The organism is Lysobacter sp. FW306-1B-D06B, from assembly GCF_038446665.1.
In the GTDB taxonomy this organism is placed as follows: Bacteria; Pseudomonadota; Gammaproteobacteria; order Xanthomonadales; family Xanthomonadaceae; genus Lysobacter_J.
Genome location: NZ_CP151802.1, coordinates 3,849,913 through 3,962,737, shown reverse-complemented (window position 1 = coordinate 3,962,737; position 112,825 = coordinate 3,849,913). Strand labels below are relative to the sequence as shown.

At 68.2% G+C, this 112,825-nt stretch carries 102 protein-coding genes, 2 pseudogenes and 1 riboswitch (2 of these 105 running past the window's edge); of the genes and pseudogenes, 32 read left to right on the top strand and 72 right to left on the bottom strand.

All coding sequences use genetic code 11. The annotated features are described in order from the left end of the window. On the bottom strand, positions 1–559 hold the beginning of the coding sequence (locus tag AAFF32_RS18370; RefSeq protein WP_216963596.1) for a peptide chain release factor 3. The gene continues 1,046 nt to the left of window position 1, outside the view; 559 of the gene's 1,605 nt are visible here — the first part of the coding sequence; the start codon lies at positions 557–559; its stop codon lies off the left edge, out of view. 316 nt (positions 560–875) lie between these two features. Between AAFF32_RS18370 and AAFF32_RS18365 the strand changes: the two genes are divergently transcribed. Then, complete coding sequence (locus AAFF32_RS18365) at positions 876–1,958, top strand: HDOD domain-containing protein (protein WP_342315965.1); 1,083 nt, start codon at positions 876–878, stop codon at positions 1,956–1,958. 394 nt (positions 1,959–2,352) lie between these two features. Here AAFF32_RS18365 and AAFF32_RS18360 read toward each other — a convergent pair whose 3' ends face one another. After that, positions 2,353–3,270 (bottom strand): M23 family metallopeptidase, encoded by a 918-nt coding sequence (locus AAFF32_RS18360; RefSeq protein ID WP_254200545.1) that lies wholly within the window; start codon positions 3,268–3,270, stop codon positions 2,353–2,355. Positions 3,271–3,274: 4 nt separating this feature from the next. Continuing rightward, positions 3,275–4,381 (bottom strand): phytase, encoded by a 1,107-nt coding sequence (locus tag AAFF32_RS18355; RefSeq protein WP_342315964.1) that lies wholly within the window; start codon positions 4,379–4,381, stop codon positions 3,275–3,277. Positions 4,382–4,500: 119 nt separating this feature from the next. Further along, positions 4,501–4,627, top strand: a riboswitch (SAM riboswitch). 68 nt (positions 4,628–4,695) lie between these two features. Here AAFF32_RS18355 and AAFF32_RS18350 point away from each other — a divergent pair. From AAFF32_RS18350 to AAFF32_RS18335, 4 genes are all read left to right on the top strand, one after another. Then, the gene (locus AAFF32_RS18350; RefSeq protein ID WP_216963587.1) at positions 4,696–5,760 is read left to right on the top strand and encodes a homoserine O-succinyltransferase; all 1,065 of its coding nucleotides are present in this window, start codon (positions 4,696–4,698) and stop codon (positions 5,758–5,760) included. Further along, complete coding sequence (locus AAFF32_RS18345) at positions 5,757–6,950, top strand: O-succinylhomoserine (thiol)-lyase (RefSeq protein WP_342315963.1); 1,194 nt, start codon at positions 5,757–5,759, stop codon at positions 6,948–6,950. The genes AAFF32_RS18350 and AAFF32_RS18345 overlap by 4 nt, the downstream gene beginning before the upstream one ends. Then, complete coding sequence (locus tag AAFF32_RS18340; RefSeq protein ID WP_342315962.1) at positions 6,947–8,035, top strand: homoserine dehydrogenase; 1,089 nt, start codon at positions 6,947–6,949, stop codon at positions 8,033–8,035. The genes AAFF32_RS18345 and AAFF32_RS18340 overlap by 4 nt, the downstream gene beginning before the upstream one ends. Positions 8,036–8,487: 452 nt before the next feature. After that, a complete protein-coding gene (locus tag AAFF32_RS18335; protein ID WP_216963578.1) occupies positions 8,488–8,805 on the top strand; it encodes a helix-turn-helix domain-containing protein in 318 nt (105 codons plus the stop codon). A 115-nt stretch (positions 8,806–8,920) separates the two neighbouring features. On the opposite strand, the gene AAFF32_RS18330 is transcribed toward AAFF32_RS18335, so the two are convergent. From AAFF32_RS18330 to AAFF32_RS18295, 8 genes are all read right to left on the bottom strand, one after another. After that, complete coding sequence (locus AAFF32_RS18330) at positions 8,921–10,933, bottom strand: glycosyl hydrolase family 18 protein (RefSeq protein ID WP_342317310.1); 2,013 nt, start codon at positions 10,931–10,933, stop codon at positions 8,921–8,923. Between the two features lie 127 nt (positions 10,934–11,060). After that, on the bottom strand, positions 11,061–11,267 hold the full coding sequence (locus tag AAFF32_RS18325) for a hypothetical protein (RefSeq protein WP_216963576.1): 207 nt from the start codon (positions 11,265–11,267) through the stop codon (positions 11,061–11,063). A 166-nt stretch (positions 11,268–11,433) separates the two neighbouring features. After that, entirely contained in the window at positions 11,434–12,708 is a 1,275-nt protein-coding gene (locus AAFF32_RS18320; protein WP_216963574.1) for a cytochrome c, read from the bottom strand. Further along, positions 12,705–13,265, bottom strand: coding sequence for a (2Fe-2S)-binding protein (locus tag AAFF32_RS18315; RefSeq protein WP_342315961.1), 561 nt, complete (start codon positions 13,263–13,265; stop codon positions 12,705–12,707). Before AAFF32_RS18315 ends, AAFF32_RS18320 begins: the two co-directional genes overlap by 4 nt. Next, complete coding sequence (locus tag AAFF32_RS18310; protein WP_342315960.1) at positions 13,262–16,093, bottom strand: molybdopterin cofactor-binding domain-containing protein; 2,832 nt, start codon at positions 16,091–16,093, stop codon at positions 13,262–13,264. Before AAFF32_RS18310 ends, AAFF32_RS18315 begins: the two co-directional genes overlap by 4 nt. 94 nt (positions 16,094–16,187) lie before the next feature. Beyond that, entirely contained in the window at positions 16,188–18,584 is a 2,397-nt protein-coding gene (locus tag AAFF32_RS18305) for an EAL domain-containing protein (protein ID WP_216963568.1), read from the bottom strand. Positions 18,585–19,011: 427 nt separating this feature from the next. After that, positions 19,012–19,299, bottom strand: a complete 288-nt coding sequence (locus tag AAFF32_RS18300) for a hypothetical protein (RefSeq protein WP_342315959.1) — start codon at positions 19,297–19,299, stop codon at positions 19,012–19,014. A 585-nt stretch (positions 19,300–19,884) separates the two neighbouring features. Beyond that, complete coding sequence (locus AAFF32_RS18295) at positions 19,885–21,282, bottom strand: L-serine ammonia-lyase (RefSeq protein ID WP_216964297.1); 1,398 nt, start codon at positions 21,280–21,282, stop codon at positions 19,885–19,887. A gap of 115 nt (positions 21,283–21,397) precedes the next feature. On the opposite strand from AAFF32_RS18295, the gene AAFF32_RS18290 reads away from it, so the two are divergent. After that, positions 21,398–21,643 carry a glutaredoxin family protein gene (locus AAFF32_RS18290; RefSeq protein ID WP_342315958.1) on the top strand — a complete coding sequence of 82 codons (246 nt, stop codon included), beginning with the start codon at positions 21,398–21,400 and terminating at the stop codon, positions 21,641–21,643. 154 nt (positions 21,644–21,797) lie between these two features. Here the strand turns inward: AAFF32_RS18290 and AAFF32_RS18285 are convergent, their stop codons facing one another. From AAFF32_RS18285 to AAFF32_RS18275, 3 genes are read right to left on the bottom strand one after another with little or no spacing between them, the layout of a single operon-like run. Then, complete coding sequence (locus AAFF32_RS18285; protein WP_216963562.1) at positions 21,798–22,352, bottom strand: YceI family protein; 555 nt, start codon at positions 22,350–22,352, stop codon at positions 21,798–21,800. Next, positions 22,352–22,945, bottom strand: coding sequence for a cytochrome b (locus AAFF32_RS18280; protein ID WP_216963560.1), 594 nt, complete (start codon positions 22,943–22,945; stop codon positions 22,352–22,354). Before AAFF32_RS18280 ends, AAFF32_RS18285 begins: the two co-directional genes overlap by 1 nt. Next, complete coding sequence (locus AAFF32_RS18275; RefSeq protein WP_342315957.1) at positions 22,942–23,676, bottom strand: YceI family protein; 735 nt, start codon at positions 23,674–23,676, stop codon at positions 22,942–22,944. The genes AAFF32_RS18280 and AAFF32_RS18275 overlap by 4 nt, the downstream gene beginning before the upstream one ends. A gap of 225 nt (positions 23,677–23,901) precedes the next feature. On the opposite strand from AAFF32_RS18275, the gene AAFF32_RS18270 reads away from it, so the two are divergent. The 3 genes from AAFF32_RS18270 (at position 23,902) to AAFF32_RS18260 (ending at position 34,382) form a co-directional block, all read left to right on the top strand. Further along, positions 23,902–27,384: an ATP-binding protein gene (locus AAFF32_RS18270; protein WP_342315956.1), complete on the top strand. Its 3,483-nt coding sequence runs from the start codon at positions 23,902–23,904 to the stop codon at positions 27,382–27,384. Positions 27,385–27,528: 144 nt separating this feature from the next. Then, the gene (locus tag AAFF32_RS18265; protein ID WP_342315955.1) at positions 27,529–31,059 is read left to right on the top strand and encodes an ATP-binding protein; all 3,531 of its coding nucleotides are present in this window, start codon (positions 27,529–27,531) and stop codon (positions 31,057–31,059) included. Between the two features lie 452 nt (positions 31,060–31,511). After that, positions 31,512–34,382 (top strand): TonB-dependent receptor, encoded by a 2,871-nt coding sequence (locus AAFF32_RS18260; protein ID WP_342315954.1) that lies wholly within the window; start codon positions 31,512–31,514, stop codon positions 34,380–34,382. Between the two features lie 79 nt (positions 34,383–34,461). Here the strand turns inward: AAFF32_RS18260 and hemE are convergent, their stop codons facing one another. From hemE to AAFF32_RS18235, 5 genes and pseudogenes are all read right to left on the bottom strand, one after another. Then, the gene (gene hemE, locus AAFF32_RS18255) at positions 34,462–35,532 is read right to left on the bottom strand and encodes a uroporphyrinogen decarboxylase (protein WP_342315953.1); all 1,071 of its coding nucleotides are present in this window, start codon (positions 35,530–35,532) and stop codon (positions 34,462–34,464) included. 125 nt (positions 35,533–35,657) lie between these two features. Further along, positions 35,658–35,912 (bottom strand): WGR domain-containing protein, encoded by a 255-nt coding sequence (locus AAFF32_RS18250; RefSeq protein ID WP_216963547.1) that lies wholly within the window; start codon positions 35,910–35,912, stop codon positions 35,658–35,660. A 95-nt stretch (positions 35,913–36,007) separates the two neighbouring features. After that, positions 36,008–37,114: a 3-dehydroquinate synthase gene (aroB, locus tag AAFF32_RS18245; RefSeq protein ID WP_216963545.1), complete on the bottom strand. Its 1,107-nt coding sequence runs from the start codon at positions 37,112–37,114 to the stop codon at positions 36,008–36,010. A gap of 131 nt (positions 37,115–37,245) precedes the next feature. Continuing rightward, positions 37,246–37,728: pseudogene (locus AAFF32_RS18240) on the bottom strand (shikimate kinase); the annotation flags it as partial. Between the two features lie 59 nt (positions 37,729–37,787). Beyond that, positions 37,788–38,594, bottom strand: coding sequence for a kinase (locus AAFF32_RS18235; protein WP_342315952.1), 807 nt, complete (start codon positions 38,592–38,594; stop codon positions 37,788–37,790). 17 nt (positions 38,595–38,611) lie between these two features. Here AAFF32_RS18235 and pdxH point away from each other — a divergent pair, with 17 nt between their 5' ends. Both pdxH and AAFF32_RS18225 read left to right on the top strand, forming a co-directional pair. Next, positions 38,612–39,214: a pyridoxamine 5'-phosphate oxidase gene (gene pdxH / locus AAFF32_RS18230; protein WP_342315951.1), complete on the top strand. Its 603-nt coding sequence runs from the start codon at positions 38,612–38,614 to the stop codon at positions 39,212–39,214. A 103-nt stretch (positions 39,215–39,317) separates the two neighbouring features. Further along, positions 39,318–40,118: a cobalamin-binding protein gene (locus AAFF32_RS18225; protein ID WP_342315950.1), complete on the top strand. Its 801-nt coding sequence runs from the start codon at positions 39,318–39,320 to the stop codon at positions 40,116–40,118. Positions 40,119–40,354: 236 nt separating this feature from the next. Here AAFF32_RS18225 and AAFF32_RS18220 read toward each other — a convergent pair whose 3' ends face one another. From AAFF32_RS18220 to AAFF32_RS18210, 3 genes are read right to left on the bottom strand one after another with little or no spacing between them, the layout of a single operon-like run. Beyond that, positions 40,355–40,831, bottom strand: coding sequence for a DUF4426 domain-containing protein (locus AAFF32_RS18220; protein ID WP_342315949.1), 477 nt, complete (start codon positions 40,829–40,831; stop codon positions 40,355–40,357). A gap of 13 nt (positions 40,832–40,844) precedes the next feature. Beyond that, positions 40,845–41,696, bottom strand: coding sequence for a pyrroline-5-carboxylate reductase (gene proC / locus AAFF32_RS18215; protein ID WP_216964293.1), 852 nt, complete (start codon positions 41,694–41,696; stop codon positions 40,845–40,847). Between the two features lie 56 nt (positions 41,697–41,752). Beyond that, positions 41,753–42,412, bottom strand: a complete 660-nt coding sequence (locus tag AAFF32_RS18210) for a YggS family pyridoxal phosphate-dependent enzyme (protein ID WP_216964291.1) — start codon at positions 42,410–42,412, stop codon at positions 41,753–41,755. Positions 42,413–42,559: 147 nt separating this feature from the next. Between AAFF32_RS18210 and AAFF32_RS18205 the strand changes: the two genes are divergently transcribed. Both AAFF32_RS18205 and AAFF32_RS18200 read left to right on the top strand, forming a co-directional pair. After that, positions 42,560–43,597: a type IV pilus twitching motility protein PilT gene (locus tag AAFF32_RS18205; RefSeq protein ID WP_216963531.1), complete on the top strand. Its 1,038-nt coding sequence runs from the start codon at positions 42,560–42,562 to the stop codon at positions 43,595–43,597. A 130-nt stretch (positions 43,598–43,727) separates the two neighbouring features. After that, a complete protein-coding gene (locus AAFF32_RS18200; RefSeq protein WP_216963529.1) occupies positions 43,728–44,897 on the top strand; it encodes a PilT/PilU family type 4a pilus ATPase in 1,170 nt (389 codons plus the stop codon). 61 nt (positions 44,898–44,958) lie between these two features. Here AAFF32_RS18200 and AAFF32_RS18195 read toward each other — a convergent pair whose 3' ends face one another. The 4 genes from AAFF32_RS18195 to AAFF32_RS18180 form a co-directional block, all read right to left on the bottom strand. Further along, positions 44,959–46,410 (bottom strand): DUF1254 domain-containing protein, encoded by a 1,452-nt coding sequence (locus tag AAFF32_RS18195; RefSeq protein ID WP_342315948.1) that lies wholly within the window; start codon positions 46,408–46,410, stop codon positions 44,959–44,961. Between the two features lie 40 nt (positions 46,411–46,450). Next, positions 46,451–47,563, bottom strand: a complete 1,113-nt coding sequence (locus AAFF32_RS18190) for a DUF1254 domain-containing protein (RefSeq protein WP_342315947.1) — start codon at positions 47,561–47,563, stop codon at positions 46,451–46,453. A gap of 68 nt (positions 47,564–47,631) precedes the next feature. Further along, positions 47,632–48,201: a DNA-3-methyladenine glycosylase I gene (locus tag AAFF32_RS18185; RefSeq protein WP_216963509.1), complete on the bottom strand. Its 570-nt coding sequence runs from the start codon at positions 48,199–48,201 to the stop codon at positions 47,632–47,634. Between the two features lie 162 nt (positions 48,202–48,363). Then, positions 48,364–50,064 carry a Zn-dependent hydrolase gene (locus AAFF32_RS18180; protein ID WP_342315946.1) on the bottom strand — a complete coding sequence of 567 codons (1,701 nt, stop codon included), beginning with the start codon at positions 50,062–50,064 and terminating at the stop codon, positions 48,364–48,366. Positions 50,065–50,149: 85 nt separating this feature from the next. Here AAFF32_RS18180 and AAFF32_RS18175 point away from each other — a divergent pair, with 85 nt between their 5' ends. The 3 genes from AAFF32_RS18175 to AAFF32_RS18165 are packed head-to-tail and all read left to right on the top strand — an operon-like array spanning position 50,150 to position 52,162. Next, on the top strand, positions 50,150–50,716 hold the full coding sequence (locus tag AAFF32_RS18175; protein ID WP_216963503.1) for a YqgE/AlgH family protein: 567 nt from the start codon (positions 50,150–50,152) through the stop codon (positions 50,714–50,716). Further along, positions 50,716–51,207 (top strand): Holliday junction resolvase RuvX, encoded by a 492-nt coding sequence (ruvX, locus tag AAFF32_RS18170; RefSeq protein ID WP_216963500.1) that lies wholly within the window; start codon positions 50,716–50,718, stop codon positions 51,205–51,207. The genes AAFF32_RS18175 and ruvX overlap by 1 nt, the downstream gene beginning before the upstream one ends. Before the next feature lie 25 nt (positions 51,208–51,232). Continuing rightward, positions 51,233–52,162: an aspartate carbamoyltransferase catalytic subunit gene (locus tag AAFF32_RS18165; RefSeq protein WP_216963485.1), complete on the top strand. Its 930-nt coding sequence runs from the start codon at positions 51,233–51,235 to the stop codon at positions 52,160–52,162. Positions 52,163–52,377: 215 nt separating this feature from the next. Here AAFF32_RS18165 and AAFF32_RS18160 read toward each other — a convergent pair whose 3' ends face one another. From AAFF32_RS18160 to AAFF32_RS18080, 17 genes are all read right to left on the bottom strand, one after another. After that, positions 52,378–53,193 carry a prolyl oligopeptidase family serine peptidase gene (locus AAFF32_RS18160; RefSeq protein WP_216963481.1) on the bottom strand — a complete coding sequence of 272 codons (816 nt, stop codon included), beginning with the start codon at positions 53,191–53,193 and terminating at the stop codon, positions 52,378–52,380. 88 nt (positions 53,194–53,281) lie between these two features. Continuing rightward, complete coding sequence (gene mgtE / locus AAFF32_RS18155; RefSeq protein WP_216963478.1) at positions 53,282–54,643, bottom strand: magnesium transporter; 1,362 nt, start codon at positions 54,641–54,643, stop codon at positions 53,282–53,284. Between the two features lie 324 nt (positions 54,644–54,967). After that, complete coding sequence (ptsP, locus tag AAFF32_RS18150; RefSeq protein ID WP_216963475.1) at positions 54,968–56,695, bottom strand: phosphoenolpyruvate--protein phosphotransferase; 1,728 nt, start codon at positions 56,693–56,695, stop codon at positions 54,968–54,970. 7 nt (positions 56,696–56,702) lie between these two features. Then, positions 56,703–56,972 (bottom strand): HPr family phosphocarrier protein, encoded by a 270-nt coding sequence (locus AAFF32_RS18145; RefSeq protein WP_216963472.1) that lies wholly within the window; start codon positions 56,970–56,972, stop codon positions 56,703–56,705. An 80-nt stretch (positions 56,973–57,052) separates the two neighbouring features. Next, on the bottom strand, positions 57,053–57,445 hold the full coding sequence (locus AAFF32_RS18140) for a PTS sugar transporter subunit IIA (RefSeq protein ID WP_342315945.1): 393 nt from the start codon (positions 57,443–57,445) through the stop codon (positions 57,053–57,055). A 171-nt stretch (positions 57,446–57,616) separates the two neighbouring features. After that, positions 57,617–57,886, bottom strand: a complete 270-nt coding sequence (locus AAFF32_RS18135; RefSeq protein ID WP_216963466.1) for a hypothetical protein — start codon at positions 57,884–57,886, stop codon at positions 57,617–57,619. Between the two features lie 60 nt (positions 57,887–57,946). After that, on the bottom strand, positions 57,947–58,258 hold the full coding sequence (locus AAFF32_RS18130; RefSeq protein ID WP_342315944.1) for an EF-hand domain-containing protein: 312 nt from the start codon (positions 58,256–58,258) through the stop codon (positions 57,947–57,949). A 167-nt stretch (positions 58,259–58,425) separates the two neighbouring features. Further along, positions 58,426–59,307 (bottom strand): RNase adapter RapZ, encoded by an 882-nt coding sequence (rapZ, locus tag AAFF32_RS18125; RefSeq protein WP_216963452.1) that lies wholly within the window; start codon positions 59,305–59,307, stop codon positions 58,426–58,428. 31 nt (positions 59,308–59,338) lie between these two features. After that, entirely contained in the window at positions 59,339–60,289 is a 951-nt protein-coding gene (gene hprK, locus AAFF32_RS18120) for an HPr(Ser) kinase/phosphatase (RefSeq protein ID WP_342315943.1), read from the bottom strand. An 8-nt stretch (positions 60,290–60,297) separates the two neighbouring features. After that, positions 60,298–60,798, bottom strand: a complete 501-nt coding sequence (locus tag AAFF32_RS18115) for a PTS sugar transporter subunit IIA (protein ID WP_342315942.1) — start codon at positions 60,796–60,798, stop codon at positions 60,298–60,300. A 26-nt stretch (positions 60,799–60,824) separates the two neighbouring features. Further along, positions 60,825–61,151: a ribosome-associated translation inhibitor RaiA gene (gene raiA, locus AAFF32_RS18110; RefSeq protein WP_216963443.1), complete on the bottom strand. Its 327-nt coding sequence runs from the start codon at positions 61,149–61,151 to the stop codon at positions 60,825–60,827. A 153-nt stretch (positions 61,152–61,304) separates the two neighbouring features. Beyond that, the gene (locus AAFF32_RS18105; protein ID WP_216963441.1) at positions 61,305–62,720 is read right to left on the bottom strand and encodes an RNA polymerase factor sigma-54; all 1,416 of its coding nucleotides are present in this window, start codon (positions 62,718–62,720) and stop codon (positions 61,305–61,307) included. 83 nt (positions 62,721–62,803) lie between these two features. Beyond that, positions 62,804–63,523: an LPS export ABC transporter ATP-binding protein gene (lptB, locus tag AAFF32_RS18100; RefSeq protein WP_216963438.1), complete on the bottom strand. Its 720-nt coding sequence runs from the start codon at positions 63,521–63,523 to the stop codon at positions 62,804–62,806. Continuing rightward, complete coding sequence (lptA, locus tag AAFF32_RS18095; protein ID WP_342315941.1) at positions 63,523–64,014, bottom strand: lipopolysaccharide transport periplasmic protein LptA; 492 nt, start codon at positions 64,012–64,014, stop codon at positions 63,523–63,525. Before lptA ends, lptB begins: the two co-directional genes overlap by 1 nt. A gap of 67 nt (positions 64,015–64,081) precedes the next feature. Beyond that, positions 64,082–64,666 (bottom strand): LPS export ABC transporter periplasmic protein LptC, encoded by a 585-nt coding sequence (gene lptC / locus AAFF32_RS18090; RefSeq protein ID WP_342315940.1) that lies wholly within the window; start codon positions 64,664–64,666, stop codon positions 64,082–64,084. Next, complete coding sequence (locus AAFF32_RS18085) at positions 64,663–65,244, bottom strand: HAD hydrolase family protein (protein WP_216963430.1); 582 nt, start codon at positions 65,242–65,244, stop codon at positions 64,663–64,665. The genes lptC and AAFF32_RS18085 overlap by 4 nt, the downstream gene beginning before the upstream one ends. A 94-nt stretch (positions 65,245–65,338) precedes the next feature. Next, positions 65,339–66,370: a KpsF/GutQ family sugar-phosphate isomerase gene (locus tag AAFF32_RS18080; protein WP_216963428.1), complete on the bottom strand. Its 1,032-nt coding sequence runs from the start codon at positions 66,368–66,370 to the stop codon at positions 65,339–65,341. A gap of 184 nt (positions 66,371–66,554) precedes the next feature. Here AAFF32_RS18080 and AAFF32_RS18075 point away from each other — a divergent pair, with 184 nt between their 5' ends. The 3 genes from AAFF32_RS18075 to AAFF32_RS18065 all read left to right on the top strand — a co-directional run bounded on the left by AAFF32_RS18075 (position 66,555) and on the right by AAFF32_RS18065 (position 68,475). Then, positions 66,555–66,797, top strand: coding sequence for a BolA/IbaG family iron-sulfur metabolism protein (locus AAFF32_RS18075; protein WP_342315939.1), 243 nt, complete (start codon positions 66,555–66,557; stop codon positions 66,795–66,797). Positions 66,798–66,882: 85 nt separating this feature from the next. Then, positions 66,883–68,160, top strand: coding sequence for a UDP-N-acetylglucosamine 1-carboxyvinyltransferase (gene murA, locus AAFF32_RS18070; RefSeq protein ID WP_216963421.1), 1,278 nt, complete (start codon positions 66,883–66,885; stop codon positions 68,158–68,160). Between the two features lie 3 nt (positions 68,161–68,163). Further along, positions 68,164–68,475: an EF-hand domain-containing protein gene (locus tag AAFF32_RS18065; RefSeq protein ID WP_342315938.1), complete on the top strand. Its 312-nt coding sequence runs from the start codon at positions 68,164–68,166 to the stop codon at positions 68,473–68,475. Positions 68,476–68,551: 76 nt separating this feature from the next. Here AAFF32_RS18065 and AAFF32_RS18060 read toward each other — a convergent pair whose 3' ends face one another. The 5 genes from AAFF32_RS18060 to purM all read right to left on the bottom strand — a co-directional run bounded on the left by AAFF32_RS18060 (position 68,552) and on the right by purM (position 72,448). Next, positions 68,552–69,241, bottom strand: a complete 690-nt coding sequence (locus AAFF32_RS18060; RefSeq protein ID WP_216963418.1) for a DUF3108 domain-containing protein — start codon at positions 69,239–69,241, stop codon at positions 68,552–68,554. Beyond that, positions 69,241–69,981, bottom strand: coding sequence for a DUF3108 domain-containing protein (locus AAFF32_RS18055; RefSeq protein WP_342315936.1), 741 nt, complete (start codon positions 69,979–69,981; stop codon positions 69,241–69,243). The genes AAFF32_RS18060 and AAFF32_RS18055 overlap by 1 nt, the downstream gene beginning before the upstream one ends. 49 nt (positions 69,982–70,030) lie before the next feature. Then, entirely contained in the window at positions 70,031–70,705 is a 675-nt protein-coding gene (gene purN, locus AAFF32_RS18050; RefSeq protein ID WP_342315935.1) for a phosphoribosylglycinamide formyltransferase, read from the bottom strand. After that, complete coding sequence (locus AAFF32_RS18045) at positions 70,702–71,340, bottom strand: DUF2238 domain-containing protein (protein WP_342315934.1); 639 nt, start codon at positions 71,338–71,340, stop codon at positions 70,702–70,704. The genes purN and AAFF32_RS18045 overlap by 4 nt, the downstream gene beginning before the upstream one ends. Positions 71,341–71,419: 79 nt before the next feature. After that, positions 71,420–72,448, bottom strand: a complete 1,029-nt coding sequence (gene purM, locus AAFF32_RS18040) for a phosphoribosylformylglycinamidine cyclo-ligase (protein ID WP_216964285.1) — start codon at positions 72,446–72,448, stop codon at positions 71,420–71,422. A 237-nt stretch (positions 72,449–72,685) separates the two neighbouring features. On the opposite strand from purM, the gene AAFF32_RS18035 reads away from it, so the two are divergent. The 3 genes from AAFF32_RS18035 to hda are packed head-to-tail and all read left to right on the top strand — an operon-like array spanning position 72,686 to position 75,652. Beyond that, on the top strand, positions 72,686–73,735 hold the full coding sequence (locus AAFF32_RS18035) for a DUF2066 domain-containing protein (RefSeq protein WP_342315933.1): 1,050 nt from the start codon (positions 72,686–72,688) through the stop codon (positions 73,733–73,735). 23 nt (positions 73,736–73,758) lie between these two features. After that, a complete protein-coding gene (locus AAFF32_RS18030; RefSeq protein WP_342315932.1) occupies positions 73,759–74,922 on the top strand; it encodes an AI-2E family transporter in 1,164 nt (387 codons plus the stop codon). A 28-nt stretch (positions 74,923–74,950) separates the two neighbouring features. After that, a complete protein-coding gene (hda, locus tag AAFF32_RS18025) occupies positions 74,951–75,652 on the top strand; it encodes a DnaA regulatory inactivator Hda (RefSeq protein ID WP_342315931.1) in 702 nt (233 codons plus the stop codon). 274 nt (positions 75,653–75,926) lie between these two features. Here the strand turns inward: hda and murU are convergent, their stop codons facing one another. The 4 genes from murU to cysG all read right to left on the bottom strand — a co-directional run bounded on the left by murU (position 75,927) and on the right by cysG (position 80,241). Next, positions 75,927–76,631 carry an N-acetylmuramate alpha-1-phosphate uridylyltransferase MurU gene (gene murU / locus AAFF32_RS18020; RefSeq protein ID WP_342315930.1) on the bottom strand — a complete coding sequence of 235 codons (705 nt, stop codon included), beginning with the start codon at positions 76,629–76,631 and terminating at the stop codon, positions 75,927–75,929. Between the two features lie 16 nt (positions 76,632–76,647). Beyond that, complete coding sequence (locus AAFF32_RS18015; protein WP_216963395.1) at positions 76,648–77,688, bottom strand: phosphotransferase; 1,041 nt, start codon at positions 77,686–77,688, stop codon at positions 76,648–76,650. Between the two features lie 104 nt (positions 77,689–77,792). Continuing rightward, positions 77,793–78,770, bottom strand: coding sequence for a cysteine synthase A (gene cysK, locus AAFF32_RS18010; protein WP_216963392.1), 978 nt, complete (start codon positions 78,768–78,770; stop codon positions 77,793–77,795). A 43-nt stretch (positions 78,771–78,813) separates the two neighbouring features. After that, positions 78,814–80,241 (bottom strand): siroheme synthase CysG, encoded by a 1,428-nt coding sequence (gene cysG / locus AAFF32_RS18005; RefSeq protein ID WP_342315929.1) that lies wholly within the window; start codon positions 80,239–80,241, stop codon positions 78,814–78,816. Between the two features lie 280 nt (positions 80,242–80,521). Between cysG and AAFF32_RS18000 the strand changes: the two genes are divergently transcribed. The 3 genes from AAFF32_RS18000 to AAFF32_RS17990 are packed head-to-tail and all read left to right on the top strand — an operon-like array spanning position 80,522 to position 83,067. After that, on the top strand, positions 80,522–81,505 hold the full coding sequence (locus tag AAFF32_RS18000; protein ID WP_216963386.1) for a LysR family transcriptional regulator: 984 nt from the start codon (positions 80,522–80,524) through the stop codon (positions 81,503–81,505). A 40-nt stretch (positions 81,506–81,545) separates the two neighbouring features. Continuing rightward, positions 81,546–81,926 carry a tautomerase family protein gene (locus tag AAFF32_RS17995; protein WP_216963383.1) on the top strand — a complete coding sequence of 127 codons (381 nt, stop codon included), beginning with the start codon at positions 81,546–81,548 and terminating at the stop codon, positions 81,924–81,926. 58 nt (positions 81,927–81,984) lie between these two features. Then, positions 81,985–83,067: a serine hydrolase domain-containing protein gene (locus AAFF32_RS17990; protein ID WP_342315928.1), complete on the top strand. Its 1,083-nt coding sequence runs from the start codon at positions 81,985–81,987 to the stop codon at positions 83,065–83,067. A gap of 3 nt (positions 83,068–83,070) precedes the next feature. Here the strand turns inward: AAFF32_RS17990 and AAFF32_RS17985 are convergent, their stop codons facing one another. The 4 genes from AAFF32_RS17985 to AAFF32_RS17970 all read right to left on the bottom strand — a co-directional run bounded on the left by AAFF32_RS17985 (position 83,071) and on the right by AAFF32_RS17970 (position 87,908). Then, positions 83,071–83,430, bottom strand: a complete 360-nt coding sequence (locus tag AAFF32_RS17985; protein WP_216963377.1) for a hypothetical protein — start codon at positions 83,428–83,430, stop codon at positions 83,071–83,073. 148 nt (positions 83,431–83,578) lie between these two features. Next, positions 83,579–84,316 carry a phosphoadenylyl-sulfate reductase gene (locus AAFF32_RS17980; protein WP_216963374.1) on the bottom strand — a complete coding sequence of 246 codons (738 nt, stop codon included), beginning with the start codon at positions 84,314–84,316 and terminating at the stop codon, positions 83,579–83,581. Continuing rightward, a complete protein-coding gene (gene cysI, locus AAFF32_RS17975) occupies positions 84,313–86,028 on the bottom strand; it encodes an assimilatory sulfite reductase (NADPH) hemoprotein subunit (RefSeq protein WP_342315927.1) in 1,716 nt (571 codons plus the stop codon). Before cysI ends, AAFF32_RS17980 begins: the two co-directional genes overlap by 4 nt. After that, positions 86,028–87,908 (bottom strand): assimilatory sulfite reductase (NADPH) flavoprotein subunit, encoded by a 1,881-nt coding sequence (locus tag AAFF32_RS17970; protein ID WP_342315926.1) that lies wholly within the window; start codon positions 87,906–87,908, stop codon positions 86,028–86,030. Before AAFF32_RS17970 ends, cysI begins: the two co-directional genes overlap by 1 nt. A gap of 202 nt (positions 87,909–88,110) precedes the next feature. On the opposite strand from AAFF32_RS17970, the gene cysD reads away from it, so the two are divergent. Beyond that, on the top strand, positions 88,111–89,025 hold the full coding sequence (gene cysD / locus AAFF32_RS17965; protein WP_216963366.1) for a sulfate adenylyltransferase subunit CysD: 915 nt from the start codon (positions 88,111–88,113) through the stop codon (positions 89,023–89,025). Next, positions 89,025–90,995: a sulfate adenylyltransferase subunit CysN gene (cysN, locus tag AAFF32_RS17960; RefSeq protein ID WP_342315925.1), complete on the top strand. Its 1,971-nt coding sequence runs from the start codon at positions 89,025–89,027 to the stop codon at positions 90,993–90,995. The genes cysD and cysN overlap by 1 nt, the downstream gene beginning before the upstream one ends. A 327-nt stretch (positions 90,996–91,322) precedes the next feature. Here cysN and AAFF32_RS17955 read toward each other — a convergent pair whose 3' ends face one another. Beyond that, positions 91,323–91,559 carry a GlsB/YeaQ/YmgE family stress response membrane protein gene (locus AAFF32_RS17955; RefSeq protein WP_216963359.1) on the bottom strand — a complete coding sequence of 79 codons (237 nt, stop codon included), beginning with the start codon at positions 91,557–91,559 and terminating at the stop codon, positions 91,323–91,325. A gap of 148 nt (positions 91,560–91,707) precedes the next feature. Then, positions 91,708–93,201, bottom strand: a complete 1,494-nt coding sequence (locus AAFF32_RS17950; RefSeq protein WP_216963356.1) for a M20 family metallopeptidase — start codon at positions 93,199–93,201, stop codon at positions 91,708–91,710. A gap of 285 nt (positions 93,202–93,486) precedes the next feature. Here AAFF32_RS17950 and AAFF32_RS17945 point away from each other — a divergent pair, with 285 nt between their 5' ends. Both AAFF32_RS17945 and AAFF32_RS17940 read left to right on the top strand, forming a co-directional pair. Then, positions 93,487–93,861 carry a ComEA family DNA-binding protein gene (locus AAFF32_RS17945; protein ID WP_342315924.1) on the top strand — a complete coding sequence of 125 codons (375 nt, stop codon included), beginning with the start codon at positions 93,487–93,489 and terminating at the stop codon, positions 93,859–93,861. A gap of 112 nt (positions 93,862–93,973) precedes the next feature. Continuing rightward, a complete protein-coding gene (locus AAFF32_RS17940; RefSeq protein WP_342315923.1) occupies positions 93,974–94,594 on the top strand; it encodes a HutD family protein in 621 nt (206 codons plus the stop codon). A gap of 109 nt (positions 94,595–94,703) precedes the next feature. Here AAFF32_RS17940 and AAFF32_RS17935 read toward each other — a convergent pair whose 3' ends face one another. The 14 genes from AAFF32_RS17935 to AAFF32_RS17870 form a co-directional block, all read right to left on the bottom strand. Further along, positions 94,704–96,332 carry a flavodoxin domain-containing protein gene (locus AAFF32_RS17935; RefSeq protein WP_216963335.1) on the bottom strand — a complete coding sequence of 543 codons (1,629 nt, stop codon included), beginning with the start codon at positions 96,330–96,332 and terminating at the stop codon, positions 94,704–94,706. Then, positions 96,329–97,258 (bottom strand): FAD:protein FMN transferase, encoded by a 930-nt coding sequence (locus tag AAFF32_RS17930; RefSeq protein ID WP_342317309.1) that lies wholly within the window; start codon positions 97,256–97,258, stop codon positions 96,329–96,331. Before AAFF32_RS17930 ends, AAFF32_RS17935 begins: the two co-directional genes overlap by 4 nt. 83 nt (positions 97,259–97,341) lie before the next feature. Further along, on the bottom strand, positions 97,342–98,154 hold the full coding sequence (locus AAFF32_RS17925) for a DUF4198 domain-containing protein (protein WP_342315922.1): 813 nt from the start codon (positions 98,152–98,154) through the stop codon (positions 97,342–97,344). A 146-nt stretch (positions 98,155–98,300) separates the two neighbouring features. Next, entirely contained in the window at positions 98,301–98,810 is a 510-nt protein-coding gene (locus tag AAFF32_RS17920) for a DUF2271 domain-containing protein (RefSeq protein ID WP_342315921.1), read from the bottom strand. Positions 98,811–98,841: 31 nt separating this feature from the next. Further along, positions 98,842–99,486, bottom strand: a complete 645-nt coding sequence (locus AAFF32_RS17915) for a PepSY-associated TM helix domain-containing protein (protein ID WP_342315920.1) — start codon at positions 99,484–99,486, stop codon at positions 98,842–98,844. A 7-nt stretch (positions 99,487–99,493) separates the two neighbouring features. After that, positions 99,494–100,180 carry a Fe2+-dependent dioxygenase gene (locus tag AAFF32_RS17910; RefSeq protein WP_216963324.1) on the bottom strand — a complete coding sequence of 229 codons (687 nt, stop codon included), beginning with the start codon at positions 100,178–100,180 and terminating at the stop codon, positions 99,494–99,496. A gap of 63 nt (positions 100,181–100,243) precedes the next feature. Then, on the bottom strand, positions 100,244–102,586 hold the full coding sequence (locus tag AAFF32_RS17905; RefSeq protein WP_342315919.1) for a TonB-dependent receptor: 2,343 nt from the start codon (positions 102,584–102,586) through the stop codon (positions 100,244–100,246). Positions 102,587–102,952: 366 nt separating this feature from the next. Further along, a complete protein-coding gene (locus AAFF32_RS17900) occupies positions 102,953–103,279 on the bottom strand; it encodes a non-heme iron oxygenase ferredoxin subunit (protein ID WP_216963318.1) in 327 nt (108 codons plus the stop codon). After that, a complete protein-coding gene (locus AAFF32_RS17895) occupies positions 103,276–103,830 on the bottom strand; it encodes a GNAT family N-acetyltransferase (protein WP_216963315.1) in 555 nt (184 codons plus the stop codon). The genes AAFF32_RS17900 and AAFF32_RS17895 overlap by 4 nt, the downstream gene beginning before the upstream one ends. Beyond that, a complete protein-coding gene (locus AAFF32_RS17890) occupies positions 103,827–105,071 on the bottom strand; it encodes a cysteine desulfurase (RefSeq protein ID WP_216963312.1) in 1,245 nt (414 codons plus the stop codon). The genes AAFF32_RS17895 and AAFF32_RS17890 overlap by 4 nt, the downstream gene beginning before the upstream one ends. A gap of 11 nt (positions 105,072–105,082) precedes the next feature. Further along, complete coding sequence (gene sufD / locus AAFF32_RS17885) at positions 105,083–106,381, bottom strand: Fe-S cluster assembly protein SufD (RefSeq protein WP_342315918.1); 1,299 nt, start codon at positions 106,379–106,381, stop codon at positions 105,083–105,085. A gap of 1 nt (position 106,382) precedes the next feature. Then, on the bottom strand, positions 106,383–107,147 hold the full coding sequence (gene sufC, locus AAFF32_RS17880; protein ID WP_216963304.1) for a Fe-S cluster assembly ATPase SufC: 765 nt from the start codon (positions 107,145–107,147) through the stop codon (positions 106,383–106,385). A gap of 52 nt (positions 107,148–107,199) precedes the next feature. After that, positions 107,200–108,648 carry a Fe-S cluster assembly protein SufB gene (sufB, locus tag AAFF32_RS17875; protein ID WP_342315917.1) on the bottom strand — a complete coding sequence of 483 codons (1,449 nt, stop codon included), beginning with the start codon at positions 108,646–108,648 and terminating at the stop codon, positions 107,200–107,202. A gap of 16 nt (positions 108,649–108,664) precedes the next feature. Further along, the gene (locus AAFF32_RS17870) at positions 108,665–109,114 is read right to left on the bottom strand and encodes an SUF system Fe-S cluster assembly regulator (RefSeq protein ID WP_216963298.1); all 450 of its coding nucleotides are present in this window, start codon (positions 109,112–109,114) and stop codon (positions 108,665–108,667) included. 224 nt (positions 109,115–109,338) lie between these two features. Between AAFF32_RS17870 and AAFF32_RS17865 the strand changes: the two are divergent. The 3 genes and pseudogenes from AAFF32_RS17865 to AAFF32_RS17855 form a co-directional block, all read left to right on the top strand. Beyond that, positions 109,339–109,800 (top strand): annotated as a pseudogene (locus tag AAFF32_RS17865) (SET domain-containing protein-lysine N-methyltransferase); the annotation flags it as partial. A gap of 504 nt (positions 109,801–110,304) precedes the next feature. Beyond that, positions 110,305–111,117 carry a 3-hydroxybutyrate dehydrogenase gene (locus AAFF32_RS17860; protein ID WP_216963293.1) on the top strand — a complete coding sequence of 271 codons (813 nt, stop codon included), beginning with the start codon at positions 110,305–110,307 and terminating at the stop codon, positions 111,115–111,117. Between the two features lie 239 nt (positions 111,118–111,356). Further along, positions 111,357–112,825 carry the 5' portion of a DUF5916 domain-containing protein gene (locus AAFF32_RS17855; RefSeq protein WP_342315916.1) on the top strand. 754 nt of this gene lie beyond the right edge of the window, so only the first 1,469 of its 2,223 coding nucleotides appear in the window; its start codon is at positions 111,357–111,359; its stop codon lies beyond the right edge, outside the window.

The window sequence follows — 112,825 nt, the reverse complement described above, 5'->3', positions numbered from 1 at the left end:
CGCCGGTGACCAGGTGGACCACGCCCTTCAGGCGCTGGCCCATGCCGATCGGCCAGGTGATCGGCGCGCACTGGATGCCCAGCACGCTCTCCACCTCGTCGAGCAGGTCGATCGGGTTCTTGCCCTCGCGATCGAGCTTGTTGATGAAGGTCATGATCGGCGTGTCGCGCAGGCGGCACACCTCCATCAGCTTGATCGTGCGTTCTTCCACGCCCTTGGCCACGTCGATGACCATGAGCGCGGAGTCCACCGCGGTGAGCACGCGGTAGGTGTCCTCGCCGAAGTCGGCGTGGCCGGGCGTGTCGAGGAGGTTGACGATGCGCCCCTCGTAGGGGAACTGCATCACCGAGCTGGTCACCGAGATGCCGCGCTCCTTTTCCAGCGCCATCCAGTCGGACGTCGCATGGCGCGCGGCCTTGCGGCCCTTGACCGAGCCGGCCATCTGGATCGCACCGCCGAACAGCAGCAGCTTTTCGGTGAGCGTGGTCTTGCCCGCGTCGGGGTGCGAAATGATCGCGAACGTGCGGCGGCGGGCGGCTTCGAGGGAAACGTCGGACATGGAAACGGCGGGCGCGGACGGGCCGGACGGCGGTCCGCGCATCGGAAGTCGGGAAGGGCGGGAAGTATACGGGCTGGCGGCGGTTCCCTTGCCCGGCGTGGAGGGCAAGGCCGGGGGACTAAGCCGCACCGGCTCGGGAGCCGGACGGTGGCGGTACCGCCTTCATGCCGTCCTGCGGGTCTCCGGGTTCGCCAGGGGCGGGGCGGGCAAAGTGTGCGCTACCTCTCATTTCCGTATTTGCCCATTCAGCCGACCCTAAAGCTCGGCCCCACTGCGCCGCTACCCGTCTTGGATATCCGTAATGCCGGGGGTTGCAGTGCGCATCGTGATCGTGGGTGAGGACGCCGGCCGCGCCGGCGAATTCGAGGAATCGCTGAGCTATTTCGATCTGGGCTGGGACGTGCAGTGGCTGGCCGAACCGGACGCCGCGCTGTCGTCGGGCGAGCCGATCGACGTGTTCCTGTGCGGATTGCGCCTGGGCGCCGTGCCGGGCCCGGTGCTGCTGAGCCAGGTCGCCGCGCTGCATCCGCAGGCGGTGCGCATCCTGCTGCTGGACCCGGAAGAGGACAGCGGCTCGATGCAGGGCCTGGACTGCGCCCACCGGCTGCTGTCGCGCCCGCTCGACGCGGGCGAGCTGATCGAGGCCGTGGACAGCGTGGCCGAGCTGCGCCAGGTGCTGGGCAGCGAGGAACTGAAGCAGGCCGTAGGTCGGGTCGGCTCGCTGCCGCCGCCGCCGCGCCTGTACCTGGAACTGAGCCGCCTGCTGCGCGATCCGGATGCGAGTAACGCGGCGATTGCGCAGATGCTTTCGCAAGATCCGGCGATCGTCGCCAAGGTGCTGCGCCTGTGCAATTCGGCGTACTTCTCCGGCGGTCGCGAGATCACCGACATCCGCGCCGCGGTCACGCGCCTGGGCCACCAGACGCTGCTGCGCCTGGTGCTGGCGAGCGAAGCGTTCGGACCGACGCAACTGGCGGGCAAGGAGCGCGAGGCGATCCAGGACCGTGCGCTGCGCACCTCGCGACTGGCGCGTCGCCTGCTGGCCGGGCCGAGTGCGGAACTCGCCGCCACGGCGGGCCTGCTGGCGGAAGTGGGCAAGCTGTTGCCGGGCGTGTCCGACGGATCGGAAGGTTCGACCGGCCCGCATTACGCGGAAGCCGGTGCCTACCTGCTGGGCCTGTGGGGCCTGCCGATGCCGATCGTCGAAGGCGTGGCGTTCCAGCACCGCCCGGGCCGCCTGAAGGCCAGCGGTTTCTGGGTCGCCGGCGCGGTGCACGTGGCCTCGACGCTGGTCGCCGGGAGGCCGGTGGACGAGGGCTATCTGCGCAACGTCAACGTGATCGATCGTTTGCCGCAGTGGCGCGACATGGTGGAGCCGGCGGCGGCGCAGGCGGCCTGATCGCCCAAGAGTCCTGTCATCCCGTCGAAGGTCGGGATCCAGGCCTGTAGCGTGCGGGCACTCCGATGGCGGTGAACGCTGTCACCGTCATCTCGGTGAAGGCCGGGATCCGGGCCCGTAACGCGCGGGCACTCCGACGGCGGTGAGCCCTGTCACCGTCATCCCAGCGAAAGCTGGGATCCATGTTGACTTGGCTTTGGCCCGCCTCCCAAAGAAGGAGCAATAGCCAAGCTTCCGATCGGCTGCGAGCAAATTCAAACGGATTCCAGCTTTCGCTGGAATGACGCGATGTGTGTGTGCGCGTGACAGCCTGGATTCCGGTCTTCGCCGGATGACGGTTCTGTGCGTGGTCTGCTTAGGCGACAAGTCGCTTCGCCGGTATCACCGCCCGCCTTCAACCCCCCGATATCCGCAACGGCCCCTGCGGTCCGATCATGCGGAACGGGATCGACTCCAGCTTCATCCCGCGGTTCACCTGCACGGCGAAATGCAGGTGCGGGCCGGTGGTGAAACCGGTGTTGCCCGACAGGCCGATCTGCTGGCCGGCGCGCACGCGCTGGCCCACGCGCACCAGTGCGCCTTCGGATTTCAGGTGCGCGTACAGCGTCATCGTGCCGTCCTCGTGGAGGATGCGCACGAAGTTCGCGCGGCCGCCGTAGCGTTCCAGGTTGAGCCCGGCCTTGTCGAAATCCGATTCCACCTGCATCACCACGCCCTCGCGCGCGGCCAGCACGGGCGTGCCGATGTCGGCGGCGAAATCCACCGCATAGCGGTTCTGCTCGTCGCGGTGGCTGAAATGCCCGCCGTAGCCCTGGTCGATGCGGAACTGCGCCTGCTGCAGCGGCAGCAAGTAGTCGACGTCGCGCGGGCGCGCGGACGGGTCGCCGGGCAGGCTGTCCATCTGCAGCTCGAAATCGAACCCGCGGTCCGGATCGGCCGAACTGAGCACCGCCACCAGCGCGCTGCTTCTGGCCGCCACCGTCGCCCGCGCGGGCAGCACCGGGCTGCCGATCACGTTGTCGCTGCGGCTGAAATCCAGTTGCACCTGCACCGGGCCGGAGAGCCGGTTGTCGGCGAACGCGAGGAAACGCTCGCCGTCGTTCTCGATGCGCAGCTGCGCGATCGCGCTGGGTTCGCCTTCGACCGGGATCGTCCTCACCTGCGACGGCGGCGCGTTGGGAACGTGGTCGCCGTAGTGCGTGACGCCGCTGCGGTCGGTCCAGCGGTAGATCTTCGCCGCGCCCGCGCCGAAGGCCATCAGCAGCGCGGCGCCGCCGATGATCCAGACCGCCTGGCGGGACGCGCGCCTCATCGCATCACGGTGCGCAGGTGGGCGAAAGCTGCAGAACGCGTGCGACCTCCGCCAGGTCGAACGCGGTGACCGACTTGTCGTCGTGCACCGCGAACAGCGCGCCGCTCGGGAAGGTCTTCGTCGAAGCCGCGTGCAACGCGACGCCGTCGGTGTGCGCGGTGGTCTCGCCCTCGAAGCTGCCGCGCGGTTCCAGCGTGGCACGGTCGAACAGGTGGAAGATCGTCAGCGGTGCGAGCTGGTCCACCGCGATCCAGTAGCCGCTGCCGTCGGCGCAGCTCCATAGCGCGACGCCCTCGGCTTCGGCACCGAAGCTGTCCTGCGGCAGGCTGCGGCCGGTGTACTTGCCGCTGAAGCTGTACTCGCGCAGCGTGGATTCGTGGCGGCGATCCTCGTCGGCGATCAGCAGCCGGTCGTTGCCCGGATCGCCCGCGATCGATTCGACCATGCGCAGCCCCGCTTCCTGCGTGGTGTCGCCGAAAGAGCCCGCGTAGGTCGAGCGCAGGCGCCCGGCCTGGTCGAACTGCACGCGGAAGCGGCGCACGCGCTGGTCGAGTTCCGCCAGCGGCGGCACTTCGTCGAATTTCTTGCCGTACATGAAGCTGTCGGTGATGTAGACCTCCAGCTCGCCCGGCTCGGTCTCGGTCAGCCAGATGCCGTACGGGCTGCGCAGTTGTTTGTCGCCGAAGCTGCCCACCGGCTTGAAATCGGGCAGGGACAACACCTGCACGCGGTGGTTGTCGCGCTCCACCACGAATGCGTAGTCGCCATAGACGGCGATGCCGTTGGGGCGATTGAACTCGCCGGGCTTGGCGCCCTCACCGCCGACGTCGCGCAGGCGCTGGCCGCTGTCGGCGTCGAACACGACCAGACGGTGCGTGGACTTGGCGGTGGCGATCAGCCACGTCGCGCCGTCCTCGGCGGTCCAGGTGGCCAGGGAGTCGAGCTCGTCCTGCGCGCTTTCGGGCGAGACGTAGCGCTCCAGCACCGTGCGCGGTTCGGGCGTGGCGACCTGTGCCGTGGCGGGCGGCGGCGCGACCGGGCGGGTGGTGGAGCAGGCGGTGATGAGGGTCGCCAGTGCGAGGGCGACGGAGACGGAAAGGCGGGGAGTCATGGAGCCGAAGTGTATGCAAGCCGCCTTCACATCGGGAGGCGGATACGTGACCGAAATAATAAATCGCTATATGCGGATGAAGCGATTGACACCGCCCCCGGACGGGGGCAGACTGCGGCCATCCATCGAGACCGGCAGAGGGACAGGCCCTTTGAAGCCGGGGCAACCCAACTCACGCAGCAATGCGGGGCGAAGGTGCCAATTCCTGCGACGAGGCGCTTTCCAGCGCCGGTCGGAAGATGGTTGCAACACGCACCCACGCGGTGCGTGTGCGACTCGCAGGCTCGATGGCCCCTTCGTTCAAGGATGCCGCCATGAGCTTCGCCCCCACCGCCCTCCAGTTCGATTCCGCCGCCGCCACGGTCGACCGCGTCGAAGTCCTCGATGCCATCGCCCACGCCGCTTCGCAGGTGCATGCCGTGCCTGCGCTGCGTGGCGAATGCACGGTCGAACTCGACCTTCGCCATGCCGGTCGCCGCACCGTCGCGCTGCGTTACGAAATCCTCGGTGACCGCACGCTGCCGGCGGTGTTCGTGGCCGGCGGGATCTCCGCGCACCGCCACCTCGCCGCGAGCGCCGCGTTCGCCGAGCAGGGCTGGTGGGAGCAGCAGGTCGGCACAGGCAAGGCGCTGGATCCGCGCGAGCAGTGCCTGGTGGCTTTCGATTGGCTCGGCGCCGACGGCACGCTCGACGCGCCGCTGGACCCGTCCGACCAGGCCGACGCGATCAGCGCGCTGCTCGACACGCTGCGCATCGCGCGCCTGCAGGCCTTCGTCGGCTGCTCCTACGGCGCGATGGTCGGCCTGCAGTTCGCCGCGCGCCACGGTGATCGCCTGGGCCAGCTCATCGCGATCAGCGGCGTGCATCGCGCCCATCCGTATGCAAGCGCCTGGCGCGCGCTGCAGCGCCGCGCCGTCGCGCTGGGCGCGCTGCAGTGCGACGAGACGCACGGCCTCGCGCTGGCGCGCCAGTTCGCGATCCTGAGCTACCGCACGCCGGAAGAGTTCGCCGCGCGCTTCGAAGCCGCGCAGGTGAGCGAAGGCCGCGTGCGCGTGGGGGCGGAGGATTACCTCGACCACTGCGGCGCTTCCTATGTGCAGCGCACTTCGCCCACCGCGTACCTGCGCCTGTCCGAATCCATCGACCTGCAGGACGTGGACCCGACCACCATCCGCCTGCCGGTGACCGTCGTCGCCGTCGCCGAGGATCGCCTGGTGCCGCTGTCGGACGCCTACGACCTGGTCGAACGCCTGCGCGGTGAAACGCGCCTGCGCGTGGTGCGTTCGTTGTACGGCCACGACGCCTTCCTGAAGGAGGAGGCCGAGATCGGCGCGATCCTCGGCGAAGCCCTCGACGACGTGCTGGAGGTGGCGGCATGAGCACCACGCGCAACCGCTGTACCGCCGCCGTCCGCGCCGGCATCGACCGCGATACTGCCTTCGGCGCGGTGACGCCTGCGATCGTGCTGTCGTCCAACTTCAGCTTCGCCGGCTTCAACGAGAAGCGGCAGTACGACTACACGCGCAGCGGCAACCCCACGCGCGACCTGCTCGGCGAAGCGCTGGCCGAACTGGAAGGCGGCGCCGGCGGCGTCGTCACCGCCACGGGCATGGGCGCCATCACGCTGCTGCTGCACGCGCTGCTCAAGCCGGGCGATCGCCTGGTGGTGCCGCACGACGGCTACGGCGGCAGCTGGCGCTTGTTCAATGCGCTGGCGAAGAAGGGCGCATTCGAACTCATCACCGCCGACCTCACCGACCCGCGCGCGCTGACCGAAGCGCTGGCGAGCAATCCGACGGTGGTGTGGATCGAAACGCCGTCCAACCCGCTGCTGCGCATCACCGATCTGCGCTTCGTGATCGAAGCCGCGCAGGCCAAGGGCGCGCTGACGGTGGTGGACAACACCTTCCTCTCACCCGCATTGCAGCAGCCGCTGGCGTTCGGCGCGGATTTCGTCGTGCACTCCACGACCAAGTACATCAACGGACACAGCGACGTCGTCGGCGGCGCGGTGGTCGCGCGCGATGCCGAACAGCACCAGCAGCTGGTGTGGTGGGCCAACGCGCTGGGCCTCACCGGCTCGCCGTTCGACAGCTTCCTCACCCTGCGCGGCCTGCGCACGCTCGACGCGCGCCTGCGCGTGCACCAGGAGAACACGCAGGCGCTGGTGTCGCTGCTGGACGCGCATCCGGCGGTGCTCACCGTGCATTACCCGGGACTGGAATCGCACCCCGGCCACGCGCTTGCGGCGCGCCAGCAGGAAGGTTTCGGCGCGATGTTGAGCGTGGAGCTGGACGGCGGCGTGGACGCCGTGCGCGCGTTCCTCGATGGGCTGCAGTGCTTCACGCTGGCCGAATCGTTGGGTGGCGTGGAAAGCCTGGTCGCGCATCCGGCGACGATGACGCACGCGGCGATGTCCGCCGAAGCGCGCGAGGCCGCCGGTATCGGCGATGGTCTGCTGCGCCTGTCGGTCGGCATCGAGCACGTGGACGATCTGGTGGCCGACATCGCCGCCGCGCTGGAACGCGCCGAGCAGGCCGTCGCGATCGCCGAGCGTGTGAAACGATGAGCCTGGCTGCGCTGGGCGTCGCGCGCGATCTCGCCGCGCAGCGCTCACCCGCGCGCGTCGCGCTGCTGGGCACCGGCACGGTCGGCAGCGCGGTGATGGCGCGACTGGCCTCCTGGCAGGGCGCGACGCTGGGCGAGCGCCTGGCGCTGGTGCATGTGGCCAACTCGCGCGTCGGCACGAGCGATCGTGCGGGCCTCGCACCGGATGAAGCCGCGCGGCGGCTGGCGCTCGCGCCGCAGGACAGTTCGCTCGAAGCCGTCGACGCCGTGTTGCGCGGCGACGGTCCGCGCGTGGTGATCGACGCGACGGCCAGCGAAGCCGTCGCCGAGCGTCACGCACACTGGCTCGCGCAGGGCATCCATGTCGCCACCGCATGCAAGATCGGGCAGGGCACAACGCTGCCGCGCTGGCGCGCGATCCGTGCGGCCGCCGGCATCGGCGGCGCGGGCTACGGCGACAGCGCGACCGTCGGCGCGGGACTGCCGCTGTTGCGCAGCCTGCGCGACTTGCAGGCCGGCGGCGATCGCATCCACTCCATCGCCGGTGTGCTGTCGGGCTCGCTGGCGTGGCTGTTCAATCACTACGACGGCATGCGGCCGTTCTCCGCGCTGGTGCGGCAGGCGCGCGATGCCGGCTACACCGAACCGGATCCGCGCGATGACCTCTCCGGTGAAGACGTGCGCCGCAAGCTGCTGATCCTCGCGCGCACGGCCGGCGTGGAGCTGGAGGCGGCGGACGTGCAGGTCGCCTCGCTGGTACCGCCGGAACTGGCGATCCTTTCGAAGGACGCCCTCGATGCGGCGCTCCCCGCCCTCGACGCGCCGCTGCGCGAGCGTTACGCACAGGCGTACAAGCGCGGCGAGCGGCTGCGTTTCATCGCGCGTTTGCAGGACGGACGCGCGAGCGTGGGGCTGGAATCGCTGCCGGCGGATCATCCGCTGGCGGGCGGGGCCGGCACCGACAATCGCGTGGCGATCTGGTCGGACCGCTATGCGGTGCAGCCGCTGGTGATCCAGGGGCCGGGTGCGGGGGCGGAGGTCACGGCGGCGGGGTTGCTGGACGATGTGCTGCGGATGACGCGCTGAGGGTGCACCCTCCCAGCCGTCATCCCGGCGAAGGCCGGGATCCAGGCTCGTTGTGTTTGGGCACTCCCTCTGTGGCAAACCATCCACCGTCATTCCCGCGAAGGCGGGGTCTTTTGGGCCGCCGCATGGCGGCACTCTCCAGGGACTTTTCACGCTTTACCTGTTGCGCTTGAGCAGCAACAGCAAAATGGATTCCAGCTTCCGCTGGAATGACGTGATGCGTCGGAAGGCATGGCAGCCTGGATCCCGGCCTTCGCCGGGATGACGTGAAGGATCGATGACGTGATGTAGCGGACTGCACGTATTGGGTCGCACATATCGACCTCCACATATCACCCCGCGCAACGCACTCCTGCCTCGCCCGTTCACGAACAAGCCAGACGTTTGGCCCATGCCCGCGCGCGGAAGGCTGGCTAGGATCGGTCGCAGCTTCAGGCTGCGGTGCGCCCTCGATGGATCGACCGACTACGCCCGAACCCCACACGCGCTGGCGCCTGGACGAGGCAGGCTGGTCGCTGTTGTGTCCCGATGGCCACGCGGTCGCGCTCACCCGCACCGAGCGCCGCGTGCTCGCCAGGCTGCTGCTCACGCCCGGGCAACTGGTGACGCGCGAGGACCTTGTCGTGTCGCTGACGGACGGCGAGTTCGACTCGCACCGGCTCGATTCGCTGGTGTATCGGCTGCGCCGCAAGGTCGCCGATGGGTGCGAGTTGCCGTTGCCGCTGGATGCCATCCACGGCGAGGGCTACGTGTTCGACGACACCCGCTGAGCGCAACGCGCCGCGCGGCGCATTGGGCGCGCTTCAGAAAAAAGGCGCCGATCCTGCGATCGGCGCCGAGGGGCAAACCCGTTGTCGGGTCTGGAGAGTGCGTTGTCCCGGCCGCTTACTTCAGGCCGTTGTTGATCGTGTTGACCAGCGTGCCGGCCGCGTCGTCGCCGCTGAATTCCCAGAAGAACGCGCCGCCGAGGTTCTGCGCCTTCACGTAGCTCATCTTCTCGGTGACCATCGCCGGCGTGTCGTAGCTCCAGAACGTGTTGCCGTCGTACTTCCACGTGGCGCGCGCGTTCGCGTCGGTGTAGATCGTGCCCGGGCGGTCCTTCAGGACCTTGTAGTCCTCGTTGCCCGCTTCATACGTGCCGGGCGCGGCGGAACCGGTCTGGTACAGGCCGTTGTTTACGTTGGCCACACCCGTCCAGCCGCGGCCGTAGAAGCCGATGCCGAGGTTGAGCTTGGACGCCGGCACACCGCGCGTCAGGAACGCTTCCATCGCATCGTTGCTGTTGTAGAACTTCTGGTCGCCCGTGCGCGGATCGTTGGGCGAGTCGAACAGCGGCGAGTGATGGTTGGTGCGCGAATCCCACGTGCCGTGGAAGTCGTACGTCATCACGTTGATGTAATCCAGGTACTGGCTGTACGTGCCCGGATCGGTGACGCGCACCTTGTCCACGCCCGCACCGGCAGCGATGGTCAGCAACAGGCCCGGGCGCACCGCGTTGAGCTGGCGGCGGAACTCGGCCAGCAGTGCGGTGAAGTTGGCGCTTTCCTCCGGCGTGCCGCAGGTCAGGCCGCAGGCGGACGGGTATTCCCAGTCCAGGTCGATGCCGTCGAACACGCCCGCCGCCGCCGCCGTGCCACCCGCACCGTCGGTGAGGGGCAGGTTGCCGCGGATGTAGGCGTCGATGCACGAGGACACGAACGCCACGCGGTTCTCCGGACGCGCCGCGCTGGCGAAACCGCGTGACCAGGTCCATCCGCCCAGCGAGATCAGCACCTTGAGGTTCGGATACTTCGCCTTGAGCTGCTTGAGCTGGTTCCAGTTGCCGCGCAGCGGCTGGTCCCAGGTGTCGGCCGCGCCGCTCACGCTTTCACCCGCGCCGAAGGCCTTGGTGTAGTCGGCGAATGCATCGCCGCCCACGCCGGTGGCTTCGTTGGTCGGCTGGACCACGCCCACTTCGCAGCGGTTGTTGCGCACGTTGCCGAAGGCATAGTTGATGTGCGTGATCTTCGACGCCGAACCGCTGGTGTCGATGTTCTTCACGCGGTAGTTGCGGGCGTAGATGCCCCACTGCGCGAAGTAGCCGATCACGCGCTTGTTGCCGCCACCGCCGCCTTCGAGCGTCTTGGCGCTGACCACGCCGCTCTGCGCCGAAGCGTTGGACGGATTGGCCGCATCGCGCGCACGCACGGTGTAGCTGTAGGTCGTGTTCGCCGCCAGGCCGGTGTTGGTGTAGCTGGTCGTGGTCGGCGAGGCGATCAGCGTGCCGCCGCGGTACACGTCGTAGCCGGCGACGCCCGCACCGCCGGCGTTGTCGGTCGAGGCGTTCCAGCTCAGCGCGATGCTGCTGGACGACAGCGCCGTCGCGGCCAGTCCCGTCGGCACGCTCGGTGGCGTGGTGTCGGTCGGCGGATTGACGGTGGTGACGGTGATCGTCGCCGCAGCCGTCGTCGTCGTGGCGCCCTGGTTGTCGGTGGCCTTCGCGGTGAAGCTGTGGCTGCCGGCGGTGGCATTACTCCACGTCACCGCGTACGGCGAGGTGGTGTCCACGCCCAGCGAGACCGTGCCCCTGAAGAACTCCACGCTCGCCACGCTGCCGTCGCTGTCGCTTGCATTGGCGGTGACGGCGATGCTGCTGCCGGCGTTGTAGCTGGCGCCGTTGCTGGGCGAGGTCAGCGTCACGCTCGGCGGCTGGTTGGTGCCGCCCGTGCCGCAGGCGCCCAGGTCCGTGTACCAGCCGCAGGTGGGACAGTGCGTCGGCGGCGCGTTCCAGATCTGGATGTTCGCCTGGTACAGGCGGTTCTGATACACCAGCTTGTCGCCGGGGTTGTAGATGGTGGACTGGTTCCACGCCGGTATCGCGGCGCAGGAAACCGTCTGCGCGTGCACCGTGGGAATCATGACCGTCAACGCCAACACCGTCGAAAGCGCCAACGCGACCGGTCTTGCGGCATTCCTGCTTGCGTCTTTCACGAGCTTCCCTCCCATTGACCGCCACACACATGCCGGACCCGGAACGGGCCGGCGCCTAGTCCTTGTCGGTGCTGCCGGAGCGGTGCGACGCGGGGCGTCGCACGCGGTGCGCGTGTCGAATGCGGCCGTACTGGCGGTTCGGATCCGACACGCTCACCTCCGGCGAGTAGGCGACCTGGGCCGACGGCTTCGTGCCGAGTGGGGAGGCCGGGTCGATGGGTGACAACGTTGTCAGCGTGATCGGCGTTAAACCGTGATCCATCCCGCAATTTCTGCCGACGCATCGGGCTTTGCCGACGGACGCGAACGCCGGTCACACCGATTAAGGCCGGGCATCACAGGGGTTTAACGAATGTCTTGCAGACATTCGAGCGGGCCGGATCGGACAGGCCGTATGTCGAGTGGACTCGCCCGGCTTGCCGCCGGCTTCAGTGCGAGTCCGCCTCGCGCAGCTCCCGCACCGCCGAGGCATCGACGACCGCGTCCTGCCCGCCGTAACGCTGGCGCATCCACGTGGCGAGCGACGCGATCTGTGCGTCGTCCAGTTCCTCGCCGAACGCCGGCATGTCCTGCATCCGCGCGATGCCGGGCAGGTCGTGCACGGGCAGGCCGTCGAGCATGGCGACGATGAGGTTGTGCGGATTGGCTTCGCGCACGCTGCTGTTGGCGCGAAGGTCGGGGGCGACGTTCGGCACGCCTTCGCCGTCGCGGCCGTGGCAGCCGGCGCAGAGGTCGAAGTAGGTGCGTCGCGCAGGCGCGTCGTCGGTCGCGGCCGCTACGGCGAACGGCGTCGGCGCGGGCGCGCGATCGCCGAGCAGGTAAGTGACGATCGCCTCGACATCGGCCGGTGCCAGCCGGCTCGTCGACAGGTTCACCACCTTGAGCATCTCGTCCGACGCCACCGCGCGCGGGCTCACGCCGGTGGACAGGTACTGGTGCAGCGTCGCCGCGTCCCAGCCGCGCGCGGCGAGGCCCGCGGGCGTGATGTCCGGCACGGCGAAGCGGCCGAAGTCGGCGTTGCCGTGCAGCGTGCGGTCGACCTTGAGCTGGCCGAGCACGCCGCGTGGCGTGTGGCATTCGCCGCAGTGGCCGAGCGTGTCGACGAGGTAGCGGCCGCGCTGCCATTGCGCGGAGTCGCCCTGCGATGAAGCCGGGATGTCGCGCCGCGCGAACAGCAGCTTCCAGCCGTGCAGGAAGGTGCGGATGTTCGCGGGGAAGTTCACGTCGTTGCGCGCGTTGGCCACGTTCACCGCGGGCCGGTTCATCAGGTACGCATACATCGCGTCGCTGTCCTCGCGCGCCATGCGGCGGTAGGACACGTACGGCATCGCCGGGTAGAGCGGATGGCCGTCGCGCGCCTTGCCCTTCGTCAACGCGTCGAAGAAATCATCGGCCGTGTAGCGGCCGATGCCGTGTTCGGGATCGGGCGTGATGTTGGTGCCGTGCAGCGTGCCGAACGCCGATGCCAGCGGCACGCCGCCGGCGAAGGGCGCGCCGTTGTCGGCGGTGTGGCAGGCGGCGCAATCGGCGGCGAGCACGAGAGTGCGGCCACGCTCGAGCTGTTCCGCGGTCGCGGCGGCCTTCTGCACCGGGCCGCGCGAATGCCACCAGCGCGACACCGCCGTCGCTGCGGCGATCAACAGCACGGCGAGCACGATCAGCGCGAGCAACTTGAGCGCCACATGCGCGAAGGACCGGTTCATGGCGCGTCCTCCCGCACCAGGCCGGGCGTCTTCAACACCAGTTCCTTCACCGCCTCGAAGTAGCGCACGTAACCCGTGCAACGGCACAGGTGCGGGTCGAGCGCTTCCAGGATCGTCGCCTCCACGCGCGCCTTCGCCACCGGCGCCTTCGCCAGCTTCTCCAGCAAGACCGTCGCCGCGTTGACGAAGCCGGGCGTGCAATAGCCGCACTGGAAGCTGAAGTGATCGAGGAAGGTTTGCTGCACCGGCGAGAGTTCCACGATGCGACCGGACTCATCGCGTCGCGCATGGCCTTCAACGGTGCGGATAGGCTTGTCGGCGAAGTAGTGCGCGCCGGTGATGCAACTGCGCATCTCGCGCGTGCCGTGCGCGTCGTCGACGATCACCGTGCACGCGCGGCATTCGCCCTGCCCGCAGGCGAAACGCGTGCCGGTGAGGCCGAGGTACTCGTGCAGGACATCGACCAGCATCATGTCCTCGGGCACGTCGATCGGCCCGTGCGAACGGCCGTTGACCTTCAGCGTGAGCGGGCGCGTGCGGGCGGGGAGGGTGCTCATGTCGCCTGCTCCAGTGCGGCGCGCACCTTCTCCGGCGTGACCGGGAGTTCGCGGAAACGATGGCCCGTCGCATGCGCGAGGGCGTTCACGATGGCGGGGACGACGGCGATCATCACCACTTCGGCCATGCCCTTGGGCGGGTCGGTGTCCGACAGCGGCGGCAGCACCTCGCCGCTCTGCGACCAGACGGCGACGTCGCGCGCGCGCGGCAGCGTGTAGCGGTTGAAGTTCCAGGTGCCGTTGCCGGGGCCGTCCTCGTACAACGGCAGGTATTCGTGCAGCGCGTGGCCGATGCCCATCGCCAGCCCGCCCTGCAACTGGCCGGAAACCAGCTGCGGCACGATCGCGTTGCCGCACTCCAGAACCGAATGGTGGTTGAGCAGTTCGACGCGGCCGTTGCCGGTGTCCACGGCGACCTCGGCGAGGGTGCCGATCGCGCTGTAGTACACGACGCCGGCGTTGTTGCGCTGCGTGGGCGGGTAGTGCGCGCGCGTGCGTTCGATCATGCGATAGCCGTTGGCGGTGGGGGTGCCCTTGCCGGCGCCGCTGCCGTCGCCCCAGCGCAGCGCGATGCCGTCCAGCGGCAGTCGCGCGTCGTCGCCGTCGAGCGGGAACTCCGCCTCCGCCCACTGCCAGCGATTGAACGTGTGCACGATCGCGCCCGTCGCCAGGCCCATCTCGTAAGCCGTGGTCACCAGCGACGCCAGCGGCAGCGGCGTCATGCCGCCGGCGGTGAGCTTGCCGTCGATCCAGCGTGCGTCTTCGCGACGCACGATGAGCGGCGCGAGCTGGCCGCCGCCGAACCCGCGTCCCCAGATCGCCAATGCCGCCGGCCACAGCCCCTGCGTGAACAGCAGTCGCGCCGCTTCGCGCGTGGCATGGCTGAAGAAGTAAGCGGAATTGCTCGCGCTGCTCGGGCTGACGCGGTTGGGCGTCCAGCGCGGATCGCCGACGTGGCGGTCCTGTTCGGCCTGCGCCATCAGCCACGGGTCGCCGGTTTCGATCATCGGCAGTTCGGGCCACTCGCTCTCGCCCGTGCGGACTTCGTCGGCCGGCCGGCCGAGCCAGCCAATGCACACCGCCGCCTGGCTCGTCGCCATGCCGGTGCCCATTTCAACGCCGATGTGGCGCAGCAGCAGGCGGCCGTCCTTCGACAGGGACACTTCGGCGAATGCGGCTTCTGCGCCCGTTCCGAAATCCTTCTGCACGCAACCGAAGCCCACGCCGTAGCGACGACCCGGATGGGCGGCCTCGAAGTCCTTCTTGCGCTGTTCGCGCTCCGTCCACAGCGGATGCGCGCGGCAGCGTGCGAGCACTTCGTCGGCACGCTGCGCGCCGCCGGGAATCGCGCCCTGCGTGTTCTTCATCCCCGAGGTGAAGACGTTGCGCTGGCGAAGTTCGATCGGATCCACGCCCAGCTGCGAGGCGATCTCGTCGACCATCATCTCGGTCGCGCCCATGCTCTGGAGCGTGCCGTAGCCGCGTGCCGATCCTGCATCGAGCGCGCGCGAAGAGATCACCGTGCTCGCCAGGTCGCTGCGCGGGAAGTAGTAGATCGACTGCGCCGCCGTCGCCGCGACCAGGCACACCGATGGCGAGAAGTTCTGGCGCCCGCCGCCGTCGCCGGTCATGTCGGCCTGGAACACCTGGAACTTGCCGCTCGCGCGGTCCACCGACATGCGATAGCGCATGCGGAAGCTGTGGCGCTTGAGGCTGGTCTGGAACTGCTCGTAGCGATCGTTCGCCAGCCGCACCGGCCGGCCGTCGCCGTACAGGCCGGCCATCAATGCAATGAACGGAAACGGGTTGTGATCCTTGGAGCCGTAACCGACGGTGTAGCAGGGATGCAGCACGAGGTTGCGCACGCCAAGGCGGCTGTCGGCCAGCATCCGCGCGCCGGCCGCGGCCACTTCCTGCGGCGACTGCGTGGCGCTGACCAGGTGCAGCGTCGCGGTGGCCGCATCGAACCAGGCGTTGCCGTTGTCGGGTTCCAGCGCGGCGGTGTCGATGGATTGCGAGAAGTACTCACGCTCCAGCACCAGCGTGGCGTCGGAAGGATTCGACAGTTCTTCGGCCATGCGCGCGGCGAACGCGGCGCCCTGCGCGTCCAGCGCGCCGTTCGGGTTGGCCTGCGGCCACAGCGGGCGCTTGCGATCGAAGCCGGAAGGAAACAGCGGCGTGTCCTTCAGGCTCGAATACGCGTCGCCATCGAACGCCGTCGCGCCGCCGACGCGCACGTAGCGGAACGCCGCCCACGGCGGGCGATCCAGCGGCCCGGTCTGCGCGCCCCAGCGGACGATGTCGTCGCGGAAGCGCAGCGCGTTCTTGGCGGCGCGGAAACGCGCGAAGTCGTGCCACACCAGCAGCGCCACCGCGTGGCCGAGGTAGGCGGGCGTGCTGCCTTCCGGCAGCAGCATGTCCTGCCCGTAGAACGCGGGGAATGCCACGCCATCGCGTTGCAAGTCGGCGGCGGTGACGATGCGGTCGGGCTTGAGCGCATCGCCGAGCACCGACAGGTCGACGCCGGCATACACGCGGTCGGCGCGCGTGGCGCGCAGCAGCATCGCGTGCGATTGCGTGTCCGGCCAGCCGGGCAGGTCGCGCCCGCGCATGTCGAAGCTGAAGACCTTCTCGCCGGTGACCTTGGCCGTGGCATCGGTGCGGTAGCGGATCGTGCCGTTGCGCGCGTCCCAGGGCAGGGGCCGCAGGCGCTCGCGTTCGAACAACGCCGCCAGCGCGGCGCTTCCCGGCGCGGCGATGTAGACGCCGATGCCGGCGATCACGCTGCTCTTGAGGAAATCCCTGCGACTCAGGCGGGGGGCTGGCATGGGCGGGCGCTCCGGCGGGCGTGGCCGGATGGTACGCGCGGGGGTGCGCAGGCGGGATGAGGGCTCGGCCCCATTCCGCCGCCATCCAGTCGCGTCAGGCCGGCACGGGGCGAGGCATGCGCCGCTCGAACTCCGCCGCCGACATCGGCGCGCCGAACAGGAAGCCCTGCACAAGCGCGCAGTCCACCCCCAACAGCGGCGCGACCTGCGCCTCGCGCTCCACGCCCTCGGCGACGACCTGCATGCCCAGGTTGCGGCCCAGTTCGCACACCGCACGCACGATCGCCAGCCCCTGCGGGTCGCGGTCGATCTGGTCGGTGAAGCTGCGGTCGATCTTGAGCTTGCGCAGCGGGAAGTCGCGCAGGTGGCTCAGGCTGGAATAGCCGGTGCCGAAGTCGTCCAGCGCCATCGCCACGCCCAGTTCGGACAGCGCGACCATCGTGGCGATGCTGGATTGCGGGTCGTGCATGATCTGGCGCTCGGTGATCTCCAGCTCCAGGCTGTCGGCCGGAAAGCCGTGGCGGCGCAGCACGCGGTCGACCGCGTTGCGCAGGCGGGACGCGTCGCGGAACTGCGCGCTGGAGACGTTCACCGCCAGTCGCAGCGGCGGCAGCCCGTTCGCGCGCCACGCGGCGGACTGGCGCACGGCTTCTTCCAGCACCCATTCGCCGAGCGATTCGATCAGACCGTGTTCTTCGGCCACCGGAATGAACGTGGACGGCGTGATGCGGCCGTGGCGCGGATGATCCCAGTACACCAGCGCTTCGGCGCCGATGATGCGGCGCGTGCGCAGTTCGATCATCGGCTGGTAGAGCAGCACCAGCTGCCCCAGCTCCTGCGCGTTGCGCAGTTCGTTGAGCATGGCGAAGCGGCGCGTCACCGAGGCTTCCATGTCGGGCAGGAAGCGCAGGTGCACGTTCTTGCCGGCGCCCTTGGCCTGGTACATCGCGATGTCGGCGCGCTTGAGCAACTGGTCGTGATCGCGGCCGTGCTCGGGATGGCGCACGCTGCCCAGGCTCAGCGTGACGCCGAGCTGCTCGCCTTCCATCCACATCGGCACGGCGACGCGGCGGATCAGTTCTTCGGCGATGCCCGCATCGCGCGTGGGCGAGCCGCTGGGCAGCAGGACGATGAATTCGTCGCCACCGAAGCGGAACACCTCGCCGCGCTCGCCGACGCCTTCGCGAAGACGGTGCGCGATCTGCGCCAGCACGCGGTCACCGGCGCTGTGGCCTAGCGAATCGTTGATCTCCTTGAAACCGTCCAGGTCGGCGAAGATCAGGCCGAAGCCGTCGGTGCCGGCGCTGGCGAGCGCCTGTTCCATGCGCAGTTCGAACTTGCTGCGGTTCGGCAGGCCGGTAAGCGTGTCGAAATAGGCCAGGCGCGCGATGCGCTCCTCGGCCTGCTTGCGCTCGGTGAGGTCCATGATCGAGGCCACCACGACGCGCCGGCCCTGGACGACGAGCGGGCTCAGGCCGAATTCGACCGGGATTTCGCTGCCATCGCGACGCAGGCAGTGCAGCTCGTGCTCGCCGCCGCTCACATGCAGCTTGCGCTGCACCTGCAGGAAGCGCGCGCGTTCGTCCGGGCAACGGGGCACCAGGCGCGAGGGGATCAGCACCTCGATCGGGCGGCCGGCCAGCTCGCCGCGCGTGTAGCCGAGCAGGCGCTCGGCTTCCACGTTCGCCAGCGAAATGCGGCCGTTGGCTTCCACGATGATCATCGCGCCGGGCGCGCCGTCGACGAGCGCGCGGAAGCGCTGCTCGCTGGCATGCAGGTCGCGCTGCGAGCCGATGGTGATGGCCGCCAGGTAGAGCAGGGCGATGCTGACGATCACCAGGCTCAGTTGTTCGCCCGGGACAGCGCCCGGCGATGTCAGGCAGAACGTGCCCGGCCCCACCTGCAGTGCTGCCATGCCCGTGTAATGCGTGCCGCACACGCCCAGCGCCATCAACGCGGCGGCACCGACCTGCACGCCGAAGCTGGGTTCGTTGCCGATCCACGAAAAGCGCGTCAGCAGGTGCAGCGCGACCAGCGACACCGCAAGGGCGACGACGATCGAGGCGATCACCCAGAACGGCGAGTACAGCGCGCCGGGGCTGAAGGTGATCGAGGCCATGCCCAGGTAATGCATGCTGACGATGCCCATCGCCATGAACGCGGCGGCGAGCAGCAATTGCGCGAAGCTGCGCCGGCGCGTGCCGGCCACGTACAGCGCCAGCACGCACGACAGCACGGCGGCGACCAGCGACACGACGGTCATGCGCACGTCGTAGTACATCGGCACGGGCAAGCGGAAGGCCAGCATGCCGGTGAAATGCATCGACCAGATGCCCAGCCCGAAGGCGGCGCCGCCGGCCCACACCCACACCGGCATGGTGCGTCCGGACGCACTGCGTACGCGGCCTGCCAGTTGGACCGCGACGAAGGCCGCGAACCACGCGATGAGAAACGACAGGACGATCGCCCTGAAGTCGTAAGTACCCTGCATGCCGCTCCCCTCCCCAGAGAAGCAGACCTATGGTCTCAATGACCATCGGCAGCGGCCGGGAAAACTTTAGGGGGGATTTCGCACTTTCGTCTGATGGGATCTGGCGAGTGGTGCGGGCGGTGGGTTGGGCGCGGTGGGCGGTAGGGCGGGGCTTGGGAGGGCGCGTGTGGGGGCGCCGCTCGGCACTGTCCGTCATCTTGGCGAAGGCCGGGACCCAAGCCCGTAGCGCACGGGCACTCCCTGTGCGGCGACCCACCGTCATCCCGGCGAAGGCCGGGATCCAGGCCCGCAGCGCGCGGGCACTCCGATGACGGCAAACCTTGTCACCGTCATTCCAGCGAAAGCTGGAATCCATTTTGATTTGGCTTTCTCAGGCTTCTCAAAGAAGGAGCAATAGCAAAGCTTCCGATCGGCTACGCCGCTCGGGTCACTTTTCTTTGCTTGCCCAAAGAAAAGTAACCAAAAGAAAGGGCAGTGGGCCCAGATCAATCCCACGACCGGACAGCGCAAGGGCGCGTTCGCGATTCGCCATCCATGGCTCAGCGCTCACCGCCGCACATCCATGTGCGGCGCCCTTCGGGGCTAGTGACCTGAAAGGCTGTTCGATTGCAACAGCAACAGCAACAGAAATATCAGCAGCAAAAGCAACAGCCACCGTCACCGTCACCGTCACCGCCACCGCCACCGCCACCGCCACCGCCACCGCCACCGCCACCTACCCTCACCGTCATCCCGGCGAAGGCCGGGATCCAGGGCCTCAACGTGCGGGCACTCCCTGCGCGGCAAACCACGTCACCGTCATTCCCGCGTAGGCGGGAATCCAGGGACGTTCCACGCTTTCCCCGTTGGCTATCAACAGCAAGATGGATTCCAGCCTTCGCTGGAATGACGTGAGATGGCGGAAGGCGTGACAGCCTGGATCCCGGCCTTCGCCGGGATGACGTTGCTCGTCATTCCCACGAAGGCGGGGGCTTTTGGGCCGCCGCATGGCGGCACTCTCCAGGGTCTTTTCACGCTTGCCCGCTGCCTATGAACAGCAACAGCAAAATGGATTCCAGCTTTCGCTGGAATGACGAGAGGTGTCGGAAGGCTGTGACAGCCTGGATCCCGGCCTTCGCCGGGATGACGTGATACTCCGGATGACGTGATGTTTCGGACGGCGTGACGCATCGAACGGCATGATGTTCTTCCTGGACGGCATGAAGTCCCGATCCCCGCCACCTTCCGCCGCCAAGACGAACCCACAAACAAAACGGGCCGCTGACGCGGCCCGGATCGCATCATTGCACGCACCGAATCCTCAGCACTCGATGACGTTAACCGCCAACCCGCCGCGCGAGGTTTCCTTGTACTTGTCCTGCATGTCGCGGCCGGTGTCGCGCATGGTCTTGATGACCTTGTCGAGCGAGACCTTGTGCTTGCCGTCGCCGCGCATCGCCATGCGGCTGGCGTTGATGGCCTTCACCGCGCCCATCGCATTGCGTTCGATGCACGGGATCTGCACCAGGCCGCCGATCGGGTCGCAGGTCAGGCCCAGGTTGTGTTCCATGCCGATTTCCGCGGCATTCTCGATCTGGCTCGACGTGCCGCCGATGGCCGCCGTCAAACCTGCCGCGGCCATCGAACAGGCCACGCCGACTTCGCCCTGGCAGCCCACTTCCGCGCCGGAAATGCTGGCGTTTTCCTTGTAGAGGATGCCCACCGCCGCGGCCGTCAGCAGGAACGTGCGCACGCCCTGGATGTTCGCGCCCGGGCAGAAGCGATCGTAGTAATGAAGCACCGAGGGAATGATGCCCGCCGCGCCATTGGTCGGCGCCGTGACGACACGGCCACCTGCGGCGTTCTCTTCGTTCACCGCCAGTGCGTAGAGGTTGACCCAATCCAGCGTGGTGAGCGGATCGCGCATCGCCGCTTCCGGACGCGACGACAGTTCCGAATGCAGCGCGGGCGCGCGACGCGACACATGCAGGCCGCCGGGCAACGTGCCCTTCTCGCGGATGCCGCGCGCCACGCAGGCCTGCATCGCATTCCAGATTTCGTCCAGGCCCGCGTCGATCTGCTCCGGCGTGCGCCACACCTGCTCGTTGGCGTACATCAGTTGGGCGATGCTCAAACCGCTGTCGCGGCTGCGCGCGAGCAGTTCGTCGCCGGAGTGGAACGGGTAGGGCAGGTCGGTGGTGTCGGCGACGATGCGGTCTTCGGCCGCTTCGTCCTGGTTCACCACGAAGCCGCCGCCGACGGAGTAGTAATCGCGCGTGGCGATCACGCCGCCGTCCGCGTCGAACGCGGTGAAGCGCATGCCGTTGGTGTGGAACGGCAGCTTCTGGCGCTTGTTCATGATGAGGTCGTGCTTCTCGTCGAAGCCGATCTCGTGGCGGTCGAACAGGCGGATGCGCTTGCTCGCGCGAATGCGTTCCAGCGCGGCCGGAATGAGGTCCGGGTCGATTTCGTTGGGCAGGTGGCCTTCCAGGCCCATCAGCACGGCCTTGTCGGTGCCGTGGCCGCGGCCGGTGAGGGCGAGCGAGCCGAACACTTCGGCGCGAACGCGCGCGGTGCGCGCCAGTTCGCTGCCGTTGCCGTCGCCGCCTTCCAGCAGCCAGCGCTGCACGAAGCGCGCGGCGGCGCGCATCGGGCCGACGGTGTGGGAGGAGCTCGGCCCGATGCCGATCTTGAAGAGGTCGAAACTGCTGACGGCCACGTACTGCTCCGGGATGAGGACCGCGCGCACGACGTGGGCGGCGGGAATCCCGTTATTCTACGCGCCCCGCGGGCCCCACCCCGCCATACCGTGCCGGATTGCGATGCATGACGCCGTGCCTGCCGTAGCGCCCGCCCTGACGCTGTTCCAGCGTGACGACTGCCATCTGTGCGATCTGGCGCTGGAAGTGCTGGCGCAGGCGCGCGTGCCGGACTTCGAGAGCGTCTTCATCGACGACGACGACGGGCTGGAGGCGCGCTATGGCGTGCGGGTGCCGGTGCTGCGCGATGAGACGCGCGGGACGGAGCTGGACTGGCCGTTCGATGCGGAGCGGCTGGCGGCGTTCCTGATGGGCGATTGAGTCGGTTCAACACTTGATCGCGCGGGCCCGCGGTGACAGCCTGGATTCCGGCATTCGCCGGGATGACGGTTGGAGCGAGCCCGCCGCCGGTGCGATGCGCGCAAACGCGAACGGAGCCTTTCGGCTCCGTTCAGGCGAAACCTGCGGGCAGGCGCTACTTCGCTGGCGCGAACACCACCTTCGTGCTCACCGCCACTTCGTTCGGAATGAGCGCCGTGTCGGCCCAGTCGCCGCCGCCGACGCCGAAATCCAGGCGCTTCACGGTCGCCTTGCCGGTGAGCACCGGCTGCGCGCCGGGCGTCCAGGTGAACGTCAGCGTCACCGGCTTGCTCGCGCCGCGCAGGGTCAGCGTGCCGTCGGCGGCGTACTGGTTCCCGCCCAGGCTGCGGAACTTCGTCGCCGTGTAGCGCGCCTGCGGGAACTTGGCGATGGCGAAGAAATCATCGCCGCGCAATGCGTCGTCGCGATCGCTGTTGGCGGTGGTGGTGCCGGCCAGCGGGATCACCACGTCCAGCTTGGAGGTCGCCAGCTTCGCCGGGTCGAAACTCAGCTTCGTGGTGAAGCTGGGGAACTTGCCGGTGAAGGTTTCGCCTTCGTACTTCGTGGCGAACGTCAGCGACGAACCACCGGCCTGCACGTAGTCGGCGGCGAAGGCGGGGAAAGCGAACGCGGCGAGCGCGGTCGCGAACAGGACGGGCTTGATCGACATCAATGGATCTCCGAAGCGGGGGGCAGGTCGGCGGGGGCGGGCGCGCGACGACGCGGCAGCATGCGCGTGAGCGTGACGTCGTGCTGGAAAAGGTGGTGGTAGAACGCGGCGGCAGCATGCACGGCGACCAGCGCGATCAGCGCCCAGAACAGCCATTCGTGCGTGTCGCGCATCAGCGGCGCGAGCTCCTGGCTGGGATCGGCGAGCTTGGGCACCTTGAACTGCCAGAACCAGCGCAGCGGGCGCAGGCCGCTCAGCGAGTCGTACAGCCAGCCCGACAACGGCACGGCAAAGGTGAGCGCGTACAGCAGCCAGTGCGTGATCGAAGCGGCGCGTTCCTGCCAGCGCGGCGTGCCTTCCACCGGGCGCGGCGCCCCGGCGACCAGGCGCCACAGCAAGCGCAGCGTCACCAGTGCGAGCACGCTCAGGCCGAAGGATTTGTGCAGGTCGTACACCCAGAAATAACGCGGCGATTTCGGCAGCTCGACCATCACCAGGCCGACCACGCCCAGGCACAGGATCAGCAGCACGATCAGCCAGTGCAGGAACTGGCTGACGGAGCCCCAGCGTTCGGCGGAATTTCTCAGCATCATGGTGTGGGCTCGGGTTCGGTCGTGGGGTCGGTCGACGGTTCCGGTGCATCCTGCGATGGCATCGCCTCGGGCTGCGGCGATGGCGACTCGTCCTGCGCGCCATTGCGCGCGCGTTCGGCCTCGGCTTCGATGCGCAGTTCCACCGTGTCGCCGATGACGTTCTTCCATGCGTTCATGCCGAAGTCCGCGCGGTTGAGCGTGGTCGTCGCGGAGAAACCCGCGGTTCGGTGGAACGGCGGCAGCGGATGCCGCTTGAGCGCATTGAGCGTGACGTCCAGGCACACCGGCTTGGTCACGCCGCGCAGGGTGAGATCGCCGCAGACCTTGGCGTGGTCCGCATCGGACGGCTCCACCGAGGTGGAGACGAAATGCGCTTCGGGATGCCGTTTCGTGTCGAGCAGGTTGGCCGCGCGAACGGCGTCGTTCCACTTCGCATCGCCCATGTCCAGGCGCTCCAGCGGCACGCGCACGTCGAGCTTTGCGCTGCGCCAGTCCTCGCGGTCGAACACCAGCGTGCCCGTGCTGCCCGACACCGTGCCCATGGCCTGGGAGAAGCCCGCATGGCTGATCGCGAACAGCACGCGCGTGTGTACGGGATCGAGCGAATACGTCTGCGCTTGCGCGGCGTGCGCGGCCGGTATCGCGGCGGCGGCCACGATGGCCAGCAGTAACCCGGTGCGCGCCGTGCCGGCCGGCCAGACGGGGCGGACGGGCTTGCGGCTTGCGGACATGCGGCGCTCCCGTGTTGACGATGGGCGGGATTCTAGGCGCAGACGGGTGAACGGGGCGGGCGATCGGTGTAACGAACCGTTGCGCTGAGGAAGCTTCGCATGAAATCGCCTTGCCGAGCGTCGGGGTGATCGCTCAGCGTAACGGGCATGAAAAGTACGTCGTGGTGGCGCAGGACCGGATGGATCCTGCTGTTGTGGGCTTCATGGATGATCGATGCGGGGGCCATGTCCACGGTGCCGCGACTGCGTCAATTGACGATCGATGACGGACTGCCTTCCAGTCGGATCCACGGCATCGCCGAGGACCGCACCGGCACCCTGTGGATCGCCACCGGGGACGGGCTGGCCAGTTACGACGGAACGGGCTTTCGCGTGTGGCAGGCGGAAGATGGTCTGCGCGACAACCTGCTGTGGGCCGTGCACGTCGATGCGCGCAACCGCGTGTGGGTGGGGACCGATCGGGCCGGACTGGCGATGCTCGACGTCGACCGCACGCACTTCCGTTTCTACGATCGCAGCAACACGCCATCGATGGGCAGCGATCGCGTGTGGTCCATCGTCTCGACGCCGGACGGCGCCTTGTGGTTCGGCACCTCGCCCGGCGGACTGCATCGCCTGGATGTGCGGGGGCGCGTCGACCGGTTCATGCCCGCCGCCCGTGATGCGGGCAGCCTGCCGGGCGCGGAAGTCGGCCAGCTTGCGGTCAGCGCGAAGGGCGAGCTGTGGGTCGGAACGCTGAGCGGCGCGGCGCGATGGACGGGCACGCGTTTCGAACGCGTTCCCGCCACGGCGTTGAAGTCGCCGCACCTCAACGGACTGACGGTGGAGCCCGACGGCACCGTGTGGTTCGGCACCGACGAAGGCGTTTCCGTGCGCCATCCCGACGGGACCTACGGCCCGGCACCGACGCAGGATCCTGCGATCCTGCAGCTGCTGTTGCGCGACCGCAGCGGCCTGCGCTGGTTCGACATCCTCAAGGGACTGGGTTTCGAGAACGGCGGAAAGGCCGAGGTGGCTCCGTTGTACAGCCAGGCCTCGCACGGGCTGGTGCGGCCGTCGTGGGTCAGCGCGTTCGAAGATCACGAAGGCGGCCTGTGGTTCGTCAGCTACACGCACGGCCTGTGGTATCTCAATCCGGACTGGCGCCAGTTCGCGGTGTTGACGCGTCGCGTCGGTGATCGCACGACGATGGCGAACGCCCAGGTCAACGGGATCGCGCCCACGGCCGACGGCGGCATGTGGCTGGTGGGCAACGGCGGTTCGCTGGATCGTCTGGATCCCGACACGGGCCACATCCGTCATGTCATCGACGACGACCAGCGCGTGAGCGGCGGCCTGAGCTGGCAGCACGTTCTGCAGGACCGTCGCGGCCAGGTGTGGGTCACCTTCGCTGGCGGCGTGGCACGGATCGATCCGCGCAGCGGGCGCTACGTGCGCTGGCTGTCGAACGATGCGCGCGCGCCGATCCTGGGTTCCCTCAACATTCCCGTGGAAACGCCGGACGGACGCATCTGGCTGATCGACGAACAAGGCTCCGCGCAGGCGCGCGATTACGACGGACGCATCCTTGAGTCTCTGCCGGCCGGCAGTGACGGCGGTTTGCCGCGCGAGATGAGCGTCGCGCAGACCGCGCCGGGGCCGGACGGGGCGCTTTGGGTGGCGGGCTCGCAGGGATTGTTCGCGTGGAATGCGCTGCTGCATCGCTTCGAGCCGGTGCCCGGTGTGGATCGGCGCGAGACGCATGCTTTCGCGTGGAAGGGCAACGACGTCTGGTTGGCCCGCTTCGGCGCGTTGCAGCCCTATCGATGGCAAGGGCCGGGACTGATCCCGCTGCCAGGCGGTGTGGACACGCGCCATGGCATGCCGTTGATCGCGGCCGAGGGCATCGTGATCGACGCCGAAGGGATCCTGTGGGTCACCAGCATGCGCGGCCTGATACGCGCCGATCCCGCGCGCCAACGCGTGCGGGTCTACGGCGTGCGCGATGGCCTGCCGAGCCAGGAACTCGCCGAGGCACCCGTTGCGCGCGGTTCCGACGGTTTGATTCTGGTCGGAACACCGGAAGGGCTGGTGATGTTCCAACCCCGGCAGGTGCGGCCGAACGATAACGAGCCGCGCCTCGCGCTCGATACGATCGAAGTGCATCGCGACGGCCGGCGCGTGCGCTTCGATGCGGGCGTGCCGTTCCGCCTGCGCCACGACGATCGCGATCTGCGCATCGTGGCCCGGCTGCTCTCGTTCAACGACGCGCGCCATCATCTGTACCGCTCGCGGCTGGTCGGTTTCGACACCGAATGGGTGAACAACGGCGCGTCGGGAGAGCGCGTGTTCTCGCAGCTTCCACCGGGCCGTTACCGTCTGGAATTCCAGGCACGCGGCGCGGACCAGGTGTGGTCGCAGCCGCAGTCGGTGTCGTTCGCGGTGTCGCCGCCGTGGTGGCAGACGTGGACGGCGACGGCGGGATTCGCGGGATTGGCGTTGCTGGTGGGTTGGTGGACGGCGGATGTGTACCGCCGGCGCCTGAAGCGTCGCCATGCCTGGCAGTGGTCGGAACACGAACGCGAAGTCGCCGAGCAGGCGTCGCTGGCCAAGACGCGTTTCCTCGCCACGCTGGGCCACGAAGTGCGCACGCCGATGACCGGCGTGCTGGGCATGAGCGAGTTGCTGATGGACACGCCGCTGGATCAGCAGCAACGCGGTTACGTCGATTCGATCCGCCGCGCCGGCCGCCATCTGCTGCGCCTGGTCAACGACGCGCTCGACCTGGCGCGCATCGAGTCGGGCCGCCTGGAACTGGCCGACGCACCGTTCGACCTGCGCACGGTCGTGGACGAAGCCGCCACGCTGATGGCGCCGCTGGCACGACAGCGCGGGCTGTCGTTCCTGATCACGGTCGATCCGGACGCGCCGCGCGGCCTGCGCGGCGATGTGAATCGCGTGTGCCAGATCCTGCTGAATTTGCTGGCGAACGCGATCAAGTTCACCGAGCAGGGATCGGTGTCGCTGCGGGTGTCGGCGTTGTCGCCGCAGGGCGTGCGGTTCGAGATCGCCGACACCGGCCCGGGCCTGAGCGAGGAGCAGCAGGCGCGGCTGTTCCGCCGGTTCGAACAGGCCGAGGGCGCACGCACGGCGGCGCGTTACGGCGGCAGCGGCCTGGGCCTGGCGATCTGCCAGGAACTCACGGCGGAGATGGGCGGCACGATCGGAGTGGAGAGTGCGCCGGGCGAAGGCGCGCGGTTCCTGGTCGAACTGCCGTTGCCGTCGGTGGCGGCGCCGGACGCGCACGACGGCGCCGAAGCGCTGCTGGCCGCGCGCGGCGGGCCGCTGTCGCTGCTGCTGGTGGAAGACGATCCGACGGTGGCGGAGGTGATCTGCGGCCTGCTGCGTGTGCAGGGCCATCGCGTGGTGCACGTCGCGCACGCGCTGGCGGCGCTGGCGGAGGCGACGACGGGCGGGTTCGATGCGGCGCTGCTGGACCTGGACCTGCCGGGGATGGACGGCTTCGCGCTGGCGCAACAGTTGCGCCTGCAGGGCTTCACGCGCCCGCTGCTGGCGATCACCGCGCGTGCGGATGCGGAGGTGGAACCGCAGGCGACGGCCGCGGGATTCCAGGGCTTCCTGCGCAAGCCGGTGACGGGCGGGATGCTGGCGGGGTTGCTGGCGAGCGTGCCGGGGCGTCAGGCCCTCACCCCAGCCCCTCTCCCGTAAACGGGAGAGGGGCCAAGTACGAGAGAGTGGGCCGAAAGCCCCTCTCCCGCTTGCGGGAGAGGGGTTGGGGTGAGGGCGGACTTGCGCCGCCGCACGCCTTCGCCGAGCCTAGGCGCGGGGCTCTTACCGTCGGATTCGTCGCACATGCTGGCAAAGGCAATCGCGTGGCTGTGGCTGGCGTGTGCGTGTGCGCTCGCGTTCCCGGCCCGGGCCACCCTGCCGGAAACACCGCGCCCGCGGCAGATCACCGTCGCCGACGGCCTGCCGTCCAACCGCATCAACGGCATCACCCAGGACGCCAACGGCTATCTGTGGATCGCCACCAGTGACGGCCTGGCGCGCTACGACGGCAGCGGCTTCCGCATCTGGCGCACCGAGCAGGGCCTGCGCGACAGCTTCGTCTGGGCAGTTCACGCCGATGCGCGCAATCGCGTCTGGGTGGCGACGGCGCAGGCCGGGCTCGCGGTGCTGGACGCCGAGCGCAAGCACTTCCGCTACTACAACCGCGCCAACACGCCGCAGATGGGCGACGACAACATCTGGGCCGTCACCTCCACGCGCGACGGCGCGGTCTGGTTCGGCACGGCATTCGGCGGCCTGCACCGCATCGCGCCGGACGGCACGGTCACGCGCTTCATGCCCAGGGAAGGCGACGAACGCAGCCTGCCCGATGCCGAAGTCTCGCAGTTGCTGGTCGCGCCCGATGGCGCGCTGTGGGTCGGCACGAAGGGCGGCGTAGCGCGTTGGACCGGACACGATTTCGAACGCGTTCCCAAGGACGCGCTCGCCTCGCCGCTCACCAACGGACTGAGCGCGGAACGCGACGGCACGCTGTGGTTCGCCACGCCGCGCGGCGTGAGCGTGCGCAGGCCCGACGGCCGCTATTCGGCGACGCCGTGGCGCGAAGCGGGCATCGAAGACACCATCCTGCACGTGCTGCTGCGCGATCGCGCCGGCACGTACTGGTTCGATGTGGCCCAGGGCCTGGGGCGCGAGGACGCCGGCAAGATGCGCGTGGTGCCGTTGTACAGCGGCGCCGCGCAGGGCCTGGTGCGGCCGTCGTGGGTCAGCGGCTATGAGGACCGCGAAGGCGGCCTGTGGTTCGCCAGCAGCAGCAACGGCCTTTGGTACCTGCCCGGAACATGGCGCCAGTTCGCCGTGCTGTCGCGGCGGCTCGACGATCCGGCCTCCATCGCCAATGCCAGCGTGCGCGGCATCGCTCCTTCGGCCGACGGCGGCATGTGGCTGGTGGGCACCGGCGGTGTGCTCGATCGCCTGGATCCGGACACCGGTGCGGTCACGCATGTCGCGCGTGATGTCGGCGAAGGCTTCTGGTTGTTCGATGTCGTCGAGGACGACGCGGGCCAGGTCTGGGTGAGCTACCAGAGCGGATTGGCGCGCATCGATCCGGCCACCGCGCAGATCACGCGCTGGAACGAATCCAGCGGCACCGATTCCCCACTGGTGGGCGAGGCGAAACTCGCACGCACCCGCGATGGCACGCTGTGGACGGTGAGCGAGGAAGGCGCCGTGCAGGCGCGCGACGCACAGGGGCGCGTGCGCCTGGTGTTGAAGGCCGGCGATGCCGGTGGCTTGCCGAAGGGCGTGTTCGTGGAGCAGATCGCGCCCGGTGTGGACGGTGCGCTGTGGGTCGCCGGATCGCAGGGCATCTCGCGCTGGAATGCGCAGGCGCGGCAGTTCGAACCGGTGCCCGGCATTCCCGCCACGCGCGTGCATGGGTTTGCGATCGATGCGAACCGGCGTGTCTGGCTGACGCGGTTCGGCGCCGTGGAAGCCTACGCCCAGGAAGGCGGAACGCTGCGTCGCGAAGTGAAACTGGGCGCGGAGGAAGGCGTACCGCTGCTGGCACCCAGCGGCATCGTCGTCGACGGCGCCGGCGTCGCGTGGCTGGCCACCGTGCGCGGCCTGATGCGCGTGGATCCGGTGCGCCGCGCGACCCGCGTGTACGGCGTGCGCGACGGCTTGCCCAGCCAGGAGTTCGATTCGCTTCCGCGCATGCGCGCGCGCGACGGCCGCGTGGTGGTCGGCTCGACCGAAGGGCTGGTGATGTTCGATCCCGCCGCCGTGCATCCGGACCTGCAACCGCCGCCGCTGGTGATCGAAAGCGTGGACGTGCGCCGCGGCGAAGCGCGCATCGCGCTCGATCCCTCGCAGTCCGTGCGCATCTCGCCGGGCGATCGCGACCTGCGCATCGTGGCGCGGCTGCTCACGTTCAACGATGCGAGCAATCACACTTACCGTTTCCGCCTTGCCGGCTACGATCCGGGCTGGATCGAAGTGGAGTCCACCGGCGAGCGCGTTTTTTCGCAGCTGCCGCCCGGCGACTACCGGCTCGAAGTGATCGCACGCGGCGCGGACCAGGTGTGGTCGCAGCCGCAGTCGGTGTCGTTCGCGGTGTCGCCGCCGTGGTGGCAGACGTGGACGGCGACGGCGGGATTCGCGGGATTGGCGTTGCTGGTGGGTTGGTGGACGGCGGATGTGTACCGCCGGCGCCTGAAGCGTCGCCATGCCTGGCAGTGGTCGGAACACGAACGCGAAGTCGCCGAGCAGGCGTCGCTGGCCAAGACGCGTTTCCTCGCCACGCTGGGCCACGAAGTGCGCACGCCGATGACCGGCGTGCTGGGCATGAGCGAGTTGCTGATGGACACGCCGCTGGATCAGCAGCAACGCGGTTACGTCGATTCGATCCGCCGCGCCGGCCGCCATCTGCTGCGCCTGGTCAACGACGCGCTCGACCTGGCGCGCATCGAGTCGGGCCGCCTGGAACTGGCCGACGCACCGTTCGACCTGCGCACGGTCGTGGACGAAGCCGCCACGCTGATGGCGCCGCTGGCACGACAGCGCGGGCTGTCGTTCCTGATCACGGTCGATCCGGACGCGCCGCGCGGCCTGCGCGGCGATGTGAATCGCGTGTGCCAGATCCTGCTGAATTTGCTGGCGAACGCGATCAAGTTCACCGAGCAGGGATCGGTGTCGCTGCGGGTGTCGGCGTTGTCGCCGCAGGGCGTGCGGTTCGAGATCGCCGACACCGGCCCGGGCCTGAGCGAGGAGCAGCAGGCGCGGCTGTTCCGCCGGTTCGAACAGGCCGAGGGCGCACGCACGGCGGCGCGTTACGGCGGCAGCGGCCTGGGCCTGGCGATCTGCCAGGAACTCACGGCGGAGATGGGCGGCACGATCGGAGTGGAGAGTGCGCCGGGCGAAGGCGCGCGGTTCCTGGTCGAACTGCCGTTGCCGTCGGTGGCGGCGCCGGACGCGCACGACGGCGCCGAAGCGCTGCTGGCCGCGCGCGGCGGGCCGCTGTCGCTGCTGCTGGTGGAAGACGATCCGACGGTGGCGGAGGTGATCTGCGGCCTGCTGCGTGTGCAGGGCCATCGCGTGGTGCACGTCGCGCACGCGCTGGCGGCGCTGGCGGAGGCGACGACGGGCGGGTTCGATGCGGCGCTGCTGGACCTGGACCTGCCGGGGATGGACGGCTTCGCGCTGGCGCAACAGTTGCGCCTGCAGGGCTTCACGCGCCCGCTGCTGGCGATCACCGCGCGTGCGGATGCGGAGGTGGAACCGCAGGCGACGGCCGCGGGATTCCAGGGCTTCCTGCGCAAGCCGGTGACGGGCGGGATGCTGGCGGGGTTGCTGGCGAGCGTGCCGCGACGCTAACCCGATTCGCCTAACCTCGCCGTTGGACCCCGTCGAAATGACGGACGCAGCCCCCTTTCGAAACCTCCATCGCCATCCGGACTGTGCGTCTGCAGCGGCCAACCTGCGCGACATGATGGCTGCGCTCGCGTGCGGTTCTGGGTTTCGCAGGCGTGTTCCCGCGATATCGCTTTGGCCGCGGCGACGGCATCGCGCTGCAGTGGACGACATTTTCTAAATGATTGCGTGCCGTTGCTTGTGCAATTCATAGCGCAGTCACGCAGTTTGTGGCTGGGCAGGGGAACAAGCACGACCAGAATGCAAGCACCGCATGCGGTGCCGCTGTTTGCGGCGCGATGGCGGCGGCATTCCCGTACGTCATGCGATTCGATCACCGATTCGCTCCTTCGAACGCCCGGCCGCGGCTGTGGAAGTCCACGGTTCCGCCATTACCTGCCGGAGTATCAGAAGAGATGATCCCGAACACCTCCAAGCTGCGCGACGCGATCGTTCTTTCACTTGCGTTGACCACCCCCATTCTCGTCATTCCCACCAACGCGCAGGCGCAGGAAACCTCGCCGTCGGGGCAGGCGGCCACCGACCTCGATGCCGTCACCGTTACGGGTACTCGCATCCAGAGTCAGACCGTCACTGCTTCCAGTCCGGTTGCCGAGATCGACAGGGAAGAGTTCAAGGTCACTGGCACCACACGCGTCGAGGATCTGGTAAATCAGATGCCGCAGTTGACGCCGTACTTCGATTCCTTCGCCAACAATGGGGCCACCGGCTATCCGACCGCGAGCCTGCGCGGGCTCGGTAACGACCGGACGCTGACGCTGATCAACGGACAGCGCGCTCAGGCCGGCGGGACGAGCGGAGGCGTGGACCTGAGCCAGGTTCCCGCCGGCCTCATCAAACGCGTGGACATCCTCACCGGCGGCGCCTCCGCGGTATACGGCGCGGATGCCGTCGCGGGCGTGGTCAATTTCGTGATCGATGATGCGTTCGAGGGGTTCCAGGTCAACCTCGGCTATTCGGGGTTCCAGCACGACAACGACAACGGCTACATCCAGGGCCTGATGGATAAGCGGGGCTTCCGCTATCCCACGGGCAATTCCGGCTTGGACGGCAAGTCGAGGAACATCGACCTGATCTGGGGAAGCAGCCTCGCCGAAGGGTTGGGCCATGCCAGTGCATGGCTGACGTGGCGGCGAAACGATGCCCTGTTCCAAGGTGAACGCGACTACTCCTCGTGTGCGCTGAATGCGTCGGGAAAGGCGTGCGGAGGCTCGGGCACCGCGGGGCGCCCCAACTTCTATGTCTTCGACGCGGCCGACACGCTCGCGCAGTACGGCTTCGGTGCGCATCTCAATCCGAACGGTTCCTGGGCGCCAGGTACCGACGACGTCTACAACTACGCCCCGATCAACTATTACCAGCGGCCGGAGGACCGGTTGAACTTTGGCGCGTCGTTGAAGCTGGAAGTGAACCAGCATTTTCGTCCGTTCGTCGATCTGATGTTCACCCATCGCACCACCTCGACCCAGATCGCCGAGTCCGGCACGTTCTTCGCCCAGGACCTGTCGTTGCGTTGCAGCGACCCGCTTTTGGGCACGATGTGCGCGGACCTTGGCCTCGACGCCAGCGAACCCCTGACGATCAACGTCGGAAAGCGAAATGTGGAGGGCGGCCCGCGCTTCTGGGACGCCAAGGACGACGCATACCGTGTGGTGACCGGCGCCGAAGGCGCGATCAACGGCAACTGGTCGTACAACGTGTCAGGCGTTTTCGGGCGCACCGACCGCACTGCGGTCGGCGTCAACGATTTCCTCTCTGATCGTGTCGAGGAGGCGTTGCTTGGTTGTCCGGCTGGATCCTTTCGGGGATGCGTTCCGTACAACGTCTGGTCGCCCGGCGGCGTCACCCGGGCGGCGGCGGACACGCTGGCGGGCGTGAGCACCGAGGTGACGGAAACCAGTCTGACCGGCGTCAACGGCTACGTGTCCGGCGACCTTGGCGTGGGTTTGCCGTGGGCCGGGGGCGACACCATATCGCTGGTCTCGGGCGCCGAATGGCGCAGGGAGGAGCTGCACTATCGCGCGGACAGCAACTCCGAAGCCGGGAACTTCGCCGGCTCGGGCGGTACTTCGCCGCCGATTTCCGGGCAGATCGAAGTGAAGGAACTCTTCGCTGAGGCCGCGCTGCCCGTCCTCAAGGAGGTGGGTATCGTCGATCGCCTCAACCTCGACCTGGGCTATCGGTACTCCGATTACGACCGTTCGGGTTCGGCGAGCACCTACAAGCTTGGATTCGGTGGCGACTTCCTCGAGCACTACAAGGTCCGCGGCGGGTACAACCGGGCTATTCGCGCACCGGGCATCGTTGAGCTGTTCTCGCCGCTGTCGCTGGGTCTGTTCAGCGGCACGGACGGATGCGCAGGGACCTCGCCCGTATTCTCCCTGGTCGAATGCCAGCGGACGGGCGTGACTACGGCGCAGTACGGGAAGATTCCGGACAGCCCGGCCGGCCAGTACAACAATTTCACCGGTGGGGACCCCACACTCACCCCGGAGGAAGCCGACACCTACACGCTCGGTTTCGTCGCGAGCCCGCTCAAGGGGCTGGACATCGCGCTGGACTACTTCGACATCCGGATCGACAACCGCATCGATTCCGTGGGCGCGCAGAACATTCTCAACGGCTGTGCGACTTCGGGTACGCCGTTCCTGTGCGATCGCATCCATCGCAATCCCGCTTCCGGCGACTTGTGGCTGGGTTCGACCGGCTACATCGATAACCAGCGCGCCAACATCGGCCATCAGCAGGTCCGTGGTCTCGATCTCAATGCCAGTTACCGCTGGGAGATGTTCGGCGGGCGCGCCATGGCGTCCATCGTGGGCACGCGCGAACTCGAATCCACCGTCAAGCCGCTGCCGGGCGTGGACGCTTTCGATTACGACTGCACAGGCTTGATCAGCATCGCCTGCCAGAACCCGAAGTGGCGGCACATCGCCAACTTCCGTTACTCGCGTGACGCGTGGAGCGTCAACCTGCGCTGGCGCTACTACGGTTCGCTGGACTACAGGGACGAGCTGACCGGAAAGGACCTGACCACGGACCAGCTGCTCGTTTCCCGCGGGAACGGAATCGATGCCTACAGCTGGTTCGACCTTTCCGGCACGTTCCAGCTCGGCTCTATGGCGGAGTGGACCGTCGGCATCAACAACCTCTTCGACAGGGCGCCGCCGATGGTGGGCAACACGTTGGCAGAGAATGCCAATGCGCCGCGCGGCTACGACCAGGCCGGGCGGTACCTGTTCACCAGCGTCAATCTCAAGTTCTGAGGCAAGCCGTCACGAGGCGGACGGAGCGGGCAGGCTGCGGCCTCGTCGCTCCGTCGCGTCGCGCAGTGGAGCGCGTGTATCAGCGCGCGCTCAACTCATGCACCGCCTGCACCAGCGCGGCGACGTGGTCCGGGCTCATGTCGGGCGACATGCCGTGGCCGAGGTTGAAAACGTGGCCTTCGCGCGAGTCGCCGTTGCCCGCGGCGTAGTCGTCCAGGGCGCGGCCGACTTCGCGGCGGATCGCGTCCGGCTGCGCGTACAGCGTCACCGGATCAAGGTTGCCCTGCAGGGCAACCTTGCCGCCCGTGCGACGCGCGGCATCGCCCAGGCCGACGGTCCAGTCGACGCCGACGCCTTCGGCGCCGGTGGCGGCGAGTTCTTCCAGGTACGCGCCGTTGCCCTTGCCGAACAGGATCAGCGGCGTCTTCTCATCACCGCGCGGCAGCGCCTGCGCGATCTTGTGCAGGTAACGCAGCGAGAACTCGCGGTACATCGACGGCGACAGCACGCCGCCCCAGGTGTCGAACACCTGCAGCGCCTGCGCGCCGGCCTGGCGCTGCGCGTCGAGGTAGGCGATGACGGCGTCGGTCACCACGTCCAGCAGGCGGTGCATCGCCGCCGGGTCGTTGAGCGCCAGCGCCTTCACCTTCGAGAAGTTCTCGCTGCCGCCGCCTTCGATCATGTAGCAGGCCAGCGTCCACGGGCTGCCGGAGAAACCGATCAGCGGCACGGCGCCGTCGAGTTCGCGGCGGATCGTGCGCACCGCGTCGGTGACGTAGCGCAGCTCGCGGTCCATGTCGGGCACGGCGAGCTTGGCGATGTCCTCGTGCGTGCGCACCGGGCGCTCGAACTTCGGGCCTTCGCCTTCGACGAAGTACAAGCCCAGGCCCATCGCATCGGGCACGGTCAGGATGTCGGAGAACAGGATCGCCGCGTCCAGCGGAAAGCGGCGCAGCGGCTGCAGCGTCACTTCGCAGGCCAGTTCCGGATTCTTCGCCATGCCCAGGAAGCTGCCGGCCGCGGCGCGGGTGGCGCGGTACTCCGGCAGGTAGCGGCCGGCCTGGCGCATCAGCCACACCGGGGTGTGGTCGACGGGCTCGCGCCGCAGGGCGCGCAGGAAACGGTCGTTCTTCAGGGGCGAGGCGGTCATCGGGGATCCTTCGGCGCGGGGGCGCGGCTACGGCGCGAGGGCGGCATTATCGCGGTTCGCGCCGCGCGGGGGCGGTGCGGCTGTGCGCACCGGACTGTTGCGGGCGCCCGGCTTTACCGGACGGGCTACTTCGGAGCGTCGGCGCCCTGCACGAACATCAGCTGGAAACCGCGCTTGAGCTGCTGATCGCGGGCGGCTTCCAGTGCGGCCAGGGCGCTGGCCTGGTCGAGGAACTGCTCGCGCCGCAACGTACTGCGTCCGCCGATCTGCCCGCTTTCGCGCACCAGTGTCCAGCCGCCCAGCAGGTCGGGCTGCAGCATCAGTTGCACGAAGCGGGGCGCTTCGCGGCCGTCGGGCCGTTGTTGCAGGAGCAGGCGCATGGTGGGGGATTGTACTTCCCGCTCCCCGGTCGCAGGCCGCCTTCGGCGGGCCGTCCCGCTACCGCAAGGGGAGGGGAAGTCTCACGCGAAGCGCCTCAGCGCGCCCGCAGCACGTCCAGCACGCGTTCGTCCGGCACGCCCGCGCACACCTTGGCCTGCCCCGCGCGCTCCCACAGCACGAAGCGCAGGCCCGCCGCGTCGGCCTTCTTGTCCAGGCGCATGCGCGCGACCAGCGCTTCCGGATCCAGCCCCGCGGGCACCACCGTCGGCAGCCCCAGGCGTTGCAGCAAGGCCTGCAGGCGCGCCGTATCCGACGACGGCGCCCGGCCCAGTGCAGCCGACAGTCGCGCCGCCAGCACCATGCCCACGGCCACCGCCTCGCCATGGTTCAGCGCCGCACTGCCGGCACCGGCATAACCCTGTTCGGCCTCGATCGCATGGCCGAAGGTGTGACCGAAGTTGAGCAGCGCCCGCTCGCCGTGTTCGTACGGATCGCGCGAGACCACTTCGGCCTTGTAACGGCACGAGCGCGCGATCGCCTCCGACAACGCCGCGTCGTCGCCCGACAGCAGCGCCTGCGCATGCGCTTCCAGCCAGGTCAGGAATTCCGCGTCGAAGATCGCCCCGTACTTCACCACTTCGGCCAGGCCCGCGCGCAGTTCGCGATCGGGCAGGGTACGCAGCGAGGACGTGTCGGCGATCACCGCACGCGGCGCGTGGAAGGCGCCGACGAGGTTCTTGCCGGCGGGCAGGTCCACCGCGGTCTTGCCGCCGACGGAGGAATCCACCATCGCCAGCAGCGTCGTCGGCAGCTGCACCACGTCGATGCCGCGCATCCAGCAGGCCGCGGCGAAGCCGGCCAGGTCGCCCACCACGCCGCCGCCCAGCGCGACCACCGTCGCATCGCGCGTGGCGCCCAGCGTGGCCAGGGCGTCCAGCGCCTGGCAGAAACGCGCCAATGTCTTTTCCTGCTCTCCGGCGGGAATGACGAAGCAGGCGATCTCCAGCGTCGGACGCCCCGCGCGCAGCGTGGCCTCCACGCGGTCGGCGTACAGCGGCGCGACGTTCTCGTCGCTCACGATCAGCGCATGACGACCGCGCAACGCGTGCGCGAACAGCGCCGAATCGCCCATCAGGTTCGGTCCGATGCAGATGTCGTAGCGCGCCTCGCCCTCGACCTTGACCGTGCGCATGGTGCTCATCGTGTTTCCGGATTGGGAGGGGAGGGGACGGTCGCCGGTCCGTCTTCGCATTGTCCCGCCGTGGCGGATGAAGCCCGCGTGTCGGCCGTCCGTTGCCACTGGGCCTCCAGCGCCCGCGTCAGCCATTCGGCGGCGGCGGTGCTGTCGTGGCGGTCGGTGTCGAAGACCAGGTCGGCGACCTCCGCGTACAGCGGCGCACGCCGTGTCGACAGGTCGCGCAGCACCTGCTCGCGGTCGCCGCTGGCGAGCAGCGGGCGGCTGCGGTCGCGCGCCAGCCGCGCCAGCTGCTGCTCAACGCTCACCATCAGGTGCACGACGAAGCCGCGTTCGCGCATGAGGCGGCGGTTGTCGGGATCGAGCACCGCGCCGCCGCCGGTGGACAGCACGATGCCGTCCTCGCCCAGCAGCGTCGCCAGCACCGCGCGCTCGCGGGCGCGGAAACCGGCCTCGCCTTCGATCTCGAAGATGGTGTTGATGCTCGTGCCGGCGATGCGTTCGATCTCGCGGTCGGCATCGACCAGCCGCAACCCGAACTGCTCCGCCACGCGTCGACCGACGCAGGTCTTGCCTGCGCCCATTGGGCCTACGAGAACGAGGTTGGGGGCGGGATTCATGGTTGGATTCTAACCTCGCGATTCCTTGGCGCCATCGCGCAGTGCGGCCGTACGCGCCTTCAATCCAGCGGACGTCGCTGCGCGTCCAGGCGCAGGGTCCAGTCGGCGATGCCCGGCAGCGTGCGCAGCGCCTGCCGGCTCACGCGTTCGAACAGCTGCACGAAGCGCTCCACACGCGGCCGGTCCATCGCGTGCGGGCCTACGCGGCGCGACTGCAACGCCTGCTCCTGTTGCCAGCGCCACTGCGGCACGGTCTCGAACCCCGGCGGCTGCAGGAACAGCAAACGGTCGATGCGCGACCACAGCGATGGGTAATCGCGCCCAAGTGCTTCGTTGCAGTAATGACGCCACACGCCGTCGCGATCCTCGTCGCGTTCGATCGCGTTGATCGGTTCGCGAAGGTCGTCGGGCGATTGCGGCGGCGTGGCCAGGAACCAGCCTTCGAACAGCACCAGGTCGACCGTGTCCACGCGACGCCAGCGCGACGGAGGCAGGCGCGTATCGGCCAGTTTGTCGAAGCGCGGCAATGGCACCGGCCTGCCTGCGCGCAGGGCATCGAGTGTCGTGCAAGCCAACGCGACATCGTGCGTGCCCGGCGGCCCGCGCGTGGCCAGCAGCGGGTGCACGCGGCGTGCCAGACGCTGGCGTTCGCCACGCCCGAGGTAGACGTCGTCCACCGACAGCACCGCCACGCGTTGCCCGCGCGAACGCGCCAATGCGGCGACCTGCGCGGCCAACGTCGATTTCCCCGAGCCCTGCAGGCCGCAGATGCCGTACACCTTCACCCCGGGCGCAAGCGCGTCGGCGAGCACGCGTTCCACCAGCGGCGCGTCGAATCCGGCGGCGGGGTGCAGACGGGGCGGCATCGGCCCACAATAGCGCAATGGATACCCCCGCCCTGCTCAAAGAAGCCCTCGCCACGTTCGATGTGCTGTTCGACGAAGCACAGCACGCCGGCGAGCCCGACCGCACCGCGATGACGCTCGCCACCGCCAGCCTCGATGCGCGCCCGTCGGCGCGCGTCGTGCTGCTCAAGGCGCACGACGCACGCGGTTTCGTCTTCTACACGCACCTGGACGGCCGCAAGGGTCGCGAACTCCAGGCCAATCCGCACGCGGCGCTGCTGTTCCACTGGCCGCGCGTGCGCAACGGCGTGCAGGTGCGGATCGAAGGGGCGGTGGAAATCGTCAGTGACGCGGAAGCCGACGCGTACTTCGCCTCGCGTCCGCGCGGCAGCCAGCTCGGCGCCTGGGCGTCGAAGCAGTCGGAAACGCTGGAATCGCGCGAGCAGTTCGAGCATCGCCTGGCCCATGCCGAGAGCGAGTTCGAAGGACGCGACGTGCCGCGCCCGCCGCGCTGGACGGGATTGCGCGTGAAGCCGGACGTGATCGAGTTCTGGTACGGCGCCGACTTCCGCCTGCACGAGCGCCAGGCCTACGAGCGCGACATCGCCGGCGAGTGGCATCGCCGGATGCTGTTCCCGTGATCGCGACGCGCGCGATCCAGGTGCGTCCTGCGCAGCCCGCCGACGCCGCGCACTTCTTCGATGAAGCCGAGCGCGTGGTGTGTTTCCGCAAGCAGGTGGCATCGTGACGCACGGGCCGCGCCGCATCGTCTGCCTCACCGAAGAGCCGACCGAAACGCTCTACGCGCTGGGCGAGCAGGACCGCATCGTCGGCATCAGCGGTTTCACCGTGCGGCCCGCCGTCGCGCGAAAGGAAAAGCCCAAGGTCAGCGCGTTCACCAGCGCGAAGATCGGCGAGATCCTCAAGTTGAAGCCCGATTTCGTGATCGGGTTTTCCGACATCCAGGCCGAGATCGCCGGCGAACTGATCCGTCATGGCGTGGAAGTGTGGATCAGCAACCATCGCAGCGTGGACGGCATCATCGACTACGTGCGGCGCCTGGGCGCGCTGGTCGGCGCGGCCGATCGCGCGAACGCGTACGCGGACGAGTTGCGGCGCGGGCTCGATGCGATCCAGGCGCAGGCCGCCGCGTTGCCGTGCCGGCCGAAGGTGTATTTCGAGGAATGGGACGAGCCGCTGATCAGCGGCATCCAGTGGGTCGCCGAGCTGGTGCGCATCGCCGGCGGCGACGACATCTTTCCCGAACGCGCGGCCGAGTCGCTGGCGAAGCAGCGCATCCTGGAAGATCCGTCCGAGGTGGTCCGGCGTGCGCCGGACATCGTGCTGGGTTCGTGGTGCGGGAAGAAATTCCGGCCCGAGAAGGTCGCCGCGCGCGAAGGTTGGGACGCGATTCCCGCGGTGCGCGATGGCGAGCTGCACGAGATCAAGTCGCCGATCATCCTGCAACCGGGCCCGGCGGCGCTGACGGATGGCGTGCGGGAGATTGCGCGGGTGATCGCGGCGTGGGGTGTGCGGCGGGGTTGAGGGTCCGCTCCGCCTCGACCGCCATCCCGGCGAGGGCCGGGATCCAGGCTGTCGCGTCATCTGCTGCATTTCGTCATTCCAGCGGAGGCTGGAATCCGTGAGGTGACGTGGTTCACCTGCGAGGGAGTGCCCGAGCGTTACGGGCCTGGGTCCCGGCCTTCGCCGGGATGACGGCTTCGGAGACGCTTTCCCGATTCCCGATTCCCGATTCCCGATTCCCGATTCCCGACCTCCCACTACCGCGGATAAAAATCCCGCGTGAACTGCATCTGCGACGTTGCGCCGCCTTCGCGCACCACCGTTACGTCGAAGCGCACCGTGTCCGGCGGCGAGATGTCGATCGTGCCGACGTAATCCAGCAAGTCGCCGCTGCGCAGCTCGCGCATCTCGATGGGGTGCTGACGTCCGCGCAGGTCGGTGGCAGTGGCGGTGATGCGTGCGGGCAGGGCGGTTTCCTGCGCGTCGCTGCCCTGGCGCACGCCGATCAGCAGCATCACCGTGTTGTCCGCGCGGGCGATGCCGTACTGCGTGGCGATCTGTTCGGACAAGGTGGCGGTGGGAATGGCGCTGGCGCGGATGGTCACGTCGCCGATGCGGCTGACGGCTTCCTGCGAGGCCGCCGCGCTGCCCGACGACGGTGCCGGCGGTGCGTTGCCGCCGCAGGCGACGAGCGTCGCGGCGCACATCAGGGAAAGGGCAAGGGCATGGCGCATGGGGTCGCTCCGTTCAATCGTTGGCGGCGGAGAGCTGGCGGCCGCGCTCGGTCGCGGCGGCAATCGCGCGTGCAACCAGATCGCGGAAACCGCCCGCTTCGAAGGTTTCGATCGCCGCCTGCGTGGTCCCGCCCGGCGAAGTGACGCGCGTGCGAAGCACGTCGGCGGGCTCGTCCTGGCGGGTGAGCATGGTCGCCGCACCGAGCAGCGTCTGTTGCACCAATGCGCGTGCGGCTTCGGGCGGAAGTCCCTGCGCGATGCCGGCGGCCTGCATCGCTTCGGCCAGCAGGAACACATAGGCCGGGCCGCTGCCGGACACCGCGGTGACGGCATCCATCAGGTGTTCGTCTTCGATCCACACCGTCGGGCCGACCGCCTCCAGCAGCGCGCTCGCGCCCGCACGTTGCGCCGCATCCGTCCTGGCATTGGCGAACAGCCCGGTGATGCCGGCGCCGAGCAGCGCGGGCGTGTTCGGCATCGCGCGCACGATCGGCAGTCCGCCGCCCAGCCAACGGTCGAGCTGGCCGGCCGTGATGCCGGCGGCGATGGAAATCACCAGCGGTCGCTGCGATTGCGCCAACCCGGCAAGCGCCGTGCAGACCTCGCGCATGACCTGCGGCTTGACCGCCAGCACCCACACGCCGGCGCCTTCGGCGGCACTGGTCGCATGGTCTGCGCACGCCACGCCGAAGTCGCGCTGGAGGGCGTCGCGCAGGGCCGGCACGGGTTCGGCGACGCGGATCGCGTCGGCAGGACGGCCGCGCGCGACCAGTCCGCCGATGAGGCTGCGGGCCATGTTGCCGCCGCCGATGAAGGCGATGCGGTCGGAAGAAGGCGAGGGGCTGGAGTGGCTCATGCGCGGCAGGATAGCAACCCGTCCGGCCGCGACTGTTGTGGCCGGGGAACCGGTCTGGTTCCCCGTCACGCCGGGTCGGGCGGGTCCTTGCGCGGACGCGCCCCGAACAGCGCCGTGCCGATGCGCACCATCGTCGCGCCCTCGGCGATGGCCACGGCGAAGTCGTCGCTCATGCCCATCGACAGCGTGTCCACGCCCGGATGCCCCGCGCGCAGCGCCTCGAACAGCGCACGGGTGCGGCGAAAGGCGCCGCGGCGCTGTTCGGGGTCGGGGTGCGGAGTGGGGATGACCATCAGCCCGCGCAGGCGCAGCCGCGATTGCGCGGCGATGGCCTGCGCCAGCGCCGGGACATCGTCCGGCTGGCAGCCGTGCTTGCTGGCCTCGTCGTCGATGTTGACCTGGATGAGCACGTTCAGCGGTGCGCGGTCGGTGGCGCGATGGCGGGCGAGCGCCTCCACCAGCTTGGGCCGGTCCACGGTCTGGACCCAGTCGAACTGGGCCGCCGCCTCGCGGGCCTTGTTCGACTGCAGGTGGCCGATCAGGTGCCATTCCAGGCCGCGGTCGGCCAGGGCCGCCTGTTTGGCGGCGGCTTCCTGGACGTAGTTCTCGCCGAAGGCCCGTTGGCCGGCATCGGCCAGTTCCGCGACGGCGGTCGCATCCTGGGTCTTGCTGACTGCGAGCAGGCGCGGCTCTGGCCTGCCGCTGGCATCGGCAGCGTTCTTCAGTTGGAGCAGGATGTCCTCAAGGGCGCGCGCGCGCACGTCTCAGTTCCCGTCGAAAGTGGTGGAAATAAGGCAAGGGGTGAGGGCTATACTGCGGTCCAGGGGTACTTCCGTTCCACCGTTTCACTCCAGCAGTGCAGGGGAGCACGCATGGATATCGCCGAACTTCTGGCGTTCTCAGTCAAGAACAAAGCTTCCGACCTGCACCTGTCCGCCGGCCTGCCGCCCATGATCCGCGTGGACGGCGACGTGCGACGCATCAACATCCCGGCACTGGACCACAAGCAGGTCCACGCGCTGGTGTACGACATCATGTCGGACAAGCAGCGCCGCGACTACGAGGAATTCCTCGAAGTCGACTTCTCGTTCGAGATTCCCGGCCTGGCCCGCTTCCGCGTCAACGCGTTCAACCAGAACCGCGGTGCCGGTGCGGTGTTCCGTACGATTCCCTCGGAAGTGCTGTCGCTGGACGACCTGGGCTGCCCGCCGATCTTCCGCGAGCTGATCGACCAGCCGCAGGGCCTGATCCTGGTGACCGGCCCGACGGGTTCGGGCAAGTCGACCACGCTGGCGGCAATGCTCGATCACATCAACAAGAACGAATACGGCCACATCCTCTCCGTCGAGGACCCGATCGAATTCGTCCACACCTCGCAGAAGTGCCTGATCAACCAGCGCGAGGTGCACCGCGACACGCACGGCTTCAACGAAGCGCTGCGCTCGGCACTGCGCGAAGACCCCGACTACATCCTCGTGGGCGAATTGCGCGACCTGGAAACCATCCGCCTGGCGCTGACCGCCGCGGAAACGGGCCACCTGGTGTTCGGCACGCTGCACACCTCCTCGGCCGCCAAGACGGTGGACCGCATCATCGACGTGTTCCCCGCCGGTGAGAAGCCGATGGTGCGCTCGATGCTGTCCGAATCGCTGCGCGCGGTCATCTCGCAGGCGCTGTTGAAGAAGGTCGGCGGCGGTCGTACCGCGGCGTGGGAAATCATGGTCGGCATCCCGGCCATCCGTAACCTGATCCGCGAGGACAAGGTCGCGCAGATGTACTCGGCGATCCAGACCGGCCAGAACTACGGAATGATGACCCTCGACCAGCACCTGCAGGACCTCGTCAAGCGCGGCCTGATCCTGCGTCCGCAGGCGAAGGAATACGCGAAGGACAAGCGGTTGTTCGAGTGATTCCGGGAGTGGGGATTCGGGATTCGGGATTCGTAAAAGCCGTGGAGCGTGATCGGGTCGGGAAGCACGAGCGTTTGCTCCTGCAAATCCCCTACCCCGAATCTCGAATCCCGGCCCAGGGGAGCAATGCATGAACACCAGCACCAACGGCACCGCGTCCGCCGCCACCGGCGGCAGCATCGACTTCACCTCGTTCCTGAAGCTGATGGCGCATCAGAAGGCTTCGGACCTGTTCATCACCGCCGGCATGCCGCCGTCGATGAAGGTCCACGGCAAGATCGCGCCGATCACGCAGAACCCGCTGACGCCGCAGCAGTCGCGCGACATGGTGCTCAACGTGATGAACCCGCAGCAGCGCGAGGAGTTCGAGAAGACGCACGAGTGCAACTTCGCCATCGGCGTGGCCGGTGTCGGCCGCTTCCGCGTGAGCTGCTTCTACCAGCGCAACCAGGTCGGCATGGTCCTGCGTCGCATCGAGACCAAGATCCCGACGGTCGAAGAACTCAACCTGCCGCCGGTGATCAAGACGCTGGCGATGACCAAGCGCGGCATCATCATCTTCGTCGGCGCGACGGGCACGGGTAAGTCGACCTCGCTCGCGGCGATGATCGGCTACCGCAACCTCAATTCGACCGGCCACATCATCACCATCGAAGACCCGATCGAGTTCGTGCACAAGCACGAGGGCTGCATCATCACGCAGCGCGAGGTCGGCATCGACACCGATAGCTGGGAAGCGGCGCTGAAGAACACGCTGCGCCAGGCGCCGGACGTGATCATGATCGGCGAGGTGCGCACGCGCGAGGGCATGGACCACGCCATCGCCTTCGCCGAAACCGGTCACCTGGTGCTGTGCACGCTGCACGCCAACAACGCCAACCAGGCGATGGACCGCATCATCAACTTCTTCCCGGAAGACCGCCGCCAGCAGCTGCTGATGGACTTGTCCTTGAACCTCAAGGGCGTGGTCGCGCAGCAGCTGATCCCGACGCCGGACGGCAAGGGCCGTCGCGTGGCGATGGAAATCCTGCTGGGCACGCCGCTGGTGCAGGACTACATCCGCGACGGCGAGATCCACAAGCTCAAGGAGCTGATGAAGGAATCCGTGCAGCTGGGCATGAAGACCTTCGACCAGGCCCTGTTCGAGCTGTACCAGGCCGGCGAGATCTCTTACGAGGACGCACTGCGCTACGCCGACTCGCAGAACGAAGTGCGCCTGCGCATCAAGCTCGCCCAGGGCGGCGACGCGAAGACGCTGGCCGCGGGTCTGGACGGCGTGGAAGTGGCGGAAGTGCGCTGAGCCGGACGTTCGCCGGCAGACAAAAAGCCCCGCGATTGCGGGGCTTTTTTGTGGCGCTGCCTCAGCGCGTGGTTTCTAGCGGCGGCCGTGTCCAGGTGCGGTCGATCACCTCGGGCTTGGGGCTGTAGTTGCGCAGGATCGCGTAGAACGGGCCGTCCGGTGCGGGCAGCCAGTTCGCTTCCTTGTCCTTGCCGGGCGATGCATGCTGCAGGTACAGCGTGATTCCGCCGTCGGCGTCGCGCTTGAGCGAACCCAGCATCGGTGAGTTGATGAGATACCGGTTCAACGGATTGTCCACCAGCAGCTTGGTCGGGCCGTCGTACATCGTGATCGACCAGAACGCGTTCGTCGGCGGCAGCCCGTCCTTGGGGAAGCGCAGCGCGTAGTCGTGCCTGGAAGCGTCCAGGGGCTGGCCCTTCGCGTCCACCAGATAGCCCTGGTAATCGGCCTCGGACGCCGAATTGCCATAGATGCCCTGCTTGGCACCGGCGAAGCGGTACAACGCGTTGCCCTTGAGGTGCGCGCGCGTACCGAACATGTCGGCGCTGCGCACCTTGTCGGTGCTCATCTGCGTGGCGGCGAAGTTCTCGAACTCCTTGTTCGCATCACCGATGCCATCCAGCAGGGCCTGGCGCATCGCGTGAGACAGCGCGTTTTCGTCGAACGGCTTGCCCGGCACCACGCCGATCTTCGCCAGCCGATCGCGCAACGCGGCCTCGCTGTCGTCCAGCGGCGCATACGGCAGCAGGAAGGAGAGGTAAGAGAAGAAGCCCACGTCGTTGGCCTTGCGCGCGTCGTACGGCGGGAACTGCACCGCCGGCGGCGCGGCCGGCGCGGGCGTGCCGGCGAAGGCGCTCAGCGGCTGCACCTTGTACTGCGATTGCAGGCGTTTGACGTTGTCCAGGTCCTTGGGATCGAACAGCTGCGTGCGGAACAGCGCGTAGGCGAACGGCGTCTCGGAGCGGATCACCTTGTCGACACCCTTGGGCGTTTCGCCTTTCCAGTCGGGGCCTGCGATGAGGAAGTTGCCCGCCTTGCCCTTCGTCAGCGCCTGGTTGATGTAGTCGAAGTTGAACGTGTACAGGTCGATCAGTTGCACGGAGAAATAGCGCTTGTCGCCCATCGCGGGAATCGACAGCACCAGCGGCTCGGCGCGCAGGTCCATCCACAGGAACGAGTACGGCGTGTCCGAATTCGGCGTGATGATCGCCGTGTCCTTGGGCGTGGCGACGTTGGCCGAATGGCCGATCTGGTTCAGCGGTGCATGGAAGTTGGGCCCGCCCTGGTCGAGGGCCTGCTGGTAGAGCGTCTTGTAGTTCTCCACCAGCGGGTAGCCCCAGATGTACGCGTCCTTGGCGATGGCGCGCGCTTCATCGGCGGTGGGTTCACCGGCTGCCGCCGGTGCGCTGGCCGGCGCGCCGGCAGCGGGCTCCGTCGGGGTCTGGCGGTTGCAGGCAACGAGGGCGAGGCACAACGCGGCGCTCGCGAGGAGCGGCATCGTCAGGCGGTTCATCGGACAACTCCCGGGACGTGGTCGGAGGCGAAACGCGCGGTCAGGACGCGGGCACCGCTTCCGGGAATTTCCACTGGCCGTTGAGCACCTCGGCCCGCGGGCGATACAGGCGAACCAGGTAATTCCAGCCCGGTGTGATCGGCAGGCAGTTGGGGACCTGTCCGTCGCAACCGCCGAACTGGATGCGCACGGAACCGTCGTCGGCCTTCTTCGCCGTGAGGTTGTTGAGCGAGTACGCGTTCTGCGGATTCGGGTCGAAGAATCCCTTGGCGTTGTAGACCGTCACCGACCAGAACCCATCCACTGGCACGTCCTTCACGTCGAGGTGGTAGACGGTGGAGCCGTCGTTCTTCGCCGGCACGAAGTTGAGGTAGGTGGCGTCCTTGGCGGGATTGCCGCCCCATGCTGTGGCCAGGCCGATCAGGCGGCGCACCGGATCCACATCCTTCTTGCTGCCGAACATGTTGTTCTTGTCGGGCAGCGTGTCGCCGAGCACGGTCAGCGCGTCGGTGAGTTTTCCAAGGCTCACGGTGTCCCACTTGGGAACGTCGAACGTGCCGGGACCGCCCGGCTGGCTGATCTTCACCGAATCCTGCAACGCGTGCACGGCCTTCAGGTCTTCCGGGTTGTTCGGATCGACCAGGATGCGCAACGCCGCGAGCGCGTAGCGCGTGCCGATATCGGACTTGCGCAACGTGTAGGTGCCCGGCTTGTAGGCAACCATGTGCGTGTACTGGTCTTCATCGAACACCTGCATGGACATGAAACGCTTGCCCGGGTCCGGCAGCGTGATTGTTACGGGCCCCGCGTCCAGGTCGAACACCGCCGGCGAGTAGAGCGTGTCGCGGTTCTGGCGGATGACGATCTGCTTGTCCAGCGGCGAGAGTTCGCGGAAATGGTTGAACTTGCCGAAGCCGTCCTTCACCACGCCTGCGAAGGCGAGGTCGGTGGCGGCGCGGCCGTAGTTGTCGACCGTGACGGGGACCGAACCGGGCGCGGGCGTCGCCGCCGGTTCGCTGGCCGGCGCTGCGGCCGGCGCGGGTGCCGGTGCGGCGGTATCGGCGGCGGGCGTCGGTGCGGTGGGCGGCTGCTCGCGCTGGCATGCGGCGAGCAGGGTCGAACCGATCAGCAACGCCGGAAGCGAAATGCGCATGGCCGTCCTCCGTGGAAACGAACAGCGGAAATGCGCCCGGCGACGTGGACGGGATGTGAAGGCCTCGCTCAGAGTTTGCGGCGCCAGGCCGGATCCAGCGGCGGCTTGAGCTTGAGGATCGTCTTCTGCGCCGGGCAATCGTCGCGGTGCGCGCCGGGCAGGTAGCCCAGGCTCATCAGGAATTCGTTGGTGATCTCGCCGCCGGTGAAGCGGAAGGTCTTCTTGAACAGCTTGATCCAGCCGGCCTTGTCGCGGCGCTTGCCGGATTCGTCGAGCAGGTGCGCATCGAGCCACTGCGCGAAGCTTCCGTGCGACTTGCGCAACTCGCGGATCACTTGTGCGTTGTGGATCGCCGCATCGACTTTCAGACGGTTGCGGATGATGCCGGCGTCGTTGAGCAGACGCTCGCGATCCTTGTCGCCGTATCGGGCCACCTTGTCGACGTCGAAGCCGTGGTACGCCTTCCGGAATCCGTCGCGCTTGCGCAGCATCGTTTCCCAGCTCAGGCCGGCCTGGTTGATTTCCAGGATCAGGCGCTCGAACAGCACCGCCTCATCGCGTTGCGGGAATCCGTACTCGGTGTCGTGGTACGGGCCGTGGAGCGGGTGGCCGGGGGCGTAGTCGCAGTAGCCGGACATGGCGTTCGGGTTGCCTTCTGGACGAAATGAGTTGCACCGTTCGCCACGAGCGTAGGTGCCAAGCACCGACGTCGAAGGGTGAACGGGCCGGACACCACGCGGGCCCGTTCACCCTTCGACTTCGCGCCTGCGGCGCTACGCTCAGGACGAACGGTGGTCGCGTCAGCGCGCTCGCGTGGAGCGATACTCCTGCAGCCCCAGCGTCTCCAAGCCCTGTTCGAAGCGGATGTCCACCGGAATCTTCGCGTCCTTCAACCGCGCAAGGTCCGCCGCCAGTTCCGGCTTGATCACGCCCATCGTCTCGGTCATGCGCTTGGCCTCGGCATAATCGCCGTCGCCCTGCACGGTGAGCAGCTTGGCGCTGAGCGCGTTCATCGCCTCGCGCATCTTGTCGAAGTCGACGCGGTAGCGGCCGTCGGCGTCGCGAGTGAATGCGCCATGCTCGGCGAAGAAGTTGAAGCGCACCATGTTCGCCTTGCCGTGCGCGTCGCTCGCACCGAAGCGCACCGAACGCAGGATGCCGGCGAGGAAGGTGACGTAGCCGTCCATCAGCTTGCTTTCGTCGAGTTCGCCCTGGCGGCTGAGCGCGTCGATCATGTACAGCCCGAGGATGTCGGCCTTGCCTTCCTCGAAGCTGGAGGCGTACTCCTTCAGCGCCTCGTCCACCGTGCCCTTGCCGTCGAGCGTCTTCTTGATGCCCAGGCCGTGCGCGACTTCATGGAACATCACGTCCTCGAAGAACGCATCGAACGTCACGTGCTTGAGCTGGTCCTTGGCGATGAGCTGGTTGGCGATCGGCACCAGGATGGTGTCGAACTTCGCCTTCATCACGTTCTCCAGCTGCAGGCGGCGCGTGCCCTTCTTCAGCTGCACTTCCTCGTCGTTGGGCAGGTTGATCGCGATGGTCTTGCCGCCGACGTTGGCGTTGCCGCCGTAGTAGACGACCTGGTAGGCGTTGAGGTCGGCGTCGGAGCCGGGCATCTCGGCCTTGTACTTCGCGTCCACCGGCAGGCCCTTCTGCAGCGCGGGCAGGAAGCTGGCGAAGCGCGCGAGCTTCTGGCTCCACTCCACGTCCTTGATCAGCACCAGGCCTTCGTAGGCGGCCTTGTAGCCGAACAACTGATCTTCGTACGTCTCGATCGGACCGATGACGATGTCGACCGGATTGGTCTTCATGTCCATCCAGGCCATGTCGCTGGGGCGGAAGTCGTCGCTCAGCAACGCCTCGGCGCGCATGTTCAGGTAGTTCGCGAACGATTTGTCGGCGCTGAGCGCGGCGGCTTCGCGCAGCAGTGCGGCGATGCGCTCCAGGTCCGCCTTGTAGGCGACGTGGTAGGGCACGGTGACGAGCTTGCCGTTCTCGCGGCGCAACAGCGTGTAGTTGGAGGTCTTGTCGGGCAGTTGCGCCGCTTCGAACTCGGCCTTGGTGATATCGGCCGGATAGAACGGGCCGCCCGGCGGACGCGGGCCTACGCCGTCGATGAAGGGCGTGTCCTCGTTGAGGCGATCCCACGGGCCGAAGTTGATTTCCGCCAGCTCGCGCGTGGCCGCATCGGGTGCGCGCGCCAGCAGCGCGGCGCGGTCGCCTTCCCAGGATTGCTTCCAGTACAGATCGTTGGTGAGCTCGCTGGCTTCCACCAGCTTGGCGATCATGCGCCGGGTGTTCTCGTCGAAGCGCGAGAGATCGGCCTTGAGCGGTACGACGGCGTAATCGCCGGCGTGCGCGGCGGCATACGAGGCCGCAGCGGGGGCGGGCGTGGCAGGCTGCGGGGCCGCTTCGGGCGGCGTGGCGGGCTGGCAGGCGGCGAGGGCGAGGACGGCGAGGCAGGCCAGCCCGAGCGGGCGCGATGGGAACGAGGGCATGGCGGCACGAGGGCAGGGGAAAGTCGCCATCCTACGCCCGCCCGGATGCGGCACGCATCACGCGGCCCGCGATAGAATGCGACCCATGTCCGTAACGCCCACACCTCTGGCCAACCAGCTGCTGATCGCGCTGCCGGCGCTCGCCGATTCCAACTTCGCGCGCAGCGTGGCGTTGATCTGCCAGCACGATTCGGACGGAGCGATGGGCATCGTGGTCAATCGCGCCTCGGAGTACACGCTGGGCGAAGTCCTCGGCCAGATGGGCCTGGAAGGTGGCGACGAGTCCATGCGCGCGCAGCCCGTGCTCGCCGGCGGCCCGGTGCATCCCGAGCGCGGTTTCGTGCTGCACGACGGCGGCATGCAGTGGGATTCCACGATGGCCATCACCGAGCACCTGTTCCTCACCACCTCGCGCGACATCCTGGAAGCGATGGCGCGCGGCGAAGGCCCCGACAACGCGATCGTCGCGCTGGGCTGCGCCGGGTGGGGCTCGGGGCAGCTCGAGCACGAGCTGACCGAGAACGACTGGCTCACCGCACCGGCCGACGCCGAGTTGCTGTTCGAGCTGCCGCTGGATGCGCGCTGGCAGGCTGCCGCCGGCCGCATCGGCGTGGATTTCGCGCACCTGGCCGACTACGCCGGTCACGCCTGATGGCTCCGAGCGACAAGTCCCACATCCGACGCGACGGCACCGTCCTGGGTTTCGACGTCGGCGCGCGTCGCATTGGCGTGGCGGTCGGAAGTGCATTCGGCCACGGCGCGCGCGCGCTGGCGGTGATCGACGTGCACGGCCATGGCCCGGACTGGGCGTCGATCGATCGCCTGCGCAGCGAATGGCGGCCCGACGGCCTGATCGTCGGCGACCCGATGGCGCTGGACGGCGGCGACCAGCCGATCCGCCTGCGTGCGCATGCCTTCGCGCGCGAACTGGCGCAGCGCTACAACCTGCCGGTGGTGCTCGTGGACGAACGCATGAGTTCGATCGAGGCGGCGCAGCGTTTCGCCTCCGATCGCGCCGAGGGCCGCAAACGCCGGCGCGATGCGGAAGCGCTCGATGCCGTCGCGGCCGCGGTCATCATCGAACGCTGGCTTGCCGCACCGGACGAAGCCCTCGACCTTTCCGACCTCAACACTCCGTCTTAGAACACCCGCGCACGCCGCCCACCGCATGAACGCACCGCATACGCATCTCCCGCGCCACCTGCTCACGCTCGACGGCCTCCCGTCCGACGCACTCAACGCGCTGCTGATCCGCGCGCAGGCCTTCGCGGAAGGCCATTACGACCGCCGCGCGCTGGACGGCATCGCCGTGTGCACGCTGTTCTTCGAACCGTCCACGCGCACACGCATGAGCTTCACGCTGGCTGCGCAGCGCCTGGGCGCGGACGTGCTGAACTTCGACGCCTCCACCTCGTCCACGCGCAAGGGCGAGACCGCGCTGGACACGCTGAAGAACCTGGAAGCGATGGGCGTGCGCGGCTTCGTCATCCGCCATCACGACGACGGCGCGGTCGCCGCGCTCTCGCAGCATGTCGACGACGGCACCGTGCTGGTGAACGCCGGCGACGGACGCAGTGCGCATCCCACGCAGGGGCTGCTGGACATGCTCACGCTGCGGCAGGCGAAGGGACGCGATTTCGGAAAGCTGAAAGTCGCCATCGTCGGCGACGTGAAGCATTCGCGCGTGGCGCGCTCGGACCTTCAGGCGCTGCGCACGCTGGGCACGGGCGAGATCCGCGTGTGCGGACCGGCGTCGCTGCTGCCGCAGGATGAAACGCTGTCCGGCTGCGTCGTGTCGCACGACCTCGACGATGCGCTGGACGGCGTGGATGCGGTGATGATGCTGCGCCTGCAACGCGAGCGCATGGAAGAAGGGCTGATCGCTTCGCTCGATGACTATCACCGCGACTACGGCCTGACGGCCACGCGCTTGAAGCGCGCGGCGGGCGATGCGGTGGTGATGCATCCGGGGCCGATCAACCGCGGCGTGGAGATCACCGACGACGTGGCCGATGGTCCGCAGTCGCTGATCCTGCGTCAGGTCACCAATGGCGTGGCGGTGCGGATGGCGGTGCTGGAGGCTTTGCTGAAGGGGTGAGGCGGTTGAGGATGGGCGGTGGGCCCGTCCGTCCTTCGACTTCGCTGCGCTACGCTCAGGACGAACGGTGATTTCGTTCTGCGCGAAAGCGCTCGTCGAATTCCAGCCCGCTCCGTGCCGCACGACAGCCACCGCTCACCGTTCGTCCTGAGCGTAGGCGCGAAGCGCCGAAGTCGAAGGATGGACGGTCCCGCATCCCTCGACTTCGCAGCGCCTCACCGCCGCTGCGCGAACGCCCAGCCCCACAGCTCCGGCGTCGCATACGCCGCATCCCACGCGTTGTGCCCCGCCTCGGCGAACTCGGTGTAACGCACGTTGCCGCCGACCTTGCGCAGCGCTTCGACCATGTGGCGCGACTGGTCCGGCGTCACCACATCGTCCTTCGCGCCGTGGAAGGCCCAGACCGGCATGCGCTGCAGCTTCTGCGCGGCAGCGGTAAACGGATCCGGCGCCAGCGCCACGCTCTCGACCTGCAGATGTTCCTTCAGCGCCGGTGGCTGGGTGACGCCGCCGCAGACGGGCACCAGGGCGGCGAACATCCGCGGCTCCATGATCGCCAGTTCGAACACGCCGTAGCCGCCGCGCGACATGCCGGTCAGCACGATGCGGTCGTCGTCGCCGTTGAACTCATCCACCGAGGCCTCGAGCGCGGCCAGCGCGACGCGCGCCTGCGTGCCGGTCCACGACGTGCCCTCCCGCGCCTGCGGGAAGACGGCGATCGCCGGGAAATCCGCCGCATGCGTGCGCACGTGCGGGCCCAGGCCGACCGCGACCTGCTTCTGGTTGTCGGTGCCGCGCTCGCCCGAACCGTGCAGGAACAGCACCACCGGCGGATGACGGCCGCCCGCCTTCCTGGAGGGCACGAACACCTGGTAGCGATGCGCCGCGCCGTCCACGACCACGCTGCGTTCGACGAAGTAGCCCGGCGGTTCCTCGCGCGGCGTCGTCGCGCAGGCGCCGAGCATCAGGGCCAGCGCCACGACGGCAAGGCGGAACAGGGCAGGGAAGGGGCGGCGGAAGGACGAAGGCATGCGGGACTCCTGGCGACGGCCGGCATGATTGGCGTTCGTCCGGCGCGCTGCAATGGCATGCGTCGCAGATCGCGCGAGTCGCCTGCGTTCAGCGCAGCAGGATGATCGTCGCCAATCCGAGGAAGGTGAAGAAACCCATCACGTCGGTCACCGTCGTCAGGAAGATGCCCGACGCCAGCGCGGGGTCGTAGCCGGCTCGCTTGATCGCCACCGGCACCAGCACGCCCGCCACCGCGGCGAAGAACAGGTTGGCGGTAAGCGCGACGCCGATGACCAGCGACAAGCCGAAGCTGTGGAACCAGATGAGCACGATCAGCGCCAGCAGGCTGCCCAGCACCAGCCCGTTGAGCAGGGCGACGCGGACTTCCTTCCAAAGCAACGTGCGCACGTTGGCCGCGCCCACCTGGCCCAGCGCCAGGCCGCGCACCATCAGCGCCAGCACCTGCGTGCCGGCGTTGCCGCCCATGCCGGCGACGATGGGCATCAGCACGGCCAGCGCCACGAGCTTATCGATGGTGTCGGCGAACTCGCCCACCACGCTGGCGGCGAGGAACGCGGTGCCCAGGTTGATCGACAGCCAGATCAGGCGACGGCGCATCGCGCGCCACACCGGGCTGAAGAGGTCTTCGTCCTCGTCCAGGCCGGCGGCGCTCAATGCCTGGTGCTCGGCCTGGCTGCGGATGATGTCGACGACGTCGTCGATGGTGATGCGGCCGAGCAGGATGTTGTTGTCGTCCACGACCGGCGCGCTGAGCCAGTCGTGGTCGGAGAACTTGCGCGCGACTTCGTTCGCCGACTCTTCCACGTCGATGGCCGGTTGCTCGTCGTCGATCAGCTTGTTGATCGGCGTGCCCGGCTCGTGCGTGAGCAGCGCGGCCAGCGCGATGCGCCCCAGGTACTGGTGGCGGCGGCTGACGACGTACAGGTGGTCGGTGTGCTCGGGCAGCTCGCCGCGCAGGCGCAGGTAGCGCAGGACGACGTCGATGGTGGTGTCGGCGCGAACCGTCACCACGTCGGGGTTCATCAGGCGGCCGGCGGTGTCCTCCGGGTACGACAGCACCTGTTCGAGCCGTTCGCGGTTCTCGCGGTCCATCGACTTGAGGACTTCGTCGATGACCGTGTCGGGCAGGTCCTCGACCAGGTCGGCGAGGTCGTCGATGTCCAGGTCTTCGACGGCCGCGACGATTTCGTCGGGGTCCATCTCGGCCAGCAGGCTTTCGCGCACTTCGTCGCCGACGTGCACCAGCACTTCGCCGTCGTCCTCGGCGTCGACCAGGCCCCAGACGATGGTGCGCTTGGCCGGCGGGAGCGATTCGAGGAGGTTGCCGATCTCGGCGGGCGAGAGCGTGTTGACCAGCCGGCGCACGGGCCCCAGACGACCGCTGTCGAGCGCGTCGGAAAGCAGGCGCAGCTGGCGTGCGGTCTTGTCGTGGCGGACGGCTTCGGCCATGCGGGGCTTCCGGTGGCGCGTCGAGCCGGACTGGCACGACAGGGTCAGGCGTTCATGGCGCGCATTATCGCCCTGATCGTTGGGGATGCCCACCCCTTTGGGTTGTGGGATTTCAGATTTGGGAATCGGGAATTGGGAATCGCAAAGGCGCGGAGGGTTGCCTTTAGCTGTCCATCCCCACGAAGGCGGGGATCCAGGCTTGCGTGCCTCACCGCTGACGTAGGCCGGAATGTCGTCGGATCCGTGGATTCCCGCCTACGCGGGAATGCCATGCTCTTGCGATTCCCGATTCCCGATTCCCGATTCCCGATTCCCGATTCCCGATCACGCCACCGTCGGCGCGTTCTCCGCGATCCACGCCTCGATCGCGGCGCGGTCACGCGCGCGCAGCAGGGTCGGCGCGCGCGCCTGCAATTGCGCGAGGTCGCAGTGGCGGATCGTGCGCCGCAGCTCCAGCAGCGTGGCGGGGTGCAGGCTGAACTCCGTCAGGCCCAGCGCGAGCAGCATCGGCGCGAAGTGCGGATCGCCGGCCATCTCGCCGCACACGGCCACCGGCTTGCCACGCTTCTGGCCCAGGTGGATCACGCTGCGGATCAGGCGGATCACCGCCGGATGCAGCGGCGTGTAGAGATCGATGAGCGCCTCGTTGTTGCGATCGGCGGCGAGCAGGTACTGGACGAGGTCGTTCGTGCCGATGGAGAGGAAATCCACGCTGCCGATGAAGGTGGGCAGTGCGACCGCCGCGGCGGGCACTTCGATCATCGCGCCCAGCGGAACGCTGTCGGCGATTTCGTGCCCCTGTTCGCGCAGCTGCGCCGTGACGCGCTTGAGCGTGGCACGGACCGAGCGGACTTCCTCGCGCGTGCTGATCATCGGCAGCAGGATGCGCACCGGCCCGTAACCCGATGCCCGCACCAGTGCGCGCAGCTGTGCTTCCAGCAGGCCCTCGCGCGCCAGCGACAGGCGCACGCCGCGCAGCCCCAGCGCCGGGTTGGGCTCGTCGCGCAGCGCAAGGCCGGTGCGGTCGGCCTTGTCGGCCCCCAGGTCCAGCGTGCGGATCGTCACCGTGCGACCGGTCATGCCGAGCACGACGTCGCGGTAGACGCGGAACTGCTCTTCCTCGTCCGGCAGCTCGTTGCGTTGCAGGAACAGGAACTCGGTGCGGTACAGGCCCACGCCGGCCGCGCCGAGCGCGTGGGCTTCGGCCACGTCCTCGCGCGATTCGGCGTTGGCGTAGAGCTTGATGTCGGCGCCGTCGAGCGTGCGCGTGGGCTCGCGGCGAAGGCGGTGCAGCTGTTTGCGCTCGCGCGCCAGTTCGCGCACGCGGGCGCGATGCGCGCGCAGGTCGGCGGCATCGGGTTCCAGGATCACGCGGCCGCTGGTGCCGTCGACCGCGAGCACATCGCCGTCGTTGATCTTCTGCATCGCCTGCGCCGCGCCGACCACCAGCGGCAGGTGCAGGCTGCGCGCGAGGATCGCGCTGTGCGAGAGCACGCTGCCGGAGGCGATGACGATGGCCATCACGCCCTGCGCCTGCAATTGGGCGATCTCGGCCGGAGCGACGTTGTCGGTCACCAGGATTTCGCCGGCCACGCCCGGCATGGCCGCGTCGCGACGATGCAGCGCGGCGTGGATGCGGCCGATGACCTGGTCGATGTCGTCCACACGGCTGCGGAAATAGGCGTCGTCCATGTTCTGGAACACGGAGGCGATGCGGTCGCGTTGCAGGCGCAGCGCGTAGTCGGCCGAATAACGGCCCTTGCGGATCAGTTCGTCCAGGCCCTGCAGCAGTTCCGGATCGTCCAGAAGCAGGCTGTGCAGGTCTAGGAATTCGCCGACCTCGTGCGCCAGTGCGCCGTGCAGGCGCTCGCGCAGGGCGAACATCTCCTCGCGCACGGTGGCGATGGCCGTGTGCAGGCGCTTGATCTCGCCTTCCACGCGCTTGGCCGGGATGTGCTCCTCGGCAACCTCCAGGGCATGGGGCAGGCGGACACGGGCGCGACCGAGTGCGCTTCCGCGCGATGCGCCATGTCCGGTGAACTCCTGCCTCATCCGCGCCTCAGCTGTCTTCGTCGAAACGCCGTTCGAACAGCGACACCACCGCCTGCGCGGCGTGGTCTTCGTCCTCGCCTTCCACGCGCAGCTTCACCTGCGTCCCCTGGCCGGCGGCGAGCAGCATCACGCCCATGATGCTCTTGGCGTTCACTTCGCGGCCCTTGGCGGTGAGCGTGGCGCTGCTGCGATAGGCGGACAGCGTCTGGACGAGTTTGGCCGTGGCCCGCGCGTGCAGGCCCAGACGATTGGTGACCGTCAGGTCGTGCTCGATCATCGCCGCATCCTCCGGGCCGACTGCCGCGTCCGCTTGTCCATTGCTCCACTCATGCTCTGTCCACTTCGGGCCGACCGCAGTCAGGCCTCATCCACGATCACGCCGTTGCGGGCCCCTGCGGCGGCGACCGCCGGCAGTTCGTCCAGGCCCAGGTCGGCGTAGTTCATTACCCGCAACAGCATCGGCAGGCTCACCGCCGATACGCGGCGCACCGGCGTGCCCAGCCGGGCGACCTTGGCCGCCAGGTTGCTGGGCGTGGCGCCGTACAGATCGGTCAGCACCAGTACGCCGTCACCGCGGTCCACCCTGCGCAGCGCCGCGCTGGCCTGCGGCAGCAGTGCGTCGGGATCTCCCTCGAACGGCACCTCGAATGCCTCGGTATGCAGCGGCAGCTGGCTCAACAGCCGACGCGCCACCGCGACCAGCGCGGTGCCGATGCCTTCGTGGGTGATGAGGAGGATGCCGACGGCCATGCCGCCAACTTAACAGGTCCGGGTGACGGCCCGGAAGCAGAAATCGAGCCCCGGGAGGCGAGTCGTGCGCGTGCCTGTGCGGTTGGCCGAGCGCGGTCACAGAATGCGGCTGCGCAAAGGAAACGGCCCGCTCGAGCGGGCCGTTTCGGGGAGTGGGTCAGGGCGCGAGGATCACGTACGCGGCGGGGTGGTTTGATCCTGCGGCGGGGGCTGCTCGCCTTCGGCCGGGGGCGGCGTGGTGGGCGGCGTCGTGGTGTCCGTCGGGGGCATGGTGGTCTCCGGCGGAGGCGGGGTCGGTTCCGGCGGCGGCGCGGTGTCGGCCGGCGGAGGCGGTGCGACCGTTTCGGTCTCCGTCTTCTGGCAGCCGGCCAGGGCCAGCGTCGAGGTGATCAGGACCAGCGCCAGCGCGGCGGTGAGTCGATGGATGCCGTGGTGGTTCATGGGGACTCCTCTGCTAGGGAAGGGTGAGGTGCGCGAACCGTCGTGGTCGCCGCGGATGGATCAGCGTGGCGGACTGGATTCGGAACTCGCGTGGCCCGCGGCGAACTCGGTCGCCGACAACTGGCCGTCGCCGTCGCGATCGACCTGGGCGAAGTGACTGGTGAGGCGTGCGTCCGCGGCGGCTTCGTCCTTGCTCACCTTGCCATCGGCATTGACGTCGAGGTCGGCGAAGCTGAGCGCGCGCGGTGTGGTGTCGGTGGTGCTGCCGGTGGGCGGCGGGGTCGGTGTCGGTCGTTCGGTCTTCTGCGCGAGGGCAGGTGACGCCGCGAGCACACCGGCCAGCGCGAGCATCAGGGTGGAAGTCGTTCGCATTGCACACTCCTGCGGATGGCGCATGAGGCAGCGCAACCCGACCGTAGCCGTCCAGGCGCAAGGCGTGTGCAAGCGTGGTGCAAAAATTTCGTGAGTCGGCGCGATATGGCCGGCCGAGTCAGGACGCGTTCACCGCGCGCGTCGCGATACCGTGAAGGCGCGGTGCCTCAGTCCAGTTCGCGATGATGCACGGCAACTTCATCCCAACCCTGCGAACGCGCGTGTTCGGCGAAGCGTTCGGCCAGGTACACCGAGCGATGTCGACCGCCCGTGCAACCGAAGGCGATGGTCGCGTAGCTGCGCGTGCTGTCCACGTGCAGGCGCGGCAGCCAGGTATCGAGGAACTGGCGGATCTGCTCGAAGAACAGATTCACGTCGGCCTGCGAACCCAGATAGTCGCGGATCGCCGCGTCGCGTCCGGAGAGCGGGCGCAGCACCGGATCCCAGTGCGGGTTCGGCAGCGCGCGTGCGTCGAACACGAAGTCGGCGTCGGCCGGCACGCCGCGGCGGTAGGCGAAGGATTCGAACAGCAGCGACATGCCGGTGTCGCCGCCGATGCCGAACTCGGTCAGCACCTGCCGACGCAGCTGATGCACGTTGAGGCTGCTGGTGTCGACGACGGCGTCGGCGATGGAGCGCAGCGGCTTGAGCACCTGGCGTTCCAGCGAGATCGCATCGGCCAGCGACAGGCCCAGGTGGCTCAACGGGTGACGGCGGCGCGTGTCGGCGTAGCGCTTGAGCAGGGTTTCATCGCCTGCGTCGAAGAACACCAGGCGCGGGTCCAGGCCCAGCGCGCCCACGGCCGACAGCCACTCGGGGATGTTGCTCAGATCGCTGTGGCGGTTGCGCACGTCGATGCTCACGGCCATCTTCGCCGGCACGCCGTCGTCGGCGCGCTGCACGCTGGCGACGAACTGCGGCAGCAGATCGGCCGGCAGGTTGTCGACGCAGAAGTAGCCCAGGTCCTCGAAGGTGCGCAGGGCCACCGACTTGCCGGAGCCGGACATGCCGCTGACGATGACGAGAGTGGAGTTGGACGGTTCGCTCATGGCGCGATGGGCGGAAGGTGGCGTGGGCGGCTTATGCGTCGCCGTGTTCGAGGAAATTGCTGTGACGCGCGATGAACGCCGCGGCCGGGTCGAGCCCCTTCATGCGCAGGCTGTGCAGGCGCGTGGCCGCTTCGGTCAGCACGGCCAGGTTGCGGCCGGGCATGACGGGCAGGGTGATCATCGGCACGTCCAGGTCCAGCACGCGACGCATCCCGCTGTCGCCGGTGAGCCGTTCCATGCCCATGGGCTTGGGCTCGGTCATCGGCTTGGCCAGATGCACGATCAGGCGCAGGTACTTGTTGTTCTTCACCGCCGTGTCACCAAACATCTGGCGGATGTTGAGCACGCCCAGGCCGCGCACTTCCAGCAGGTCCTGCAACATTTCCGGGCAGGTGCCGTCGAGCACGTCCGGCGCGATCTGGGTGAACTCCGGCGCGTCGTCGGCGACCAGGCGGTGGCCGCGCGTCACCAGCTCAAGTGCGAGTTCGCTCTTGCCCGAACCGGATTCGCCGGTGATGAGCACGCCGATGGAGTAGATCTCCATGAAGACGCCGTGCAACGTCACGCGCGGGGCCAGCGTGCGCGCGAGGTGGTATTGCAGGTGGTTGAGCAACTCGTGCCCGCGCCGCGGCGAGACCCATAACGGCGTGTAGCTTTCCTCGGCCGCGATGCGCAGATCCTCCGGGCAGGTCTGGTCCTTGCTGATGACCAGTGCCAGCGGGCGGAACTGCATGATCTTCTCGATCGTCTCCCAGCGCAGACGTGGTTCCAGCGCGTCGAGCCACGCCAGTTCCTCGGTGCCCAGGATCTGCACCTTGTTGGGATAGATCGCGTTGAGGTAACCGGCCAGCGACGGTCGGCGCGCGACCGTGTTCACCGATTCGAGGATGCGGCGGTCGCCCTTCTGTCCGGCCAGCCAGCGCAGGCCCAGACGATCGCGTTGTTGTTCGAACAGTTCCCCTGCGCTGATGCTGGTGCTCATCCAGGTCCTCAGGCGGCGCAGGGAAGGAAATCGGGGCCGGGGCCGGCCAGGGTGCGTCGGAGCTGGCCCGCATCGCGCGCCTCGCGCAGCGCCGCACGGTAGTCGGCATCGGCGAAGCGTTCGGCGATTTCGGCCAGGCGGCGCAGTTGCCCGTCGATGTCGTGCTCGGGCACCAGCAGCGCGAGGATCAGGTCGACCGGTCGGTCATCGGCGGCACCGAAATCAACCGGATGCTCCAACCGCAGGAACGCCGCGCGGCATTCGTCCAGATCGGCGACGCGGGCATGCGGAATCGCCACGCCGAAGCCGAATGCGGTGCTGGCGCGCGCCTCGCGCTCGCGCAGTGCGAGCGCGATGGCGGCGCTGTCGAAGCCGTCCGCCAACAGCCATGCCGCCGCATCGAGCGCGCGCGCGTGCGGCTTGCCGTCCTCATCGGACGCGCTCGCCTCTATCGCGTGACCATCGAGGATGGCGACACGCGCGCGGTTCAATAGATCGTGCAGCGGCATGGTGTTGTGGCGGGGTGGGGCGTGCGTCAGCCGAAGCTGTCGCTGCGTGCGGCGCTTTCGCCGCGATGGTGATCGACGACCTTGCTGCGATGCTCGCGCAGCAGGCGGTCGAGCTTGTCGGTGAGCAGGTCGATCGCGGCGTACATGTCGATCGCCTGGGCATCGGCCACGAGCGTGCGGCCTGCAAGGTTGACGGTGGCCTTGGCCCGGTGGTTCGGTTTCTCGAGGCTCAGCTGGGCGCGCACGTCGAAGGGTTGTTCACAATGACGTTCCAGTCGCGAGAGCTTGCTTTCCACGTAATCCCGCAGGGCGGGGGTTACCTCGATCTGCTGACCGTAGGTTTCGATACGCATCGGAGACCTCCTTTACGTCGCGACGGGAAGACAGGATGGCACGCCCGGTGCGTTGCGCAAGGGGCGAACGTCCGCAGTTTGGAGGATCCGGACAGAACGCATTGATCCGGCAAGGTTTCGTCCGCAACTTCTTCACGCAGGTGTTTCGTTTTCCTAACCGATTCTTACGCGGTCCTGCGAGGAGGGGATGCTCATCGCCTCGCGGTACTTGGCGACGGTGCGGCGCGCAACCGGCACGCCCGTGGCCTTGAGCGTTTCGGCCAGGCGGGCGTCGGAGAGCGGCTTGCGCGGGTTCTCCGCCTCGATCAGGCGCCGGATCATGGCCTGGATCGCCGTGCTGGAGGCCTCGCCGCCGGCGCCGGTGTCGATGCCCGACGCGAAGAACGCACGCATCGGCACGGTTCCACGCGGCGTTCGCGCGTATTTGCGGGCGATCGCGCGTGAAACGGTGGATTCGTGCAGGCCGACTTCGGCCGCCACCTCGCGCAGCGTCAGCGGGCGCAGCGCGCTGTCGCCGAACTCCAGGAACGCCGCCTGCTGCTTGATCAGGCAGCGCGCCACCTTGATGAGGGTTTCGCCCCGCGCTTCCAGGCTCTTGAGCAGCCAGCGCGCTTCCTGCAGGTGGCCGCGCAGGTAGCTGGCGTCGGTGCCGCTGGCGTGGCGGAGCATGTTCTCGTAGCCGCGGTGGATGGAGATGCGCGGGCGCATGCCGTCGGCGAGCGCGACGCGCCACAGCCCGTGCTGGCGCCAGATCACCAGGTCCGGGGCGATGTAGGTGTCGCTGGCGATCGCGCCGATCTGCGCGCCGGGGCGCGGATCGAGCGAACGCAGCAGCTGCACGGCCGTTTCGGCCTCGCCCAGATCGAGTTTGAGTTCCGCCGCAAGGCCCGCCACGCCGATGCGCGGCAGGCGTTCCAACGGGCCATTGGCCAGCTGATGGGCCAATGCCTTGCCCGGGGTCTCGGGCGTGAACTGGGCAAGCTGGAGGCGCAGGCATTCGCCCAGCGAGCGCGCGCCCACGCCGACGGGATCGAACTGCTGCACCTGGTGCAGCACGGTCGTGAGCTCCTCCACGGAGCAGTCGAACGTCTCCGCCAGCGAGGCGGCGATGGACTCCAGCGGCTCGCGCAGGTAGCCGTCGTCATCGATGGATTCGATCAGGGCGACGCCGAGCGAGCGATCGCGCGCGGAGAGCGGGCTCAGGTGCAACTGCCACAGCAGGTGATCGTGCAGGGTGTCCGACTCGGCGACCTGCTCGGCGATGGGCGTCTCTTCCTCGTTGTCGGACGGGCCCAGGCGTTCGTACCAGGGCTCGCCGTCGGTGGTCCATTCGGCCTCCGGCGGCAGGTGCTCGGTTTCGGCGCCGTTGCCGGGCTGTTCGCCGCCGGACTCGCCGTTGGAGACGCTGATCGCGGTCTCGGTCCAGTCCAGCAGTGGATTGCTCTCCACCGCTGCGGCCAGTTCAGCCTCAAGCTCCACAGCAGACAATTGCAGCAGGCGGATCGCCTGACGCAACTGCGGTGTCATCACCAGCTGTTGTCCAAGTGCGGCTTGAAGACGCGGTTTCATTGTCGAAGGCCAACGCGACCAGGGGGAACCGACGGCCGCTGCGCTCTGGACGTGCGGAATTTCCGCACCCTTCGACTACATCCTTACAGCCGGAAGGTCTCGCCCAGGTACACGCGGCGTACATCGGGGTTCGCTAGCAACGCATCCGGAGCACCCTGCGCCAGAACGCCGCCTTCGTTGAGGATATACGCCCGATCGCAAATGCCCAAGGTTTCGCGGACGTTGTGATCGGTAATGAGCACGCCGATTCCCCGATTCTTGAGGTGGCGCACGATCCGCTGGATCTCGCCGACCGAAATCGGGTCCACGCCGGCGAAGGGTTCGTCGAGCAGCATCAGGCGCGGACGCGCGGCCAGGGCGCGTGCGATTTCCACGCGACGGCGCTCGCCGCCGGACAGGCTCGCGCCGATCTGGTCGGCGACATGGCCGACCTGCAGTTCGTCGAGCAGGCTTTCCAGTTCGCGGTCGCGGCCGTGACGGTCCAGGTCCTCGCGCAGCTCCAGCACCAGGCGGATGTTGTCCGCCACGGAGAGCTTGCGGAAGACCGAGGGTTCCTGCGGCAGGTAGCCCACGCCGTACTTCGCGCGTGCGTACATGGGCTCGGAGGTGATGTCCTTGCCGTCCAGGACGATCTGGCCGGCGTCGGCCGGCACCAGGCCCACGATCATGTAGAAGCAGGTGGTCTTGCCGGCACCGTTGGGGCCGAGCAGGCCGACCACCTCGCCGGCGTCCAGGGTCAGTCCGAAGTCCTTGACCACCTCGCGCGCACGGTAAGCCTTGCGCAGGCCCTGGGCGACCAGCATCAGCCGCCCCCCTGGGTGTTCTTGGGAATGATGCGGATCTTCACGCGGCCCGCGTCCTGTCCGCCGCCCTGCACCTGGCCGGTCTTCATGTTGTACACCACGCGTTCGCCGGCGATGGAGCCGGAAGGCTGGCGGATGTTCACGCCGCCGGTGAAGACGACGATCTCGCTCTTGAGGTCGTAATCCACTTTCTTGGCGACCGCGTCCATCTGCTTGCCGTCGTCCAGTTCCTGCTTGAGCGTCACCGGCGCGCCGGTCAGCACCGCACGCACGGGCTCGCCGTCGCGCGAGGTGATCACGGCCTGGTTGGAGCGGATGTCGAGCGTGCCTTGCGTGATGATCACGCCGCCGCTGAGCGTGGTCGGGCGGCTGTCGTCCATCGAGTAGTCGCTGTGGCCGGCATCGATGTCCATCGGCTTGTTCCGGTCGGACGTGCGCGCCAGGGCCAGGGCCGGCGTCAGGGCGAGCACCAGTGCGAGACTGAGAAACATCCGGACGTGTATGGGCGTTTCGCGAACGCGGCGCCGCTGGATCGCGCGCGCATGCGCCAGACACTCGCTATGGAGCAGCACGTTCATATCGGGCCTTGACGTCGTTCTGAAGGATGATGCGCTTGGCATCGAGGTCGGCTTCGAGGCCACGGCCGTTCAGTATAAGGCCCGGCTGCGTGAGCGTTACCTGGGCGGACGACGTGGCCCGCCGGGCGTCGGGGAAAACGTTCAGTTCCTCGGTGACCACGCGGATCGGCTTGCCGTCGGCGTTGGTGCTTTCGGCCTTGACGCCGCCGCGCAGGCGCACTTCGTCGCCCTTCTCGCTGACCCAGCCGGTCTGCGAGCGGATGTCCCACGGCGAGGCCTGGCTGCCTTGCTTCGGCGGAAGGTGGAAGACCGGCGTGGCGATCTGCATCGTCCTCACATCCGGGTCGCGTTCCAGGCGCGGCGCGTTGAGCGTGAAGGCCTCGTGGCCTTCCTTGTCTAGCACGCTGACCTGGAAGTCGTGCAGCACGTAGTCCGGACGCTTGCCGACCGGGCCAGTCGGGCCACCGCGATCGCGCTGCTGCCACATGAGCCAGCCGCTAAGCAGCGCACCCACCATGAGCACGACCGTGAGCACGGCGCGCCAGTTCATCTGACCCCAGTTCATGCGTTGCCTTCCACGCGCACGCCTTCGACACGCAGCAGATCGGCGAGCAGCGGCTCGGCATGCCCCTGCGCGGCCAGCAGCAGATCGCAGAATTCGCGCACGGCGCCGTGGCCGGCGCGCGCGCTGGTGCGCCAGTGCACGCGTTCGGCGACCCAGCGGTGCGCATCGGCCGGCGCGACGGCGAAGCCGGTCTGCAGCATCACGCGCAGGTCGGCCAGGTCGTCGCCCATGAAGGAGACCTGGGAAATGTCAACGCCCATGCGTGTGGCGATCTCCTGCACGCAGGCGAGCTTGTCCTTCACGCCGACATGGACCTCGGTGATGCCCAGGTCCGCGCCACGGCGCTTGGCGATCGGCCCGCCGCGCGCGGTGATGAAGGCCACCGCGATGCCGACCTTGCCCAGCAGCGTGAGGCCTTGCCCGTCGTGGACGTGGAACGCCTTGAGTTCATTGCCCTCGCCATCGAAATACAGGCGACCGTCGGTCAGCGTGCCGTCCACGTCGAAGCAGGCCAGGCGGATGCGCGAGGCGCGTTCGCGGACATCGGCGGGATAGTCGTTGAGGTGGCTGTAGGGCATGGGATTGGGATTCGAGATTCGGGATTCGGGATTCGCAAGAACGGGTATCTCCTGGGGGATTGGAATCCCCGATCCCCAGTCCGAATCCCGGTCTTTAAACCACCCGCGCGCGCAACAGGTCATGAATGTTGAGGGCACCGACGAGGCGTCCCTCTCCATCCACGACCAGCAGGCCGCTGATCTTGTGCGCTTCCATCAACTGCGCCGCTTCCACCGCCATCGCATCGCAACCGATGGTCTTGGGCGAACGGGTCATCACTTCGGCGATGCGCGTGCCGCGCAGGTCGACGCGGTCGTCGTCGAGCGTGCGGCGCAGATCGCCGTCCGTGTACAGGCCGAGCAAGCGATCGTCCGCATCGACCACGGCGGTCATGCCCAGACGCTTGCGGCTCATTTCCACCAGCGCTTCGCTGACGCTGGCGTCGGCCGTCACGCGGGGAATGTCGTCGCCGGAATGCATGATGTCGGCGATGTGCAACAGCAGCCGGCGGCCCAGCGCGCCGGCCGGGTGCGAGCGGGCGAAGTCGTCGGCGGTGAAGCCGCGCGCGTCCAGCAGCGCGACGGCGAGGGCGTCGCCCATCGCCAGCGAAGCGGTGGTGCTGGACGTCGGCGCCAGCGCGAGCGGGCAGGCTTCGGCGGGCACGCTGACGTCCAGGTGCACGTCGGCTTCGCGCGCCAGCGAGGAGTTCGGCCGGCCCGTCATCGCGATCAGCTTGTTGCCCTGCCGCTTGAGGCCGGGCAGCAGCATGAGCACTTCATCGCTCTCGCCGGAGTAGGACAGGGCGAGCACGATGTCGACGTCGGTGATCATGCCCAGGTCGCCGTGGCCGGCTTCGCCCGGGTGCACGTAGAAGGCGGGCGTGCCGGTGGAGGCCAGCGTCGCGGCGATCTTGCGCGCGATATGGCCCGACTTGCCCATGCCGGTGCAGACCACGCGGCCCTGCGAGGCGAGGATCAGGCGGCAGGCCGCGCTGAAGTCGCCGTCGATGCGCGCGGCGACGGCGGAGAGCGCCTGTGCTTCGATCTCGAAGACGCGGCGGCCGCTCGCGGCCAGGGTGGCCGGGTCGTCGGCGTATGCCTGGGCGTGGACGGGCGAGGCGGGCGAGGTAAAGGGGATGCTTGCCATGGGGCGTGCCATTTCGGACCGGGGGCCTTTCCGTTAGGCTAATCCATCCATTTTAGGCGGTCTGGCCGGCAAAAGCCCGTCAACGACGGATCCCGCCACCGGCGTGCGGGGCGCAGGACGCGCGGCGCACGAATCAAGCCCCCATCTTCCCCCCCGAGTTCCGCGTCCCGAGGCTGTTTCCCCCGTGAACCCCGACATCATCCGCCAGCTGATCGAACAAGGCCTGCCCGGCGCGCACGCCGACGTGCGCGGCGACGACGGCGTGCATTTCGAAGCCACCGTCGTGGCCGACGCCTTCCGCGGCAAGCTGCCGCTGGCGCGCCACCGCCTGGTCTACGCCACGCTGGGCGAACGCATGGGCGGCGAGATCCACGCGCTGGCGCTGAAGACGTTGACGCCCGAAGAAGCCGGGATTCGGGATTCGTGATTCGGGATTCGCGCAAGCGATGCCCGTAGCCGAAGCCCACGAATTCCTTTCCCGAATCCCGAATCTCGAATCCCCAATCCCGAACATGCAAAAGATCGTTGTAGAAGGCGGCGCCGCGCTCAACGGCGAGGTGCAGATCTCCGGTGCGAAGAACGCCGTCCTGCCGATCCTGTGCGCGACGCTGCTCGCCGATGGCCCGGTGTCGATCACCAACGTGCCGCACCTGCACGACGTGGTCACCACGGCCAAGCTGCTGGGCGAACTCGGCGCGGGCATCACCGTGGACGAAGGCACGCTCGCCAGGGGCCGCGGCATCGTGGTCGATCCGACCACTGTGCACAGCCACGTTGCACCGTATGAACTGGTCAAGACGATGCGCGCCTCCGTGCTCGTGCTCGGCCCGCTGCTGGCCAAGTACGGTGCGGCGGAAGTCTCGTTGCCGGGCGGTTGCGCGATCGGTTCGCGTCCGGTCGACCAGCACATCAAGGGCCTGCAGGCGCTGGGTGCGGACATCACCGTCGAGAACGGCTACATCAAGGCCCGTCGCGACGGTCGCCTGAAGGGCGCGCGCTTCGTCTTCGACATGGTCACCGTCACCGGCACGGAGAACGTGCTGATGGCCGCCGCGCTCGCCGAAGGCACCAGCGTGCTGGAAAACGCCGCGATGGAGCCGGAGATCGTCGACCTGGCCGACTGCCTCAACGCGCTCGGCGCGAACATCGAGCACGCCGGCAGCGGCCGCATCGTCGTGCACGGCGTGGAGCGCCTGCATGGCGGCGCGCACGATGTGCTGCCGGACCGCATCGAGACGGGCACCTTCCTCGTCGCCGCAGCCATGACCGGCGGTCGCGTCACCGTGCGCCGCGCGCGTCCGGATACGTTGGACGCGGTGATCGACAAGCTCAAGCAGGCCGGCGCGGACATCACCGTCGAGGGCGATCGCATCACGCTGGATATGCAGGGCCGCCGCCCGCGTGCAGTGGATCTGACAACCGCGCCGCACCCGGCGTTCCCGACCGACATGCAGGCGCAGTTCATGGCGATGAACGCCATCGCCGACGGCGTCGGCGTGATGAACGAGACGATCTTCGAGAACCGCTTCATGCACGTCTCGGAACTGCAGCGATTGGGCGCGGACATCCGCGTGGAAGGCCACACCGCGATCGTGCGCGGCGTGGAACGCCTGAGCGGCGCTCCGGTGATGGCGACCGACCTGCGCGCTTCGGCATCGCTTGTCCTCGCTGGTCTGGTCGCCGAAGGCACCACGACCATCGACCGCATCTACCACCTGGATCGCGGCTACGAAAACATCGAGGAGAAGCTCTCCGGCCTCGGTGCCAAGATCCGCCGTATCTCGGCCTGATCCATGGCTGCGATCAAGCGCGCACCGTTCACGCCGCGTCGTCTTGCGACGCTGGGTTTCTTCGTCACGCTGCTGATCGTGGTGGGCTGGCTGCACTTCACCGGTGCGGCCGGCACGCGCGGCATGGACCGCAAGGACATGGACTGGAACGGCGACGGCAACGTCTCCATGCAGGAGATGCTGCAGTCGTTCTACGCCGTCACCGTGAAGGTCACGAAGGAAGGTGCGCGCGAATGCCGTGCGTATTCGTGGCGCGGAAGCAACGATACGCTGCGCATGGATTGCCGGACCGTGGTGCAGCCCGCGACGAAGTGAGCGTCCGCGGCACCAGGCCACGAAACGAAAAAGCCCCGCTTCCGCGGGGCTTTTTTCTTGCCTGCGTCGATCGTGCTCAACGCACCGCCTGCACCCGCAGGTCGATCGCGTCCTGGCCCTTGTCGCGCTGCAGGATGCGCGCCGGCACCGGCATGCCGTCCACGATCCACGCGATGGTCTGCTTGTTGCCCTGCGTGCTCACGACCTTGGTCGCCTGCTTCGACTGTCCGCCGATGGTGATCGGTTCCTTGCCGGCGATGGTGTAGGTGAGTTGCTTGACGCGGCCGTCCTCCACCATGCGGTAGTTCATCGTCTTGCCGGCCTGCACGTCACGCACGATCGCCAGGTTGATCAGCAGCGCGTCCATGTCGCCGGGTTGCAGCTTGATCGGGCCGGCGCGTTCGGGCTTCACGTCGCCGGTCCAACTCGCCACGCCCTTGGCCCAGTCGTAGGTGGCGTTCTTGTTCTGCTTCTTGGTCAGCACCTGCGAACTGTCGTTGCCCGAGAGCGGCCGCCACTGGCCGCCGTTGTCCTCGAACACGGTGGATTGGCGAAGGTTCGCCAGCGGGCTGGAGACGGACAGGTCGTACTTCCAGCGGTTGGCGCCGTCGGCCGTCAGCGTCATCTTGCCGGCGCCCTGCATGCCCATGTAGTTGGCCTGGTAATCGGCCGTGAAAGGCTTGATCGCAAGCGCAGGCGCGCTGACCGTCGCCAGGAGCGCGGCGGCGAATGCGCAGCGCAGCACGCGGGTAGAAACAGTGGCCATCACGGGGCTCCCTTGTAGTCGACCAGGCGCAGGTCGAAAGTGTCCTCGCCATTTTCGCGCTGCAGGATGCGCACGGGCGTGGGCACGCCTTCAACCACCCACAGTACCGTCTCGTCGTTGCCCCCGCCCTGAACACGGCTCACGCGCATGGCATTGAAGCCCATGCCGTCGACGCTCACGCCTTCGAGTTCCTGCGACACCGAATACAGGTGGTCGCGCGCGCGGCCGTTGTCGACGAAGCGGTATTGGAGCGTCTTGCCCGGCTGGGCATCGCGGACGATCGCCAGGTTGATCAGCAGCCCGCTCATGTCGCCGTCCTTCAGCGGCACCGGCGCCTGGCGCTTCTTCTTCACGTCGCCCGTCCAGCGCGCCGTGTGCGAGGCCCAGTCGTAGGTGCCGGTGATTTCCTTGCCGACGAACACCGCCTTGCGCACCGTGCTTTGACTCAGCGGGCGGTAGACATCGCTGCCGACCACGTCGAACACCGTGCTCTGCTGCGCATTGGCGCCGGCCAGGCCGATCAGGCCACGCGTACCGCGCATGTTGAGGTCGATGCGCCAGTGCGACGGTGCGCTGGACGGCACCACCTGCATGGTCGCTTCGCCCAGCGGCTTGCCCTCGTTGAAGATCTGGTAGTTCGCCACGAACGGCTCCAGCGCGGAGGCGGGCGCGGCGAAGGAGACCAGGGCGAGCGTGGCCAGGAGGGGGGCGGTGATCAGGACGCGGAGAGGACGCTTCATCGAAAGGTAGTGCGGAAGGATGCCGTGCATGCCTGCTCCGGGGCGGCGTTCAGCGGGGGGCGCCGGTGCCGGATGCCTGCAGGGCACCGGCGGAATCTAGGAGCAAAGGCGTAAACAGGGCATGACCGTCCAGGGTCGTGGTTGTGCCCTGTTCAGCCAAACGGCCCGCGACGGCCAACTGCAGCACGGCCACGAGCAGGGGGTGCTCCACCTGCAGGACGCGCTGGGCCAAGGCCTCTGGGTCGTCTCCAGGCAGGACCGGCACGCGCGCCTGGGCAATGACCGTGCCGGCGTCCAGCTCGGGAATCACGAAGTGCACGCTGGCGCCGTGCTCGGCATCGCCCTCGGCGATCGCCCGCGCATGCGTGCGCAGGCCCGGGTACTTGGGCAGCAGCGAGGGATGGATGTTGAGCAGCCGCCCGCGGAACCGCTCCACGAAGGCATCGCACAGAATGCGCATGTAACCGGCGCAGACGATCCAGTCCGGCTGCGTGGCTTCGATGGCGTCGGCCAATGCCGCGTCGAATGACTCGCGCGAAGGGAAGTCCTTCGGGCTCGCCCCCCAGCGAAGTTCCGGTTCGACGCGGTCGAGCGCGGCGGCGGTCGGCTTGTCGGAAAACACGCCGACGATCCGCGCCGACAGCGAGCCGTCCGCGATCGCGTCGAGGATCGCCTGCAGGTTGCTGCCGCGTCCCGAAGCCAGCACCGCGATGCGCTCGTTCATGGGGCCGCCTCCGCCACGATGCAGGCCGGCATCCGCGCCGAACACACCAGCGGCCAGGTGGCCAGCGCACCCAGCGTGGCCAGAAGCATGTCGGTGTGTGCGTCCCAGATGTCGCCCTGCTGGCCGTTGTAGGACTCGGCCTCCTGCGGCGACATCGTCAACGCGATGCCCCATTCGATCCATTCGTACACCAGGCTCGTGCACATGATCGCCATCACCGCGAGCCCGAACGCCTGCGCAGCCGACAGACGCGGCCACCGCTGCGTTGCATGGCCGGCGAGTAGGGGCGTCAGGCAGAGGCCGTACAGCAGGTGGATGAAGCGATCGGCATGGTTGCGTGTCCAGCCGAACGCGTCCTGTGGCGACCAGTGCAGCACGGCACGGAACCAGTCGTCGTAGGGCACGTTCGAGTACAGCCAGCGAGCGGCCAGGCAGTGCACGGCGAGGAATCCGCATACCAGCACGAAGTCGCGGGTGCGCGTGTTCCAGCGCCGGTCGTGCCACCACAGCCACACCACGGCGATCACGGTGCCGATGGTGTGCAACGCCTGTTCCCTGGGCCACTGCGGGTTCAACCAGGTGGCCACGAACACGAGAAGCAAGGCCCCCAACGCCCAGCGTTTTTGCAAACACATGGCGAATCCCGGATCGCGTGCGCGGGATCCTTCCCGCGTGGCTTGGTCGGTCATGGGGCTTGGCGTGGCGAAGCGTCGATCAGCCGATGCGGACGCGGCTGTCGACCGGGGCACCGGCAGCGGCCTTCACCACCTGCCCGATCGGGCGATGGCGCAGGCCCAGGCGGTCGAGGTCGGCTTCCACCGCGGCGACCTCGCCCGGTGCAACCACCAGTACGAAGCCCACGCCGCAGTTGAAGGTGCGCCACATGTCGTCGTTCGGCACCGCGCCTTCGCGCTGCAGCCAGTCGAACACCGGCGGCAGCACGATGGCCGACGCCTCGATGTCCAGACCCAGGCCATCGGGGATGACGCGGATGATGTTCTCGGTCAGACCGCCGCCGGTGATGTGCGCCATGGCGTGCAGATCGTGCTTGCCGAGCAGTTCGAGGATCGGCTTCACGTACAGCTGCGTCGGCGCCATCAGCGCATCGATCAGCTTCACGCCGCCCATGTCGAGGTCGGCCGGGCGGCCGGCGCGGTCGTAGATCTTTCGCACCAGCGAGTAGCCGTTGGAATGCGGGCCGCTGGAGGCGATGCCGATCAGCACGTCGCCTTCGCGCACCTTGGCGCCGTCGAGCAGCTTGGACTTCTCCACCGCGGCGACGCAGAAGCCGGCCAGGTCGTATTCGCCCGGCGGGTACATGTCGGGCATCTCGGCGGTCTCGCCGCCGATGAGCGCGCAGCCCGACATCTCGCAACCCTTGGCGATGCCGCCGACCACGGCTACCGTGGTGTCGACATCGAGCTTGCCGGTGGCGAAATAGTCTAGGAAGAACAGCGGCTCGGCGCCCTGAACCAGCACATCGTTGACGCACATGGCGACCAGGTCGATGCCGATGGTGTCGTGGCGGTTGAGCTGTTGCGCCAGCTTGAGCTTGGTGCCCACGCCGTCCGTGCCCGAGACCAGCACCGGCTCCTTGTACTTGCCCGACAGGTCGAACAGCGCGCCGAAGCCGCCCAGTCCGCCCATGACTTCCGGCCGGAAGCTGCGCTTGACCAGCGGCTTGATGCGTTCGACCACCTCGTTGCCCGCGTCGATGTCGACGCCGGCATCGCGGTAGGTGATCGGGGTGGGCGTGGTGGGGGAATTCGACACGGGCGGCCTCGGCGGTCGCGGGAGATGAAGCGGCGATTTTAACAGTCGCGCGACCCCGGCTGTGGTCTGGATCACGCCGCGAATGGACGGGGCGGGTCGGCTGCGGCACCATTTCGACTGTTTACGTACCCAGGGATAGCGATGGTTCGGGCAATTCGCGCGGGAACACCGCGCACGACGCTCCTCCGGCAGGTTCATCTGACGATCGTGGCCGCCTTGTTGCTGCTGACGAGCTTGGGTGCCGCCGCGCAGCGCGTGGAGGGCGACCGCGCCCGGGCCGAGGGCATCTACGCGACCGAAGTGCAGGTGAACGGGCAGGGCGAGACGGAGCGCAACGCTGCGCTCGCGCGTGGCCTGGCCCAGGTGCTGGGCAAGCTCTCCGGCGACCGTGGCGCGGCTTCCCGCCCCGGCGTGGGCAACGAGCTCCGCCAGGCCCGCACCTACGTGAAGGCCTACGACTACCGGCAGGACGAGGGACTGGGCCCCACCGGCGCGCCGAGCTTCCGGACCACCCTGGTCATCCAGTACGACGAGGAAGCCGTCAACGACCTCGCCGCGACCCTGGGCATTCCGATCTGGCCGCAGCCGCGCCCCAAGCCGGTCCTGTGGCTGGCCATCGACGACGGCAGCGGCCCGCGTCTGGTCGGCCTGCCGCAGGTGAACGCGGCACGGCCGGCGCTGAACCGGGCGGTCGAGCGTGGCTACAAGCTCGGCCTGCCCACCGGCAACGCCGCCGAGCAGGCCGCGGTCGGCGCGATCTGGCGCGGCGACAGCGCCGCCGTCGCGCGCGCCTCGGCCCGCTACAGCCCGCCGATGCAACTGATCGGCAAGCTCTACCGCGACACGACCGCCGGCTGGAAGGCCGACTGGACCTTCGTCGACACCGGCAAGGTGCTCGCCACCTGGTCGCAGACCGGCACCGACCCCCGCCAGTTGATGGCCAGCGGCGCCGACGGCGCGGCCGACGCGCTGATGAAGCGTTACGCCAAGCGCGCGCCTTCGGGCGAACCGGGTGTGTACCGCGTCACCTTCACCGGCATCGACAGCAGCGATGATTTCATCCGCCTGGCGGGCTACCTGCAGAAGCTGTCGGTCGTGCGCCGCAGCGTGCCGGTGCGGGCGACGCCGCAGGGGCTGGAATACGAACTCCAACTCGTCAGCGGCATGCCCGGCCTGAACCGCCTGCTGGCGCGCGACGGCGTGGTCGATGTCCTGGAAGGCCTGGAAGGCCAGCCGCCGGTGTATCACCTGCGCTGACGTCATCACCGACAAGGATCCGCATGCAATCGCAAGCACTGGACGACATCGCACTCTTCTTACGCCGCCTGCAATGGGTGGCGCTCGGTGTTGGCGTGTGCTGGCTGATCTGGCTGCTCGCGCCGATCCTCACGCCGTTCGTGTTCGCGCTGATGCTGGCCTGGCTGGGCGACCCGCTGGTCGACCGGCTCGAACGCGCCGGCCGCTCGCGCAATGTCGCGGTGAGCCTGGTGTTCACGGCGATGGCGCTGATCGTGCTCGCCGGCCTGCTGATCCTGGTGCCGCTGATCGAGGGGCAGATCACCACGCTGGTCTCGTCGTGGCCGCACTACCGCGACTGGTTCATGCTCACCGCGGTGCCGTGGGTCGAACAACGCCTGGGCGTTGAAATCACCGAGTGGCTCGACTTCAGCCACATCAGCCAACTCGTGCGCGACAACTGGGACCAGGCCGGCGGCATCGCGAGCACGCTGCTGGGTTACCTGTCACGTTCGGGTTTCGCGGTGATCGCGCTGGTGGCGAACGTCGCGCTGCTTCCGGTCATCACCTTCTTCTTCCTGCGCGACTGGGACCTGATCGTCGAACGCGTGGCGTCGATGATTCCGCGTGACCACCTCGACACCGCGAGCCGCCTGGCGCGCGAATCCAGCGACGTGCTCGGCGCGTTCCTGCGCGGGCAGTTCCTGGTGATGCTGGTGCTGGGCGTGATGTACGGCCTGGGCCTGTGGGCGGTGGGGCTGGACCTGGGCATCCTGATCGGCCTGATCGCCGGCATCCTGACCTTCGTGCCGTACCTGGGCCCGGCCAGCGGCATCATCCTGGGCGTGATCGCCGCGCTGGTGCAGTACGGCGACTGGCAGCACGTCGCCGGTGTACTGGTGGTGTTCGGCATCGGCCAGGTGATCGAGAGCTACGTGCTCACGCCCAAGCTCGTCGGCGACCGCATCGGCCTGCATCCGGTCGCGGTGATCTTCGCCGTGCTCGCGGGCGGCCAGTTGTTCGGCTTCCTCGGCATGCTGCTGGCGTTGCCGGTGGCGGCGGTGGTCAACGTGCTGCTGCGCTACGCGCAGGAGCGCTATCGCCACAGCCGGCTGTACGTCGGCGCGAGTCCGCTGCCGGAAGGCGAAGCGCCCGATCCACTCGCCGATCCGCATCTGCCGCCGCCGGTCGAACGCAAGCCCGAGTAACCGCCCACAACGTAATGAGTCATTTGCAGTGAGCGTTCCGCAGTTGCCGCTGGCCTTGCGCTATCCGCCCGACCAGCGACTGGACACCTTCGTGCACGCGCCCGACGGCGCGATCGAACAGCTGCGCGCGCTGGCCGAGGGCCGCGACGCGCGGCGCGAGAGCGTGTTTCTTGCAGGGCCTGCGGGCGTCGGCAAGACGCACCTGCTGCTGGCGACCTGCGCGGCGACGGAAGCCGCCGGACGCCGCGCCGCCTACCTCCCGCTGATGGCCGCGGCCGGCCGCCTGCGCGACGCGCTGGAATCGCTGGAAGGCAACGACGTGATCGCCCTCGACGGTCTGGACGTCATCGCCGGCCAGCGCGAGGACGAAGTGGCGCTGTTCGACGCGCACAACCGCGCGCGCGCTGCCGGCGTCGTGCTGGTGTACGCGGCGCGCGACATTCCCGACGCCGTCGGCCTGGGACTGCCGGACCTGCGTTCGCGCCTGGGCCAGTGCACGCGCGTCACGCTCGCACCGCTGGACGAGGAAGGTCGCCGCGACGTGCTGCGTCAACGCGCGCAGCGACGCGGACTGGTGCTGGAAGACGCCGCGCTCGACTGGCTGCTGCGCCGCGTGGAGCGCGACCTGGGTGGATTGACTTCGCTGCTGGACCGCCTTGATCGCGCTTCGCTCGCGGCGCAGCGGCGGATCACGGTGCCGTTTCTGCGGCAGACGCTGGGGAGCGGGTAGGCCGCTCGCAGCTTGCACTCGCGTGAAGTAAACGCAAGCGCGTCCCCCTGAGGCCGTCATCTCGGCGAAGGCCGGGACCCAGGCCGTCACGCGCTCCGTTTGCGTCTCGTCATTCCAGCGAAAGCTGGAATCCATCTTGACTTGGGCGTGCGGATGGCGCGAAGCGATGGAGCAGCGCCGTGCGGCAACGGTGGTTCACCTCTGCCTCTTCGTTGCCCCTCACCCCAACCCCTCTCCTGGTGGGAGAGGGGCTCAGGCGGCGGGCATGACTGCGTTACGTGCGTTCTGCGAGCTCCCGCTCCAACCCCGCCAAACGCTCGGGTGTCCCCACATCCGTCCAGCGACCACGATGGTGCTCGCCGGTAATCAATCCCTGCGGCATGAACGCACGCAGGATCGGCGCGAGGCGGAAACGCGGCGGCGTTTCATCGGCGCCCGTGTCGGTCGTGTGCACGCGCCAGCCATCGAGCAACTGCGGACGATAAACGCCGATGCCCGCATACGTGAGCCGGTTCTCGCCCTCGCTGCGCACCAGGCCATCCGCGTCGAGCGCGAAATCGCCCTGCGTCGCCTGCGGCGGGCGATCGACCATCACCAGGTGCGCCAGGCCGTCGGGCTCGCGCGGCAGACGCGTGAAGTCGTAGTCGGTCCACACGTCGCCGTTGACGAGAAGGAACGGCGCATCGCCCAGCAGCGGCAGCGCATGCAGCATGCCGCCGCCGGTTTCCAGCGGCGCGTCGCCTTCGAACGAATAGCGGATCGACAAGCCCCACTGCGCGCCGTCGCCCAGATGCTGCGGAAACTGCGCCGCGAGCCAGCTCGTGTTGACCACGACTTCGCGCACGCCCATCGCGGCGAGTTTTTCCAGATGCCATTCGATCAACGCCTTGCCGCCCGCGCGCAGTAACGGCTTGGGCGTGTGGTTGGTCAGCGGGCGCATGCGCTCGCCCAGGCCGGCGGCGAAGATCAGGGCTTTCAAGAATGACTCCGGGCTTTCAGGGCGAGGGCAGGGCGACGCGTTGCATCGCCGGGCGGATGCGGACGTCCAGCACTTCGCGCAGCGGTTGCAGTTCGCGATGGCGCGGCAGGACTTCGTCGAGATAGCGGATGAAGCGCGGCGCGTCGGGCAGGTATTTGCTCTTGCCGTCGCGGTAATGCAGGCGCGAGAAGATGCCCAGGATCTTCAGGTGGCGCTGCACGCCCAGCCAGTCCGCGTCGCGCATGAACTCCGGCAGCGACGGCACCGGGATGCGTGCCTTCATCGCGCGCTCGTGATAACGCACCAGCCATTCGTCCACGCGCTGCAGCGGCCAGCTCAGGAACGCGTCCTTGAACAGGCTCACCGGATCGTAGGCCACCGGGCCCCACACGCAGTCCTGGAAATCCAGCACCGCCGGGCCGCCGGCAATCGGCATCAGGTTGCGCGGCATGAAGTCGCGGTGCGTGAGCACGCGCGCCTGCGACAACGCGTTGTCCATCAGGCGGCGCTGCACCAGTTCCAATCGGTCGAGGTCGTCGCGATCCAGCTCCAGTCCCAGATGCCGTCGCAGGAACCAGTCCTCGAACAGCCCCGCATCACGCTGCAACAGCGCCTCGCCGAACTCGCCCGTACCCAGAGGCGGCTGGATCGCCTGCAATCGCAGCAGTTGTTCGATGGCGGCGTCGAAATGCGCGTCGGCGGTGTCGTCGTCGATCACCTGCGCCAGCGTCGGCCCGCCCAGGTCTTCCAGCAGCAGGAAGCCGCTGCCGACGTCCTCCACCAGCACCTGCGGCACGCGCACGCCGCCGCTTTCCAGCAGCGCGCGCATGCGCAGCCAGGGGCGCACGTCCTCCAACTGCGGCGGCGAATCCATGACGATGCGGCTGCCGCCGGACGTCTGCGCGCGCCAGTAGCTGCGGAAACCCGCGTCGACCGAGGCGCGCACCAGCTGCAACTCGCCGTCGTCCGTCGCGGCGCGCGCCCAGGCCAGGCGCGCGGCTTCGCGCTCGGCCGCGTCGGGCGCGGGAGGGGGATTCGAACCGGGTACGACCGTCATGCAGGCTCCGCGCGGCAATGGCCGCCGCGCACAGGGTAGCCCGCAGGGCCTGCACGTTGGAATGCACGGCGATCACGTCCCGGCGCGAAGGCCGGGACGTGCGATCAGGCCGCGACGGCGTCGCGCTCCAGCGAGGCCAGCCACTCGTCGTCGGAGCCTTCCGCCACGCCCTCGAACAGGAACGTGGACAGGTAGCGCTCGCCGGTATCGGGCAGCACCGCCAGCAGCACCGAGCCTTCCGGCGCCTGTTCGGCGACCTTCAACGCGGCGGCCACCGTCGCGCCGGCGGAAATGCCGACGAAGAGACCTTCCTCCGCGGCCAGGCGACGCGCCGTGTCGCGCGCCAGCACTTCGTCCACGGGCAGGACCTCGTCGGCGATCGTGCGACTGAGCACCGCCGGCAGGAAGTCCGGCGTCCAGCCCTGGATCTTGTGCGGCGCCCACTCCTTGCCCGAGAGCAATGCGGCGCCGGCCGGTTCGCTGGCGATGATCTTCAGATCCGGGCGCGCGAGCTTGAGCACTTCGCCCGCGCCGGTGATCGTGCCGCCGGTGCCCCAGCCGCTGACGAAGTAATCCAGCCGCTTGCCGGCGAAATCGCGCAGGATTTCCGGCCCGGTGGTGCTGCGGTGATAGGCGGGGTTGGCTTCGTTCTCGAACTGCCGAGCCAGGAACCAGCCGTGCTTGTCGGCCAGCTCCTTCGCCTTGCGCACCATGCCGCTGCCGCGCTCGGCGGCGGGCGTGAGGATGACCTTCGCGCCGTAGGCGCGCATGAGCTTGCGGCGCTCGACGGAGAACGTCTCCGTCATCACCGCCACGAACGGATACCCGCGCGCCGCCGCGACGAGCGCCAGCGCGATGCCGGTGTTGCCGGACGTCGCCTCCACGATTGTCTGGCCCGGCTTGAGCAGTCCCTTGCGTTCGGCGTCGAGCACGATCGCCAGCGCAAGACGGTCCTTCACCGAGCCGCCGGGATTGAACGATTCGACCTTCGCATACAGCGTGACGTGCTTGGGCGCGATGCGATGCAGTTTGACGATGGGCGTGCTGCCGATGGTGTCGAGAATGCTGTCGTACAGGGCCATGGGGGTTCTCTGCGTACGTGGGACGTGCGTGGGAGGTGAGGAGTCAGGCGGCTTCGGCGACGGCGGGCGCGGGTGCGCCGAGGGGCGCGTCGCCGAACCAGTGCAGCGTGTTCGCGAACGAGGCGACTTCGCCGACGATCAACAGCGCAGGCGACTGCACCGCGTGCACGCGGGCTAGATCGGCCAGATCGGCCAACGCGCCGGTGACGACGCGCTGGTTCGCGCGCGAGCCGTTCTCGACGATGGCGAACGGCGTGGACGGCGCGCGGCCGTGTTCGATCAGGCGCGCGCTGAAGCCTTCCAGCCCGGCGACGCCCATGTAGACCGCCAGCGTCTGCCGCTCCAGTGCGAGCGCTTGCCAGTCCAGCGTGTCCTGCGATTGCTTGCAATGCGCGGTGACCAGCCGCACCGACTGCGCGTGCTCGCGGTGCGTGAGCGGCACGCCCGCATACGCGGCGCAGGCGAGCGCGGCGGTGATGCCGGGCACGACCTCGAAGTCGATGCCGTGCGCGCGCAGCACTTCCAGTTCCTCGCCGCCGCGACCGAACACGAACGGATCGCCGCCCTTCAGGCGCACCACGCGCTTGCCGGCGCGGGCGTGTTCGAGCATCAGCGCATGGATCTGGTCCTGCGTCGCGTGGTGGTTGCCCGCCTGCTTGCCGACTTCGATGCGCTGCGCATCGCGACGCACGAGTTGCAGCACCTCACTGCTGACGAGGCGATCGTGCAGGATCACGTCGGCTTCGTTGAGCACGCGCAGCGCGCGCAGCGTCAGCAGGCCGGGATCGCCCGGGCCGGCGCCAACCAGCGCGACGGAGCCGCGCGCGCTGGACGCATCGGCGCTGAGCTGCGCACTGAACTCGTGTTCCGCTGCCAGGCGTTGGCGTCGGCGCAACAGGGCGGGGACGCGTCCGCGCAGGAGGCGGTCGAAGAAGCGGCGCCGCGCGTTGATCTGCGGGAAGCGCGTTCGGATGCGATCGCGCTCGCGGCCGAGCAATTCGGCCAGGTCGCCAAGCGAGGCGTCGAGCTGGCTTTCCAGCGTCTCGCGCAGGTGGCGCGCCAGCATCGGCGCGGTGCCGGAACTGGAAATCGCCACCTGCAACGGACCGCGGTCGACGCGCGCGGGGATCTGCACGCTCGACGCCCGCGCGTCGTCGACCACGTTGACCCACAGGCGTCGCGCCTGGCCTTCTTCGGCGACGGCGCGATTCACGTCTTCGTCGTCGGTGGCCGCCACGGCCAGCCACACGTCGTCGAGCCAGTGCGGGGCGAATCGGCCGGGCAGATGCTCGATCTCGCCCGTATCCGCCAGCGCCGCCAGTTCCGCATTGAGCTCCGGCGCGCCGACGCGCACGAGCGCGCCGGCTTCCCGCAGCGCGGTCGCCTTGCGCAGCGCGACCGTGCCGCCGCCGACCACCAGCACGGGGCGCCCGCGCAGGTCGGCAAAAACGGGAAACAAAGGCTGGGCCATGGCGTCGGAGCCGGGAAGAGGGGGCGATACCGTGACGCTACGCATGCACCCGGACGTGCGGAAATGACTCGGCCGCCTGGGGTCATGCCCTTTCGGAATGACCCCGGCCCCGTGCTGGACAGGGCCCGCGGGGCGGGTTAGTTTTCGTCCATCCCTTTATTCGTATCGAGCGATATATGAACGCGGCAGCCCGCCGTGCCCCGATCTGTCGACGGACGCCGGAACCGATCGCTGCCCGCCCGTGCGGGCCTGTCCCGCCGCTGCCACGAACCGCTTCGACATGACCCTCACCCAGCTCCGCTACCTCGTCGCCATCGCCGACTCGGGCCTCAACATCACCCTGGCCGCCGAGCGCGTGCACGCGACCCAGCCCGGCTTGTCCAAGCAGCTCAAGCAGCTGGAGGACGAGCTGGGTTTCCAGTTGTTCACCCGCAAGGGACGCAGCCTGGAATCGATCGCGCCCGCAGGCGAGCGCGTGCTCATGCACGCGCGCCGCATCCTGGAAGAGGCCGGCAACATCCGCGCCTATGCCGCCAACGAACGCGGTCAGCACAGCGGCCGTCTGGTGCTGGCGACCACGCACACGCAGGCGCGCTTCGTGCTGCCGTCTGTCATCGCCGCGGTGAAGCGCGAGTTCCCGCAGGTGAGCATGCACCTGCAGGCGGTCGCGGGCGACGAAGTGCTGGAGCAGCTCGCACGCGGCGAAGCGGACCTGGCCGTCATCAGCACCGCGGGCACGGAGCCCGACGGCGGCGTCGCCGTACCGCTGTACCGCTGGCGTCGCGTGGTGCTGGTGCCGCGCACGCATGCGCTCGCATCGCTGAAGCGCGCGCCGACGCTGGCCGAACTCGCCGCGCATCCGCTGGTGAGCTACGAGTCGTCCAACCGCGCCGAATCCTCGCTGCGCCGCACCTTCGTCGAGGCCGGCCTGGAGCCGCAGCTGGCGATGACCGCGCGCGACGCCGACCTCATCAAGACCTACGTGCGTGCCGGCCTGGGCGTCGGCGTGCTGGCGGAGATGGCCGTGGGCTCGCGCGACGAAGACCTCATCGCGCTGCCCGCGCCGGACGCGCTGCCCGAATGCATCACCTGGGCCGTGATCCCGCGCGCACGCGTGCTGCGCGAGTATGCGCTGGCGCTGCTGCACGGCATCGCGCCGCAGCTGGATCGTCGCGACCTGCGCCGCGTGCTCGAAGGCAACCTGGAGCCGCAGTGGCCGCACGCGCCGTCGTGGCGCGAGTTGAGCCAACCCATCACCACCTGAGGGCCGCACGCCGCGACCCGTCGTCGAACGAGGAACCGCCATGCCGCTCGTGACCCTCACCGTGCGCAAACCCAAGGCGGAGGCGTTCAAGTCCTCCGTGCTCGATGCGGTCCACGCGAGCCTGGTGTCCAGCGGCGTGCCGCAGGCCGACCTGTTCCAGCGTGTGTTCGAACTGGACGCGGCCGACTTCCGTTTCGATCCCTCCTATCCCGATCTGGCCTCGCCGCGCACGGAGGACTTCGTGCTCATCGAGATCCTGTGGTCGGTCGGTCGCAGCGTGAAGGTGAAGAAGAAACTGCTCGCCGAATTGATGGAGCGGCTGTCGGCGGCCGGCCTGGATCCGGAGCACGTGATGGTGGCCTTCAAGGAAACCACCTGGGAAAACTGGTCCTTCGGCGGCGGCCGGCTGATCCATACCTGAGGCGCAACCGCGCGCCGTCATGGCGTATCTCCTCCTGGAGTCGACGAGGAGGACGGTCATGAAGAAGTGGATCCTGGGCTGCCTGGCGCTGTGGCCGGCCCTTGCGATGGCACAGACGGTGTCGACCGCTGCGTTTATCGAAGCCTACGCGGGCGAGCACGATTTCAGCGGCACCGTGCTGGTCGAGCGCGCGGGCCGGGTGGAATACGAACGCAGCTTCGGCCTGGCCAATCGCGCTTTCGCCGTGCCCAACACGCCGGACACGCGTTACTGGATCGGCTCGATCACCAAGCTGTTCACCGCGACGCTGGTGATGCAGCTGGTGGAGGAGGGCCGCCTGAACTTGGATGCGCCGATCCGCACCGTGCTTCCCGATTACGCGGGCGAAGGGCGCGAGGCGACCGTGCGGCAGTTGCTCAACCACACCTCGGGCATCGCCAATTTCGACACCGTCACCGACGCGGCGACGGCATTGCGCGAAGGCATTCCCGCCTACCAGCTGCCGCACGACAGCGGCGAACTGCTGCGTCGCTACGCCAGCGGAAAGCGCGTGCACGCGCCGGGCACGACCTTCGATTACAACAACGGCGACTACGTGATCCTGGGCAAGATCGTCGAGCGTGCGACCGGCATGCCCTTCGAGCAGGCGCTGTCGCGTCGCATCCTGGCGCCGCTGAAACTGGCCGACACCGGCATGCTGCGGCAGGCCGAAATCCTGCCGCGACTGGCGAACACCTACTTCGTGCGCGAGAGCGATGGCGCGCTCATCAACGATCTGCCCGTGTATCCGGAGAACTGGTACGCAGCCGGCGCCATGTACTCGACCGTGCGCGACCTGTACGTGTTCGCCGATGCGCTGTACGGCGGGCGGCTGATCGGCGAGGACAGCCTGAAGCGCATGCTCGCGCCGGGATTGGACGACTACGGATTCGGCGTGTGGAGCTACGAATCCACGATCGCCGGCAAGCCGCACCGCATCGCCAAGCGTCCGGGCCGCATCATGGGCGCGCAGGCGCAGCTGTATCGCTTGCTGGACGACGAGGTCACCGTTGTCATCCTCGCCAACGTCGGCAACACGGACCTGGACGAGTTCGTCGCGCGCATCGGCCGCGTGGTGCTCAGCGGTCGGCCCGAGCGCTGAGCGTCACAGCAGCGCCGCCCACGCCGCCATTCCGGCGAACGTGCCCAACACCGCGCAGACCAGCCCGCGCCGGAACCAGCGCGAGTGTTCGCTGGCCTGCGCGCTCAGCACCGAATCGTCGGGAGCCAGGCCGATCAGCGAGAGCAGGTAGAGCAGGGCGACGACAATCGGTGCGCCGATCGGGCTGCCCAACCACGCGTTGAGTGGCCACTGACCGAAGGCGAGGGTGCCCGCCAACGCTGTCCACCACGCACCGCCGCCCTTCGCGATCAACGGCTGCTGCCAGCGCAGCGCGGCGAAGGCCGCCCATGCCATGACGAGCGTGGTGACGAAATTGCGTAGAACATCGAATGCATCGTGCATGCGCGCGGCGCGCCCGGAATGCGCCCGAGCGGCACGACCTCGAAACGGAACGGCTGGGGCGCGCACTGTCGAACGCGGCCCGTCGGAAAGCCGTCGGAGCCGATGCGCAACGTTCAGCGTGGGCGTCGGGGATCGCGCGAGCGCGCGCTCACGCCGCGTTCGGTTCGCCGTCGAAATGCAGTCCGCACTCACGCTTGAGGCCGAAAAAACGCGTGTCTTCCTCGTTCATGCCCGGCTCGAGCCGACGCGTGGTGTGCACATCCCCGATCGATACATAGCCCTGGTCCCACAGCGGGTGGTAGGGCAGGTTGTGCTCGCGCAGGTACTGGTACACGTCGCGATCGGTCCAGTCGGCGATGGGATGCAGCTTCCAGCGGCCGTCGCGCAGTTGCAGGAAATCGATGTTGGCGCGCGTGCGCGACTGGCTGCGGCGCAGGCCGGCGATCCAGGTGCGCACGCCCAGGTCGTCCAGCGCGCGCTGCATCGGCTCGACCTTGCGCATGCGGTTGTAACGCTCGATGCCGTCCAGGCCGCCTTCCCACAGCTTGCCCAGTCGCGCTTCCATCCAGGCGATGCCGATCTGCGGGCGATACACCTTCAGGTTCAATCCGAGCGTGTCGGTGAGCTGGTCGATGAAGCGGTACGTTTCCGGGAAGAGATAGCCGGTGTCGATGAGGATCACCGGCATGTCCGGCCGCTGGCGCGTGGCCAGGTGCAGCGACACGGCGGCCTGCGCGCCGAAACTCGACGACAGCGCGTGCTCGCCTGCGGTGTGTTCCAGCGCCCAGGCGATGCGCTCGGACGCGTTGAGGCCGCCGAGCCAGGCGTTCAGTTCGGCCAGCGCTCGGGGCGATTCGGCGGCAGTGATGGGATCGGGCGGGCTCATGCGGCGTTCTCGGTGCGAAGTTGCAGTGCGATGGCGGGTCGGGGCGGCACGACGGTGCCGGTTCTCACGAGGAAATCGCCGAAGCCTTCGTCGGTGTCGCGCTCGCCGGCATAGCGAGCGAAGAGCGGATCCAGCGATTCGAGGATCTGCGCCTCGGCGATGTTCTCGCGGTACAGCGTGTTCAGGCGCTGGCCGCGATGGTCCGCGCCCAGCATCAGGTTGTAGCGGCCCGGCGCCTTGCCGACGAGCGCGATCTCGCCCAGGTACGGGCGCGAGCAGCCGTTCGGGCAACCGCTGATGCGCAGGTGGATCGGCGCATCGTGCAGGCCGTGCGTGTCGAGCAATGCCTGCACCTTGTCGGCGAACTCGGGCAGGTAGCGTTCGGCTTCGGCCATCGCCAGGCCGCAGGTGGGCAGTGCGACGCAGGCCAGCGCGTTGCGTTGCAGCGGCGTGGCGCGTGCATGCGTGTCCAGGCCGTACTGCGCGACGAGCGCATCGACGCGATCGCGCAGCGCCGCGGGCACGCCGGCGATGACGAGGTTCTGGTTCGGCGTGAGGCGGAATTCGGCGCCCGCGTCGGCCTCGTCCAGCACGCGTGCGATCTCGCGCAGGCCGCTCAGGTGCGTGAGCCCGTCGCGATCCCAGATGCGTCCGGCGACGATGCGCAGCGTCAGGTGCGCACGGCCGTCGTCGCCTTCAATCCATCCGAAGCGGTCGCCGTTGTGGACGAAGCCGAACGGACGCGCCGGGGAGAGCGCGAAGCTGGCGCGCCGCTCGACTTCGGCCTTGAACCACTCCAGGCCGTGGTCGTCGATCGTGTACTTCAGTCGCGCCCGCTTGCGCACCGCGCGGTTTCCGAAATCGCGCTGCGCAGTGACGACTGCCACGGCGACGGCGGTGAGCTGCTCCGGCGTAACGAAGCCGATCACGTCCCCCAGGCGCGGGTAGGTTTCCGGATCGCCGTGCGTCGCGCCCATGCCGCCGCCCACGCTGACGTTGTAGCCCAGCAGTTCGCCGTCCTCGACAATGGCGATGAAGCCCAGGTCCTGCGCGAACACGTCCACGTCGTTGTACGGCGCGATCGCGAAGCCGATCTTGAACTTGCGCGGCAGGTAGGTCGCGCCGTACACGGGCTCGTCCTCGCTGCCGCTGCCGGCGACGCGCTCTTCGTCCAGCCAGATCTCGTAGTAGGCGCGCGTGTTCGGCAGCAGGTGTTCGGACAGCGCGGCGGCGTGCGCGTGCACCTGCGCATGCGCCTGCGACTGCAGCGGGTTGGCGGCCACGGCGACGTTGCGGTTCACGTCGCCGCAGGCGGCGAGCGTGTCGATGAGCGCGGCGTTGATCGCCTGCATCGTCGCCTTCAGTTCGGTCTTGATCACACCGTGGAACTGGAACGCCTGGCGCGTGGTGATGCGCAGGCCGCGTTCGGCGTAGGTCGTGGCGATGCTGTCGAGCTTGAGCCACTGCGCCGGCGTGACCACGCCGCCGGGCGTGCGCGTGCGGATCATGAAGCTGTACGCCGGTTCCAGCTTCGCCAGCCGGCGTTCCTCGCGGATGTCGCGATCGTCCTGCTGGTAACTGCCGTGGTACTTGATCAGCGTCTGGTCGTCGTCGTGCAGCGCGCCGGTGATCGGGTTGGCGAGCGAGGCCAGCAGCGTGCCGCGCAGGCGGTCGCTTTGCTGCTTGATGTCCTCGACGGAATGGCTGCTCATCAGTACACGTCCCGGGCGTAGCGTCCCTGTTGCTGCAGGGTGTTGAGGTAGTCGTTGGCGTCATCGGCGGAGCGGCCGCCGTGTTCGCCGATGATCGAAAGCAACGCGTCGTGCACGTCTTTCGCCATGCGCGTGGCATCGCCGCAGACGTAGAGATGCGCGCCGTTTTCGATCCAGTCGAACAGCTCGCGGCCGCGCTCGCGCAGGCGATCTTGCACATAGATTTTCTGAGGAGTCCGCACAGGGATGTGCGGGCTGTTGCGAGGGACTCGCATTGAATCCTGGTCGCGTGAGAAGGCCAGGTCCAAGCGGTGCAGCGTCTCGTCCTTGAGCGCCTGCTGCCACTCGACCTGGTAGAGGAAATCGGTGCGGAAGTGGGGGTTGCCGAAGAACAGCCAGTTGCGCCCGGAGGCGCCTGCTGTCATCGGGCGAGTTGCCGCGCGTTCCTGCACGAAGGCGCGGAACGGCGCCACGCCGGTGCCGGGGCCGATCATGATCACGTCGCGCGATGCGTCGGCGGGCAGACGGAAGCGATCGTTGTGTTCGATGAACACCGGAAGCCGTGCGCCCTCGTCGCTGCGCGCGAAATGGTTCGACGCGCTGCCCCAGCGCAGACCGTCGCCCGCGTCGTATTCGACGTGCGCGACGGTGAGGTGAACCTCATCGCCGACGTGCTTCTGGCTGGAAGCGATGGAGTACAGCCGCGGCGTGAGCGGGCGCAGCGCGGCGACCAGCTCCTCCGCGCTCCAGTCGGCGGGATGCTGGCGCAGCAGGTCCAGCACCTGCGCCTCGTTGAGCAGGCGCGACAGGTCAGCCTGGCGGTCGGGCGCGAGCAGGCCGTTGAGCTCGTCGCTGCGCGCCTGCGCGGCGTGGCTGGCGACGAACGGCCGCGCGAGCTTGGTGAGTTCGCGCTTCTCGCCCAGCCATTGCCGCAGCGGCAGGCGCTGGCCGCCGTGCTCGACGACGGCATCGCCGTCGAGTCCACCTGTGCGCAGGATCGCCTCGACCAGCGCCGGCGGATTCACCGGCCACAGGCCCAGCGCGTCGCCGGGCTCGTAGTGCAGGCCCGAGCCCTCCAGTGACAGCTCGATGTGGCGCACGTCCTTCGCGCTCGATCGCGTGGTGATGCGCTGGTTGGCGAGCAGTTCCGCCGCGAAGGGCGCGTCGCGTCCGTGCAGCGGCGCGGCCGGAAGCGGGCGCAGCGGCGTCACGGTGGCGAGCGGCGCGGCGGGCTTCAACGCGTCCTTCGCCTTCGCCAGTGCCTGGGCGAGCCAGGGCTCGGCCACGGTTTCCAGGTCGAGGTCGGCATCGGCGCGCGGCAGCAGACGGGTCGCGCCCAGTTCGGCCAGGCGCGCGTCCAGCTTCTGCCCGATCGCGCAGAACTGCGGGTAGCTCGAATCGCCCAGCCCCAGCACCGCATAACGCAGCTGCTTGAGCGCGGGCGCGCGCTTGCCGGCGATGAACTCGACCAGCGCGCGCGCATCGTCCGGCGGATCGCCGTCGCCCTGCGTGCTGACGACGAGGTACAGCGTGCGCTCGTCCTTCAGTTCGCGCGTGGGGTAGGCGTCGGCGCGCAGCAGGCGCACGGCCAGCCCGGCGGCCTCGCTCTGGCGCGCGAGCTGTTCGGCCAGTCGCTTGGCATTGCCGGTCTGGCTCCCGTAGACGATGGTCAGGCGGCTGGCGGGCTGCGCGTCCGCGACGGGCGCTGTAACCGTTTGCACGCTGCCGCCGCTGCGCGTCGCCAGGCCGGCGGCATAGCCGGAGAGCCACCACAGCCCATGCGTGTCCAGCCCCTCGGTGACGCGCGCGAGCGCCGCCAGCCGGTCCTCGGAGAAGGGGGTGGCGAGTGCTGCGGGAACGCTGGGCTGGAAAGCCGACATGGGCGAAGGTGCACGGCGGGGACCATTGCAGGCTAGGTCCGCGGCGTCGCCATATGAAAGGAAGTCGGGTTATGCGCTCATGCCGGGGGCTTATTTCCGCGCCGCGAGGCCCCCGTTCCTACAATGTGCTCCACTAGAGCGGTCGCCGGCGCACACTGTCCGCAACCGGCCTTCAACCCCGGTTCCGCAAGATCAAGACCCGATGACGCTGCCCCTGGACCTGAGCCACCTCGACCGCCTCGAAGCGGAAAGCATCCACATCCTGCGCGAAGTCGCGGCGGAGTTCCGGCATCCGGTGATGCTGTATTCCATCGGTAAGGACAGCTCGGTGCTGCTGCACCTGCTGCTCAAGGCGTTCGCGCCGGCGCCGACGCCGCCCATTCCGCTGCTGCACGTGGACACCGGCTGGAAGTTCCGCGAGATGATCGCCTTCCGCGACCAGCGCGCCGCGCAGACCGGCGTGGAGCTGCGCGTGCACACCAACCCCGACGGCGTGGCGCAGGGCATCGGCCCCATCACCCACGGCGCCACCGTGCACACCGACGTGATGAAGACGCAGGCGCTGAAGCAGGCGTTGGACCAGTACGGTTTCGATGCGGCCATCGGCGGCGCGCGCCGTGACGAAGAGAAGTCGCGCGCGAAGGAGCGCGTGTTCTCGTTCCGCAACGAACAACACCGCTGGGATCCCAAGAGCCAGCGACCGGAGCTGTGGAGCCTGTACAACGCGCGCATTCACAAAGGCGAATCGGTGCGCGTGTTCCCGCTGTCCAACTGGACCGAGCTGGACGTGTGGCTCTACATCTACCGCGAGAAGATCCCGGTGCCGTCGCTGTACTTCGCGGCGGAACGCCCGGTGGTGGAACGCGACGGCGCGCTGATCCTGGTCGACGACCATCGCCTGCCGCTGCGCGAAGGCGAAACGCCGCAGCTGCGGCAGGTGCGCTTCCGCACGCTGGGTTGCTACCCGCTCACCGGCGCGATCGAATCGCAGGCCGACACTCTGGAGAAGATCATCGCCGAGATGCTCGTGGCGACCACGTCCGAACGCCAGGGCCGCGTGATCGACCACGATCCGTCGGCGTCGATGGAGAAGAAGAAGCAGGAGGGGTATTTCTGATGAAGCCGGGATTGGGGATTGGGGATTCGGGATTGGCGAAAGCGCAGGGCGCTTCGGAGGACTCGGCTTTGGCTGTTTCGAATCCCGAATCCCGAATCCCGAATCCCGAGGCCGCCGTAGCGGCCTACCTCGCCCGCCACGAAACCAAGGGCCTGCTGCGCTTCATCACCTGCGGCAGCGTGGACGACGGCAAGAGCACGCTGATCGGCCGCTTGCTGTTCGAAAGCCGCGCGTTGTTCGACGACCAGCTGTCGGCGCTGGAGAAAGACAGCCGTCGTCACGGCACCCAGGGCGCCGACATCGATTACGCGCTGCTGCTCGACGGCCTGTCGGCCGAGCGCGAGCAGGGCATCACCATCGACGTCGCGTACCGATTCTTCAGCACGGAAAAGCGCAAGTTCATCGTCGCCGACTGCCCGGGCCACGAGCAGTACACGCGCAACATGGCCACCGGTGCGTCCACCGCAGACGTGGCGGTGGTGCTGGTCGACGCACGCAAGGGCCTGCTGCCGCAGACGCGGCGCCACAGTTACATCGTCTCGCTGCTGGGCATACGCCATGTGCTGCTGGCGGTGAACAAGATGGACCTGGTCGACTACGACCGCGCGGTGTTCGACGAGATCCAGGCCGGTTACCGCGAGCTTGCAACGCAGCTGGGCATCGAACACGTCCAGGCGGTGCCGCTGTCCGCGCTGCGTGGCGACAACCTGCTGGGTTCCTCCGAACGCACACCGTGGTACACCGGGCCGAACGTGCTCGAGTACCTGGAAACCGTCGACGTCTCGCGCCATGCGCAGGACATCGGCTTCCGCCTGCCGGTGCAGTGGGTGAATCGGCCGAACCAGGATTTCCGCGGCTTCGCAGGCACCGTCGCTGCGGGCGAGGTGCGGCCCGGCGACGAGGTCGTCGCGTTGCCGTCGGGCCGCCGTTCGCACGTCGCGCGCATCGTCACCGCCGACGGCGACCTCGACCTCGCGCGCGAAGGTCAGGCCATCACGCTCACGCTGCGCGATGAAGTGGACATCAGCCGCGGTGACGTCATCGCGCACGCGCACCGCCCGCCGCAGGTCGCCGATCAGTTCGCCGCGCACCTGCTGTGGATGGGCGAACAGCCGTTGCTGCCCGGGCGCCCGTACTGGCTGAAGATCGGCACGCGCACGGTCAGCGCCAGCGTCACCGAGATCAAGCACAAGACCGACGTCAACACGCAGGAAGCGCTGGCGGCCAAGCACCTGGAGCTCAACGAGGTCGGCTTCTGCAATCTGTACCTGGATCAGCCGGTGGCGTTCGAGGCGTATGCGGACAACCGCACGCTGGGCGGCTTCATCCTGATCGACCGCCAGACCCATGCGACGGTCGCGGCGGGCACGTTGCAGTTCGCGCTGCGCCGCGCAGGCAACATCCACTGGCAGCACCTGGACGTGGACCGCACCGCGCGTGCGCGCATCAAGGGCCAGCAGCCGCGCGTGCTGTGGTTCACCGGCCTGTCGGGTTCGGGCAAGTCGACCATCGCCAACCTGGTCGACAAGCGCCTGCACGCGATGGGCTACCACACCTTCATCCTCGACGGCGACAACGTGCGCCACGGCCTCAACAAGGACCTGGGCTTCACCGACGAGGACCGCGTGGAGAACATCCGTCGCGTCGCCGAAGTGGCGAAGTTGATGAGCGACGCGGGGCTGATCGTGCTGGTGAGTTTCATCTCGCCGTTCCGCGCCGAGCGGCGCATGGCACGCGAGCTGTTCGCGCCGGGCGAGTTCGTCGAGGTCTACATCGACACGCCGCTGGCGGTGGCGGAGAAGCGCGACGTGAAGGGCCTGTACGCGAAGGCGCGCGCCGGCCAGCTGCGCAACTTCACCGGCATCGACTCGCCCTACGAAGTGCCGGAGGCGGCGGAGCTCACGCTCGACACGGTGTCCGATTCCGCCGAGCGCCTGGCGCAGCAGGTGATCGACCGCCTGCTGGGCTGAGGCGCGTGCGCGACAGTGCGGGCGCGGGTTCGCACGAGGTGCGGAGTGGGCGGATGGGCACTTGCACCGCACTCGCCCCCATGGCGTCGTCCCCGCGAAGGCGGGGACCCAACTTTCCGAGCCTCACGCCCTCCGGAGGACATGACGGCGCAGACGGTTGGATTCCCGCCTTCGCGGGAATGACAACTCACGTTCGCCCGAATGACAGCTCACGGCGGCATCCACACCGCACCACCGCCGCGGCCATGCCGTGCTCCCAACGAGCACGTACAAAGAAAAACCCCGGCGCGAAGCCGGGGTTTTTCGTTCTTGCGAACCACCGTCGGATCAGGCGCGCTTCTTGCGCACCAGCTCATACAGGAACAACAGCGCGACCGCGCAGGCGATGGAAATGGCGAAACCGATGATGCCGCCGCGGGCGTAGAGCAGGCTGCCGATGTACGCGCCGACGATGCCGAGCAGGATGGTCAGGATCCAGCCCATCGGATCCGCGCCCGGCTTGAAGAAGCGGGCCAGCACACCAATGACCGCACCGATGATGATCGTGTAGAGCAGACTGCCCATGGCGTCCTCCTGAGGTGGGTGATGCCGAGGCATCGTAGCGCTTCGGCACACATCCGCCGGAATGCCCGACGAACGGCAGGCATGCTACGGCAGCAAACGAAAAACCCCCGCCAAAGCGAGGGCTTTTCTGAGCGTGCCGCCGATGGAATCAGCAGCAGCCGTGCCCGCCGTGGCGGTCGCCGCTGTCCGGTGCGACCGACGCGCCGGTGGTCTCCCCGCGCAGGCTGGCGTGGTGGTGTTCGGCGATCACGCGCGACACGCAGGCCGTCACACGCTTGCCCATCGGAATGTGCAGGAACTCGTTGGGACCGTGCGCGTTGCTGTGCGGGCCGAGCACGCCGGTGATCATGAACTGCGCGCCGGGGAACTTCTCGCCGAGCATGCCCATGAACGGAATCGAGCCGCCTTCGCCCATGTACATCGCGGGCTTGCCGAAGAACTCGCGGCTGGAGGCGTCGATCGCGTTGGTCAGCCACGGCGACTGCGCCGGTGCGTTCCAGCCGGTGGAGGACTTCTCCAGGTCCAGCGTCACCTTCGCGCCGTTGGGCGGATTGCGGGTGAGCACGTCCTTGAGCAGTTCGCCGGCCTTCTTGCCGTCCAGCGTCGGCGGCAGGCGCAGCGAGAGCTTCACCGACGTGTACGGACGCAGCACGTTACCGGCCGAGGCCAGCGCCGGCATGCCGTCCACGCCGGTCACCGACAGCGCCGGCCGCCAGGTGCGGTTGAGCACCAGCTCGGTGAGGTCGTCGGCCATCGGCGTCATGCCGGGCAGCAGCGGGAACTTGTCGAAGATCGCGGTGTTGAGCACCTTCGCCGCTTCGCGCGCCTGCGCCAGGCGTTCGGCGGGAACCTCGGAATACAGGCCCTCGACGCGGACCTTGCCGGTGGTTTCATCTTCAAGACGCGAGAGCAACTGACGCAGCAGGCGGAAACTCGACGGCACGATGCCGGACGCATCGCCCGAATGCACGCCTTCTTCCAGCACCTTCACCGTGAAGTTGCCGCCGGCCAGGCCGCGCAGCGAGGTCGTGCACCACAGCTGCTCGTAGTTGCCGCAGCCCGAGTCCAGGCACACCACCAGCGACGGCTTGCCGATGCGATCGGAAAGATGATCCACGTAGGCGGGCAGATCGTAGCTGCCGGATTCCTCGCAGGCTTCGATCAGGATCACGCAGCGCGCATGCGGCAGCTGCTGTTCCTGCAACGCCAGCACGGCGGTGAGCGAACCGAAGATCGCGTAACCGTCGTCGGCGCCGCCACGACCGTACAGGCGGTCGCCCTTGATGACCGGATTCCACGGACCGAACTCCGGATCCCAGCCGGTCATCTCCGGCTGCTTGTCCAGGTGGCCGTACAGCAGCACGCAATCGTCGTTGCGTCCGCCATTGGCGGCGGGGATGTCGATGAAGATCAGCGGCGTGCGGCCTTCCAGACGCACCACTTCGACCTGCATGCCGGGAATCGGCTGGGCCTTCGCCCAGGTTTCCATCAGCTTGACCGCATCGTCCATGTAACCGTGCTTGACCCAGTCGGCGTCGAACATCGGGGACTTGTTGGGAATTCGGATGTACTCGACGAGTTGGGGAACGATCTCGTCGTCCCATTTGTCGCCGACGTAGCGGTCGACCTTGCTGATGTCCATGGCGGAGAGCGCCTCGATTCGTGCGGGGGACGACAAGTTTACGCCTCCGCGGCACCCGGCCGACCCCCTACCCATGCCACGGAAGGTTCCGAACCCGGTGGGAAATGCCCCGACACACCTTGGGAACGCACCTACGCAAGGTTGCGGCCGCTTCCTTCGTGCGATCGGCGCCTTGGCCGATACGACGCATCCGGGAGGGTATGGAGACTTTCATGGCCGCCGCGCATCTCGCCGGCGGGAGTCCTTCCACATCGACGGGCCCCACGTGGGCCCCCAGGAGTCGCCATGAAATCCATTGCCGTCCCGTCGCTCGCGAACTTCGCCCGCGCGCTGTTGCTGTCGCTGCTGCTCGCGGCCCCGGCCGTCGCGGCCGAGACCGTCAACGTCAACACCGCCGATGCCGCCACGCTGGACCGCGTGCTGGTCAACATCGGCCCGAGCAAGGCCGAGGCCATCGTCGCCTACCGCAAGACCAACGGGCCGTTCCGCAGCGCCGACCAGCTGGCCCAGGTGCCGGGCATCGGCCTGAAGACGGTGGAGAAGAACAAGGACCGCATCGTGTTCGCCGGAGGCGCGGCGGCGGCGTCGGCCGCCGCCAAGCCGGCGCCGACGGCGAATGCTGCGGCGGCCAAGCAACCGGCCGCCCCGGTCAGGCGTTAAGGGGAGCGCTGCCGGTCCGGCGCGATCCGGCGCGCCGGGCCGGCCGTGCGATGACGCCTCGTGCGGAAGATGCCGCCGTTAGACTGTGCGGCAACGACTTCCGGACGTGCCGATGTCCAACGAGCAACGCAGCCGCTCGCGGGTGGTTCCCGCCAACGAATACCGCCGCGAACGCTGGCGCAACCAGCTGGGATGGACGCGCGAGATCCACGCCGGCCGTCTGCCTGACGCCGAACCGGACGCGCCCTGGGATTGGCGTTTGTCGATCGCGGAGATCGAGCGGGACGCGGAGTTCTCCGCATTCCCGGGAGTCGATCGCGAGCTGGTGCTGCTCAGCGGCAACGGTGTGCGCCTGCGCTTCGAGGATGGCGAGACACACGAGCTTCATCCGCCTCACGATCGCCTGCGTTTCGCGGGCGAGCGCAGGGTCGTCGGCGAACTCATCGACGGCCCCACGCACGACTTCAATCTGATGTGGCGTCGCGACCGCGTCCGCGCCGCACTCTGGCATCGCCCGCTGGTGGGGCCGATGGTGGTGTTCGCCGAACCGGGCACGACCTGGGTGGCGCACCTGATGGCGGGGCAGGCGGAGTTCGCAGACCAATCGGGATTGCCGGCGATGTCGGCGGGCGATACGGCGTTCTTCGAGGCGGGGGAGCTGCGCCTGCGTCACGTCATCGACGGCGGTGGCGAACTGCTGCTGATCCGCATCGAGCCGGTGGCTGAGGGCTGAGTCGCGTGCTGCCCGGTCGTGCAAGCGATCGGGTGTCGTGGGGATGTCGCGTGGTCCCAGGGCCCGCTGCCAGCCACGGGGCTTCGCGCGTGGGCTTCGCTCGTCGACATCAGTAGACGTCGCGGCAGTAGCGGCCCTCGGCGGCCATGGCTTCCAGCGCATCCAGGCCGACCGTCTCGCGCAGCACGGCATCGACCGCCGGCGCCATGCCTTCCAGGCTGCCGCAGACGTAGACCGCCGCGCCGTCGGCGATCCATTCGCGCAGGCGCGCGGACTGTTCGTGCAGACGGTCCTGCACGTAGGTGCGTTGGGCACCATCGCGGGAGAAGGCGAGGTCCAGGTGCTGCAGATGGCCGTCGCGCAGCCAGCCTTCGATCTCGTCACGATGATGGAAGTCGTGCGCGCGCTGACGTTCGCCGAACACCAGCCAGTTGCGATGATGGCCCGCAGCAGCACGCGCCTTCAGGTGCGCACGCAGGCCCGCCAGGCCCGTGCCGTTGCCGATGAGCACCATCGGCCGGTCGTCCTGCGGCGGATGGAAAGCCGCGTTGCGGCGGATGCGCAGGTCGATACGCATTCCGACGTCCGCGTGCGCGGTGAGCCAGCCGCTTCCGCTGCCCAGGCGGCCGTCGGGATGGCGCATCTGGCGGACCAGCAACTGGAGGCTGCCGTCGGCGGGCAGCGAGGCGATCGAATACTCGCGATGCGGCAACGCCTGCAAGCCGTCGGCCACGGTCTGCGCGGACTGACCCCGCACGCTCGCCGGTTCCGGCAGACGCGAGTGCTGCAGCAGCGTCGCAAGCTCCAGCGTGTCGCCGTCGCGCTCGATGTCCGCCGTTCCATCCTGGCCGGACGCAAGCAGCCACGCCATGACATCGGCCGGCGCATGGCACGGCCCGATCTCCGCGATGTCGCCCGCCTGCCACGTCAGATCGCGCGCATCCGCCGGCACCAGGGCGAGGTAATACGCGGGCCCGCCGAGGCTGCCGGGGTTGAGCCACTGGCGTTCCAGCAGGCGCCACGGGCGGTATTCGGGTGCGCTCCAGTCGGCCAGCTCCGCATGGCCGGCGAGCTGCCCCAGGCGATGCTGCCAGTGGCGCAGCGCGCCCGCGTCGCCGGCGTCGACGTCGATGCGATCGAACAACGGCTGCGCGCCGTTGTGGTGCAGCCACTGGTCCAGTCGCCGACCGAAACCGCAGAAGCGGTCGTAGGCGCGATCGCCCAGTGCGAGCACCGCATACTCCAGCCCGGCCAATGCCATCGACTGGCCGAGCACGTGCCGGGTGAATCCAAGCGCATGGTCCGGCGGATCGCCTTCGCCCGTCGTGCTGGCGATGAAGAGCGCGCGCCGATGCGTCTGCAGCACGGTGGCATCGATGCGATGCAGCGGCAGCAGGCGCACGTCCATCCCGGCGCCGCGCAGCGCCTGCGCCGTGTGTTCGGCGAGCTGCTGCCCGAATCCGGTCTGGCTCGCCCACGCGAGGAGCAGCGCATCCTCGCCGCTGCCCGGGTCGACGCGCGCGGCGGCGCGTTCCTCGCGCACGCGCAGCCATGTGGCCGTGCACAGGCCGAGGAAGGCGAGCACCACCAGCGTCGCCAGCACCCAGCTCCCCGCGCGCGGCGAAGCGATCCACCACGGCCCCGACTGCCAGCGCCCGAAGACGAGCACGAAGGCGAGCAGCATCGCCAGCACGAAGCCGTTGCCGAGCCAGGTCTTCAGTGAAGAATCGGTGTTCATGCGTGCAACAGGGTTTCGAAGGCAGGTGTCATGCGTTCGGTCACGGCGTCGCCGCGCGTGTCCACGAAGCGTGCCGCGAGCCCGTTCGCGCATGCAGCGTCGAAGCCATCGTGCATGCCGAGCACCGTGAGCGCCGTCGCCCAGGCGTCGGCCCGCATCGCATCGGCGGCGACGACGGTGACCGCGGCCGGCGCATCCACGACCGGATGCCCGCTGCGCGGGTCGAGTGTGTGGCTGATCGCGCGGCCTTCGTGCTCGCGTCGGTGCCAACGATCGCCCGACGTCGCGACCGCCAGGCCATCCAGCGCCAGCACGCGCGCTTCGTTCGCATCGTCCTCGTCGCCGGACCAGCCTGCCACGATCACCCGCCATGGCGCGCCGTCGGGCTTGCGGCCGTAGCCGTAGAGTTCGCCGCCGACTTCGATCAGCGCCGCGTCGATGCCCTGCGCGCGCAGATGGGCGGCCACGGCGTCCACGCCGAAACCCTTGGCTATCGCGCACAGGTCCAGCCGTGTGCCGCCCGGTTGCAACGCCCGGCGCTGCGCCGGATCCAGGATCACGCGCCGCCACTGCACGTGGGCGCGTGCGGCTTCGGGCGAGAACGCGAACGCGGACGCGCCCGCGCCCGCGCCCGCGCTGGGCGGGCCGAAGCCCCATCCGTCCACCAGCGACCCCACGGTCGGGTCGAACGCGCCGCCGCTGGCGTGTGCGATGTCGAGCGCGCACGACAGCACCGTCCAGAAGTCATCGCGCAGCGCGTGCCACGAGCCCGCGTCCGACGCGTTGTACCGGCTCAGGTCCGAGCCGGCCTCCCAGTTGCTCATCTGCGCGACCACGTCGTCCAGACGCGACTGGATGCCCGCGTGCAGGGCATGCAGGTCGGCGTTGCGAGGCGCGGCGAGTTTCACCGACCAGGTCGTGCCCATCGTCGCACCGCCGAGGATGTCGACGGCGCGCGGGACGGGCTGCGTTGCGGATGCGTGCGTGGCCACTGCGTGTTGCGTCTTCGTTACTGCGGCAGCACTTCCAGCGTGGCGACATAGCCCAGGCGGCGCTGCTTGGCCTGCTTGACCGTGGTCTTGTTGTCTTCGGAATTCGCTTCGAGCCAGTACATGCCGGCTTCCGGCCAGGTCACGACGAACTCGCCCTTGGCATCCGTCTTCACCTTCAGCTCGTCCTGCGCGTTGCGATAGCGCGTGTTGCCGCGGACGATTTCCACATCCAGGTTCGCCGCCGGCTTGCCGTCGATCTGGAAGCGGAACCTGGCTTCCTCACCGGCGAACAGGTCGTTGGGATGCGTCACCGGCACCAGCTCCAGGCCCACGCCGCTGGGCTTGAGCGCGGTCTCGTTCGGCGAGCCGCTGGTGACGAAGGTTTCCACACGGCTCACCGACTGGCCGACCTGCAGCTTCTTCGCGTCCTTGGGCACTTCGGTGGCGAAGGTCGCCTCGGTGCCGCGCCAGCGCTTGGTCTGGCCGTTCGCGTCTTCCCAGCTGCCGGTGACGTAGTTGTTGACCACGCCGATGCGGTACGTGCCGGTCTGCTTGAGCTCGACGTCGAACACCGTGCGGTACTTGCCGGTGGCGGCGTTCTGCGCGGTCACGGTGCTGCCGTCGGGCGCGGTGATGGCGAGGTTGTCGGTCTTCAGCGGGACGTGGTTGAAGTAGAACAGGTCGTTGGACACGGCCGCGTCCACCGTCACCCACGGATTGTTGCCGGCCAGCACCGTCTGCGACGGCTGCAGCCACGCCTTGTGTGCCTGCGCGGCGAAGGGAAGGGAAAGGGCCAGCGCGAGCGCGGCGAGCTTCAGGGTCGGCTTCATTGCGATGCTCCTGCGTAAGTGGATGTGTGTTCGCGTTCTGCCGTCATTCCCGCGAAGGCGGGGATCCATCGTTGCGCGAGTTCACGCCTCGCGTCGGGCGTGATGCGTCTTCGAGTTGGATCGCCTTCGCAGGGATGACAGCGGGATCAGGGCTTGCTGGCCAGCGTGACCAGGCCGAGTTCGGACGTGCCCTGCGCCTTGCCGGCGCTGGCGCCGCCCCAGGTGAAGGGAATCTTCAGCAGCTCGCGGCCGCCGACTTCGCGCGCGGCCTCCACGACCAGCGTGTACTCACCGGGCGGGAGCTTGCCCAGCTCCGGATGCTGGCTGCCGAACTTCAGCGCATGCGTGCCGACGGGGCGCGTCGGACCGGTCACGCCGTCCACCGGCACCTTCAGCGTGCGACCGCTGCGGCGCCACCACTGGCGCAGGTCGGGCAGCCACTTGGTGCCGGCGCCTTCGTTGGTGGCCTTCTGCTGGTACCACACGGCGAGGTTGGCCGCGGCCTTCTGGTCGGCGCCCTCGACCCAGATCGCCACGTACGGACGGTGGTATTCGGCGACGTTGAGCTGGGGGATCTGCACGTTGACGTCGATCTCGGCCGAGTAGGCCGGCAACGCGAGCAGTCCGCTCAGCGCGATGGTCAGTTGGACGCGCATGGAAACTCCCTTATTTTGAAAGTAAGCAGGTTCAGTGGATGAAGAGGAGGGCGAGCAACACCGGCAATGCGAGCCCGAGCGCGACATACGGCCAGGTCATGCGCCGCTGTCGCGCGTGCATCTGCAACAGGAACAGGCCCGTCACGCAGAACACCAGGCAGGCCAGCGCGAACACGTCGATGAACCAGCGCCACGCGGCACCGGCGTTGCGGCCTTTGTGCAGGTCGTTGAGGTAGGCGATCCAGCCGCGCCTGGTGCGCTCGTACTCCACCGCGCCGCTTTCGCGGTCGATGCTCAGCCATGCATCGCCGCCGGGACGCGGCAGCGACAGGTAGATCTCCTCGCTCGACCATTCCGCCGGCTGCGCGCCGATCGACACCGGCAGCACGTCGTTGAGCCAGTCGCTGACCGTGCCCGGCAGCGGCGCGTTGCCGTCCTCACGCTTGCCCAGCGCACGCAACACCGAAGCCGGCATCTCGACCTTGCGCGTGAGCGTGTCCGGCTTCGCCTCGATCGCGGCCGAATGGTTCAACGTGATGCCGGTGATGGCGAACAGCAGCATGCCGATCAGGCAGATGGCGGAGCTGATCCAGTGCCAGGAATGCAGCGTGCGCAGCCAGAAGCCACGGCGCTGCTGCTGCGCGACCAGATCCTGCGGTGCGGAAGAAGGACCCACGCGCGCCTCAGGGCTCGGCCCAGCGGCGCAGCAGGTTGTGGTAGATGCCGGTGAGCTGCACGAGCGACGGATGCTCCGGCACGTCCTGGGTCAGGCGGCGGATCGAGACGTCGAGCTCGAACATCAGCCGACGTTGCGCATCCTCGCGCAGCAGGCTCTGGATCCAGAAGAACGACGCCACGCGCTCGCCGCGCGTGACCGGCGTGACCTTGTGCAGGCTAGTGCCCGGGTAGAGCACCATGTCGCCGGCCGCCAGCTTCACGCGCTGCACGCCGTAGGTGTCCTCGATGATGAGTTCGCCGCCGTCGTAATCGTCCGGATCGCTGAGGAACAGCGTGGCCGAAAGATCGGTACGGATGGGATCGGCACCGCCGCGGCTGCGGTCGTAGCGGATCGCGTTGTCGACGTGGAAACCGAACGACTGCCCGCCGCCGTAACGGTTGAACAGCGGCGGATAGATCCGCTGCGGCAGCGCCGCGGAGAAGAACGTGGTGTTGCGCGCCAGCGCCTCGAGGATCAGCCCGCCCAACTCGCGCGCCACCGGATCGTTCTCCGGCAGCTGCGCGTTGTCCTTGGCCATCGCCGACTGGTGGCCGGCGGTGATGCGGCCGTCGGCCCAGCCGGCCTGCCGCAGGCGGTCCCGGCAATGGGCCACCTGTTCGGCGGTGAGGACTTGCGGAACCTGCAGCAGCATCGGGCATTCCTTCATGCGAGCGCCCGGCGGGGCCGGGCGTCGCGTGGCCTGGGTGAAGCGTGATTAGAACCTGTAGGTGGCCATCAGCACCACCGAGCGCGCATCGCCGGGCGTCGCCCAGCCGTTGTTGCGGATGCGCGTGTAGTACTCCTTGTCGAACAGGTTGTTGACATTGAGCTGCAGCGCGAAGCGCTCGTTGATGTCGTAGCCGACCATCGCACGGTGCGTGGTGAAGCCCTTCACCTCGGCGATGTTGGCACCGTTGCCGGTGTAGACGTCGTAGTTGCTCATGTACGTCACGCCGTAGCCGAAGGTCCACTGCTGCAGGTCGTACGTGGTCCACAGGCTGCCCGAGCGCTCCGGCGTGCCGGTGATCGGCAGGCCCTTGAGCGGATCGGGATTGGCGGGCGTGTTGGCGCAGGCGGTCGACGGATGGGCGCGGCAGAAGTCGGACACGCCCTGCAGCACTTCGCTGTCGAGCCAGGTCACGTTGGCGAAGATCGACCAGTCATGGGTGAGGCGCCCGGCCGCGCCGAGCGTGACACCGTCGACGCGCGCCTTGCCGTCCAGCTGCTGCTCGCCGGTCGGATTGTCCGGATTGCCCGGGTCGGCGACCTTGTAGTCCTCGCGCTCGTTGCGGAACACCGCGCCGGTCAGCGCCAGGCGGTTGTTGATGTCCCACTTGCCGCCGAATTCCATGTTGACCGCGGTTTCCGGATCGACATTGCAATTGGCCGTGCCGGTGGCGCCGGTGGTCGAACTGACCGGGGTGCACGTGCCGTTGACCGACGCCTTCGACGGCGTCTTGCTGTCGGAGTACGACAGATACAGGCTGGCGTTCTCGACCGGCTTGAAGACCAGGCCCGCGCGGTAGGAGAACAGATCGTCCTTGTTTTCGCCCACGGTCACGGCCGTGGGGCGGCCCAGCAGCGGGCTGCCGGCGGTCGTGTTGTACGTGTACGAAACGGTGTCGCCTTCATTGTGCTCGTAGCGGGCGCCGAGGTTCAACATCCACTGGTCGTTGAACTCCAGCGTGTCGAACACGTAGATGGCCTGGTTATCGAGCTTGCCTTCACTCGTGCTGCTGCGGATGTAGTTGATCGGCCCGAGGTAGGTCGAATCCGGGTTGGGCAACGACATCAGCGGCAACGGCACGATCGTCCCGTTGGCGGTGCGCAGCACGTTGCCGGTGTCGAGGTCGAAGTTCTCCTGCGAGATCGACACGCCCGTCACCAGCGAGTGCTTCACCGAGCCGGTCTGGAAGCGCGTGGTCAGGTCGGTCTGGCTGATCGCGATGGTGTTGCGCGTGTCGCGCGTGTTGCCGCGCGGACCCGTTGGCTGGTACATGTCCGGCGGAACCCGGACCAGCGCACCGTTGACCGTGACCGAGCAGGCGCCGCCCGCCGGATTGGTTCCATTCGCCAGGCACCACGTGCCCTGTGGCGGATTGACAATGCTCAGCTGCTCGACCTGCTGGTAGCGCGCCAGGCTGCGCAGCGTGGTGTTCTCGCTGAAGTCGTGCTCGAACACGCCGGTCACCATGTCGATGTCGATCTTCTGGCGGTCGACGTTGTGGTAGCCGTAGTAGTTGCTCGGATCCACGCCCGGCAGCGGCCCGCCGAACGCGCTGAAGAACGGCACGCCGTACTGCGGGATGTTGTCGTCGCTCTGGTGGAAGTAGCTGGCGGTGAAGCGCGTGTCCTCGTCCAGGCCGAACGCGACCGACGGCGCGAAGCCCCAGCGCTCGAAGGTCTCGCGGTCGCGGCCCGGGGCGTCGTTCTGGTGCACCATCGCGTTGACGCGCACGGCGGTGCCGTTGTCCAGGTCCGTGTTGCTGTCCACCGTGAGGCGGCCGAAGCTGTCGGTGCCCGCACCCGCCTGCAGCACGGTGAAGTCGCCGCTGCGTGCGACCTTGCTGACCAGGTTGATGTTGCCGCCCACCGAGCCTGCGCCCGAGTACACCGAGTTGGCGCCGTTGATCAGTTCGACGGCGTCCAGGTTGAAGTTGTCGGTGCGCGTGTATTGCGCGCTGTCGCGAACGCCGTCGGTGGTGATGTCGCTGTTGGCGTTGAAGCCGCGCAGCGTGATGCTGTCGCCGTAACCGCCGCCGCCTTCGCCCGCGCCGAAGGTGATGCCCGGCAGGGTGCTGAGCACGTCGCGTAGGCCGATCAGGTTCTGCTGGTCCATCACGTCACGGGTGACCACGGTGATGGTCTGCGGCGTGTCGAGCAGCGGCTGCGTGTACTTCACCGAAGAGGGCTTCTCGACGTACTCGCCGTGGACTTCGATTTTGTCCAGGTTGCGCGCGTCGGCAGCCTCGCCGGCCGGATCGGCCAGAACGGGAGCGGCGATCGCGAGGGCAAGGGCGCCGGTGAGCGGCGAGACGACGAACTTCCTGTTGTGCATGGGAATCCCTGGGGGAGAGGTCAGGCGGCACGGCCGCGGTTCGGCGTTGAATGGTAATGAGAGGGATTCTCATTTGCAACGAAAAGTGAACGCGCCCGGACGAGCGGCACCTTCAAAGCGCCTCACCGGCCGGAACCGACCGGCATGGCACAGCCCATGAAACAAGGAGAAAACGAAGGCGCACGCGCCCGCGGAGGGCCGTGATCGAAAGAAGAAGTCGCTCCGCCTTGGCGCGGGCGCGTCGCGCAATCCGGCCCGGTGCCTGGTTGCGCCATTCCGCCAGGGGCCGCGTGCGCGGCACAGGAAGACAACGGGCCTGGCCCATCGGGCCGGAGCAGATTCAACCCTGCGTGGCAGGGCTATGGATCAGCCGCGATCGTCCCGCGTCCAGATCCCGACGTCGTCGACCTTCACCGGAAACTTCAGCACGGGCTCGTAAGCGGGCGCGCAAAGTGCGCGCCCATCGCGCACGTCGAACTTCGCTCCGTGCAGGACGCATTCGATCGTGGCCTCGTCGCCGTCGTAATTGCCGGCGGACAACTCGAAGTCCTCGTGCGAGCACTTGTCCTCGAGCGCGTAGTAATCGCCGTCGTAGTTGACGACGAGGATCGGTGTATCGCCGTCCCAGGCCACGGTGCGCTCACCAGGGAGCAGTTGCGATGTGGCGCAGACGAAGACCCAGTTGTCGCTCACAGCGACTTCTCCAGCACCTCGAAACGCAGGTCGTCGCGCTTGGGAACGCCGAAGCGCTCGTCGCCGTACGGAAAGGGCTTCTTGATGCCGGTGCGGCGATAGCCACGGCGCTCGTAGAACGCGATGAGCTCGTCACGGATGTCGATGACGGTCATGCGCATCGCCGGCAACGACCAGTCTTCGCGAACCAGGCGCTCGGCCTCGGTGATGACCTGCTTGCCGATGCCGCCGCCCTGCTGCGTGGGCGACACGGAGAACATGCCGAAGTAGCCCGCGCCGTTCTCCTCGGCTACATGTGCGCAGGCGATCAGCTCTGCATCCGCACGCTCGGCGATCAGGATGACGCTGCGCGGACGATCGATGCACGCCTGGATATCGTCCGGGCCGGTACGGCGGCCGCCGAGCATGTCCGCCTCGGTCGTCCAGCCCTGCTTGCTCACGTCGCCACGGTAGGCCGATTCCACGAGCGCGACCAGCGCATCGATGTCGGCATGTGTGGCGTTGCGGAATTTCAGGCCGGGCCGTGCCGGCGTATCGACAGTGGTGTTCATGCGAGCAGTTTACGCACCTTGCGCAGGGCGGTAACGAAGGCTTCGATTTCTTCGTGTGTGTTGTAGAAGGCGAGGGACGCGCGGCATGTCGCCGGCACGCCGAAATGCTGCATCAGCGGATGCGCGCAATGGTGGCCGGAACGGATCGCCACGCCCTCCAGGTCGAGCAGTGTCGCCAGGTCGTGCGCGTGCGCGCCCTCGATCAGAAAGCTCACCACCGCGGCCTTCTCGCGCGCCTGGCCGAAGATGCGTAGGCCCTCGACGGAAGAAACCGCTTCGTTGAAGTGGGCCAGCAATTCCTGCTCGCGCGTCTCGACGTTGTGCATGCCCAGCGTCGAGAGATAGTCGACCGCGGCGCCGAGTCCGACGAAGCCGGCGATGTTCGGCGTGCCGGCCTCGAACTTATGCGGCGGGTCGTTGAATACCGTGCCCTCGAAGCGCACTTCCTTGATCATCTCGCCGCCGCCGATGAAGGGCGGCATCGCGGCCAGATGCTCGCGGCGTGCCCACAGCGCGCCGGTGCCGGTGGGGCCGGACATCTTGTGCCCGGTGACGGCATAGAAGTCGCAGCCGATGGACGCGATGTCGAGCGCGCGATGCGGCGCGGCCTGTGAGCCGTCGATGGCGGTGACGATGCCGCGCTTGCGGGCCTCGCGGCAGATCTCGCGAACGGGATTCACCGTGCCCAGCACGTTCGACACGTGCGTGAGCGAGAGCAGTTTCACTTCCGGAGTGAGCAGCGAATACAGCTGCGCAAGATCCAGTTCGCCGCGCTCGTCGATCTCCGCGACCTTGATCGTCGCGCCCGTGCGTTGTGCGACCAACTGCCACGGCACGATGTTGGCGTGGTGCTCCATCCGCGTGAGCACGATCGCATCGCCCGGCTGCAGGCGCGGCAGTGCCCACGAGTAGGCGACGAGATTCAGCGCGAACGTGGTGCCGCTGCACAGCACGAGTTCGTCGCCGCGCACGTTGAGGAACTTCGCCAGCTTCGTGCGCGCGCCCTCGTAGGCTTCGGTCGCTTCGGTGCCCAGCGCATGCACCGCGCGGCTGACGTTGGCGTTGTGGCGGCGATAGAAGTCATCGACCGCTTCGATCACGCTTTCGGGCTTCTGTCCGGTATTGGCCGAGTCGAAGTAGATCAGCGGCTTGCCGTGGACCTGGCGCGTGAGCAGCGGGAAATCCGCGCGGACGCGGGCCCAGTCGATGGCGGACGCGGATTCGGCGGCGGGCAGGTTCATGCGTGCTCCAGTCAGACGGTGCCCAGTCGGGCCAGCGCGGTGTCGAGGCGGGCTTCCAGTGCGGCGCGCAGGGCGTCGCCCGGTGCGAACACGGCCAGCGTTTCGCGGCAGAAGGCTGCGGTCAGCAGCGAGCGCGCCTGTTCGGCCGGCAACCCGCGGCTGCGCAGGTAGAACAGCGCGGTCGTATCGAGCTGGCCGACGGTGGCGCCGTGCGCGGCCTGCACTTCGTCGGCGTGGATCTCCAGCACGGGCTGGCTGTCGATCTCGGCGCCTTCGCTGAGCAGCAGGTTCTTGTTCGACAGGTTCGCGGCGGTGCCGTCGGCGCCTTCGCGGATCAGGATGCCGCCGTGGAAGGCCGCCTTGGAGCGGCCCGCCGCCATGCCGCGCCAAGTGAGGTCGCATGCCGTGTCGCGACCGACGTGGTCGATGCCCAGCCGCGTGTCGAGGTGACGCTTGCCGGACGCGAGCAGCACACCGTTGGCGTGCAGGCGTGCGCCGTTGCCGTGCAGCGCGGCGTTGAGCTCATGGCGCGACAGGCCCGCACCGAGCTCGAGGTCGAGCCGATGGTAGGCCGCATCCTTGGCGAGCACGGCGTCGCTGCGTGCCATCAGCGTCGCGCCGGCGCCTTCGTCCTGGACGCGTGCGTGACGCAGCACCGCGTTCGTGCCCAGGTGGACATGCATCAGGCTGTTGGCGAGGTGCTGGTGCGCATCCGTTGCGATGTGATGCTCGACGACGGCCAGCGACGCACCGTCGCGCAGCTCGATCAGATGGCGCAGGTGCCAGGCCTCGTCGGCCTGCGCCGGAGCGCCGATGAAGACGAGGTGGATCGGCGTATCCATCCGCGCGTTCGCGTGAGCGCGCAGCACGACGCCGTCATCGGCGAGTGCGGCGTTGAGGCGCGCGAAGATTTCGTCGGCGCGGTCGAAGCGGCGGGCGAGGAAGTTCGCTTCACGCGGCTCGCCTTCGATCAGCACGCGCGAGAGCGGCTGAAGCGTCACACCGGCAGGCAAGCCGGAAAGATCGCTGTGCGCGGCGTCGAAGCGGCCGTTGACGAAGACCATGCGCGGGCCGGGAATCGCCGCCAGCAATGCGTCATCGAACGTCGGAATGCCTGCCGGCGCCACTACGAACGCACGGCGTTCCAGCGAGCGCAGCGGCGTGTATTTCCACGCTTCCACCCGCGCGTGCGGAATTCCGTCACGCAGGACGGCATCGAGCGCGGCGCGGCGGCTGGCGCCCAGGCCGGCGGCATCGCGCGCGGCGAGCGAATCGAAGGCAGTCGCGAAGGAGTCGAGCAAGGCGCTCATGTCAGGCACTCGCCGCCGGAGTGATGCGCTCCTTCACCCACGCGTAGCCGTGCTGCTCCAGCTCCAGCGCGAGTTCCGGCCCGCCGGTCTCGACGATGCGGCCGTCGGCCAGCACGTGCACCTCGTCGGGCCTGATGTAGTCGAGCAGGCGCTGGTAATGCGTGATGACGAGGAAGGCGCGATCGGGCGAACGCAGCGCGTTCACGCCGTCGGCGACGGCCTTGAGCGCATCGATGTCCAGGCCCGAGTCGGTCTCGTCCAGGATTGCCAGCTTCGGTTCCAGCAGCGCGAGCTGGAAGATCTCGTTGCGCTTCTTCTCGCCGCCGGAGAAGCCTTCGTTGACGCCGCGGTGCAGGAGTTCGTCCTTCAGGTGCAGCACGGCGAGCTTCTCGCGCACGAGCTTGAGGAACTGCATCGAGTCCAGTTCCTTCTCGCCGCGCGCCTTGCGCTGGGCGTTGAGCGCCGAGCGCAGGAAGTAGGTGTTGTTCACGCCGGGAATTTCGACCGGGTACTGGAACGCCAGGAACACGCCGCCGGCGGCGCGCTCTTCCGGCTCCAGCGCCAGCAGGTCACGGCCTTCGAACGTCACGCTCCCGGCCGTCACCTCGTAGCCTTCGCGACCGGCGAGGACGTTGCCCAGCGTGGACTTGCCCGCGCCGTTGGGGCCCATGATGGCGTGCACCTTGCCCGGCTCGAGTTCGAGCGAGAGACCCTTGAGGATCTCCTTGCCGGCGACGGTGACGTGGAGGTTTTCGATCTTCAGCATGTTCGTTTCCGAGTTGTTCTTGAACCCTTCTCCTGCAAGCGGGAGAAGGGGATTACCCGACGGAGCCTTCCAGGCTCACTTCCAGCAGCTTCTTCGCTTCCACCGCGAACTCCATCGGCAGTTCGCGGAAGACGCTTTTGCAGAAGCCGTCGACAATCATCGACACCGCGTCTTCCTCGCCGATGCCGCGCGAGCGGCAGTAGAACAGCTGGTCTTCGCTGATCTTCGAGGTGGTCGCTTCGTGCTCGACGGTGGCCGTCGGGTGCTTCACTTCGATGTACGGGAAGGTGTGCGCGCCGCACTTCTTGCCGATCAGCAGGCTGTCGCACTGCGTATGGTTGCGCGCGCCTTCGGCGCCACCCATCACCTTCACCAGGCCGCGATAGGTGTTCTGGCCGCGACCGGCGCTGATGCCCTTGCTGATGATCTTGCTCTTGGTGCGCTTGCCGACGTGGATCATCTTGGTGCCGGTGTCGGCCTGCTGGCGGTGGTGCGTCAGCGCGACGGAGTAGAACTCGCCGACCGAGTCGTCGCCCAGCAGCACGCAGGACGGGTACTTCCAGGTGATGGCCGAACCGGTCTCCACCTGCGTCCAGCTGATCTTGCTGCGCGCGCCGCGGCATTCGCCGCGCTTGGTCACGAAGTTGTAGATGCCGCCGACGCCGTTCTCGTCGCCGGGGTACCAGTTCTGCACGGTCGAATACTTGATCTCCGCATCGTCCAGCGCGACGAGTTCCACCACGGCCGCGTGCAGCTGGTTCTCGTCGCGCATCGGCGCGGTGCAGCCTTCCAGGTAGGAAACGTAGCTGCCTTCCTCGGCGACGATCAGCGTGCGCTCGAACTGGCCGGTGCCCATCGCGTTGATGCGGAAGTAGGTGCTCAGCTCCATCGGGCAACGCACGCCCTTGGGGATGAACACGAAGCTGCCGTCGGAGAACACGGTCGAGTTCAGCGCGGCGAAGTAGTTGTCGCCGGTGGGCACGACGGTGCCGAGGTACTTCTTCACCAGTTCCGGGTGCTCGTGCAGCGCCTCGGAGAGCGAGCAGAAGATGACGCCCTTCTCGGCCAGTTCCTTGCGGAAGGTCGTGCCGACGGAGACCGAGTCGAACACCGCGTCCACCGCGACACCGGCCAGCTTGGCGCGCTCGTGCAGCGGCACGCCGAGTTTCTCGTAGGTGTCGAGCAGCTCCTGCGGCACCTCGTCCAGCGAGGCGTACTTGGCCTTCGGCGCGGAGTAGTAGCTCACTGCCTGCAGGTCGATTGGCGCGATGTTGAGCTTGGCCCAGTGCGGCATCGGCATCGTCAGGAAATGCCGGTACGCCGCCAGGCGCCACTCGGTCATCCACTCCGGCTCGTTCTTCTTCGCCGAGAGCGCGCGGATGACGTCCTCGTTGAGGCCGGGCGGCAGGCTGTCGGATTCGATGTCCGTGACGAAGCCGGCCTCGTACTTGCGGCCGAGCTGCTCGTGGATCTCGCGGTTTTCTAGGATTTCGGTGGCCATGGGGGCTGCCTACTCGTCAAGCCAGGCGCAGGTCGATCTGCCTGCCGGGTGGTTCATTGGGTGGGGGCGGGGTGAGCATCTGCGCCAGGGTCACCCCGCGCAGCGCCTCCACCACCACATCGTTGATGCGCCGCCAGTTGGCGCGCACGCCGCAGGACTGCTCCAGGCCGCAATTACCCGTGTGGACGCTGCACTCGGTCATGCCCAGCGGCCCTTCCATGGCTTCGACAATCTCGATCAGGCCGATGTCATCGGCCGGACGCGCCAGGCGGTAGCCGCCGTTCGCGCCGCGGAAGCCTTCCACCAGGCCGGCCTGCGCCAGCGGCTTGAGGACCTTGGCCACGGTCGTGGCCTCCAGGCCCGCGCGCTCGGCGAGTTCCGAGGCGCTGAGCACGGAATCTTCGCCGTGGGCGAGGACGGTCATGACGACCGTGGCGTAGTCGGTGAGCTTGGTGACGCGGAGCATGGGGGTGGGGAAGTTCAATCCGTACCGGAATTGTACGGTTTCGCGCCGCCGCGGCCAAGGGTGCTGGAAAGCGCATCCGGTTCAGGTTCGCCGGAGGGGCACGGTACCGAACCGGCGCGAACGTGCGGGCATCGCGTCGCATCTTCGTCTTCGTGACACAGTCGCGATGGCGATGTCGCGCCGATCCGTACAGAATGTCCGCTTTCCCAGATCCGGATTCCCGCATGCCGCGCAAGATCGTCGCCCGTCGTTCCGCCATCCACGGCAACGGTGTCTTCGCCGTCGCCCCGATCGCCAAGGGCGAGCGCGTCGTCGAATACAAGGGCCGTCGCCGCACGCACGCGCAGGTAGACGCCGACGCCGCCGGGGACATCGATTCCGGCCATACGTTCCTGTTCACGCTGAACGATGAATACGTCATCGACGCGAACTACGAAGGCGGCACTGCACGCTGGATCAACCACAGCTGCTCGCCCAACTGCGAGGCCGTGCTGGAAGAAGACGACGGCGACGACCGCACCCGCGATCGCGTGTTCATCGAGGCGATCCGCGAGATCAAGCCGGGCGAGGAGCTGTCGTACAACTACGGCATCACCCTGGACGAGAAGCACACCCCGGAGCTGAAGAAGATCTGGGAATGCCGCTGCGGTTCGCGCAACTGCACCGGCACGATGCTCCAGCCGAAGACCCCGGCGAAGAAAAAGCCCGCCAAGGCCGCCAAGTCGAAGAAGGCCGGCGCCAAGAAGAGCGGTGCCAAGAAGGCTGAAAAGGCCGGCGCCAAGAAGGCCGGTGCGAAGAAGGGCGCAAAGAAGGCAGCCAAGCGCTGAAGCCTGGGCCGCGCTGGCACGACGCACGACAGTCAGCGCGGCACGTCGCCGCGTCCGTCATCCGGTGAAAGCCGGGCCCCGGGCGTTCGAACGCTCCTAGGCAGTGTCGTCATCCCCGCGAAGGCGGGGATCCAACGCTCGGAAGCGGGACGGCATGAGTCCAGCGTGATATCGCACAGGCCTGGATAGTGCCGCCGTTCGGCGGCCCAACAGACCCCGCCTTCGCGGGAACGACGGCTGAGAGCGAATCGCCGCGTCATACCCGTCCCGTACCATCGGGCAATGGCGGCGCCGGCCGGGCGCCGACACACTGCGTCGCGCGCCGTCGAGCGCGTTCCGGTTCGCATCGCACAGGAGTCACGCATGAGCCCCCAGCCCCGCGCCCTCGAAGGCCAGACCGCGCTGATCACCGGTGCCGCCAGCGGCATCGGCAAGGAAATCGCCTTCGAACTCGCCCGCGCCGGCGCGCATGTGGTGATCGCCGACCTCAACGTGCAGGGCGCGCAGGCGGTCGCCAGCGAGATCGAAGCGGCCGGCGGCAAGGCGCTGGGCGTCGCCATGGACGTGACCGACGAAGCCGCCGTCAACGAAGGCGTGGCGCGCGCGACGGAGGCTTTCGGCGGCGTGGACATCCTCGTCTCCAATGCCGGCATCCAGATCGTCAATCCCATCGAGCAGTTCGCCCATGCCGACTGGAAGAAGATGCTGGCGATCCACCTCGACGGCGCCTTCCTGACCACGAAAGCCGTGCTGCCGCACATGTACGGCAAGAAGCCCGATGGCAGCAGCCGCGGCGGCACCGTCATCTACATGGGCTCGGTGCACTCGCACCTGGCTTCGCCTCTGAAGTCGGCCTACGTGACCGCCAAGCACGGCCTGCTGGGGCTGTCGCGCACGCTCGCCAAGGAAGGGGCGAAGCACGGCGTGCGCAGCCACGTCGTCTGCCCCGGTTTTGTGCGCACGCCGCTGGTGGACAAGCAGATTCCCGAGCAAGCCAGGGAGCTGGGCATCAGCGAGGCCGACGTCGTCAGCAAGGTGATGCTGGGCAACACGGTCGACGGCATCTTCACCACCGTGGAGGACGTGGCCCGCACGGTGCGCTTCCTCGCCGAATTCCCGACCGCCGCATTCACCGGCCAGAGCTTCGTCGTCAGCCACGGCTGGCACATGCAGTAACGGTCCCACGCGCGACGGGTCCGTACTGTCGTGATGCACCGCGGAGCGAAAGGGTTGCCATGACTCACGCCACTGCGTAGCGTGCGCTCCGCCCGCTAGTCTGCGCGTCGCCCGGCATGGTGACGTGCGCGGGCCAGCATGAAGCTGAACCTCCAGCACGGAACGCCGGCCGGCGACCCGCTAACGCGGTGCCGGGAGCGCGCCGGCTGGCCACATGGACCGCGACGACCCCCGACCGCATGCGCGCACCGCTGCTCCTGGCCCTGCTGGCCGCACTTTCCACGCCCACCTTCGCGGTGGAGATCGATGGCCGCATCGACCCCGCCGAATGGCAGGGCGCGCGCCACATCACCGACTTCCGCAAGGTCCAGCCGCTGTCGCTGGAACCGGCCTCGCTGCCCACCGAAGCCTGGATCCTCGCCACGCCCGAAGGCCTGGCGGTCGCGTACCGCGCGACACAGCCGCTGGAAACGCGCACGCGCCAACGCGTGCAGCGTGACTTCGAGGAGCAGGTGGACCGCGTCAACCTCGTCGTCGACTACGACGGCGACGGGCGCACCGGCTACAACTTCACCATCTCCTCCACCGACGGCATCGCCGACGCGGTGGTGACCAACGAAAACCAGTTCAACGACGACTGGGACGGCAACTGGCGCCATGCCGTGAGCGAGGACGACACCGGCTGGTCGGTGGAGATCCTGATTCCGTGGTACATCGCGCCGATGCGCGAAGGCCGCGACGGCAAGCGCACGGTGAAGGTCTACCTGGACCGCGTGATCGGCTCGACTGGCGAACGTTCCGCGTGGCCGGGCGCGAGCTTCGCACGGCCACGCTATCTGTCGGACTTCGCGCCGGTGGAAATGCCGCAGTACAGCCAGTCGTTGCTGGCGATCACGCCGTACGTCTCCGGCCTGTACGACAACGTCAACGGCTCCAGCGACTTCGACGGCGGCGCCGACCTGTTCTGGAAACCCAACGGCCAGTTCCAGCTGTCGGCGACGGTGAACCCCGATTTCGGCCAGGTCGAAAGCGACGACCTGGTCGTCAACTTCGACGCCACCGAAATCTTCATCAGCGACAAGCGCCCGTTCTTCACCGAGAACCAGGGCATCTTCGAGTTCACCACGCCCTCGGACTACAGCCAGCTGTTGTACACGCGACGCGTGGGCGGGCCCGCCGACGACGGCAACGGCGCCGGCGACATCACCGCGGCGGTGAAGCTCAACGGCAGCGTCGGCGCGACCAAGTACGGCATCTTCGCCGCCGACGAGGCCGATGAAGTGGGTCGCACGTTCGGCGCCGTGCGCGTGGTGCGCGACATGCCCAAGCAGAACCTGGGCGCGATGCTCACCTACGTCGATCGCCCGTTCCTGGATCGCACGGCCGCCGTGATGGGCGTGGACCACAACTGGCGGCCGACGGCGCGCGTGAGCGTGGAAACACGCCTGATCGGCAGCCAGATCGACGAGTTCGGCCGCACCACCGACGACACCGGCGCGACGATGTGGGTCAACTACGAGATGGACCACGGTTGGCGCCAGCAGTGGCTGGCGATGCATTTTGGCAATGAGCTGGAGATCAACGACTTCGGCTACCTGCAGCGCGCCAGCACCAATTACCTCAACTGGGAAGTGAAGCGCCGCTTCACCGATCTGCCGAAGGAGTCGCGCTACTCCGCCAAGGACTGGCGTTTCCGCATCAGCGGTAC

Bases quoted from the DNA above. Each gene is read 5' to 3' on its own strand.
- AAFF32_RS18360 (WP_254200545.1), bottom strand. From the start codon at position 3,270: ATGAGGCGCGCGTCCCGCCAGGCGGTCTGGATCATCGGCGGCGCCGCG.
- AAFF32_RS18355 (WP_342315964.1), bottom strand. From the start codon at position 4,381: ATGACTCCCCGCCTTTCCGTCTCCGTCGCCCTCGCACTGGCGACCCTC.
- AAFF32_RS18350 (WP_216963587.1), top strand. From the start codon at position 4,696: ATGAGCTTCGCCCCCACCGCCCTCCAGTTCGATTCCGCCGCCGCCACG.
- AAFF32_RS18345 (WP_342315963.1), top strand. From the start codon at position 5,757: ATGAGCACCACGCGCAACCGCTGTACCGCCGCCGTCCGCGCCGGCATC.
- AAFF32_RS18340 (WP_342315962.1), top strand. From the start codon at position 6,947: ATGAGCCTGGCTGCGCTGGGCGTCGCGCGCGATCTCGCCGCGCAGCGC.
- AAFF32_RS18335 (WP_216963578.1), top strand. From the start codon at position 8,488: ATGGATCGACCGACTACGCCCGAACCCCACACGCGCTGGCGCCTGGAC.
- AAFF32_RS18330 (WP_342317310.1), bottom strand. From the start codon at position 10,933: ATGATTCCCACGGTGCACGCGCAGACGGTTTCCTGCGCCGCGATACCG.
- AAFF32_RS18325 (WP_216963576.1), bottom strand. From the start codon at position 11,267: ATGGATCACGGTTTAACGCCGATCACGCTGACAACGTTGTCACCCATC.
- AAFF32_RS18320 (WP_216963574.1), bottom strand. From the start codon at position 12,708: ATGAACCGGTCCTTCGCGCATGTGGCGCTCAAGTTGCTCGCGCTGATC.
- AAFF32_RS18315 (WP_342315961.1), bottom strand. From the start codon at position 13,265: ATGAGCACCCTCCCCGCCCGCACGCGCCCGCTCACGCTGAAGGTCAAC.
- AAFF32_RS18310 (WP_342315960.1), bottom strand. From the start codon at position 16,093: ATGCCAGCCCCCCGCCTGAGTCGCAGGGATTTCCTCAAGAGCAGCGTG.
- AAFF32_RS18305 (WP_216963568.1), bottom strand. From the start codon at position 18,584: ATGCAGGGTACTTACGACTTCAGGGCGATCGTCCTGTCGTTTCTCATC.
- AAFF32_RS18285 (WP_216963562.1), bottom strand. From the start codon at position 22,352: ATGTCGATCAAGCCCGTCCTGTTCGCGACCGCGCTCGCCGCGTTCGCT.
- AAFF32_RS18280 (WP_216963560.1), bottom strand. From the start codon at position 22,945: ATGATGCTGAGAAATTCCGCCGAACGCTGGGGCTCCGTCAGCCAGTTC.
- AAFF32_RS18275 (WP_342315957.1), bottom strand. From the start codon at position 23,676: ATGTCCGCAAGCCGCAAGCCCGTCCGCCCCGTCTGGCCGGCCGGCACG.
- AAFF32_RS18270 (WP_342315956.1), top strand. From the start codon at position 23,902: ATGTCCACGGTGCCGCGACTGCGTCAATTGACGATCGATGACGGACTG.
- AAFF32_RS18265 (WP_342315955.1), top strand. From the start codon at position 27,529: ATGCTGGCAAAGGCAATCGCGTGGCTGTGGCTGGCGTGTGCGTGTGCG.
- AAFF32_RS18260 (WP_342315954.1), top strand. From the start codon at position 31,512: ATGATCCCGAACACCTCCAAGCTGCGCGACGCGATCGTTCTTTCACTT.
- hemE (WP_342315953.1), bottom strand. From the start codon at position 35,532: ATGACCGCCTCGCCCCTGAAGAACGACCGTTTCCTGCGCGCCCTGCGG.
- AAFF32_RS18250 (WP_216963547.1), bottom strand. From the start codon at position 35,912: ATGCGCCTGCTCCTGCAACAACGGCCCGACGGCCGCGAAGCGCCCCGC.
- aroB (WP_216963545.1), bottom strand. From the start codon at position 37,114: ATGAGCACCATGCGCACGGTCAAGGTCGAGGGCGAGGCGCGCTACGAC.
- AAFF32_RS18235 (WP_342315952.1), bottom strand. From the start codon at position 38,594: ATGCCGCCCCGTCTGCACCCCGCCGCCGGATTCGACGCGCCGCTGGTG.
- pdxH (WP_342315951.1), top strand. From the start codon at position 38,612: ATGGATACCCCCGCCCTGCTCAAAGAAGCCCTCGCCACGTTCGATGTG.
- AAFF32_RS18220 (WP_342315949.1), bottom strand. From the start codon at position 40,831: ATGCGCCATGCCCTTGCCCTTTCCCTGATGTGCGCCGCGACGCTCGTC.
- AAFF32_RS18205 (WP_216963531.1), top strand. From the start codon at position 42,560: ATGGATATCGCCGAACTTCTGGCGTTCTCAGTCAAGAACAAAGCTTCC.
- AAFF32_RS18200 (WP_216963529.1), top strand. From the start codon at position 43,728: ATGAACACCAGCACCAACGGCACCGCGTCCGCCGCCACCGGCGGCAGC.
- AAFF32_RS18195 (WP_342315948.1), bottom strand. From the start codon at position 46,410: ATGAACCGCCTGACGATGCCGCTCCTCGCGAGCGCCGCGTTGTGCCTC.
- AAFF32_RS18190 (WP_342315947.1), bottom strand. From the start codon at position 47,563: ATGCGCATTTCGCTTCCGGCGTTGCTGATCGGTTCGACCCTGCTCGCC.
- AAFF32_RS18185 (WP_216963509.1), bottom strand. From the start codon at position 48,201: ATGTCCGGCTACTGCGACTACGCCCCCGGCCACCCGCTCCACGGCCCG.
- AAFF32_RS18180 (WP_342315946.1), bottom strand. From the start codon at position 50,064: ATGCCCTCGTTCCCATCGCGCCCGCTCGGGCTGGCCTGCCTCGCCGTC.
- AAFF32_RS18175 (WP_216963503.1), top strand. From the start codon at position 50,150: ATGTCCGTAACGCCCACACCTCTGGCCAACCAGCTGCTGATCGCGCTG.
- ruvX (WP_216963500.1), top strand. From the start codon at position 50,716: ATGGCTCCGAGCGACAAGTCCCACATCCGACGCGACGGCACCGTCCTG.
- AAFF32_RS18165 (WP_216963485.1), top strand. From the start codon at position 51,233: ATGAACGCACCGCATACGCATCTCCCGCGCCACCTGCTCACGCTCGAC.
- AAFF32_RS18160 (WP_216963481.1), bottom strand. From the start codon at position 53,193: ATGCCTTCGTCCTTCCGCCGCCCCTTCCCTGCCCTGTTCCGCCTTGCC.
- mgtE (WP_216963478.1), bottom strand. From the start codon at position 54,643: ATGGCCGAAGCCGTCCGCCACGACAAGACCGCACGCCAGCTGCGCCTG.
- ptsP (WP_216963475.1), bottom strand. From the start codon at position 56,695: ATGAGGCAGGAGTTCACCGGACATGGCGCATCGCGCGGAAGCGCACTC.
- AAFF32_RS18145 (WP_216963472.1), bottom strand. From the start codon at position 56,972: ATGATCGAGCACGACCTGACGGTCACCAATCGTCTGGGCCTGCACGCG.
- AAFF32_RS18140 (WP_342315945.1), bottom strand. From the start codon at position 57,445: ATGGCCGTCGGCATCCTCCTCATCACCCACGAAGGCATCGGCACCGCG.
- AAFF32_RS18135 (WP_216963466.1), bottom strand. From the start codon at position 57,886: ATGAACCACCACGGCATCCATCGACTCACCGCCGCGCTGGCGCTGGTC.
- AAFF32_RS18130 (WP_342315944.1), bottom strand. From the start codon at position 58,258: ATGCGAACGACTTCCACCCTGATGCTCGCGCTGGCCGGTGTGCTCGCG.
- rapZ (WP_216963452.1), bottom strand. From the start codon at position 59,307: ATGAGCGAACCGTCCAACTCCACTCTCGTCATCGTCAGCGGCATGTCC.
- hprK (WP_342315943.1), bottom strand. From the start codon at position 60,289: ATGAGCACCAGCATCAGCGCAGGGGAACTGTTCGAACAACAACGCGAT.
- AAFF32_RS18115 (WP_342315942.1), bottom strand. From the start codon at position 60,798: ATGCCGCTGCACGATCTATTGAACCGCGCGCGTGTCGCCATCCTCGAT.
- raiA (WP_216963443.1), bottom strand. From the start codon at position 61,151: ATGCGTATCGAAACCTACGGTCAGCAGATCGAGGTAACCCCCGCCCTG.
- AAFF32_RS18105 (WP_216963441.1), bottom strand. From the start codon at position 62,720: ATGAAACCGCGTCTTCAAGCCGCACTTGGACAACAGCTGGTGATGACA.
- lptB (WP_216963438.1), bottom strand. From the start codon at position 63,523: ATGCTGGTCGCCCAGGGCCTGCGCAAGGCTTACCGTGCGCGCGAGGTG.
- lptA (WP_342315941.1), bottom strand. From the start codon at position 64,014: ATGTTTCTCAGTCTCGCACTGGTGCTCGCCCTGACGCCGGCCCTGGCC.
- lptC (WP_342315940.1), bottom strand. From the start codon at position 64,666: ATGAACTGGGGTCAGATGAACTGGCGCGCCGTGCTCACGGTCGTGCTC.
- AAFF32_RS18085 (WP_216963430.1), bottom strand. From the start codon at position 65,244: ATGCCCTACAGCCACCTCAACGACTATCCCGCCGATGTCCGCGAACGC.
- AAFF32_RS18080 (WP_216963428.1), bottom strand. From the start codon at position 66,370: ATGGCAAGCATCCCCTTTACCTCGCCCGCCTCGCCCGTCCACGCCCAG.
- murA (WP_216963421.1), top strand. From the start codon at position 66,883: ATGCAAAAGATCGTTGTAGAAGGCGGCGCCGCGCTCAACGGCGAGGTG.
- AAFF32_RS18065 (WP_342315938.1), top strand. From the start codon at position 68,164: ATGGCTGCGATCAAGCGCGCACCGTTCACGCCGCGTCGTCTTGCGACG.
- AAFF32_RS18060 (WP_216963418.1), bottom strand. From the start codon at position 69,241: ATGGCCACTGTTTCTACCCGCGTGCTGCGCTGCGCATTCGCCGCCGCG.
- AAFF32_RS18055 (WP_342315936.1), bottom strand. From the start codon at position 69,981: ATGAAGCGTCCTCTCCGCGTCCTGATCACCGCCCCCCTCCTGGCCACG.
- purN (WP_342315935.1), bottom strand. From the start codon at position 70,705: ATGAACGAGCGCATCGCGGTGCTGGCTTCGGGACGCGGCAGCAACCTG.
- AAFF32_RS18045 (WP_342315934.1), bottom strand. From the start codon at position 71,340: ATGTGTTTGCAAAAACGCTGGGCGTTGGGGGCCTTGCTTCTCGTGTTC.
- AAFF32_RS18030 (WP_342315932.1), top strand. From the start codon at position 73,759: ATGCAATCGCAAGCACTGGACGACATCGCACTCTTCTTACGCCGCCTG.
- AAFF32_RS18015 (WP_216963395.1), bottom strand. From the start codon at position 77,688: ATGACGGTCGTACCCGGTTCGAATCCCCCTCCCGCGCCCGACGCGGCC.
- cysK (WP_216963392.1), bottom strand. From the start codon at position 78,770: ATGGCCCTGTACGACAGCATTCTCGACACCATCGGCAGCACGCCCATC.
- cysG (WP_342315929.1), bottom strand. From the start codon at position 80,241: ATGGCCCAGCCTTTGTTTCCCGTTTTTGCCGACCTGCGCGGGCGCCCC.
- AAFF32_RS18000 (WP_216963386.1), top strand. From the start codon at position 80,522: ATGACCCTCACCCAGCTCCGCTACCTCGTCGCCATCGCCGACTCGGGC.
- AAFF32_RS17995 (WP_216963383.1), top strand. From the start codon at position 81,546: ATGCCGCTCGTGACCCTCACCGTGCGCAAACCCAAGGCGGAGGCGTTC.
- AAFF32_RS17990 (WP_342315928.1), top strand. From the start codon at position 81,985: ATGAAGAAGTGGATCCTGGGCTGCCTGGCGCTGTGGCCGGCCCTTGCG.
- AAFF32_RS17985 (WP_216963377.1), bottom strand. From the start codon at position 83,430: ATGCACGATGCATTCGATGTTCTACGCAATTTCGTCACCACGCTCGTC.
- AAFF32_RS17980 (WP_216963374.1), bottom strand. From the start codon at position 84,316: ATGAGCCCGCCCGATCCCATCACTGCCGCCGAATCGCCCCGAGCGCTG.
- cysI (WP_342315927.1), bottom strand. From the start codon at position 86,028: ATGAGCAGCCATTCCGTCGAGGACATCAAGCAGCAAAGCGACCGCCTG.
- AAFF32_RS17970 (WP_342315926.1), bottom strand. From the start codon at position 87,908: ATGTCGGCTTTCCAGCCCAGCGTTCCCGCAGCACTCGCCACCCCCTTC.
- cysD (WP_216963366.1), top strand. From the start codon at position 88,111: ATGACGCTGCCCCTGGACCTGAGCCACCTCGACCGCCTCGAAGCGGAA.
- cysN (WP_342315925.1), top strand. From the start codon at position 89,025: ATGAAGCCGGGATTGGGGATTGGGGATTCGGGATTGGCGAAAGCGCAG.
- AAFF32_RS17955 (WP_216963359.1), bottom strand. From the start codon at position 91,559: ATGGGCAGTCTGCTCTACACGATCATCATCGGTGCGGTCATTGGTGTG.
- AAFF32_RS17950 (WP_216963356.1), bottom strand. From the start codon at position 93,201: ATGGACATCAGCAAGGTCGACCGCTACGTCGGCGACAAATGGGACGAC.
- AAFF32_RS17945 (WP_342315924.1), top strand. From the start codon at position 93,487: ATGAAATCCATTGCCGTCCCGTCGCTCGCGAACTTCGCCCGCGCGCTG.
- AAFF32_RS17940 (WP_342315923.1), top strand. From the start codon at position 93,974: ATGTCCAACGAGCAACGCAGCCGCTCGCGGGTGGTTCCCGCCAACGAA.
- AAFF32_RS17935 (WP_216963335.1), bottom strand. From the start codon at position 96,332: ATGAACACCGATTCTTCACTGAAGACCTGGCTCGGCAACGGCTTCGTG.
- AAFF32_RS17930 (WP_342317309.1), bottom strand. From the start codon at position 97,258: ATGGGCACGACCTGGTCGGTGAAACTCGCCGCGCCTCGCAACGCCGAC.
- AAFF32_RS17925 (WP_342315922.1), bottom strand. From the start codon at position 98,154: ATGAAGCCGACCCTGAAGCTCGCCGCGCTCGCGCTGGCCCTTTCCCTT.
- AAFF32_RS17920 (WP_342315921.1), bottom strand. From the start codon at position 98,810: ATGCGCGTCCAACTGACCATCGCGCTGAGCGGACTGCTCGCGTTGCCG.
- AAFF32_RS17910 (WP_216963324.1), bottom strand. From the start codon at position 100,180: ATGCTGCTGCAGGTTCCGCAAGTCCTCACCGCCGAACAGGTGGCCCAT.
- AAFF32_RS17905 (WP_342315919.1), bottom strand. From the start codon at position 102,586: ATGCACAACAGGAAGTTCGTCGTCTCGCCGCTCACCGGCGCCCTTGCC.
- AAFF32_RS17895 (WP_216963315.1), bottom strand. From the start codon at position 103,830: ATGAACACCACTGTCGATACGCCGGCACGGCCCGGCCTGAAATTCCGC.
- AAFF32_RS17890 (WP_216963312.1), bottom strand. From the start codon at position 105,071: ATGAACCTGCCCGCCGCCGAATCCGCGTCCGCCATCGACTGGGCCCGC.
- sufD (WP_342315918.1), bottom strand. From the start codon at position 106,381: ATGAGCGCCTTGCTCGACTCCTTCGCGACTGCCTTCGATTCGCTCGCC.
- sufC (WP_216963304.1), bottom strand. From the start codon at position 107,147: ATGCTGAAGATCGAAAACCTCCACGTCACCGTCGCCGGCAAGGAGATC.
- sufB (WP_342315917.1), bottom strand. From the start codon at position 108,648: ATGGCCACCGAAATCCTAGAAAACCGCGAGATCCACGAGCAGCTCGGC.
- AAFF32_RS17870 (WP_216963298.1), bottom strand. From the start codon at position 109,114: ATGCTCCGCGTCACCAAGCTCACCGACTACGCCACGGTCGTCATGACC.
- AAFF32_RS17860 (WP_216963293.1), top strand. From the start codon at position 110,305: ATGAGCCCCCAGCCCCGCGCCCTCGAAGGCCAGACCGCGCTGATCACC.